Origin of the sequence: Nodularia spumigena CCY9414 (assembly GCF_000340565.2) — a bacterium.
GTDB classification, from domain to species: Bacteria; Cyanobacteriota; Cyanobacteriia; order Cyanobacteriales; family Nostocaceae; genus Nodularia; species Nodularia spumigena.
In genome coordinates this window covers 5,336,377-5,451,719 of record NZ_CP007203.1, presented here as the reverse complement: position 1 = coordinate 5,451,719, position 115,343 = coordinate 5,336,377, and the positions used below count along the sequence as shown (strand labels likewise).

Here is a 115,343-nt window from a genome sequence, read left to right as displayed (position 1 = left end):
CATGAAACAATATATGCCTTTTATACTCATTGGTTTTATACTGTTTGTGGCCGCAGGAGATCAGGTTTTACCTGGTGCTTTAGGAAAAGCCAGTACCCAGACTCGTACAGCTATGAACAATTTTGTGATTTACCTGTTTGGCTCCTGGCGACCAAAGACAAAACCCTATGAGCGTACAGAGAACCAATTGCGGAAATTAGAAGAACAAAAATAGCGATTTGGCTTTTTCGCTGTTGATGATTATTAAGATAATTGTCCACACAGATGAATATAGATGAATATAGATGAATATAAGTAGGTAGGAACGAATAGAGCAAAGTATGTAACAGAATGTAAAAATGACAAAACCCTTGCGATTGCTTCGTCGTACCTCCTCGCAATGACAAAAGTATAGTTATGTTTATTTACACCCACTTACTTAGATGAATATATAGGACTACTATTTGATTATTGAATAAACACGTAGGGTGTGTTAGCGCAGCGTAACGCACCAAAGCCTTAATAATGGTGCGTTACGGATTTCATCCTAACGCACCCTACTATACTTAATTTGTTCATAAATCAAACCGGATTCCTATAGATGAAAACTTTAGAAGTTTAAAATATCTAATGATTCGGTGATTTCTAAATCTGAAACTCTTTCGCGAGCATCTTTCAGCGCTTCTAGTTTACCTTCTCGGCGATAAATATCTGCTGCTTTACGAAAGTCATCAATTGCTAGCTGTTTATCTCCTAACTCAGAATAAACATTACCACGGTTATAATAGGCGTTAGCATAATTAGCATTAATCTTAATTGTCTGGCTATAATCCTCAATTGCTCTCTCGTAATCTCCTAGATCATAACGAGCATTACCACGGTTATAATAAGCATCTACATAATTAGGATTAATCTGTATAGCCTGGGTATAATCTGCAATTGCACCTTGATAATCTTCTAAATCAGCACGAGCATTACCACGATTTTTGTAAGCAATTGCATCCTGGGGATTAACCTTAATTGCTTGAGAAAATCCCTGGTGATATTCTATAAAATAACGGGCAATTCCCTGGTTTTTATAAGCATCCGCATAATGAGGATTAATTTTGATTGCCTGAGTGTAATCTTCTATTGCTCCCTGATTATCTCCCATGAGAGAACGAGCTTCAGCACGATTTTTATAAGCAACGGCAACATGAGGATTAATTCTGATTGCTTGACTATAATCTTCTATTGCTTCTTGATAATTTCCTAGTTGATAATGGGCTAAACCTCTTTTATTATATGCTTTACCATCATTAAAATTCAACTGTATTGCTTGAGAAAAATCTGCCCTTGCTGCTGCGTAATCTCCTAATTGATAGGAACTTAAACCTCGTTTATAATAACTATCACCATCATTTTTTATTTGTAAGGCTTGATTATAGTGATTAATTGCCGTTTGATATTCACCTTTGTCAAAACATTCATCACCCTGGTTTATATAAAATATATTTAAATCTTGACCGCCATATTCTACATGATTAACTTTCTGACTTTTCACAGGATCTGAAAAACCTCTCTCCTGCAAGGACAGAGGCTTTAAATTCTCCCCCTTCCCTTGTATGGAAGGGGGTTGGGGGGTCAGGTTTCCCATCGATTTTTCAGCAGAGCGTGAAAAATCAGGATGATTTGGGGATGAATTAGGGGGTAAATATTGATAATTAGTAGAACTTTGTAACTGTTCTAAATAGCAGCATAAACCACCTCCATATAATAATTGATTGATGCCGAAGGAGATTTTACCAGTTCTTAACTTAATCATTTGCGTCGGCAAAAAACCAGCTAAAAACAGGTGATATTCCGGTTGTGCTTCGTTGACTTCTTCTTGAATTAAAACGCAAACTACAACTGCATTTTTGGCAACTTCTTGAGAACTAACTGACCATCTAACTTTATCGATACTCCCATGACGAGACTTCACCTCAACGCCAATTTTGGAGTCAGAATTCAAGGTAAAATCAATATTACCATCGCCGCCGAATTTTGTCTCATAATCGACTTCGGTAATCAAATCAGCTAAACGTTCTTTGACAACTTCTTCACCGAGTTTACCTTTAAGATTGTTAATAAAAACGTCACGCACTGGCGAAGTCCGCTTATATTTTTCCGCCATCAGCCAGCAAAATTCTCGTAATGTCTTTAATCTTTCTCCAGATATGATAGTTAATTCACTATATTGACCTTCTATTTCACAATGAAGTAAAAACCCGGATGTTAACCTTTTAATAAAATCAAATTGTAGCGATCGCAGTAGTGTAATCCAGTCCATTGATAATTCTGCGAATCTGGTAATAAAATTATTTTATGAAAATTTTCAGTTAAAGTAAACCTTTCACAAAAAAGTGCTGAGTGTTCAGCACTTTTGATTTCTAGGAAGTCTTTCCGCGAAGGGATAAGTTTTAATAAGTCGGTTCAAAGAAACTTTTTTGTTGTATCCAATCCTGACCTAGTTGGATAGTAACATCAGAATCAATAATCCCAGTGCTTTCGAGTAGCACTTCCCCAAATCCTAAAGTATTGCGAATTAACTCGGCATTTTCACCGTCTCCTTGCTGGGCGATGATTTTAGTTACGGCTAAAGTTTCATGCCAAGGTTTAGATATCTGGATTTTGCCATATCCAGATGCTTGTAAATTTCTGACCAAAGGAATTAGTTCAGAGCGATCGCTACCTGTACTATCTTGAATGTATACTCGCAAAGACCGGGAATTTACCTCTCTCAGTTCACGAGTTAATTCCACACCAAAGTGTTGAGACATCATTCTAGAAATACCAGTTCTGTTTGGTATCCAATAGCTAGCAATATATTCATCTTGTTGGCTAAAGCGACCTGGTAACATGAACATATGCATATTGGCACGGTTTGTTCGCACGCCAAAACCTGCTAGAGCTAATAATTCTTCAATTGTTAAGTTAGTATCAATATTGTCTTTAACTACATTGAGAATGTTGGGTAATTGGGCTACTGTTACAGGGTTAAGAGTTTGATCTATCAACGCTCGGATGACCATTTGTTGACGTTGTACCCGACCAATATCTCCAAGTTCATCATGGCGAAAGCGTAATAGTTGTAAAGCCTGATCGCCGTCGAGATGCTGTTCACCTGCCTTTAAATTGATATATAGGTGTTGGGAATCATCTTGGTATTTTAGATCTTTGGGAACGTGTACTTTCACCCCACCCAAAGCATCAATCAGTTTACCAACACCCAGAACATTAATCCTGATATAGCGATCAATTGCGACATCACCCAGGAGATTACTGATGCTTTGAGCAGTTAAAGCTGGCCCCCCATCAACATTAGCCGCATTCAGTTTTTTGACTCCATAGCCAATGACTTCTGTACGAGTGTCTCTGGGAATTGAGAGCATGGCTATTTTGTTTGTGGCTGGATCAAATTTGATTAAAATCATGACATCAGCCAGCCCATCAAAAGAGTTTACCTGGGGTTCATAGCCAAGATTCTGAATTTCCGAGGGAGGATTGTTAATATCAGATGGGAGTACGCTCATCCCCATAACCAAGAGATTAACGGGGCGAGTTAATTCTGAGAATCGTAACCCACCCCCAGAGATGCGATCGCTATCAAAAACCGCCTCTTCTTGGGGACTTAACTCTGCTTGCTGCAATGGGGTACTGGTCAAAGAAACGGCTAACAGCGCCCCTGCTGTTGCTGACACCATTGCAATTCCACTCATACCCAGCCAGAACAATAGCCAACGTCCAGACTTAGTGTTGTAGAAATTTTTCTTTTTCGATTTGAGGGCTTTAGCTAATTGGTTTTGTTTCGCCGAAGTTCTTTGACTGGTCACAGACTTCCTCACACTTACTGATCAAACTCGGTAAATTTTCCGACTAATTAATATGCAACCTAATTAACTCATCCAAGTTAATTTTTCATGAACCTTGCTCACTTCTTACTGTTATGTTAACCACAACACTTATAGCAGGATTTCTCATTCTTTGTGGCAAATCCGGAGATAATTAATTGAAGTATGACAACAATAAGTTAGTTTTACCAAACCTGAAAGGGGATGATCTGCAATTTTGCCAAAATCCAGTAAAATTACTCCCAAACAATGAATTATTTGCATAAATTAAGACAAATACTTGCCCAATACTCGCTCGGCAAAACGACTGAACCCTGATAAACGGTGAGATTTCCCCTGAATAAGTCGAATAATTAGCCAAACACTGACCAAAAAGTAACCAGATGTTAAAAAGCTATTGAGGATTAACATCCGCAATGTGAAAAATTCTGAAGTCGCGGCCCCAGTTGCTAACAAAGAATACCCCAACAGCCAAGTGAATGCCAAAGTAATAGACAGACGACTCACAACCAGTTGTTCCCGTGTTCCTTGGCGGCGATAGAGAGTCCACAAGGATGGGAAAAAGCCCAATACTGGAATTAAATACAAAAACAACTGTTTCTTAGAAGTAGCTGTGTCTTGAGTGTACTGGGAATCTTCAATTGCTTCAAGATTTTTCATGAGAGTAAGCTATTTACTAGATGAAATAGGATGATGTAGTTAGAGATAATAAGCTATAGACAAACTTTTTATAGCTTGGGGAGACAACCACCTCTGTGCGAGATCCCGTAAGGAGTCTAGTTTAAGTGGACTCGTTGAACCAATAATCTCCGCGTCTTGAGGCCGGAGAGTGTCAATCAGTTATATCCCGCAATCGGCTAAAAATGCAGACACGCAAGCTACTCAACTGGTGGCAAACATTTACACCCATAGCGCGCATTGGGGCGATCGCTTTATGCGCCCCACTTTTAGTTCTCAATGGTTGGGCGATTTCGGCAATTTTCCATTATTTCCACTCCCTAATAGTGATTTTAGTTGGAGCCTCAGTTTTAGCATTTCTGCTCAACTATCCCGTCAGCTGGATGGAGCGTCAGGGTGCTAGGCGAGAACAAGTTGCCATTTTAGTCTTTTTAATCGCCTTATCCATACTATTAGCCCTGGGTGTCACCCTGTTTCCCCTAGCCCTCACCCAAGCCCAGCAATTGGTGGCGCGATTACCAGAGTTAATCGACTCTGGACGTTCTCAGTTAATGATGTTAAATCAGAAAGCAGAAACCCTGAACTTACCAATTAACCTTGATGCTCTGGTAGTCCAAATTAACGATCGCGTTAAAAGTCAATTACAAGCGATCGCCGGACAAGTATTAAATCTCGCAGTGGTGACATTCACCAGCCTGTTAGATTTTCTCTTAACAATGGTTTTAACTTTCTATCTTTTGCAGCATGGCGGTGAACTCTGGCAGAGTTTAGTAGAATGGCTACCTACGAGATTTCGCGCCCCTTTCTCTAAAACAGTCCGCCTCAGTTTTCAAAACTTTTTCATCACCCAACTGATATTATCTACCTGTATGGCATCAGCCCTAATTCCCACGTTTTTGTGGCTGAAAGTGCCATTTGGGCTGTTGTTTGGCTTAACTATTGGCATCATGGCCCTGGTTCCCTTTGGTGGTTCGGTAGGTATAGCCCTGACTACCTCCCTAGTGGCGCTGCAAGATTTTTCTATGGGAGTCAAAGTTTTAATCGCCGCCGTCATCGTGCAGCAAATTTTAGAAAACTTAATTGCACCCCGAATTTTAGGTAACTTTACTGGTTTAAACCCAGTTTGGATACTAATTTCAGTTCTCACAGGGGCGAGAGTTGGTGGACTTTTAGGGGTAATTGTCGCAGTACCTACTGCTGTAATTATCAAGACGGCTTTAACCGCCTTGCGTCCTCAAGGGTTGAACGGTGACGCTGAAGAGAAACCCGCACCCGTTGTTACAGAAAAATCACCACCACCTGAACCACACAATCCTCTCAATGTTTCCGAACCGACATTACCCTAGTACCGCAAGGCGGAAGTCAAAAGTCAAAAGTCAAAAGTCTGACTTTATAGGCTTTTGATTGATTTTAAATGGTTGTCCTATTTACGCCGTACTGTACTAGACCCCTAGGGGAAGTCAAGTCGCTTTGCTCCAATTCAAAAGTCAAAAGTCAAAAGTCAAAAGTTGAGCCTGAGCCTAGTCGTAAAGCCCTGACCCAAAATAAGGTCAAAAGCAAAAAGCTTACTACTGTGGGTCAGTAATGGAACCCATAAACAAAATGCTGCCTGTTTGATTATCTCGAATCACAGAGAAAAAAGGACGGTCAACAATCATGCGGAAAGGTTCTGGTTTTTCTCTAAAAGATGTTGGTACCATTCCTACTGATGTTGCGGCTGCGGCTTCTGTACCTTCTTCGTTTACCTCAACAAATGTTTTATGTTTTACTTCACTAATCTTGAGATTTTTTCCCATCCCGGAAAAGTTGGCTTGATTGGTAAAAGCTTCTGCCATACCTAAAGCTTTTAGTGCATCATTGAGTGTGACATCATAGTCGGTTTTGAAGCGGGGTAAGCGAATAAATCCATCTCGATTTCTAAACTGAGACAGCCATTTTTCCCAGTTATCAAAATTCAAGTTTTCAGAAAAGGTTTGCAGGTTAGATTCCTCTTTGGGTAAAAAGATATAAAAGCTGACTTTGCCATCTTCGCCATAAGGTAAACTCACCGCCTGAAACTGGTCGTTTTCATAGTATCTATATTCGCCAGTTTGCGACATCATCGGGTGTTGCTTCTGTTCCCCAGATATTGATGTAAAAGGATGTTTGGCAGTTTGTGATTTATCAAACTGATTGCTCCATTTTCCTTTAAAATATATGGCGTTAATCAGAAACAATACCTGATCAGGTTCAATTTTTTCAACTATTTTGTTGATTTTTCCACGGGTACTGTCTTTAACCCATTCATTGATAGTATTGGCAGATGCAGCATCTTTAAAGTCTAAATTCGTGACCTTGGCTTTGTAGAAGTCCTGGGTGCTTTGGAGAAAATTCGGCTGCAAAGTAGCTTCTTGATTTGCCCATAGGGAGTTAGCAATAGTCAATTGCACTTGCGGATCAGGATTTTCTAGTAACTCTTTTAATGTGGCGTAAGCAGAGTTAATTTCTGGTAGACTCATCCCCTGTAATTCTAGGGTTTTAGCCATTGCTTGTTGAGTAGAACCACTGGCTCCATTATATACCATTGCCAGAGCGATCGCTACACTTGAAGGAGAAACAAAAATGTTATCTTGACTACTGTGATTTTTCCAAATTTCTGAAAACAGTTTGAAGCCAAATTTATTATTAGCATCCACGAGTTTGGCATCAGAAATTAAGGTTTTTTTTGGCAAGCGAGTCTCTGAATAGGGTTGCTCAGATTGTGTCAGGGAATTTGTATTTCCACTAACCTGAGAACACCCTAATACACCGAACAGAACAACACTAGCTGCTGCTAAAACGTAGCGTCTTCCTAGACTCACACCATAACGTCTTTGTAGGAATTTTTTTTCCACACCACTTAGTTTCTGCCGATTCATGCTGCTACCTCGTTTGCCCAACGTTTTTAGCTGTCTATACAGAATTGACGCTAAATTATGTTTCGTTTGTTTACTATTGCATTGAGAACAGACAAAACTTGATACTGTTACAGTTTTCGTAACAGCCAGTTGGTGGGGAGAATTAAAGATAACTTATATAAGCTAATAATTTAGAGGGCAATTCAGTTAAGCTTGAGACAAACTGAGGATACAAAATAGAGTTATTTATAATAAATGTATACCAGACTACTTTAACATTAAAAAAATCTGTTTATTTGGTTTTTGATGATAAATAAATCTAATGATTAGATAGAAATTTTCCCACCCCTTCCCTTGTAGAGACGCATGGAACGTCTTTACATTCTTTTTCACCAAATGTCTATGGCAATCTAGGTAAGCCGAGATCACATTTATGGATTATCGCATTGTACTACACATTATTTTATATTAGGTATATGCTAAAATGAGAATAAACCTGAATAATTAGGGATACTGATGGCAAAAATTACTCAAAGTATTTCTGTCTGACTTTTTTGTATATACTCTGAATGCGTAGTTTAGCCACACGAGTTTTCGACAAATCCTGAATATTGTGTGAAAAGTCGATTTTGTGGTCAAAAAATTCGTTTAATTCCGCCAAAATAACTTGGAATCGTTGGATAATATTTTCAGTTCGATACTCGGCAAAAAACTCTTCTGGTAATTGGATAGTTTGTGAATATCTCAGCGCCTTAATCACACGTTGCACATCATACTCTTTTGAGTATCCGGCGATTTTATAGCAATTAAATCCAGGATCTAAATAATCTGACAGTCCACCGTTGACACTGGAAAACACCTGACAGCCACAAGCAAGGGCTTCCATTGGTTGTAGTCCAAAGCCTTCACTAACAAGCTGTTGCGCCCAATATTCGGCGGAGTCATACAGGTAAATCTTCGCCTGATTAAATAGCCCAGGTAAATCTTCTACATAAGAATCAACTAATTTTAGTTTACACTGTTGCTGCAAAGCCGGAATTAATTCTTGGATTAAATATTCTGAAGATTTTCGGGCTTGAACTAAAACATCAATATCTCTGTCCAGATGTAAATTTTTAAATTCGTTACTAATTTGATTGGGCAAATAATAAATTAGAGAATTAGGAGATTTCTGCCCCCAATATCCCATTGTGTTGCGGCTAACTGTGATAATGGGAATACTCCCAGGGAGGCGAAATTTGTAACCTGCACTATGGGCATGGTAGATAACGTGATATTGCTTGAGTTTAGCAGCTAGTTGAGCGATATCAAATCCCCAGCTAATCACAAATATTGCCGCATCTAAATTTTCTGCTGTCAGCAAATCATCAATAAACAGTTGGTCTGTTTCTCTTTGGCGATAAGTGACGACATCAGCACTACAGATTTGCTGCGCGAGTTTAACTGTTTTTAATTCCGCCCAAAGTCCACCGCAGGCAAATTTGCCGTATGTTCCTGGAACTAAAAAGTAAAGCTTTCTCATGAAAATATTTTTGTAATCAGAAACTCAAGGAACTCATAATACACCTAAGTCTACAGGTAGCTTGTATTGGAATCGGGGTTAAATTTTGAATTGTTTAATCTCGCCAACTGACTTTGACAAAATGTCCCTGTCGTCCCCAAAGGTCACGAGTCAGGGTAATATTTTCAATTACTAGGTTAAAGGGAATGGCGGTGGTGAGGTAGCGCTGGGCTATGGAACCTAAATCAGGTGCGAGTTCTGCGGCTGTGGTGGCTGCTATTCCTAAGCCAATTAATTGCTCAATTGGTCGGAATGGTAGTAGTAGATTGACACTGACAGCTAGTCCGGCTGTTAACAGCATGGCTACTGAGGCATTTGTGCCACACCGGGGATGAACAGCTAAATCCCATTCACCATTGATGAGACGATTTAAGCCTAGTGTTACCGCGCGCCGCAAGTCACTGATATTTACTTCACCATAAAGGTAAAATCCTTGTTCTGTGGATAAACCGCCTAAGAGTTCGTTATCTACTTGTACTTTTGTGGGTCTACTAGGTGTATAAGCGCTGTTGGCTTCACTCAAAACCCAAACAGTAGCGTGTTCTAGGGCGTGAACTTGTCGCAGCAGGATAATTTCTTTTAATCCTGGGATGAATGATAGCTGTCTGAGTAAATCAGCGTCTTGTGTTGGTTGCGGTGCGGTCAAATCAAAACTAAAAAAATCAACAGAGGTTGAAGTATTCATAAAAAAAACTGCTCTTTTAGCTGATGGAGCAACATAGATTTAATTAATGTAACGCTTGAGGCTGGGGATTGTTGCAAATTTTTGTTGATGACTGCTTGATTTAGATGCGGATCAGAATTTACGCTAGAGATTCACCTGAAAATAAAGGCGTGAGCAGAACAATTAGTACACGCCAACAATTTATCTAATCGTTCTTGATGGGTAGGACACAGCAATTAACTTCATCTAGGCAAATTTTACCCCACTGCAATGCCCAACGGACGAGAGCTACTCGGTTTTCGGTTTGGGTTTTGGTGAGAATATTGCTGATATGGTTATCAACTGTGCGTTTGCTAATCTCCAGTTTGACTGCAATATCTTGGTTAGTTAAGCCAGCGGCCACTAAGTCGATAATTTGCAGTTCTCTGTCTGACAGACTAACAGGGGTCTGAGACTCGCCACCAGCCATAACTTTTTCTATTCTCCCTTGGTATATGTACTTAATCCTCTTTTAATTCTAGAAGATTCTTTTGTTGGGAGGGTTTGAAGTTATAGCAGTAATGGAATTGACTATATTTTCTTTAGATTTGGCTTTGATGGTAATCTGTGGAAAATTTTTAGTACTTTTAACACTTAATTTTAAATTAATTGCGTAATTTTACTATAATAAAAAGTGAAAATCGGAAAGATATATTTCGGATTGTAGTAGCAAAAATTGTGATTTTATTCATTTTAGACTGGCGACAAATGAGTCAAGAGTGTTGTAGATTTTATACTGGAATTACTAACTCAAAATCGAAAACCCAGATTCTGAAATGAAATGAGCAATCCCCGTGTTTTGTGCCTTGGTGAAATTTTGTTCGATTGTTTAGCTGACCAATTGGGGCTAACGCTAGAAGAGGTGAAGTCCTGGACTCCTTACCCAGGGGGTGCGCCGGCTAATGTGGCGTGTGCTTTGGTAAAACTCGGAACTCCCGCAGGTTTTATTGGGGCTGTTGGTGAAGATGAGCCAGGGAATGAGCTAGTTAAGCTTTTAGAAGAAATTGGTGTAGATACCACAGGGGTGCAACGCCATTCTACAGCACCAACGAGGCAAGTTTATGTGGTGCGCGATCTGGCAGGCGATCGCAATTTTGCCGGATTTGGTGAATATGACACCTCTGAATTTGCCGATACCCGGTTAAAAGCTGAACAATTGCCAGAATCGCTGTTTCAAGAGGCTGACTTTCTGGTATTGGGTACTCTGGAATTAGCTTATCCTGAAAGTGAGCAGGCAGTTCATCGCGCCTTAGATTTAGCCGAACAATACGACTTGAAGATTATTCTGGATGTCAACTGGCGACCTGTATTTTGGCAAGATGCAGATATGGCGCGTCAAAAAATCCAGGAGATATGGAAGCGAGTTGATTTTCTCAAACTTTCTAAAGAAGAGTCCGAATGGCTATTTGATACTACAGACCCAGGTGCTATTACTTACCGCATGGATACCATTGATGGGGTGCTGGTGACAGATGGTGAACATGGTTGCACTTATTGTTTGGGCGAAAATGAAGGTAATTTACCTTCTTATCCGATTGATGTTGTGGATACAACTGGTGCTGGGGATAGTTTTTTGGCAGGATTTATCCACCAGCTAAGTCTACATGGTATTCAAGGTTTGCAGGATGCAGAAACAGCCAAAAAAGTTGTTGCTTATGCTAATGCTGTGGGGGCGCTAACTACTATTAAAGCAGGTGCGATCGCTTCTCAACCGACTGCGGCTGAAATCGATGCTTTTCTGGCTTCTCATCAAGTTTAGGGAATAGTACACCCAGTTGGGATATCAGTCACAATCGGCTGATACTCCTGGCTGGAGAATGGAGAAAACATAAAACTTACCTTGGAGATGGCGCGGGGGAAATTTCATGCTATTGTTTGACTTGTTTTATAGTAAATTTCATATAAAATGGCAGATGATGAGGATATTATCGAAATTCCTCTACGACCTCTGGTTTGGATGGGAGACTCTCTCAAAAATATTCGCTCATTTCCTGAACAAGTCCGTGCATCAGTAGGCTACGCACTGCAATTGGTGCAAGCAGGGGAAACACCGATGGATGCCAAGCCTTTTAAGGGGGTTGGAAGTGGCGTGTATGAAATAGTCAAACGCTACGATACTGATACTTACAGGGCAGTTTATGCGGTAAAGATTGGTGAAAAAATCTATGTCCTGCACGCTTTTCAAAAGAAATCAAAGCAAGGAATTAAAACCCCACAGGCTGATGTTGATCTGATTAAACAACGCTATAAGGACGCAGTAGCTAGGGAAAAACAACAATGACACAGGAAAGCGTTTTTGAAGAAAGTAGTGGTAATGTATTCGCTGACCTCGGTTTGTCAGATGCGGATGAACTTTTTACACGGGGAAAGATAGGGATTCAGGTACTGCGGCTTTTGAAACAAAGGAACCTGAAACAACGTGAAATCAGCAAACTTCTTGGTATTCCCCAGCCAGAAGTTTCTCATTTGATGAAAGGAGAGTTTCAACGGTTTAGCGAGGGTAAACTCCTCATTTTCCTCAAGCGACTTGATACGGAAATCACTTTACATCTTCGCCCTCGTCACGCGCCAGATCAGTCTGCTGAAACGGTGATATCCTTATAGGCTAATCTGAACTGTATTGGTTTAAATACCTAGAACTGTTTTCAGGTTCTGCACAATTAATTGGGGTGGTTCAGAAACATCTACAAAAATCGCATCATCTGGCTCCTCAAGGGCATCTAATTGGCTGTTGAGGAGTTTTTCTGACATAAAATGATTTTGCCTTCCTATAAGCCTCTGTTGGAGCAAATCTAAGCTGCCGTGGAGGTAAATTAGTTTTATGCATTCAGCATCTAATACTAGATATTGGCGATAATTGGCTTTGAGGGCGGAACAGGCTAAGACTATATTGACATTTTCTTTTAACCATAGGGCGATCGCTGTTTGCAAGTCTTTTAGCCAAGGTTTTCTATCGGTATCATTGAGGGGAATACCTAGCCGCATTTTTTCGATGTTATCTATGGAGTGAAATTCGTCAGCGTCTTTAAATTCCCAGTTTAAGGCATCGGCTAGGAGTTTGCCTATGGTGGTTTTGCCGGCACCGGAGACTCCCATGATGATAATTATCATTTTTTTTTAACGCAAAGGTTCGCGGAGGTAAGCGCAGAGGTGCGCGGAGGGAGGAGGGTTAGAGTTTGAGTTTTGCTAAACCTATGTAGCGTATTCCGAATGGTGAGATGTCAAATCGGCAGGGTAAGATTTCTAGGCCGAGTGCGATCGCTTTTCTTAATAGTTTACCATATACTGGGTCTGTAATATCACCAGGGGCAAATTCGGTACAATCTCCTCTATTAATGAAGTACAACATCACGGCGCGGGTTTGGGGTAGGAGTGCGGTTAATTCTCTTAAATGCTTTTGTCCTCTGGTGGTTTCGGTGTCGGGAAATAGGGCTAAGGTGTTTTGCGCCCAAGTTGTATTTTTTACTTCTAAATATATTGGGCGTTCTTCGTCGCTACCTGTTAGGAAGAAATCTACCCGACTTTTTTTGTCTTGTCCATACACTACTTCACCTTTAATTTGGCTATAGTTTCCCAATTCGGGGAAGAGGTTTTTTGCTAATGCTAGTTTTACGATGCGATTAGGTAACATGGTATTGACTCCTACCCAAGTGGGTTGGTTATCATGTACTTGAATTAATTCTAAGGTGTAAGCTAATTTGCGCTCTTGGTTATCACTTTTGGAAATTTGTACTGCACTCCCAAGGGTAGATACTCCCGTCATTGGCCCTGTGTTGGGACAATGTGCTGTAACTATTTCGCCAGAATCAAGTTGAATATCAGCAAAAAATCGTTTGTAGCGCTTGAGTAGTATTCCCGAATATAGCGGTGGGTAGTTGTAAAGCCAGTCAATCATGATCAAACCTATGTGCTGTTAGTGAATATACATTGATTTTTTACCTATTTGCTGCCATTTACAAATATCTTCCCAAAGGTGAGTAAATCTCATATCACAATTTGCTAAATTTTGTAGTCAATTTAACGACATTTACTTAAAAATCTGCATATACTCAGTAATATAAACCTCTCATCAAACAAAATGAGAGAGGATTTCAATATATAAGAAGGTAAATCCTATGCAACAGGTATGGGAATCAACAGAATTAGAATATGCTTTTTTGTTTACCCTCAAAAAGGTAAATTCCATAAATTCAGCAGGTTTCAAAACATTTTTTAATAATTTACCGACTGATCCTTATCTCAAAGGTAATTATCGTTCGAGAAGATTATCTAGATTTATCGCTGCTGAGGATAAATTAATTAAATTACCTCACGGCTACCTCTTCCAAGGTAAAGATTATAATCCATTATTGGGAGATATTAAACGAGAATTTGCAGAATTAGAAGATGGACTTGTAGAATTGGATAGTTTTAAAAATCTAGTTTTAGCATTTAGTGAATCTTGTAAACTACATCCAGAAGCAGAAATAGGAGTGCATCAAATTAGAACCATTTGTTCTCCTCATAACTTAGGAAATCCAGCCCCAGAAGGAATCCATCAAGATGGGACAGACTTTATTGGAATCTTCTCTGTCAATAGAGAAAATATTCAAGGTGGAGAAACCCACTTATATACAGCCAAAAAAGAGAAACCAGTATTTAGTAAAACCTTAAATTCTGGAGAACTACTATTAGTCAACGATCATGAATTCTTCCACTTTACCACACCCATCAAACCACAGATAGAAGCAAAAGGAAGCAGAGATGTATTCGTCTTAACCTCTCCCAGCCTATTAATAAATTACTAATACTTCTTCCTTCTTCTTCCTTCTTCCTTCTTCCTTCGTGTACTTCGTGTCCTTCTCCCTTGGCGCTAGCCTCTCCCTTTGGGAGAAGGGGAGACGCTACGCGAACGTGGTTCGTTAATCTTCCTCCAAAATTCAATCCACAGAGAAAACGTGACAATCAACAAGATAAGGGGAATTGAAAGCAGTCATTTCCCCAGCTTTTTTATTTGTAATCGGAAACAATCTAGCCGATAAAGGCTTATTTAACTTAATAGCCAAAGTTGCCAAATCAGTTAAAATAGAAGCAATTTTTTCAACCGTCATATCACCAGGAATTGGAACCGTATCTAGCCCACAACCACAAACAGCCGAAAATAATAATAAATGAGTAATATCATAAGTTTGCTCATTAGCCCTAGCAGCTAGACCAACATCTTCACATACTGGTAACATCAAACCAGAATAACCGCAAATTTTCACAGAAACACTTTTCAACACACGAGTTAACATCCCCGAAATAGCTAAAGTTCCGGGATGTCCAAACTTACCAGACATAATTTTTTCATAAGCAAAAGCAATACTATTTTCTTGGTCTAAAGACGGTGCAAGAGACGTATCAATACCGTTATATTTTACAGCAAATCTTAGAGATATTTCCTCAGCAATTTTAGCAACTTTAATTAATTCGATTTCTAAAATAGATTGCAATTCCTTCTCTGCTGATTGCAGATTATCAGCTTGGGAAAATGCTTGACTTACCAATTCACCCAGTTCTAAACCGATACCAAAAGAAGTATCACCGATATGATATGCTGTAGGAAAGAATGGTATTCCTGGCTGACAGTTTGCCCATGCACAATATCTAAAATTACCATAACCATTTTCGCTTTCTTGGGCAATGCGTTTGATAGTTTTGGCAGATTCCCAAGTATTTTGAAAGTTAATACCTGTTTCTTGGTTTCCCAATTGGCTGGAACAGTAAATAATTGATGTAGATTTAATAATATCAGGAATTAAAGCTATGGTTTCGGGTTTATTGGCATAGCCAATATTGAAAAAGCTGATATCTAGGCTTTGACAAATCTCCTCTAGTGCTTTAATATCATGAATAATATCAATTTTTGCTAAGTTTAATAAATATTCTTCCCAAGAGTTGGTGGTAATTCTAGTTGTTTGAACTTTATATCCTCGTTTTGCAAAGATTTCTTTTGCTTGTTGGTTAAATTCATGGGCTTGTTTGATTTTATCGGTGTCTTTGGGGGATAGAAGTGATATTCCTGTAGTGATGGTTCTAATTTTCATTTCGCTGATATATGGGTAATATTTTTTATCGAACCGCCAAGTCGCCAAGACGCAGAGAGAAGAAGTAAGTTGAAATTTGGGAATTAGCTAAAATTAGGGTGAATATTTAACATAGAAATGAGATGTCTATCTGGTTGGGTGAACTATGAGTGACGAATTTTACAATCAAGGACTGAAAAAGGCTAAGGATAAAGACTACGCTGGCGCTATTGAGGAATTTAGCAATTCTTTACAATTGATACCTTATTTTGCTGATGCTTTTTTACAACGGGGTTTGGCTTATTATCACTCAGGGGCTATTCACAAAGCTGTTTCGGATTATACAGAAGCGGTAAGGTTGAATCCTGGAAGTATGGATGGGTATTATTGTCGGGGTTTGGCTAGGTTAGAATTGAAAAATTTACCGGGGGCTTTGAGTGATGTGGATATGGCGATTCGCCTCAATTCCGATTATGCGCCTGCTTATAACCTGCGGGGGATAATTCGACGGAAACAAGGTTTTATTCCCGATGCGATCGCTAATTTTAAAAAGGCCGCAAAATTATATTTAGCACAAAAGGATACAGAAAATTGTCGTCTGTGTATCGAAAAGATTAGACAGTTACAACCAAAACCAAAACCTGTTTCTCAGTCAAGTATTTCTATTAATACACCGATATTATCGACAAAGGCATATTTTACCCAGTTATTAGAAAAAGCCGAGAAAGGCAATACTCGTGAGGCGATCGCTGATGTAAACTGGATATTACAAGCTGACCCACAAGATGCCCAAGCTTATTGTTGTCGTGGAATAATTCACTGCAAAATGGGAAAATATCAAGATGCGATCGCAGACTTTAATCAAGCATTATCTCTCAATTTTACAGATGCGGTTGTTTATCGTAATCGTGGTAAAGCCCGTTCACTTTTGGGAGATCATCAAGGTGCGATCGCAGATTTTAATCAAGTCATCAAAATTCAACCCCAAGATGCCTTAGTATACACTGCCAGAGGCAACGCCTACAGGACATCTGGTAATTATCTCGATGCAATTCAAGATTACAACCAAGCATTACAAATTAATCCTGATCATGCTCTAGCTTACTACAATCGTGGTATTGCTTATACTTGTTTAGAAGAAATGCAAAATGCTGTTGCGGATTATCAAAAAGCCGCGAGTATTTTTTGTGAACAGGAAGATTGGGAAAATTACCATCAAGTATTAAATAGTTTAAAAAATATCCAAACATCTAGCCCGGAATCAAAGAAGCAAAACTATAATTTACTGCGTCAGCGACTTTTGCGGATGGTGGGGGGATATTGGGAAATCGCCCAACGATTAATTGATCAACAACAAGAATATCATCCGGGGATGTCAGATGAGTGGTACCTGCAAAAAGTGATTGCTGATTTAGAACGCGATCGCGGTAGGTAAAACCAGTACAATTGTCATACAGCTTTCACTTATCATTGTTCTGCTGTACAGCAAGGCGGACAACTTCTACCTCAACATTGAGTTCTTGAGCAATTTGTTCTATACTCATTCCTGTTTTTAGTAATAAAGGAACAGCTGCTTTCAATATTTCTTCCCGCCCCTCAGCTTTTGCGTCCTGATAAACTCTTGTTTGTTCTAAACTAACTCCCAGCATAGCTTCCACTTCCTTCTCTACTTAAAGACGACAACTTATAAACCGCGATTGTAGTCACAATATCAGTGAATATAAAATGAATGTCACGCAGAGGCGCAGAGGCGCAAAGAAGAATTAATCCATATTCTGTAGTCCCATTGCAATTTTACTATGTTTCTCAATCTGCCCCATGACTTGTTTCGCCCGTTGAATTACTACATCTGGTAAACCCGCTAATCGTCCCGCTTCAATGCCATAGGATTTATCAGCACCCCCTGGTTGGACTTGGTGCAGAAAAATGATTCTGTCGGGTAATTCTTTGACGGTGACTTGATAATTAGCGACGTTGGGCAGGATGCTTGACAATTCGTTTAATTCATGATAGTGAGTAGCAAAAATCGTCCGCGCCCGAATATCTACAGCTATGTATTCTGCTACAGCCCAAGCGATGGAAAGACCATCAAAAGTTGCTGTTCCGCGACCAATTTCATCTAACAATACTAGGGATTTAGCCGTAGCATGATTGAGAATATTCGCCGTTTCATTCATCTCCACCATAAACGTAGATTGACCAGTCGCCAAATCATCCACAGCACCGACACGAGTAAAAATGCGATCGCACACTCCCAACTTTGCAAACCGCGCCGGTACAAAACTACCAATTTGCGCCATCAACTGAATCAACCCTACCTGACGCAAATAACAACTCTTACCACTCGCATTCGGTCCAGTCAAAATTACTAAATCCGGTCTTTCCTCCGCGCCCTCTGCGCCTCTGTGGTTCCTTTCCTCCCTCCCTAATTGCGTAGAATTCGGCACAAAAAACCCAGCCGGTAAAGACTGTTCCACCACCGGGTGACGACCATCCACAATCATAATTTCCCGTCCCTCAACCATCTGGGGACGACAATAACCTTGCTGTACAGCCAACTCAGCTAAACCACACAACACATCAGCCGCAGCGACAGCACGGGAAGTATTGCGAATAATCTCCGCCTGTTGTCCTACCTCTTCCCGCAGTTCGACAAAAATCTCATATTCCAACTGATTTAAATCATCCCGCGCTGTGAGAATCCGCGCTTCCCGTTCTTTCAACTCTGGGGTGATGTAACGTTCTTCATTGGTTAAAGTTTGCTTACGGATGTAATTATCGGGTACTTGGTCAGATTTAGAACGAGAAATACTAATGTAGTAACCAAAGGTTTTATTAAATCCTACCTTTAAATTGGGGATGCCGGTTTTTGCCCGTTCATCAACTTCTAAATTCGCAATCCATTGTTGGTCTGATTCGACAGTGGCTTTTCGCTCATCTAACATGGGATTCATCCCTGGACGAATCAACCCGCCTTCTTTAATATGTATGGGTGGCGATTCTACAAGATGGGCGTGTAACTTTTGAGCTAATTCTGATAATTCTGCTGGTACTCTCTGCAAAGCTTTCAGAAAAGGCGATCGCGCATCAATGACTAAGTGGGATAATTGCGGTAAGCGTGAGAGGGAATCAGCCAAAGCGACTAAATCTTTAGCGTTAGCAGTCCCAGAAGCCGCCCTTCCCGTTAGCCGTTCTAAATCGTAAATTTGCCGTAATAACTGCCGCAAATCTTGACGCAAAGGTGTATTTTCCATCAACTCTTGGATGGTATTTTGACGCGCCCCAATGCCTTTAAGATCAATTAGCGGTTGCAATAACCACCGCCGCAACGCCCGCCCGCCCATCGCTGTGCTGCTTCTATCTAATGCCCACAGCAGGGAACCGTGAAATGTGCTATCCCTGACCGTTTGCGTAATTTCTAGGTTACGTCGAGTTTGATTATCAACAATTAGGTAGTCAGTAATGGTATAGGTGCGTAACTTTTGCAGAACAACTGGGTTGACTCTTTGCATATCTTCCACATATTCCAGTAGACCACCAGCCGCCCGCACAGCTAAAGGAAGATGATCACAACCGAGTCCTTCAAGCGATCGCACTTTGAATTTTTCTAACAATTTCGGTCTAGCTTCGCCTTGAGAAAAGGGAACCTGCGATCGCAAGCTATAACAAAATGATTGTGGTAAACATGGGGGAAGATGGGGCGAACTTTCACCCGGACGCAACAAGCTACCCAAATCAGGGGCGTTTGTGGGAACCACCACCTCGGAAGGTTGCAACCGCATTAACTCCTGAGTCAGGTGTTCTAAATCACTTCCTTGAGTTGTGAGAAATTCCCCTGTAGAGATATCTGCATAAGCTAAACCCCAATGATTCCCCGCAATTACCACAGCCGCAATGTAATTATTGCGACTTGATTTTAACATTCCCTCTTCTAGCAAAGTCCCTGGTGTGAGGATGCGGGTAACTTCGCGCTTGACTAAACCGACTGCTTCCGATGCGTCTTCTACTTGGTCGCAAATTACCACCGCATAGCCTTTTTCCACCAATTGGGTAGTGTAGCGTTCCCAAGCGTGGTGGGGTACACCAGTCATAGCTACGCGACCAACTTCGCCCGCGTGTTTACTGGTGAGTACAAGTTCTAATTCTCTGGAGACAGTTACAGCGTCTTGGAAAAAAGTTTCAAAAAAATCTCCGACCCGATATAGCAGCAAAGCATGGGGATGTTTATCCTTGACTTCCACATAATGCTGATACATCTTACTCAGCTTACTGCGGTCTACCAATTGAGTATCGACGTGAGGTGTAGCAGGGATGTTGGGTTCCGTTCGTTGAGGTTCAGATTGAGAAGCAGTCATAGATGCTAGGGGTGATGCACGGAGATTCCACAATACCTGATGATAGCGTGATATGGGGGGGGAGTTGGCGATCGCTCAAACTTTTGTTATCTTATCTGTTAAAGTCGTGAATAGGCGACCGCATGATGGGGAAGCTTGACGAACCTTAGCCACATCCAGCAATTCCAAAAGCTTAGAGGCGTGTTTAATTTTTTGATACTCGCCCTTGGAGGTATTACAAGTAGCGTCTTTCAGGCTCTTAAATAACGTGTCTTTGTCAATAATTTCGATATTAGAGTTTTTGGGAATGGCATTTTTCCTAAATCCCTGACCATAATATTTTGTCAGGGTTTCAATATCAGCAATAAACCAAGCGTCCATTGTTTGAACCATCAAATGACATTGAATCTCGTCAACTTCTGAAGGTTTATCCCAATTATCCCTAAACTTTAGATGTCCCCAACGAGATTGTATAGTCACAGGTGCTTCTGCGTCAACCAGCAAAACATTAAAGGCATCTGGATGAGATTTTAAAGCATTTCTAAAGTTACGAAATGCATTATTGCGAGTACCACAAATAATAATGCTCCATTTAGTTTTTTTACTTTTAGCTAATTCAATAAATGTATTGAAAAATTTATTAAATCCTTGTCTAATTTTAGCCTTCTCCGCATTAGAATTACCACCACCCTCTATATAAATCCGAATTTCTTTTACCATCGATTTCCCCCAATTTCACCCATGCGCCAGAGGTCGCCGAGAGTATAATTTTCTAGCCAATCTTTGAGTTTATCAGGTTCAAGGCGGCGGAGGTGAGAGCCTTTTTCGTCTCGTTCACAAACTAACACTGATTCGGGATATTCACTCAAAGCCGAAATTAAAGCATCAGAATGAGTTGTCACTATTAATTGTGTTCTCTGGGATGCTTCAATTAGCATTTCTGCAATAGTCGGTAAAATATCTGGGTGTAAACCAATCTCTGGTTCTTCAAGACAAATAAGTGTCAGAAACAGCACAGCCAGTTAGATAAAGTAAAAAATTGCCTAATTACTCTATTAACTGGCTATATTTTGCTACAGTATTGAAAATTTACGCTTCTGGCGGTAAATCTACGCTGTAAATAATTTCCCCGGCTATGTTACGCAGTGAAACTGTCATCACCTTGGTATCAGCATCAATTTTCACTCCTCCAAAGAATTGTAAACCTTCACTGGGTGGTCGATTTGGTTTCATACCTGGAGGATTACTTTGAAATATTAATTGTGGGCCAAAGGTATTATCTAATTGTCCTGGGCCAAATGTCCCAGAGTTGAGAGGCCCGGCGACAAACTCCCAAAAAGGCTTAAAGTCGGTGAATTGTGCCTGACTGGGGTCGTAATAGTGGGCTGCTGCATAATGTACATCAGCAGTTACCCAAACAACATTTTTAATATTCCTGCGTTTGATAAATCGGAGTAACTCAGTTAACTCTAATTCCCTTCCCAAAGCTGCGCCGTTGTCTGCGTTAGCCCAAGCTTCAAAATTAGCACCATCTCGAACTATTAACCCCAAAGGCATATCACTAGAAATTATTTTCCATGTGGCTTTTGATTTCAGCAATTGCACTTTCATCCATTGCAATTGTGATTTACCCAGCATATCTGTTTCTGCACTTTTTACTGACTGAACATTGTCAGTGTTTTGCCCCCGGTAAGTGCGTTCATCCAGCATGAAAATGTCTAGTAATGGACCATGTTGGAAGGAACGATAAATTTTGGATCTCTCAGCACCAAATCTTGTCCTGTAGTTCATGGGCATATATTCAAAAAATGCTTGTCTTGCCCTTTGTGCTAACAAGTTAACATCTTTAACTGTATAGCGGTCATCACTGAGGAGAAATTCGCCAGGATACCAGTTGTTTGTGGTTTCGTGGTCGTCCCACTGCGCTAACATGGGAACTTGAGCGTTAAAACGCTTCACATTTTCATCCAGCAAATTGTATTGAAAATTGCCACGAAATTCTTGAAGCGTTTCTGCTACTTTTGATTTTTCTTCTGTGGTGATGTTTTTCCAAATTGTGCCATCATCAAGGGTTCTTTCTGCCACGATGGGGTTATCAACATAAACAGTATCGCCACAATGGATAAAAAAGTCGGGATTAAGTTGACGCATGGTTTCGTAAATTTTCATCCCACCGAAATCAGGATTAATTCCCCATCCTTGACCGGCTGTATCTCCACCCCATACAAAGAATATATCTCGTCCAGTTGTGGGGGGAGTGCGGAAAGTACCGCTTACAGGTTCGCTGTAGACGTTTCTATAGTCTAAATCTTGGAAAATTACCCGATAAAATATTTGTTGGTCTGGAGGTAAGTTTTTGAGATTAAATCGGGCTGTGAAGTCGTTATCTTCTAAAGCCGATGGACCGAAAACACGTCGCACATTGCTAAAAGATTCACTGGTGGAATATTCAATTAACATTCTGGATGGGCGATCGCTGCGACTCCAAATTATAATACCATTGTCGCTAATATCTCCAGAGGCAATACCATAAGGTATGCCAGGACGCATTCTGTCAGAGGTAATAATTCCAGGTGCTTGTCCGAAAACTGGTGATTTTGATATCAGATTTGTGGTAATGATTCCACCGGCTGTCACCGCAGAATTTAGTAAAAACTGGCGACGGTTAAACCTGAATGGGTTATGGGAATTTTTACTCATGTTAGCAACCTCAAGCAAAGTCTTACAAAATAAGTAATTACCACATTCTGTAATGCCAATGAGTAAAGCTTGAGTTATCAAAAGGTTATTATTATAGCCAGGAACTCGGTAGTACGGGCGGGTTTAGTCATATCGTCGTCATTTATCGGCGTTCATCGGCGTTCATCGGCGTTTAATCATTCTTTTCTAAACTGTAATAGTTATAGCAACCAAAAAAAAGCCAGCAGACAGAATAACTCTATCGTACCGGCTAAATTCAACTGTTTTGTGGAAAACATGGGGATAAGCTACCCAGTTTACACCAGCTTCAAATCGGTGTACTCCGCCAAGATATCATCAGATGTCAGGGTATCGCCTTCAGCTTGGGGAGTCCAAAGCACCTCAATAGCCAAAAGTTGATCACCGGGAATTCCCCCAATTCGCCGCAAGGCTTGACGCAAATCATCAGAACTGTTAATTTCTGGGATGTCAAATTTGCCTAATGTCGCCGCTAATAAGGTGACAATTAGGTATTCCCCAGGGCCTTCACTAATTAATTGGGTGGGGTTATCTAGTTGGTCAGCAGTCGGTAAAGCTTCTCTGTTTAGGGCTGCTTTGAGTTGGTTGTTGACATTAGACAGAGTTTCTTCGCTAAACTTGCTGCGTTCTGCCAGCGATAAACGGTTAAACTGACTTTCAGCCGCAGTTAATTTAACTTGCTGTGTACCACCACCTGCATATACCCAGTATTCTGGATGACGGAGTAAGGCTAAACTCGCTTCTTGCAAAACTTCTGCTCTTCCTTCTGGGGAATTAGTATCCGCAGATTCAGCAATTTTGTTGAGTTCACTTTGCAAACCACGAGCTTGCGCTAATAAACCAACTTGCAAACGAGTTACAGATACAGGCGGGTTGCTGCTGTATCCTACTTCTTCGCCTTCACCACTGCTAACACGGCGGAAGGTTTGGACAAGGAAGTTAGCGATCGCAAAGAAGATTAAAATGCTAAAGATACCACCAAATCCTCCGCCAATACCCCAAAAGGGAATCAAGAACGGAAAGCCGAAGCCACCACCACCAGGATAGTAACCTCCACCACCACCAGGCGCGTAAGTGCGCGGTGTGTAGGTGCGGCTAGAAGGCGCTCTAAATGAACCTCCGCCGATGCGACCACCACTGCGGGCGGCTAACGCACCATCTGCATGGCTTAGTGCTAAAGTTAACACTAAGCTGAAAAGAAAGAAAATTTTGAACAGGGGTTTGATGGTTTTTTGTAGTTTGTTACGCATAACACAGACTCTGGAAAATGATATTACTTATGATTGCCTACCAGGCTAGTAGAAATGTTGTGCTTCCTGGAATCATGCCCAATCGCAACTAATGAGTTTTTGATTGACAGTAGCTCTTTTTAATAGGACTTACGCAAGAACTCTCTAAAACCCTCTTAACTTTGTGTCCTTTGTGTCCTTTGCGGTTCGTTCTTTCATAATTTTGCGTAAGTCCTGTTTAACATTCATATTTTTTAGCTACATCTCTAATTTACCGCGTCTTATCTTGGTTAGACAGTAAGCGGAGGGGGGATTTCTGTAGTAGATAACCGTACATGAACCAGACCCCCGTTCCTTCATCCGCCCTCTCCTTCTCGGTAGAGGTTAACAAAACAAGTATTGGAAAATACCCACTGTCCACCGCAAGTGCTTCCATCAAGCCTCTTCCCATATACTGTCTTTTTAGTGATGGCGATCAAGTTCTGCTCAGAGGATGTTATGTTCGCCCAAAACTTTTAAAACATCCTCTCATATTTTAGACAGAATTTTATTTATTATAACAATAGAAGTTTCATTAGAGTTCTGGCGAGAAAATCTCTATCAGGGTTCACCGAAGACGCATATTTGAATTTGGTCTATATCTTTGGCATTTTGGCATCACAACCACGGTTATTTAGGATAATCTATTAAGATAAACAAGCCTTAGTAATCTTTGTAGCAGTTTATTATTCATTAATTTAGCTACAATTTGCACTTTTTTATGTATTCATTTTTTCGTAATTATTTGATTTAAATTATCAATTTTTGTGCATTTAGCAACCACTAATATAATTAACAAACACTTCACAGAAATAATAAACAATTCTCCATACTTAATGGTTTAAAATATGGCTGAGATATGTGTAATGCATTCGCTCAAATAAAGATGGAAAATTATCTTTTTTCAAGCTATATCCTACAGAGTGGCAATCATGTATAGAAATATCTCAGCCTTGTTTGTATTAATTACGGGTTGTAAAAAAACAATAACACTTGCATATTATTTGAATTAAACTTATCACAAGTAGCATGGAACATATCTCACAACTGCCCACAAAAGTCCGAGATCACACCCCATACCCTGACATTCTAGTAATATCCCATTTCTTTCTGCCAAAAAAGGCAGTAATTGGGGAATATTTCTATAATCGTTGTTTGCAAGATCCGGAACGGGTAGTTGTTCTGGCGGCTGGTTGTTCTGGTGATCAAGTATTTGACCAAGCTCAACAGTTTCCTGTATATCGCTGGGCAAATTCTCGCTACTGGCTGGGTGATTTGATGGGGAGTTTTTTGCAGCCTGCTATCAATTTAGTTTGCTCATTCTTCTTAGCCATTAAACTATATTTTCGCTATCACTACCGTTATATTGAATGGGCTCACGGCTACGATTTTCCGGCGTTGTTGTTATTGAGTTATATCCTACCCATACGCTTTTTTATTCATTTGCATGGTAGTGATATTCTGGATATTGTACACAATCCTGTATTGCGATCGCTCTTGAAATTGACCCTGACACGCGCGGAAGGAATTGTTTGTAACAGTTACGTAACCCAAGATTATCTCCGCAAGTCTTTTCGCTTACAAACTCCTACCCATGTCATTCAACCTGTAGTCAGACCAGAAAAATTTGGTGTAGACAAGAATCAAAATAATTTTGATGATTTACGTCAACGCGTGCGGGAAGCCCATAATATTCCCGAAACAGCAATAGTGATTCTTTCAGTAGGAAGGTTAGTCAAGCAGAAAAGCTTCGAGCGGGTGATTGAAAATTTACCCCTACTGCTGACTATTGGAGTCGATGTTCACTATATACTTTGCGGTCAAGGGCCATGTGAAACTGCATTAAGAAATTTAGCGCAGCGCTTGCGGGTAGACAAGCGGGTACACTTGACTGGATATGTCCCTGATGGGGAATTAGCGGGATATTATGCAGCTTGTGATATGTTTGCTATGTTAACTTTATCAAATCCCCAAGCCTATATACAGGGTTTTGGTATTGTCTACTTAGAAGCAAGTTACTTCGGTAAGCCTGTGATTGCTTCTCGTTTAGGCTCTGTGATTGATATAGTTCGTCATGAAGAAAATGGTCTTCTGGTGAATTCCCAGTCTGGATATGACGTTTTTCAAGCCTTCAAACGATTGTGTAATGACCAAAACTTACGTGAACAACTCGGTCGCAAAGGTAAAGAATTAGCTAGGCGCAGAACCCTTCACCGTTCGCTGTACCTATCTGAACCTATCCCTAATGGTTTGTTGAATTAACCACCCCCGACAATGGTAACAATTTCTAAGCGATCGCCTGGCTGTACTTGTGTTTGTGACCAAAATTGACGGTGTAAAATCTCACCGTTATACTCCACCGCTATTAAACGGGGATTAAAACCCAATTGTTGGAGTAAATCTGGTAAAGAAGTTTGGGTCAAGCAACTACGCGTTTCTCCATTTACCTGGAGGGTAATCTGATTAGACATCTTCAAGGGCTGAGTTTTAAATTGGTTATAGTTTGATCCGATGCAGTTGGGAAACTAAATATTGTGTCACCAACGTAGGCTGTTCAGCTTGGATGATAGCTCGTACCACCGCTACACGTTCTGCTCCCGCCGAAATCACATCATTGATATTATTTGCATCTATACCCCCAATCGCAAACCAAGGAATTGAGCTATTTTGGGCGGCGTAACTGACATATTCTAACCCTGCTGCTGCCTTATCTGCTTTTGTGGGAGTTTCATAAACTGGACCGACACCAATATAATCTGCACCTTCAGCAATTGCTTTTTGCATTTCTTCCGCATTTGTAGTCGAACGCCCAATCAAACGCTGGTGACCGAGTAATTGTCTGGCCATAGCAATGGGCATATCTTGCTGTCCCAAATGTACCCCATCTGCATCCACAGCCAAAGCTAGATCCACTCTGTCATTAATGATAAACAAAGCGCCGTAGGAATGACATAGTTGCCGTAATTTTGTCGCCTGTTCCACACGCACAGTATCATCAGCAGTTTTATCGCGGTACTGTACCAGAGTTAATCCACCTTTGAGAGCCGCTTCTACCGTTTTAAATAAAGTTTCTGAGGGAGAAGTGACTAGATATAAATGCGATCGCCACAGCAGTTGATAGCGCTCGTAACCCATTAAACTAGACTCTAGGGTATAAACACGATAGCGCATTTGCTTAAAAGCTTTACCCATATTTGGATGGTAAAGTTTACCGTATTCTTCCAGCACCCGCATTGCTTCTTGGACACGGCAAAAATTGGCTTGTAATAGCGCTTTAATGCTAGAGCGTTGTTCTTCCTGGGGATGGGTCAATTCTGTACCGGGGTCCCCTGGTGTATCCCGCGCCGCCCGCAGTTCAGCAGTATGCCAATGAGCCAACTCTTGACGCAGGTACTTACATTCTCCCAGCAATTGAGCATTATTTAACCCAAAGCGACACCATTCTTCAATAATTCGCAAGCCTTCGCGGGCGCGGTCTAGATTTGCATCTAAAATACGGTAAACTACTTGCTGTATTTGTGCTTTTTGGCTGTGTGGCTCGACCATGACAACAACCCTATTATTACTTTCTTTAAATGACGTAATCTCAACACTTTTAGACATTTTGATTAAAATTTTCTAGTCCGGACATAGGAAAAATAAGTAGAAATTGACTATATATTTATACATCAATAGCTGACTACATAACTTACAAAGATTTAGGGACGACTTTATAATATATCTTAAAGTGAACAAAAACCAGATCCAGCATTATACAATTAGCTCGCTACATAATACCTGGCTTTGACTAGCTATATAAGTTAGGAACCACAGATGAACACAGATGAACACAGATATATCCAGGACTTACCCAAAAACCTTCTCAAACCCTTATTCCTCTGTGTCCTCTGCGTCTGGTGTGGTTCGTTATTCCGTAATTTGTGCGTAAGTCCTAATATAGTTAGGACTTACGCAATAACTCTCTGCAACCCTCTTTCCTTCGTGTCCTTCTCCCTTGGCGCTAGCCTCTCCCTTTGGGAGAAGGGGAGAGGCTAGCGCCAACGCGTTCTTTGTGGTTCGTTTTTTCATGATTTTGCGTAAGTCCTGATAGTAATCCGCTTTGATTTTTGATAGCTTGCGTGGCGTAGCCATACTTACTTGCGTAGGTGGTCCGTGGTCCGTGGTCCGTAGTCCGTGGGAAACAGCTTTTTGAGTTGTAAGCGCAAACCGCAGGCTACGCCAACAGAGATCAAATAGGAGTCCTATATCTTTATCTGATTCTGCTGTATGTAAGAACTTACCTTAATAGCTAATAAGATTTCTGTCTTTGTTTGATGATAATTTGTTTAAGGGGCTAACAACACTATTTTTGACTATGTTTCCTCTTAAATAGCTAATAGCAGAATTGCATAGCTGATTGTACCAAAAGCAAATGACCAAAAGCAACTTTCTCTCTCTTCTGGTAGTTCTTCTTTCAGGACGTTGAGTACAATACCTCCGGCTAAAAAAGCAAATAAAACCGCAACAAAGGCTTGGTTAATTTCTGTAACTATGCCAATTAGCCAGCCGATAATTACTGCTATTGCTAACAGCCATCGTCCAATTTTATCATAGTTTTTTTTGTAATTTTTACGCAAACCATTATCGTTGACTATAAAATGTAGCGACATAGCAAAAGAAAATAATAATAAACTCTTGATACCTGGTTCTTCTCTGTGTACTAGCAAGTAGCCAATTAAGAGGTTATAAATCGCAAAAGAAGCAATATGTAGCCAAAAAATATATAAATAACTTACATCTGCATTTCCTATTTTTTGTTGACGTTGACGCGATGTTTTGGCTAATCGTTCCAAGCCATAAAAAATTGTTAAACCTAAAAGTGCTACCAAATAAACATGATGCTCTAAAAAACTAACTCCTATATTTACACCGTTTTGGAGTGTTACTTGTGCTTGACTCAGTTCTGGCAAAATGTGGATAAACACATAAGCCACAGATACCCCACTCCCAAAGGAGAACCAACGACTATGTGGAGTCTTTTGGAAGCATCTTAGTTTACCTGCAAATAAATGTATAGAGGCTAAGGCGATCGCAAAAATTCCAGTGTTCATGCTTTTTTATCCTATGAGTCACTACACCCTACAAATGAGGGATTTTTTTCATGGGAACTTTCTCAGAGCAGAAACCCGAAATAATAAATTGAGTCTAAGATATATAATTCTCGACATTCTAGTGTCTTAGAGGATAAAACTTGATTGTTAGGACTTATCACAAGTGGATTTATCCCATTATGTATTCTGAATATCGTCAAGCACAGAACCTGCAATTAAAGCTAAATAACCAGGATAACAGATCAAATTCTTCCCTGGAATTAGTCTGTCCTTTAGTTTCCTCCATTTTATCTTTCACCCTTGGCTTAGGAGTGACAAGCATAACCCTACTGGGTATCAACCCTGGAAAGGTCTTGGCTCAAATTCCATCTACAGCAAATCAGATAGCCCAGGGGGAAAGCACAAGGTCTGAAATTAAAATGTTATTTGTCAATCCCAGTGCGGGAAATAACTCATCGGGTAATGGTAGTGAAAGCGCTCCTTTACAGACGATTACTCAAGCTTTGAAAGTCGCCTCGGACAATACAATGATTATGCTCTCCCCTGGTACTTATAGCGCTGAGACTGGAGAGGTTTTTCCCCTCAAACTCAAACGGGGTGTTGCTGTTCAAGGCGATCCTCTGAGCAAAGGACAGGGAATTACAATTAAAGGCGGTGGGAGATTCCTCAGTCGCAGCTTTGGCGGTCAAAATGTGACTATCGTGGGCGCAGATGAAGCTGAGTTACGTGGGGTAACGGTCACAAATCCCCATACCCGTGGTTTTGGTGTGTGGATTGAATCGAGCAATCCCTTGATTGCAAACAATACGTTTATCGGCAACACTCAGGATGGGATTTCCCTAACTGGTAACAGTGCGCCGAGAATTAGGCAGAATTACTTTCATCGTAATGGGGCGAATGGTATGACCATTGGCGGTGATTCCCAACCGGAAGTGCGGGAAAATGTCTTTGAGCAAACAGGATTTGGCATAAATATTACTCAAAATGCTGCTCCTGTAATATCCCTGAATCAAATTCAAAACAACCGCGCTGGAATTGTAGTACAAGCCAATGCGCGCCCGATTTTACGCAATAATTTAATTCAAGGCAATAGTGAGGATGGTTTAGTGGCGATCGCTCAAGCTATCCCTAATTTAGGTACTATTGCTGAACCAGGTGGTAACGAATTTCGCAATAATGCTCGCCATGACATTAATGCTAGTGCTAGTAAGCAGACGATTCCTGCTGCTGGTAATAAGCTGTCCCAAAATCGCATTGCTGGTCAGGTAGATTTCAACGCTCAAACAGCACCGGGCCCTAACAAACCTCAGCCTAATACTGTAGCAAGTCGCATCAGCGAGGCAATACCGGAGAATGGAGAAATTATTTTTTCTGCCCCCAGTCAGCCCCAGCAGGCGAATCAGTCACAGGTCAATTATGTGAACATTGACCCCAATATTGTGGAATTTACAGCCCCCCAGTCACCTTCTCCAGGGCAATTACCGACCACATCAGCCGCACCTCCTTTTGGGGGATCACCTCTGTTACCAATTCCCAATGGCAATACTCGCCCAACTCAGACCACTGCATATACCAATCAAGCGGGTGTACGTTATCGCGTCATAGTCAATGCTGCAACTGATAGGGAACGAGACATTGTGCGAAATTTGGCACCGGGTGCATTTCCGACTATGCGGCAGGGTCGTAGAGTCATGCAAGTGGGAGTTTTTAGCGATCGCAGTAATGCCGATGAAATAGTACAAGTTCTCAATAGTAACGGTTTAAAAACTATAATTGAGCCGTTAAAATAAAATACACCAATTTCACCCCCAACCCCTCTGCTTACCTTCCCATAGCTTCTCCCCTTCTCCCAAAGGTAGCTACGGTATACACACAAGTCGGAAAATTTCACCCACATTGGCTTGAATTCTGGTAAGGCGCATAATGATTTTCTTGTGGAACAGGCATCTTGCCTGTTCTGGGGGGACTAGTACCGCAAGGCGGAAGTCAAAAGTCAAAAGTCAAAAGTCAAAAAGCTTATAAAATGGGCTTTTCAGGGATTTTGAATGGTCTGTTTATTTACGCCGTCTTGTACTAGAAACCCACCCCACTACAAAAAAGGATTTGAAGTAATTTAATCATTTGTGTGTATCAGTAAACCAAAGGGAGAAGGAGAGGGAAATTTTTGACGTTAAACCTTCACTTTTTGGTTAAGGGGACAAGGTATAGTGACTTTTCCTGCCCAATCTGTCAAAGTATTTTCATCTTTGTAATGCCGAGGACTTTTCATCAACAAGCGCCAGGCTTCTGGTGCATCTAATAAATTATATTTCTCAGCATAATCAGTTTCTAACAACTTTCTAACCATGAGATAATAATCAGAGTTCATGCCTGGAAAAAGGTGATGTTCTGTATGGTGGGAGAAATTAAAATGTAACAGGTCAAATATTTTATAAACCCGTAAAGATGTAGAATTTACCAGTGGATCATTAACATCGGTCATCGGACAAAGCAGATGATTCGTATAAATATAGAACATCAAGGCTGCATTGCCCATTGCTATCGGTAAAAAGTAGCTTAATATGAGTTTTAGGGGGTGAAATTCTAGATAGGCTAAGATAGTTAGATGAATTATTGACATGAGAAATAATTCCCCTGCGATCGCTCGCCGATCTTTGGCACTAACTGTAAATGCTGCCGGAACATAATCCACTGATTTATTATTAAAAAATAGTACCGATGTCAGATTGCGAAAATTATCGTCCTCCCCATGCCAACGTCAGTTGGGTGGGGAGTGGGGAGTGGGGAGTGGGGAGTGGGAAACAGCTTAGTTAAAAATATGGCAACCTCAAGGTTGAAGAATGTTTAAACCTTTGCTTAGGGTTATCCAAACTTGAATTTATGAATATAAGTATCGAGTTCTTCCTGGGCATAGAAGCGTTATCGCTTGTCGTCCGACATCGCTTTAAGTTTTGACGTAAATGAATCAGAGTGATCGCTGGTTGCGGGAGTAAATTGCCCAATGGGTGGATGATTCGCAGATGGTGGTAGTAGTTTTTTTGGCTCGTGAGGTTTTGGTAAGGGGGAATTTCCCTGAAGACGGTTTTGTGAGTTTACCCTAGTCTGAGTACCAGTTGCAGCAGTGCTAAGAGTGGAAGATGCTAATATGTTTTGTCCGGATTTCTCCTCTTTTTCTGCATTCATCGGTTGTAGGGTTGCTGTTTGAGTTTGCCTATACCGATTACCCACCATAGCAGGTAAGGGATTGGCTGTAACTGGTTGATGAATCAATGGGGACTCAGATGGAATTTTTGGCTTGAGAGGAGGTAGAACTGGTGTATCCACTTCCGTTAAGCTTTCGGGAAATTTGCTACAAATCAGGCGTTCAAATTCCATATTGAAATGATAAATAACCTGCCCCCGTCGCTGCCAAAATACTAATATTTGCTGCACCGAAATTCCTTTATAACGACCTTGATATAGGGCTTCCACGACTGCTAAGTGCAACCATTTTACTGGGTATTCAGTTTGCCAACGGTTCATTAGCTCATTGGCAGTGTAGCCATTGAGGTCAAAACTATAGTGAGTTAATAGAGCGATCGCCAATTCGGCAGAGGATTGTGAGGCTGTTGTTAACATGGGACTATTGGCTTCAGACGAGGGGTATAAATTGTCTACCCATCGCTTATAGCCTAGCGTGTTTTTAGCTATAGGATTGATTACCAAGAATTTCCAGGCTGATAAACAGTGTATTTCATTTTACTTGGTCAACTGCCCACTGTCTAAACAATATAGGTGGAATTAATTCTTGAGGCTCGCTGAATAGCAACTAATGCTTGATAAACCATTGCGGCTACTTCGGCACGTGTTGCTTCCCGCGTCGGCACAAGTTGTTTAGGGTTGGGGTAATTGACCACAATTCTTTGCTGTGTAGCAGTTACAACTGCTTGACGAGCATAATTAGGAATTGTCTGACTATCAGTATAAGTGAGTAAGGCATTGTTATCAGCTGTTGGTAGGGTAAGTCCATTCACTAAGGAGAGTATTACCTGTATTCGTTGCACATTTTCAGCCGGGCGAAAGGTGCGGTCGTTAAATCCACTGATAAAGCCACCTCTACTGGCAATTTGTAAAGCTTCATCAGCCCAAAAATCTGGGGATATGTCTGTAAAATTAAATGGGGGGCGTTTGGGTGCAGGATTAAAAGCCACTGCGACTAAAGCCGCATATTCGGCGCGAGTCATGAGTTTATCTGGCCGGTAGCTACCATCAGCAAAACCATGAGTTAAATTCATGCTAGCTAACCCCCGAATAAAGGGTTCTGCCCAGTGTCCGCTAATATCGGTAAATCCGGGGATATTGACATCGGGGCTGACAATATAGGGTGATGCGATCGCCTTTTCTTGACTCTTGGCTACCAAGGCTTGATAAATTAATGTTGCCACTTCACCACGAGTTATATCTCGCAGAGGTTCTAGTTGTTCGGTTTGGGGATAGTTAACCACCAGTAACGATTGGGTGGCAATTGCTACAGCATTCGTGGCATAACTGGGAATTTGAGTGCGATCGCGGTACACGTTTAACACCTGGGGATTGCCGCCTGTGAGTTTTAAGCCATTAACTATTGATACTATAGCCTGTACTTTTGTCAAGTTTTGACCGGGGCGAAATGTCCTATCGGGAAACCCACTGATAAAACCCATTTCAGCCGTTTGGGAAATCGCTGATGCTGCCCAAAAACTGGAATTTACATCCGTAAATTTACTACCTAAATTTCTTATTTGTAACTTAAAAGTTTTGGCAATGATGGCTGCATACTGAGCGCGATTTATCGGGGAATCTGGGGCAAAAGTGCCATCGGGAAAGCCACTAATCGCCCCTCTTTGCACCAATGCTTCCACAAAATCTGCTGTCCAATGTCCAGCTAAGTCAGAAAAAATACTGCTGCTACCTGAGATGCTGCGCGGATGATCTTCTAGGACAGCAATAAAATCTACCCTTCCCTTGACTTGGGTAGGATTCAACTGATTACCTGCGGAAACTAGCGGCTGTGGTGTATTATTATGTAAATCGTATAGATTATTATTCAGAAAAATATTACCAGCCGCGTCTTGGTTATTACCTAAATCAGGAATAGCGTCACCATTGACTAACATCCCGCCTTGAGTATTTTTGGTAATCCGATTATGACGCAGTACAGGTCTAGCATTGCGAGAAAGAGCGATCGCCGAACGGTTATCAGATATTGTATTATTTGCTATTAATGGCGCAGCATAATCGCTGATAGCAATACCCAAAGAGTTTTTTTGAAACACATTTCGCAACACTTCTCCCTTGCTATGACGCGCCATCATCAAGCCACTGGCGGAATTTTGCCTAAACACATTATCCACAATGGCGGGTTTAGCATTCCCAGTCACAAATATACCTTCTCGTCCACAATTAACAAAAGTATTATTAGCCACATTTGTTGCAGCCGATTCAATCCAGATACCAGTACCTTTAGGCACGGGGTTAGTCACCGTCACACCTAAGAGACTAGCATTACCTTGCAACAGTAATGTCATACTTTGTCTACCAAAACTGGGAGTTTCATACTCACCACTCCCAGAAATCACAATTTCAGCACCTTTATTCGCTTCGTTACCGATGACTGTCACTCCCCCAGAAATAACTATGGGAAACACCTCACCATTAGCTACACTATAAGTCCCGGATGTCAACTGAATAATTACGGCTGTTTTAGTAGCTTTTAAGGCACGGGTGAGACTTTTAAACGGACTCGACCGAGAACCAATATTGGTATCATTCCCCTGGACAGGATTGACATAGATTGTGGCAAAGAGGGTAGAATTGACCATTAATTGTTAGACGCAATTGTTTAAGTTCTCACAGTCATGAATAATAACTTATACCAATTTTTTATCCCCTTGCACTTAAACAAATTTATCTGTGTTCATCTGTGTGCATCTGTGTTAACTAATTCTTCTCCCCAGGGGAGACGCGAACGCGTACCTACTCAAAAGAGAACTGCATTAACTCCCCTCTCCTTCTTATCTGTGTTCATCTGTGTGCATCTGTGGTTAACTAATTCTTCTCCCCTCTCCTTACTAAGGAGAGGGGTTGGGGGTGAGGTTTTCTGTATTCGATTAAATCCGCATGATTAAAAAAATAAGGAGAGCTACTTATGCGGCTCTCCAGATCATTAGGGTTCTACTACACACAGAATAGCTCTTTAGGTGTGAGGGGTGTAACCTCTTTTTCCGCGTTCTTTGTAAAGATATGATGAAGAATTACTTAAAAAAGCGATAAACACCTAAGAATTTAGTTTTTTCTCGACTAATTCATTAGTCAACTGAGGATCAGCTCGTTTGTCAGTTTTCTTCAAAACCTGTCCCACAAAGAAGCCTTTCAGCTTTGTATTACCGTTGCGATACTTTTCTAGTTCTTTGGGGTTAGCGGCGATCGCCTCATCAATGATCGGTTCTAGTACACTAGGATCAGTGATTAACTCTTGACCTGCAAAAGCTTTCTCCGGGGAAACACCATCAAGTAAATCTGGTAGCTTTTGTTTAGCTTGGGCATTGCTAATTTTACCAGATTCAATTAGAGTAATTACCTCAGCTAAATTGGCGGGAGTTAAAGCAATTTCGGTAATACTGAGCTTTTGCTTATTCAGGTAGGCGGCGATATCTTGAGTAATCCAGTTAGCAGCAGCTTTGGCATTTGCACCAGATTTAATTGCACTTTCAAAATAATCAGCCACAGTGCGGTCTTCTGTCAACACCCGTGCATCATAAACCGAAAGCCCCAAATCACTTTCATAATGATGACGTTTGTAGGCGGGTAATTCGGGAAGTTCGCTGCGCCATGCTTCTAATTGCGTGTTAGATACCTCAATGGGAGTTAAATCTGGTTCAGGGAAATAGCGGTAATCACTAGAACCTTCCTTCACCCGCATACTACTTGTGCGTTGAGCGCCTTCTTCCCACAGGCGAGTTTCTTGGATAATGGGTTCACCCGCTTCAATAGCCGCAATTTGGCGTTCAATTTCGTAATCAATCGCCCGTTGAATGGCGTTGAACGAGTTCATATTTTTAATTTCTACCTTCACGCCAAACTTTTCTCGCCCCACTGGACGCACCGAGATATTGACATCACAGCGTAGAGAACCTTCTTGCATATTGCCATCACTGACACCGAGATAACGCACAATTCTGCGGATTTCTTGAGCATATTCCGCAGCTTCTTCACCAGAACGCAAGTCAGGTTCCGAGACAATTTCCACTAATGGCACACCTGCACGATTGTAGTCTACCAGAGAATAGCTAGATCCAGATAGGCGATCGCTCCCCGCGTGTACCAATTTTCCCGCATCTTCCTCCATGTGCAAACGAGTCACACCAATGCGTTTACGAATTGGGTTCCCTTCAGCATCTACCATTTCGATTTCTAACCAACCATGTTCAGCAATAGGGAGGTCATATTGAGAAATTTGGTAATTTTTAGGCAGGTCAGGATAAAAATACTGTTTACGGTCAAATTTGCTATATTTAGCGATTTGGCAATTCAAAGCCAAGCCGGTTTTCACAGCATATTCCAGGACTTTTTCATTCAGTACAGGTAAAACCCCAGGTAAACCCATACACACAGGGTCAATGTTAGTATTAGGGTCAGCACCGAAAGCTGTAGAGCTATTGGAGAAAATCTTGGTATTGGTACTCAGTTGACAATGGGTTTCTAGACCAATAATCGCTTCGTACTCAGTTTTTACAGTCGTAGCAGCAGTCATACTATTATTGCTATTCATACTATTATTAGTTTAGCCGTCTGTCTTCGCCAGGAGAGGGGAGATTTTCAGCTAAATTATTTCTTGGGGTAATTCACCAAAAAATGCTGGAATATAAGTTACAGCAGTTTTCATGTATTTAGACCACACTCTTAATTCCTCTGGTGCGCCTTTGCGCCTCTGCGTGTTAGCGTAGCGGGGCGTAGCCCGACATAAAAATGTGGTTCATTTAGCTGAAAATCGCTGTAAGGTAAAAGAGTTGGGCAACTGTTCGGCTTTGACACCTACCAAGCTACCCAACTCAGTTTTATTTATTGAATATTTGAGGAATTTTGCTGTTAGGTTTACAAAATAGATTTTATCTGCTATCTTAGATATTAAGAGTATATTCTGCTGAAAAAATAATTTGATCGCTCCGTTTCACTACGCTAGGAAAGGGCAAAGAGGAACAAGAGCAGAGGGCTAGAGTGCAAAGGGCTAAAGAGTCCTCGCGGCGGAAACTACAACCCGAAAACCGATGAGGACGAGCCTATTGACCGGGTCGTACGCGAGACGCAGAACGGCAAAGCCTCGGATTGCTGCCCCAGGAACCACCGCGCAGCAGCCGAAACTTTTGATTATCATTATCAATCCAAGCGCTACCATCCCTTGGCGCAACTTTATAGTTACTGTGCCAGGTATCTAAACACCATTCCCACAGGTTTCCGTGCATATCATACAAGCCAAAGGCATTAGGAGGAAAGCTGCCTACAGGCGTTGTTTTTTGCCGATACTGTCCTTTCAGGCTATTACCATAAGTGGAGTTACCATCATAGTTAGCCACTTCACTTGTAATTATATCACCAAAATGAAAAGGTGTATAGGTGCCGGCACGACAAGCATATTCCCATTCTGCCTCACTGGGTAGTCGATAATCACGACCTGTTTTTTGAGACAGTCTTTTGCAAAACTCAACTGCATCATACCACGAAATACTCTCTACAGGAAGATTGTCATCTCCTTTAAAATGAGATGGTCGAGTCTCTAGTTTTCTATTAATTTGTGGAAAAGATGCAGCTACTCTTGCCCATTGTGGTTGAGTAACGAGGAATCTTCCCATATAAAAGGATGGAACTGTTACTTGGTGTTCGGGACGTTCATCATCGCTACTTCGTTCCTCTTTTTTGGAAGCACCCATCGTAAAAGTATCACCAGGAATCTTAACCATTTCTAGGCTTACACCACCACCTAAATCTTCTGTGAAGCCTTGATCTTCTTGTTGTGTAGGTTTTGAGGGAGTTGGATAAGTAACATGATGCTGAACACGTGGCAAACGTCTCAGCTTACCAAGGTCTGGTTTTTCATTTGCAGGTTGATTAGTTAAGTGGCGATAAAGGTTTTCATAGCCTTCATCATTGTGAGCAAAATAATGAGTAGTTCCTTGCAAAGGAGTAGGGATATCCTCAAATTTACCTGATTCGAGTAATATAGGGATAAACTTCCGATTTAATGTACCTTTATTGTAAAAGTTTTGACATATCAGATTTCCTTCCCATCGCACACCATTTCCTCGTCCTGGTTCTTCTTTACCCTCGTAACGAAGTTTATAGATTTTTGTACATATTACTAAAACAAAATCAGCTTGCTCAATTTGTCTTTCCATCCACCGCGGCCAGCCTTGGAAAGGCGCTAATTCATATTGGTCAAGATTGCTGTCAATTCCCCATTCACATAGCTTATCCGATAATGCTAATACCCTTTGTTTATGTTCAGTCGAGTCCCAACTATAGCTTATAAAGACCTTTGGCGGAGTCTGATTTGACCGAAAAACGAGACGCAAGCCCCTGACTTTAGGCATGGGGAGAAGGCGGTAAGAACTTTTAAGTTCCGTCAAACGATTGCGTGGCTTTAGCCACAGTGTTAAAATAGATTAGCGAGAAAACAAGTAGGAATAACCTTCAGCGCATTGAAGTATCCTAGTACGGAGCAATCCCGGCAACGGACATATCCGACTCGATTCGGAATAGTTAAAGGGCGAATAATGGCAGGATATGGAGCGTTCATCTTTAAAATATGAAGGACTCAGAAAGTATGCGCGAATGAGAGCAAAAGCTCTTTGAGTGAGTAGAGGGATACTTGAATGTCCCGTTGTCGCCTTTTTCAGGTAGGCAAGAATCCCCTGGCTTTAGACGTGGGGAGGTTCAAATATTTTTAAATAGGTAAAGATAAACCAAGTAGGGTGTGTTGTCGGGCAGCGCAACGCACCACCAACAATTCTATATCTTTCAATCTGTTTTAAGTGTGTACTTAGCATAGCATTGTTCTACATATAGGAATCCGGTTTGATTTATGAAAAAATTAAGTATAGTAGGGTGCGTTAGGATGAAATCCGGAACGCACCAAAACCTTAATAATGGTGCGTTACGCTGCGCTAACACACCCTACGTGTTTGTTCAATAATCAAATAGTAGTCCTATAGCTATAAATAGAGATACGGCTAAAATATTAAAATTTATAAGTTTTTAATTACTTCGTAAAAATAAAAATATCTTTGAATTTTGATGATCATCGAGAAATGAATAAAAAATCATATCCCCGACTTCTTCAATAAGTCGGGTATCTAAGTTGTGGTATTTTAATTCTTATTGTACATCATTTACCTAATTCCCAGAGCAGTATTAGCCTCGGAAATTAAACGGACTTGAGATTATGACTTAACCTAATTCTCTCTGATGACCGTTTCTGTCACGTTTGAGACTTTCTTCTAAAGCTTGAATCTGTTCCCGACGGGCTTCCAATTCGGTAATATGAATACCGCGCACCAAGTCAATGAATAGCAACACTCCCTTACAGATAATTTTAGCTGCTACACCTGTGGGTATTGTATTACCTGCCATCGCTCAACTAAATCTACCTAACTGGTGGTTAGCCGGGGGTGCAGTGCGAAATACAGTGTGGTGTGCAGTATTTGGTCAAAAATGTCGTTTATTTATCAAAGACTTCGATATTGCCTTTTTTGATGAATCAGGAAACCGTTCCCAGGAACTAGCAGCAAAGGCACAATTAACCGCACAATTTCCCAATTATCAGTTTGATGTCAAAAATCAAGCTAGTTTTGCCCGTTGGCGTTCTGGGCGCACATCCTACACCAGTACAGAAAATGGTATTCAAGATTGGTTACACACCGCTACAGCTGTAGGAGTTCGACTAAATGCACAAGGGGAATGGGAATTTTTCACTCCCTACGGCTTAGAAGACTTGTTTACTGGAATTATTCGACCGACACCAGCACATATCAACAACCCCGACGCTAAAAATAAAGCATCTGAGTTTCTTTCCAAATGTCCTTATTTACGATTACCATAAACTCAGCATTTGCTCCCCTCTCCTTATTAAGGAGAGGGGCTGGGGGTGAGGTTCCATATTCTCTAATTTACGATTACCATAAACTCAGCATTCACTCCCCTCTCCTTACCTTCGCGTAGCGTCTCCCTTTGGGAGAAGGAGAGGGGCTGGGGGTGAGGTTCCATATTCTCTAATTTACGATTACCATAAACTCAGCATTCACTCCCCTCTCCTTAATAAGGAGAGGGGCTGGGGGTGAGGTTCCATATTCTCTAATTTACGATTACCATAAACTCAGCATTCACTCCCCTCTCCTTACCTTCGCGTAGCGTCTCCCTTTGGGAGAAGGAGAGGGGCCGGGGGTGAGGTTCCATCTTATTTAGATATCAGTTCCCTAAAGCTTTTATCATCAGCAATTTCATCAAAATCAATGTCAAAAGCCGCATCTTCTTGATATCTGGGATTCAATTCAATTGCTTGTTGAAGATTTGCCAAAGCTAATTTCAATTGTCTTTGCAGCGCATAACAAGCTGCTTTATCGTAATACGCACTAGCATAGTTAGGATTAATTTCTAATGCTTTGTCAAAACTAGCGATCGCCTCATCATCTTCTCCTAATCTTACCAAAGCATAACCACGTTTATCCCAGACTTTCGCAGAATTGGGATTAATATCAATGGCTTTGTCAAAACTAGCGATCGCATCCTCATATCTTTCCAATTCTATCAAAGCCAGACCACGATTCAACCAAGCCACTGGATCATCAGGTTTAACTTGAGTCGCTTTATCAAAAGAATCGAAAGCTTTTTGCTGTTGTCCTAGTTTACCAAAAGCCACACCGCGATCGCACCAAGCCTCGTGATAATCCGGTTTAATTTCAATAGCCTTTTCATAGGATGCGATCGCATCTTTGTAGCGTTGCAATCTTCCCAGAGTTAAACCATGTTTTAACCAAGCCACATGATTATCAGGATCATCTGCCACTACTTTATCATAAAGTGCGATCGCCTCATCATATTTTCTTTGAGCAAATAACTCATCTCCCTCTTGGAGAGCATCATTCACTAACACTTCTGACTGTGGCTGAACTTCCTGTATTTCTGACTTTTCCGCAACAGATGACGGCTGAGTATTCACCAACTCCTGCAAAATTATATTCTTGCGTTCTTGAGCGTCCAACTGCAACTCAGAAAGTTGAGAGACAAAATCCGTCTCTAACTTTTCCAGCTTTTCCAGAATCAGCAGCTTTTGTTCTTGAGCATTTAATTGTAATTCTGAAAATTGAGCCGTAAACTCAGAACCTGATGCTTCTAAATTCGTAATAATTTGCTCTTTGCGGTTTTGAGCGTCCACCCGTAATTCCGATAATTGTTCAGCAAAATCTGACTGTAATTTTTTTAAACATTCCATTATAGCATCTTTTCGTTGCTGAGTCTCAGACTGCAATTCAGCCACTTGAGCTTTAAATAAATTCTCTAACTCCCCTAAACTTTCCAGAGTTTTATCTTTCTCTTGTTGTGCATCTAACTGCAAACCGCCTAAACTCTCAAAAATGCTATCTTTTTGTTGCTGAATCTCAGACTGTAATTGTGATACTTCTGATTTAAAGAACTTTTCTAATTCTCTAACATTGCCTATTATCTCATGCTTTTCTTTTTCAGCATCCACCTGTAAACTTGAGAAACTTTCAACAGTCTTATCCTTATGTTCCTGAGTTTCCGACTTTAAGCTAGAAACATAGGAAATAAATTCATTCCGAGATTTTTCTAAATCTTCCAGAGTTCTATTCTTTTCCTGTGCAGCTTCTAACTGCAACTCATCTAGTTTATTAGTAATATCAGATTGTAACCTTTCTAAACTTTCTATTGTTCTATCTTTTGTTTCTTCTGCTGACAATTGCAATTGAGATAGTTGGGTAACAAATTCCGACTCTAAACTTTCTTGAATATTTTGAATTTTTCTTTCTAAACCTGCCAAAATATTATCTCTTGACTGCAACAATTCAGAAGTCAAATTAGCTAAATTGTCTTGCTCTCTTTTGATATTTGCTTGCAGAGTCGCAACTTCGTTTTCTAATTCTCGATTTATCTTTTTCGATTCTTGAATCAGATTTTCTGCATCTTGCTTAACAATAGTTAACTGATTTTGTAAATTTTCCACACCCTGTAGCTGCGCCATAGCTCTATGAACAATTTCACGAATTGCCACTTTCCGCAACAACCAGAATAAAGCAATCACCGCCACCGGAAACAGACTCAATATCACCAACCACACATTGAACAAAACAGTCGTGTTATTCAAAGGTTGCGCCCCAACCGGTGGAACTTGCTCTGGAGTCGGCTGTTGTGGTTGCAACTGAGCCAATTTTGCCGGCTGCTGTTCAGATATTACCGGAGCAGTATTCAGTTCTGTGGAAACGGATGGCCTGGGTTGTCCACTAGCCATACCAGCAGACAGCAGCAAGGGCGAAAAGACAACAGCGCTTTTCAACACTAAAGTGAGGATAACTTGATTTTTGCGCTTCATAAGAACCATCCTGATTCTTGGGTCAGTTTTTGAAGTGGCTTGCCTATCTCCAATCTATACCAGAATTCAATTCTGACCGAATACTTCGCCGACTGCAAGCCCCTACAATCATTTATCGGGGTAAGCCCTTCGGGTTTCACCCCCCAAAAAAAATCATATTTCATGCCAAATGATAGAATAAGGATAGTTATGATTGTGTTACCTTGGTATTGCTTGCAAACCAAAGTATTGAATTAAGAGGAAACCATTATCGTAGTCAAAAAACAACTAATCAACTCCCAAATTAAGTCAAATCAAGTCTACTTGATTGACCATGAGAATAATAACCGTGGTCTAGTTGACACAGCCGAGGCTCTAGAGCTAGCAGAAAGTCTAGAACTTGACCTGGTTGTAGTATCTGAAAGCAAAGACACGCCAGTTGCAAAGATTATCAACTATGGCAAGCTTCAGTATCAAAAGAAAAAACGTCAGACCCAGAGTGCTAGACCAACCGTCAAAGAAGTTCGATTCCGTCCAAACGTGGGTATAGCAGACTACAATTTACGTATTGAGCAAGCGACACAATGGCTGAGTAAAGGCGATTCAGTGAAGTTTGCAATTCGTTTGCGAGGTCGTGAACATCAACATCGCGAGCAAGCTGGAGAAATGCTAGACCGCATTGTCGCTGCTCTGAGTGAAGTAGGCAAAGTTCAGTCCCTAGATAAACGCTCACTGATTGTTCAAGTCATTCCTGCTTAAATTAATCTTTCAGGGATATCTTTAAGAAGACTTCGCCTATTGAAAACAAATGCTTTCAACCAGAAATGAGGTTCAATCGCCAAATCGCCAGAACCCTGATTGGTTGAAGCTTGTATAAAGACAAAGTAAAAAAGCAAAGAAGGCGCAAGTAAGCTTACCCCCGGCTGAAGCACGGGGGATTTCGCGCGGGTGAGCAGAATCGTTGGTTTTCAGTAGCCCTGAAAAATAGCGGTTGGGTTCAGTGTTCACGTTCGGCGACACTACCCTCGAACCTCTGAAATAGCTTACACGCGCCTTTGTCCCAATCAGACTCCTCTACTAGCTAAGTTACTGCCTTCCGTAAAATCTTACGCTTGAGGCTCATCAGAGATGGGTTCAGACTCGCTTTCAGGTTCAGTTTTGACATTAACTGGAGGTTTAACTGGTTTTGGACCACGCGCCAGGGCAGGATTACCTCTTTGAATATTATCATCTTTAAAAGATGATTTTTTGCCAGTGTTAGACGAACGATTAACAACTGGTTTCAAGCTTTTAGTCTGAGATTCCACAGGGGGCATAGAATCCGAATTTTCGGAACTGTTACCAGTAGCTGCTTGAGACTGACGTTCCGATTTTTTGATTGGGCGTTCTACCATTGTTAATTTTTATAACGTTATTCGTATATTACATCGCTTTGGTGAGAACTTACGAGAAGTGCGCTGCTAAGTCTCACAAGACTTATAAGAAGTACCAAACACAGACCCAACTTAAGAAGTTAATCATATTTTAACTATCTACTATATACAGATAGTGAGCTTGTGTGTAATCTTAAGAATATTAGGATTTATTCGGTGACAGTATTTGTTTTGAGTATTGACAGGTATTCCCTTTTGGTATCTACAAATTTAATTCTCCGAAATTTAAATCTATACTCAGTAACAATTTTGGAGACAATCCGATGTCGATTTACGTAGGCAACCTTTCTTACGAGGTTACAGAAGCAGATCTCAGTGGAGTATTTGCTGAATATGGCACTGTTAAGCGGGTTCAAGTACCTACTGACCGTGAAACAGGCCGGATGCGTGGTTTTGCTTTCGTTGAAATGGAGACAGAAGCAGAAGAAGCTGCTGCCATTGAAGCTCTTGATGGTGCTGAATGGATGGGTCGTGGACTCAAAGTAAATAAGGCTAAACCCAAGGAAGATAGAGGTTCCTTTGGTGGTGGTAACAGAGGAGGAGGATACGGCGGTGGTGGTGGTGGTGGACGTAACCGCTACTAAACTTCACCACGAAAAATTTCCTTTAGAGAATTACCAAAAATAAATTAACCAATATTTGTAGGGTGCGTTACGGCATTGAGTCTCAGGGTTTTGCCTGTGTAGTCGTGACTGACCGTCACCCGGTGCAACCTCTGAGCCTACAGATTGGGTATTTTGTGTAATTCCCTGAGCATACAGAAAAGTCAGATTCAGATATGAATCTGGCTTTTTTTGCTGAACTATGGCTGCTGAAGTGTCCGTTGCTAAACTTGTAGTCAACATTTGCCAGATGCTACCGTCTACAAATCGAGATAGGAGTAAAAGGGTTTCTCTAACTATGAAGCGTAGACACAAAGTAGCTTACAGCTTGACATCACTGGTCAGTGTCAGCTTAATATCTAACTTGATTGCACCACAGTCTGCCATTGTTGCAGCACCACCGAGAAACCCAGACAAAACCGTAAATTGTGAGATATTAGTTGTGGGTGGTGGACTTTCAGGCGTAGCTACAGCTTACGAGGGTTTACTAGCGGGACGCACAGTTTGTCTCACAGAAATTACAGATTGGTTGGGAGGACAAATTTCTTCTCAGGGAACATCTGCATTAGATGAACGCCCCACCCAGCGCAGTCGCCAATTTTATTCTCGTGGCTACTTGGAATTGCGAAATCGCATTGAACGCAAATACGGTAAACTTAACCCTGGGGATTGCTGGGTAAGTGACTCTTGCTTTCTGCCTCGTGATGCTCATACCGTCATGGCTCAGATGCTCAAAGATGCTGAAAGAAAGGGTAGAGGCAAGTTAGAATGGTTCCCCAATACGGTAGTTAAGGATTTAGAAATTAGCCCATCTACAGTTGATGGTGGTGGAAAATTAATTAATAGTGCGAACCGACAGGTCAGCGCAGCTATCGCAATTCAACATCAACCAGCAAAAGGCGCACCACCTCATAACACCTTTACTTTATCTCAAACCATAGAAGATGCTTATCGCTACGAAAACTCATCTCGGTTCACCAAAAATATTATTCGCCTAGTTCCCCAAAAAAGCCAAGGGAACGCCCCAAAATGGTACGTTGTCGATGCTAGCGAAACCGGAGAAATTATCGCCCTTGCTGACGTTCCCTACCGCTTAGGTATTGACCCTCGTTCCCACCTCGAACCTTCTTCTTCCAGCGCCCAAAACGATCCTTATTGTACCCAAGGATTTACTTACACTTTTGCAATGGAGGCTACAAAGGGACCACAACCCCAGAAAATGCCGCCATTTTATTTACAGTATTCTCCATATTTTAGTTATGAATTACAGCGACTGGCAAACTTTGACTTAGTTTTCACCTATCGCCGCATCTGGAGTCCACAACAGGGAGAGCCTGTAACCTTTCGTGGTGTGAGGTTTTCTACTCCCACACCAGGGGACATTTCCATGCAAAACTGGACTTGGGGTAACGACTATCGCCCCGGAACCGCCCAAGATAACCTAGTTTACACGCGCCAACAGTTACAAGCTGCTGGACAGTTGCAACCAGGGGGATGGCTGGGGGGACTACGCACAGAAACCCTCCAAAGAGGTGAGGAAAACGCCCTTGCTTATTATTACTGGCTAGTAGCTGGAACTACAGATTCTCAACTAGGTGAAGGTGTTAAACAGCAACACCCAAATAATCGCTTTATATCCGGCTTAAATTCCCCAATGGGAACAGCGCATGGCTTATCGAAATATCCATATATGCGCGAAGGACGGCGGATTATTGGCCGTCCCAGTTGGGGACAACCTGGAGGGTTTACGATTTGGGAAACTGATATTTCTCGCCGCGACTACAACGATGAGTATTATCGCAAAATGCTGCCGGCGGCTATGTACCGGAGATTACAAGGAACCCTTGCAGGCTTAGAAGCAGTATCAGTAATTATAGGTAAAAAGCCACCCGAACAAGTAATGCGGCGGACTCGTTCGACTATTTTTCCCGATGCTGTAGGTATTGGTCACTATGCCATAGACTTCCATCCTTGCATGGAGAAAAGCCCTCCAGAAGCTGCTGGTAATAGAGAACGTCCCGGAGAAAGGCGCGGTGCTGGTCAAGCTTATCCCTTCCAAATTGCCCTCAGAGCCATGATTCCCCAAAAAATCGATAATTTGATTGTAGGGGGTAAAAGTATCGCTACCAGTCACATTGCGGCAGCAGCCTATCGGGTACACTCATTTGAATGGTCGGCTGGCGCTGCTGCGGGAACTACTGCGGCTTTCTCTTTAAAAAATCAAGTTGCACCTTATCAATTGGTAAAGGATTTACCGAGACCATCTCCACAATTACAAGCTCTCAAACGTCTGTTGCAGCAAAATGGCAACCCGACGGCTTTCCCTGATACTTCCATTTTTAACGAAAACTGGGAGAATTGGCGTTAGGGTCAAACAATTTTAGATTTTGGATTTTGGTAATTCAATTAGTAGGGGCGGGTTCACCAAAATTCCCGTTAATCATGAATGATATGTGTAAACCCGCCCCTACCTACTACCCAGACAATAAGTAGGTTAACAGAAAAATTTAAAGGTATGTAAAGAAAAGTTAACCTAATTGGCTTTGTTAAATTTAGTACGTTCTGTCCGGTGTTTTCCTTTTTTACCTCTGGTTTCAACACCATCCATAACTGCATACGCTAGTTCTAATTCATCCTCAAACATTTTTCCAGCAATTTCATCTCGTTTAAGATGTTGCCATTCTAATTCAATTGGATTCATTTCCGAGCAATATTTAGGAAGGAAAAACATATATAAACCCATTTGTTCCCACTTTGTCCATAATGCCTGAACTTCTTTACAACAATGTATTGGTCCATTATCTTGAACTATGACTCTCATTCGTTTACTTTCAGATGCTTCTTGCGCCTCTTGTTCCATCATTTTGATGTAAGAACTGCGCTTAACTCCTCCAATTACTAGACCATAAATAAAGCTAATTAATGGCTGAAATAGCCCAATAATACTGATTCTGCGTCCACGTCTTTTTGTTTGTTCGAGCTTTTTTTGTTCTCCTTTTTGATAGTATGTATAACCTGAATCACTCCAAGCTGAAAATCCTGATTCATCCAAATATTTTAGGTCTATTTCTCCACTAGCCGCAGCCAGTTCTAACATATCCATATCTGCTTGTTTATTTGCACGAGTCACTGGATCTTGTTTTGCTTGATGACTTATTCTTATCCGCTTCCAAATCACCCCTTTTTTTTTAGTCCCCGTCTGATTGTGTTGGTACTTACTTTTATCCCACGCTCTTTATCCAGTTTTTCTGCTAATTGCTTACTGTTATAAGTTTGTGCTTCTTCTTTCAAGCATTTTTCTAAATATTCAATGTCAGCTTCCACCAATTTTGGCTTTCTCCCTCGACCTGGTAACTCATGGAGTCCTTCTATTCCTTCTTTTTCCCACTTATTCAACACGACTCTTACTGTTTGCTCTCCCCAATCAAAGTGAGCCGCTATTTTTTCCACATACCAACCATCTGCATTTAATCTGATTACTTCAGCTCTATCTTTTACTTTCTGCGGTACTTTCGCTGTTCTCAGGTCAAACAACTCTCTATCTTGTTTTTTTGTCAGGAATATCCTTAACCTTGACCCCATATTTACATCACCCTAATATATGTTTTTCCGTATTTACTTATCTTTACACACCTTTAATTTTTTTTGTTTACCTACTTAAACAAGCAGATATGGATATGTTAGAACTGGCTGCGGCTAGTGGAGAAATAGACCTAAAATATTTGGATGAATCAGGATTTTCAGCTTGGAGTGATTCAGGTTATACATACTATCAAAAAGGAGAACAAAAAAAGCTCGAACAAACAAAAAGACGTGGACGCAGAATCAGTATTATTGGGCTATTTCAGCCATTAATTAGCTTTATTTATGGTCTAGTAATTGGAGGAGTTAAGCGCAGTTCTTACATCAAAATGATGGAACAAGAGGCGCAAGAAGCATCTGAAAGTAAACGAATGAGAGTCATAGTTCAAGATAATGGACCAATACATTGTTGTAAAGAAGTTCAGGCATTATGGACAAAGTGGGAACAAATGGGTTTATATATGTTTTTCCTTCCTAAATATTGCTCGGAAATGAATCCAATTGAATTAGAATGGCAACATCTTAAACGAGATGAAATTGCTGGAAAAATGTTTGAGGATGAATTAGAACTAGCGTATGCAGTTATGGATGGTGTTGAAACCAGAGGTAAAAAAGGAAAACACCGGACAGAACGTACTAAATTTAACAAAGCCAATTAGGTTAACTTTTCTTTACATACCTTTAAATTTTTCTGTTAACCTACTTACAGGAAAAGGCCAGATTAAATGAAAAATGATGTTTTGACCAAAGGTCGGTTCACTGCATGGAATTTTCTATCGCTACACTCCTTGCCAATTTCACTGATGATAAATTGGTTGCTCGTAAAGTTTTGGAAAAGAAACTCGGTTGCGAGGATGAAATTAGTTTACAAAAACTTCACATTGCCTTGGAAGTTCTGGAAAAAATCGGAATTCTGGTGAAAGAACGCGGCAAATATCGCCGGGTGGCAGAAGAAGGTGTGATTGAAGCCAAACTCCGTTGTTCTAGTAAAGGCTTTTGCTTTGCTATTCAAGATGTGGAAGGAGCGGAGGATATTTATATTCGCGAAAGCCATTTGAGTAATGCTTGGAATGGCGATCGCGTTTTGGTAAGAGTCCTCAAAGAAGGTAGTCGTCGCCGTTCTCCAGAAGGAGAAGTTAAGCTGATCCTGGAACGTTCCAACCACACATTACTGGCACGAATCAAGCCAGTAGAAAACGGTTTTAGGGCTGTACCTTTAGATGATCGACTGCTGTTTGAACTCAAAATCCAAACAAACGGCATGAAATTAGAAGAGGCCATTGACCACCTGGCTCATGTGGAAGTGCTGCGTTATCCATTAGCACAACATCCCCCCTTAGGTCGAGTGGTACAAATCCTGGGTAGCGATGCTGAGGCTGCTGCTGATATAGATTTGGTAACTTGTAAGCACGATTTATCCCGTAATTTCCCGGATTCAGTTTTAGACGCAGCAGCTAAGTTGCCCAAAAGGCTCCTGAAAGCAGACCTGAAAAATAAACTAGATTTACGAAATTTATTTACTCTGACAATTGCAGGTGTTAATTTTGACACAAAATTCATTGAGAATGCTTTCAGTTTAGAAAAAACAGCAGAGGGACATTGGCTTTTAGGCTTTCATATTGCTGATGTTTCCCATTATGTCCACCCTGATGAACCCTTAGATAGAGAATCTGTGAAGCGGGGTAAATCAGTATACTTGGGCAATTTAGGGTTGCCAATGTTACCTGAATGTGTAGCCGAACGCTGTGCATTCGTAGAAGGAAGCGATCGCCTAGCCCTGTCTTTCTTAATTGCCATTGATCCACAGTCTGGAGAAGCGTTGGAGTGGGAAATTCAGCCCAGTGTGATCAATGTCGATGCAGCACTGAGTCGGCAAGAAGCAGAAGCTATTCTCACTGGTGAAACTGAAGATGAACTGCCAAAGGTAATTGAGATTCTGCAAGACCTAGAAACATTGCAAAAGGCAGTGAAACAGACGCGCCTGGCTCGTGGTAGCTTGCAGTTGAATTTACCACCTAATCAAAACCCCTACTATGATGAGGGGATATTGGGAGCAGTATTGGTCAATGATTTACCAGTGCGATCGCTCTTGACAGAGTTCGTGCTACTAGTGAATGAACTCATGGCTAAACATCTGAGTGCTTTAGGTATTCCGGCCATTTGGCGAGTCCAAGGTACACCGGATACCGAAGATGTTCAGGAAATGCTGAAGTTAGCCATCAATTTAGGTGTAGAACTCACACTAGAAGCAGAAGTAGATATTCAACCTTTGGATTATCAGCACTTAACTGGGGCTTTTGCTGAATCCCCATCAGAGCAAGTTCTGACTTATCTATTACAAGACACACTTAAACCAGCTGCCTATAACACCACGAAAGGAACCCACTTTGGTTTATCACTAGATCAATATACTCACTGTACTTCGCCTCTACGAAGATACCCAGATTTGCTCATACAAAGAGTGTATTATAGGTTACTAGAACATGGACGCGATCGCCGCAACACCCGTGTGAAAGAGCGAGTTAACCTGCGCCATTCTTCTTCTCACAACGAAATTAACTGGAACGTTCTCCCGCCAGAATTGCAACAAGAACTCCAAAGTGATTTGCATCGGGTAATTATCCAGATTAACGACAGAGAAAAAGAAGTCCAAGAAGCCGAAGCCGATTTAGCCGGACTACAAAAAGCCCAACTGATGAAACAGCGCATCGGTCAGGTCTTCCAAGGCGTAATTACTGGTGTACAATCCTATGGCTTCTTTGTGGAAATTGAAGTTCCAGCCGCCGAATCGAATCCTGGAGAAGATATCAGCGTACCTTTACGGGTAGAAGGACTGGTACACGTCAGTTCCCTCAAAGATGATTGGTATGAATACCGCGCCAGACAACAGGCACTATTTGGGCGGAAAAATCGAGCTTCTTACAGACTAGGCGATCGCGTAGCCGTGCAAGTGAAAAGTGTCGATTACTATCGTCAGCAAATTGATTTAGTAACTGTCAGCAGCGATCTTGTAGCTAAAGGTTTGGGTGTCAATGCTACCAACAACGACCCATCAGATATCTACTTACCCAGTAACTTGGATACATACGCAGAGGATGAGTGACATATTCCCACACTCGTTACAAGCTTGAGTGAAGGCTGCCAAGAATCACTTCTTGGTTTTCTGGGTTACTCCCGTTTGGCTAACGCTCACAGCGTTAGCCTGACGAGATTTCCACACTTCCCTAGCTCCTCTGCACAGGCAATTTACTTTCCGCCATCCCCTGGCGTACTAATTAGGGCAATGCCCCAATTTCTCAGATTTTGACCCGCAATCAACTTTACTAGCAGCCCCGTGTCAAACAACCCCAAACCCCTTATATTAGGCATATCTGGTGCATCTGGTCTCATCTACGCCGTTCACGCCCTCAAATATCTGCTCGCAGCAGACTATGAGATTGAACTAGTAGCCTCTAAATCAACTTACATGGTTTGGGCCAGCGAACAGGAAACTCGAATGCCAGCTGAACCAACCGCACAAGAGCAATTCTGGCGAGAACAAGCTGGAGTCGCTGTTGGGGGTAAACTACGCTGCCATCCTTGGGGTGATGTGGGAGCCGGAATCGCCAGTGGTTCTTTTCGCACCTTGGGGATGATTATCATGCCATGTAGCATGAGTACAGTGGCCAAGATAGCAGGTGGCTTGAGTTCCGACTTACTGGAACGGGCTGCGGATGTCCAGATTAAAGAAGGGCGAAAGCTAGTCATCGTTCCCCGTGAAACCCCATTTAGCCTGATTCACCTGCGAAACTTAACAACTTTGGCAGAAACTGGAGTCAGAGTTGTACCAGCCATTCCGGCTTGGTATCACAATCCTCAAAGCATTGAGGACTTAGTTGATTTTGTAGTTGCTCGTGCTTTAGATCAACTAGATATTGATTGCATTCCCATTCAGCGTTGGCAAGGAAGTAAATAAGTCCTGTGTTGTAATTGCTGTAAAAATGTAAAAGTAAAAACAGAGTAACTTTTGCCTTTTGCCTTTTGCTTTGATTGAGTAACTTTGACTTTTGCCTTTTCTATGGCTGTAATTCGCTTAATTCTGTTGGTAGCAGTACTAGGGATACTCACACTGTTGCTAATTCAAAATTGGTCGCCTGTCCTAGCGCTCGTATTTTTGGGTGTGCGAACTCTACCATTCCCCCTGGCAATGTGGATTTTTGTGAGTACTGCTGCTGGTGCTTTCACATCCCTAATTATTACTACCTTGCTGAAGGTATCAAATTATTTTGGGGAACCACAACGCCAAAGACCATATACATCAGTTGGAACTTCACCCCGCGCGAAAGCGACATCTAGGGAAGAACCTCAACCACCACGTTATAGACCTTCGACAGCAGCTAGTCAAACAGAGTCCACTCCCAGTAACGCATTTGACGATTGGGAGACGAATGATAGTAGAAATGATGATTGGGATTTTGATGAACAGCAACCAGAAGCACCTACCCCCAGTCCTCAAACTCCACCAGTTCGAGACTCTCAAACCTACGAACGCCAACAAGAACCTCAAAGTCGTTCCCAATCTGGTTCGGTTTATTCCTACAATTATCGTGATCCCAAAAATACTGCGGTAGGAAAAACTGAATCTGTGTACGATGCTGATTACCGGGTAATCATCCCCCCTTATGAACCATCGACTACTAACCCAGTGGATAATCAAGCAGATGATGATGACGACGATTGGAAGTTTTTTGAAGACGATGATTTTGAGGATGAAGATAAGCCGTCCCGTAAATAAGCTTTTAACTACTGGGATAGTACACGCTCACGAGACTCCTGTTTGACCTTACCGTTCATAGCTGCCTCTTGCAAAGCCATGAAAGCATTTAAATCTTCCAAGTCATACTGAGTAGTCAACAGATGCCGTAGTTGGTTTTCTGCTTCAACAGTCAGGTAGCTAGTTGCTAAAGCTTGTTGCACTACGTCACGAATTCGATTCATTGTTGATGCCTCACACATACCACATTGATTTATTTGGTCTTACTGCTGTTAGTGAACCTTCAAGTTGATGAACTTCATGGATCAAATGTTAAAAAACAAGTCATTTTTTACACTGAAATTTACTCTAATTATTGATATAGGCTTGTTATAACTAAGTTTGATAAGTTCAATACTGTGCTGTTAAAAAACATAGTATTTTGTGCCACTAAAATTTTCCACCAGAATGAGTCCTGTTGCTTTGTATTGACAGGATTTCTCTGGATAAAGTTTCATAGAAACTTTATGAAATTTCATTGAATCATTAAATATACTTAATAAAAAATTACCAAATGGTTCTATTTTAACTTGTTGAAATATTGCACAAGTAATATTACATACATATTTAAATTAAAGTAATTTTAGAAGTTAGGATGGATAATAGTGAAATTAACCCTAACTGGAGCAAAACGACTGGTGAGCAGCTTATTACAAGGAGTCAACCTGTACTTAATTGGTATGATGGGCGCTGGTAAAACGACTGTAGGACAATTACTAGCAAAGCATTTGGGTTATGGGTTTTTAGATACCGATAGTGTAATTACCCAATCAGCAGGAAGATCCATAAATCAGCTTTTTGCTGAAGAAGGTGAAGCAGCGTTTCGTCAGCTAGAAAGTGATGTATTGGCACAAGTTTGTGCTTATACGCGGTTGACTATAGCAACAGGTGGAGGCATCATTTTACGGACAGAAAACTGGAGTTACCTACATCACGGTTTAGTTGTGTGGCTAGACGTGCCAGTGGAATTACTCTACACCCGCTTGGCAGAGGATACCACAAGACCATTATTACAAGATGCTGATCCTCAAGGCAAATTGCGATCGCTTCTCGAACAACGAACACCACTTTACTCTCAAGCTGATCTCAAAATTACTGTGAGAGAAGAACAAACACCTGAAGACATTGCTAACAGAGTCATAGAAGCAATTCCCAGCGTTCTCAAACCACAAGTTTCTCAATGAACATCGAGCATTGCTACTGTCCAAATTCCAGCCTAGCCTGTTCATTTATTGCTCGTGCAATCAGTTTGATTGTGCCACATCCCAACGCAGTTGACACTCTCAGGGAGCCAAGCCAGGCTCGTTTTACACTTACCGAGTTTCCGATTAAAAAAGCCCTTGTTGTGACACAAGGGCAAGTAAAGCATTTGATTATCAGTGATGAAAGAAAATTTGCAACCTAGTCAATGTCATCCATGAACATAACTGGCTCAGTCTCACGGTTAATTCCCTTCTCAAAACCACCAGCAGCTGCGCGAGCGCGACCAGCGTGCCATAGGTGACCAATGAGGAAGAAGAAACCTAATACGAAGTGAGATGTTGCCAACCAAGCACGTGGAGATACGTAGTTGAAAGAGTTGATTTCAGTAGCCACACCACCTACAGAGTTCAAAGAACCCAAAGGAGCGTGAGTCATGTATTCAGCCGCACGACGTGCTTGCCAAGGTTGAATATCATTCTTGACTTTATCTAAGTCAAGACCGTTAGGACCACGTAGAGGTTCTAACCAAGGGCCTTGGAAGTCCCAGAAGCGCATGGTTTCACCACCGAAGATAATTTCACCGGTAGGAGAACGCATCAGGTATTTACCAAGACCTGTGGGGCCTTGTGCAGAACCGACGTTAGCACCTAAGCGTTGGTCACGAATCAAGAAGGTCAAAGCTTGAGCTTGAGAAGCTTCAGGACCAGTGGGGCCAAAGAATTCGCTGGGGTAAACGGTGTTGTTATACCAAACCATTGTGGAGGCGATGAATCCCATTAAGGAAAGAGCGCCTAAGCTGTAGGAAAGGTAAGCTTCGCCAGACCAGATGAACGCACGACGCGCCCAAGCAAAAGGCTTGGTGAAGATGTGCCAGATACCACCGGAAATACACATCAGGGCAATCCAGATGTGACCACCGATGACATCTTCCATGTTATTGACGCTCACAATCCAGCCTTCGCCACCGAAGGGAGATTTGATCAAATAACCGAAGATTACAGCAGGGTTTAATGTTGGGTTAGTAATAACACGAACATCACCACCACCAGGGGCCCAAGTATCGTACACACCGCCAAAGAACATTGCCTTCAGCACCAACAGCAACGCACCACATCCCAGGATGATTAGGTGGAAGCCGATGATGTTGGTCATCTTGTTCTTGTCTTTCCAGTCATAACCAAAGAAAGAAGAATATTCTTCTAAGGTTTCTGGGCCACGAACAGCATGATAGATACCGCCAAAACCCAGTACAGCTGAAGAAATTAGGTGGAGTACACCCACAACAAAATAGGGGAAGGTGTCGATAACTTCACCACCAGCACCAACACCCCATCCGAGGGTGGCGACGTGAGGAAGCAGGATTAAGCCCTGCTCGTACATGGGCTTTTCAGGAATGAAGTGAGCGACTTCAAATAAAGTCATCGCTCCCGCCCAGAATACAATCAAACCAGCATGGGCAACGTGTGCGCCCAGCAGTTTACCAGATAGGTTGATTAAACGAGCGTTTCCAGACCACCAAGCAAAGCCTGATGATTCTTGGTCACGTCCGCCGCCTAATACAGATGGTCTATTAGAGAGCGTTACCACGTGGTAGAACCTCCTCTGGGAATACGAATTGTTTATGTGGCTGATCTTGAGGAGCCATCCAAGCGCGGATACCCTCGTTCAACAAAATGTTTTTGGTATAGAAAGTTTCAAACTCTGGGTCTTCTGCTGCCCGTAATTCTTGGGAAACGAAGTCATAAGCCCGCAGGTTTAGTGCTAAACCAACAATCCCAATTGATGCCATCCATAAGCCAGTTACTGGCACAAATAGCATGAAGAAGTGTAACCAACGTTTGTTGGAGAATGCAATCCCGAAAATCTGTGACCAGAAACGGTTTGCTGTCACCATTGAGTAGGTTTCTTCAGCTTGGGTAGGGTTAAAAGCAGGGAAGGTGTTAGAAGAACCTTCACCGTCTTCAAACAAGGTATTTTCTACTGTGGCTCCGTGAATGGCACACAACAGCGCACCACCTAGAACACCTGCTACACCCATCATGTGGAAGGGGTTAAGTGTCCAGTTGTGGAAACCTTGGAGGAATAGTAGGAAACGGAAAATTGCAGCTACACCAAAGCTAGGGCCAAAGAACCAGCTAGACTGTCCCAAGGGGTACATCAGAAATACGCTGACGAATACCGCAATGGGGGCAGAGAAGGCGAGAGCGTTGTATGGACGGATGCCTACAAGACGGGCAATTTCAAATTGGCGCAACATGAAGCCAATCAATGCAAAGGCTCCGTGTAGGGCTACGAATGGCCACAAGCCACCCAATTGGAACCAACGGGTGAGGTTGCCTTGAGCTTCGGGTCCCCACAACAAGAGTAGGGAGTGTCCCAAGCTGTCTGGTGGGGAGGAAACTGCAACTGTTAAGAAGTTAGCTCCTTCCAGGTAAGATGATGCTAATCCGTGGGAGTACCAGGATGTGACGAATGTTGTACCGGTGAGCCAACCGCCTAGTGCTAGGTAAGCGCAGGGAAATAATAATATCCCTGACCAGCCTACGAATACAAAGCGATCGCGCTTTAACCAGTCGTCTAATACGTCAAACCACCCTCTACTAGGGGCGCGTCCAACTGCGATGGTCATTGAACTAAAATCCTCTTTTACTAAAATTGCAACGTCTTTGAAGCAGCGCTATCGGTAATTTTCCGACTTCATGCGACTGCAACGAGGAATTAACGTTTTTTTTGACAATCTCAGTAGCCTAAAAGCATCTGAGAATCTGAAAATTTACCGTCTTGATGATCGGAATTTCTCAGAGTTATGCCATTACACGTACCATCAGCTAATTACTAGCCTCTGGTAACTTAATGATTCTTAACTTATCACATTAGTTTGGGTTTTCGCCCAATGGACTTATGTAAATTAGCTATTAAACACAAACTCATTACTTATTATTAATATCAGAATTTTAACAATCTGACACAAGTTTTCTCAGAAATCTCAAAAGTTTAGCTACCCAACTTGCACGAAAAGCTCCGGAAATGGCAGACTTGGATAGGGAAGAACTCACAGGCCAAGGTAGTTCAATGACGGCATCAACAACAATCAACAAAGGTGATTCGCCCAATGGCGATCGCAAACCCTCAAGTATCCTGCATCAAGATGTTCTGGGTTCTCGTCGGTTTAGTAACTACTGGTGGGCAACTATCGTCACATTAGGAGCCACAGGCTTCTTTTTGGCTGGAATATCTAGTTACACGAAAGTAAATTTCCTGCTAGTGACCGATGCAACTCAACTGATATTCGTACCCCAAGGGCTAGTTATGGGGTTATACGGCACTGCGGGCTTACTTTTAGCCTCATATCTATGGCTAGTAATTTTATGGGATGTTGGAGGCGGCTACAACGACTTCAATCAGGAAACTGGGCGCATAAAAATTTTTCGTTGGGGATTTCCCGGCAAAAATCGACGCATTGAAATCGACAGCTATACTCAAGACGTGCAGTCTATACGAATAGACATCAAAGAAGGTCTTAATCCCCGTCGCGCCCTGTACCTACGCGTTAAGGGTCGGCGAGACATACCTTTAACACGGGTAGGTCAACCCTTATCTTTAGCAGATTTAGAAACTACAGGCGCAGAATTAGCCCGCTTTTTGGGAGTACCTCTGGAAGGACTTTGAAGAGGCAGGGGAGCAGGGAGCAGGGAGCAGGGGGGAAGAAGATTCTCCATCCCAATCCTTAATCCCCAATCCTTAATCCCTAGTCCCTAATTCAAAAATCACCTAAAAAAATAAGATACTCTGGTTGAATTAGTAACTGACTATGCGGTTAAAAATTTCACAATTTCTGGTTGTATTTTTGATAGTCGGTGCTTTGACTTTGGGAGGATGTTCAGGACAGGATGTGACTTCTGATCCCGCTTCTCCCACCTCTACAGCAGGTGAGACACAAACTACGACAAACACGGAAGCAACATCTGTATCTGAAACTATAAATGAGAGTGTTCCTGGAATGAAAGATTTACCACGGCTCGAAGGTAAGGCTACTGTGGTGATGACGGTTAACGGTTCGCCGGTTACTATCGAGGTAGACGGTACCAATGCCCCAATTACAGCTGGTAACTTCGTCGATTTAGTCCAAAAAGGTGTGTACGATGGTTTAGTTTTCCATCGTGTTGTCCGCGATCCCCAACCTTTTGTAGCTCAAGGGGGCGATCCTCAAGGTAAAGACCCAAGTTTTCCAGAAAATAGACTGGGAACAGGTGGTTACGTTGATCCTAAAACTGGGACGGAACGCCGGATACCTTTAGAAATTAAGCCGAAAGGCGAAGAAAAGCCCATTTATGGCAAGACTTTAGAATCGGCTCGTGTGAGTAAGCCACCTCAGTTACAGCATAAACTGGGTGCGGTAGCTATGGCGCGATCGCAAATGCCAGATTCAGCTTCTTCACAGTTTTACTTTGCTTTAGCTGATTTAGCTTTCCTGGATGGTAGCTATGCAGTGTTCGGTAATGTTACCGAAGGCTTTGATGTAGTTAATAAAATTCAGCAAGGCGATCGCATTGAATCAGCTAAAGTTACTCAAGGCGCAGAAAATCTCAAAACTCCTGAGTAAGAGGGAGTAGGGAGTGGGGAGTGGGGAGTAGGGGAAGAAGAGGCAGGGGAGCAGGGAGCAGGGAGCAGGGGGGAAAGTTCCTAGTCCCCAATACCCAGTACCGTACCCAGTACCCAATACCGAATCCCCAGTCCCCAATCCCCAATTCTGAAATGGTTGTTATCACTGGTATCGGTTTAGTCTCAGCTTTAGGCACAAGCTTAGAGGATAACTGGAAAAATTTAATCGCAGGTAAATCTGGTATTCAATGGTATCAACCATTTGCAGAACTGGAAGCATACCCTCTGGGTTTGATTGGTAAACAACCTGCTGAATTAAAAAGTTTGACTCAAATGGTTGTCGCTGCTGCATTAACAGACGCGGAATTAGTTCCACCTTTACCTGATTGTGCTGTGGTCATTGGCTCAAGTCGCAGTCACCAAGGCGCTTGGGAATCACTGGCGCGGCAGATGTATGGCAATCATCACCCCCAAACTGCTTTAAATACTGGGGATGTAGTCTTAGAGAATTGGTTGGATTTTTTACCTCATACTAATGCGATCGCCTCGGCTCGACAAATTGGTGCAACTGGTATAGTTTTAGCACCGATGGCTGCGTGTGCTACTGGTATTTGGGCGATCGCTCAAGCGGCTTTATTAATCGAAACTGGGCAATGTCAAAGAGCGATCGCCGGGGCTGTAGAAGCCCCCATTACACCCCTCACATTGTCAGGGTTTCAACAAATGGGCGCTTTGGCAAAAACAGGGGCTTATCCCTTTGATTTGCACCGAGAAGGCTTAGTATTAGGTGAAGGTGCGGCGGTGTTTGTCTTGGAATCGGCAGAATTAGCACAGCAGCGCCAAGCTAAAATTTATGGTAAGATTCTTGGCTTTGGCTTGACAGCAGACGCATATCATGGTAATGTTCCAGAACCAAATGGGAAAAGTGCGATCGCAGCGATTCAGCAATGTTTAAAACGCAGTTCCCTCACCCCAGCCGATATTGATTACATTCACGCTCATGGTACAGCCACTCTCCTAAATGACAGAGTAGAGAGTAAAATTATACAGAATATATTTCCCCAGAAAGTAGCAATAAGTTCCACCAAAGGGGCTACAGGTCATACATTAGGAGCATCAGGAGCTTTAGGTGTGGCATTTTCGCTTTTAGCCATGCAGCAAAAAATATTACCACCTTGCGTAGGATTGCAAACACCGGAATTTGATTTAAATCTGGTAATGGCGACGCGTGAAAGTGCAGTGCAGAGAGTGTTATGTTTGAGCTTTGGCTTTGGTGGTCAAAATGCTGCGATCGCCTTGGGTAAATTTTAGTTAAAGATTCCAAAACTTTTGTGCCATTGCTTCAACTGTTATTTCTAAATCTGGCAAATAATTTTCAATCACACTCCAAATAATATCAAGGTCTACATTCAAATATTCATGAGTTAATCTATTCCGAAATCCAGCAATGTTATTCCATTCGATTTCCGGATATTGATTTTTCCAATCTGGTGGGAGTTTTTGTACAGACTCACACATTATTTGAAGATTCCTTAACACTGCATCTTGGGTTTTTATATCTTTATAAAATACTTCTTTACCGTCAAGTGTATATTGCGTAATCCTGGTAATGCAGTCGCGAATATGAATCAAATAAACCCGACTATCTTTCATAGATAGACAGCCTCATGAAAAACTTTATCTCGAATTAAATCATGTAATGATTTAGGTGTAACAACATCAACTTTCCGATTCAAAAGATTTTCTAAATCTGAAATCAAACCACCTGGAAACCAAGGAGAGATTTTATCTAAATCGTAATCAACTAAAAAATCAATATCACTTGCGTCTGTTTCTTCGCCTCTTGCTACACTACCAAAAAGCCGCAAGTTATAAGCTCCATGTTGAGTCGCAATTCTCAAAATTTCTTCTCGTTTTTCGTGGAGCAATTGTTTTAAGCCTGTTTTTTCATCTTCTAACATACAGTTAACAGTTATCAGTTATCAGTTATCAGTGTTGAAGTTGTTTTTGAGTCTTGTTTTTTTGAGGATTGAAAATAGCATCTTTCCTATTTCGTCTGCGTCTGTGTAAATGCTGTTAAAGGCTTTTTCTTCAATATATCCTGTATCTTTCAAGAGAGAAAGCCAATATTTGGTTTCCAGACATTCCTTGTATGCAATGGATATTTTGGCAGAAAAGTCTGCTACCGAAATTCCTCCATTGGCTTCAGCAATATTTGCACCTATTGATGTACCACTTCTAATTAGTTGCTTTGACAAAATAAATTCTTTTTTGTCTTGAGTAAGATATTTATATGCTTTGACTATTCTGATGGCAAATTTATATGCTTTTTCGTATACCAAACTACTCATATCAGTTATCAGTTAATAGTAAACAGTTATTAGTTTATTATTAGAACTTTATGACAACCACCGAGTTTATTCGTAATTTTAACTGATAACTGATAACTGTTAACTGATAACTGATAACTGTTAACTGATAACTGTTAACTGACATCACGCCACAGCCACCACGCGAAAACCAACATTGTTGTTACGATTCGCGCGCGCGTTCCTATTGCGATTGGCAGAACGGCAATTCCTAGCGTTGTTGATCCAACTACCGCCACGCAGCAGCTAAAATCGACCTGCCCCAACCTCAAATTCTCAACTGAATGAGAAGTTTGATTAAATGTAGTGTATAATGGATTTGATATCAAGACACCAGATTTGAGAAAAAATTTTTTTCCGCCTAGCGGCGGGGAAAGAAGTGAAAAGAATAAGAAGTGCAGAGGGCAAAAGGGCAAGAGTGTAAAGGGCAAGGAATCCTCACGCCACAGCCACAGCCACCACGCGAAAACCAACACGGTTGTAACGAAGCGCGCGCGCGACCCAATAGCGATTGGCAGAACGGCAAGTCCTAGCGAGGTCGAGCCAACTACCGCCACGCAGCAGCTTTGTGTTATTATCGCTACCATTCAACCACGGAGTACCGTCTATGGGCGCGCCTTGGTAGCTACTATTATATATATCTTGACACCATTCCCATATATTACCATGCATATCGTATAAACCGAAAGAGTTTGGCGGAAAATTTCCTACATTTGTTGTTTGTTCACGATATTCACCTTTTGGTGCTGAGGCGTATGGAAAATTTCCGTCGTAATTAACTAAATCTGTGGTAATCGTTTCACCAAAATAAAACGGTGTCGTTGTTCCCGCACGACAAGCATATTCCCATTCAGCCTCGCTGGGTAGCCTGTAGGTTTTTCCTGTCTTCTGACTCAATTTTTCACAGAATTCTACCGCCTCATCCCAACTTACTGTTTCTACAGGTCTTTTCTCACCCTTGAAGTTAGCAGGATTTGTCCCCATAATTGCTTGATACTGTGCCTGAGTAACTGCATATTTACCCATGAAGAAACCAGGAACCCTTACCTGACGCTGGGGACCTTCATCGTCATCTCGCGCTGCTTCCTCTGGTGGTGAACCCATTGTAAAAGTTCCCCCTGGTATCTGCACCATTTCCAAAGACACACCATTTCCTAAATTTTCTTCAAAGTATTCTGCTTGCAGGTTGCGGCGGTTAGTAATATTTCCCTGTACATTTACGGTAACAGTTTCAAAGGAAAAGGTTTCCACGCTATTTGAGGGAGTAGAAGGTTGGGAAGGAGAAGGAGTTTCTACAACTACTGGTGGAATTTCACTTGTCACCGGAGTTGTAGTAGTAATATCTCCAGAATCAGAGGGAAATAACAACCGATTCCCGATAACAGCCAAACCAAATCCCCCAGCTAACCATCCCGCAGTTTTAATTACCTGACGGCGTGACAAATCAGATGTTGGCTGTGGGGGTGGTTGTCGTCGTTGTGGTTGTGGCTGTAGCTGTTGAGGTGATGGTGGATTTAGTTGTGTCGGTGCTATCTGTGGCGGTGGCTGTGACGGCTGGAGGGCTTGCAATGCTACCTCTGCTGAAAAATATCTATCTCGAAAGTGATAACTCACCATCTTATTTAAAACACCTGCCAGTTTGTCACTGACATTTGCATAATTACGCCAAATCACTTCACCATCAGTGGGGTCTTTTGGTAGTTCGTGGGGTTGTCTCCCTGTTAAAGCATAAATTCCCAACATCCCCACTGCGTAAACATCGCTGCATAATTTTGGTTGTCCGGCTGTTTGTTCACTTGGCATATAGCCATTAGTTCCAATGACAACGCTAACACTAGTTTGACCTTGGCTATTCACCATCACGGTGTTTATTTCTTTGACTGCACCAAAGTCAATTAACACTATTTTCCTATCTTGACGGCGACGCATTAAGTTTGCGGGTTTGATGTCGCGGTGGATGATATTTTTTTTGTGAACTACTGCTAATACTTCCAAAATTTCTTGTAATAGTTTGGTGACTTCTGTTTCACTCAACTTTTTACCAGGACTGATTTCTTTGCTTAAGTCCTGTCCATCTACAAATTCTTGGACTAAATAAAATTCACCTTGTTCTTCAAAGTGGGCAAATAGTCGGGGTATCTGGTCGCTATCATTACCTAAACGGTATAACACCTTCGCTTCGCTATCAAATAATCTTCTAACAATTTCTAATACTGCGGGGTTGGAGTTGGCCTTGAGGTGTTTGACTACACACTTGGGATGGTTGGGTAAATCTATATCTTCTGCTAAATAGGTGTCGCCAAATCCGCCACTTCCTAAGATGTAGATGATTTTATAGCGTTGACGGAGGATTGTACCAGTCGTAGGCATGATTTTTGACTCGGCGCTGGGGAATTGAGCTTTATTGTGCCAAATTTCTCATTATTAAAGCAAGTGATTCTACTCACACAGGATTTTCTTGTGGGATGGGTGTCCTCACCCGTCCCCTAATCAGGTCTTTACCCACCCCGCAGATTCTGAGAAACGGATATGATAGAAAAGTAAATAAAACTTCAAAAATATTTATCAAATGCTGATTGACTTCCCTGGCTTGACCAAAGTAAAGGACTCAGTTAAAGAAAAAATTTTCTTCGGTCATGAACCCAGCGCCGAGTTAATTGCTATTCTTACCGTCTACTTTGTCCAAGGAATTTTAGGGTTGGCGCGTCTAGCTGTCAGCTTTTTTCTCAAAGATGAACTGCTACTGAGTCCGGCTCAAGTGTCCGCACTATTGGGAATTGTAGCCTTACCTTGGATAATCAAACCAGTGTTTGGCTTTATTTCCGATGGCTTACCCATATTCGGCTACCGTCGCCGACCATATTTAATCCTCTCTGGGTTATTAGGAGCGATTTCTTGGGTATGTTTAGCCACCATAGTTCATAGTAGCTGGGCAGCTACACTGGCGATCGCCCTTGGTTCACTTTCCGTCGCAGTCAGTGATGTCATAGTTGACTCATTAGTTGTGGAAAGAGCCAGAGCAGAATCCCAAGCAGCAGCCGGTTCATTACAATCTTTGTGCTGGGGTGCTTCCGCATTTGGCGGTTTACTCACCGCTTACTTTAGCGGAGTGCTGCTAGAACATTTCACCACCCGCACCGTATTTTGGATTACCGCCTCATTTCCCCTCATCGTTTCCGCAGTAGCTTGGTTAATCGCCGAAACCCCCGTCAGCAAAAACACCCAAGATAATCACAGCAATAATCCTCTTAGCACCAAACATCAACTCAAACAACTGCGCCAAGCAGTCACCCAAAAAGCCATTTGGCTACCCACAGCCTTTGTATTTGTCTGGTTAGCCACCCCCACAGCAGATTCCGCCTTCTTCTTCTTCAGCACCAACGAACTACACTTTCAACCAGAATTTTTAGGACGGGTAAGACTGGTAACAAGTGGCGCTTCCTTAATTGGAATTTGGATTTTTCAACGCTTCCTAAAAAGTGTATCATTCCGCAAGATTTTTGCTTGGAGTACAGTGCTTTCCTCAGCCTTGGGAATGACAATGCTGCTGCTGGTGACTCATACCAACCGAACATTAGGTATAGATGACCACTGGTTTAGCTTAGGAGATAGCCTCATCCTCACCGTCATGGGACAAATCGCCTATATGCCAGTATTAGTATTAGCAGCGAGATTATGTCCCCCAGGAGTAGAAGCCACATTATTTGCTGTACTCATGTCCGTTTCTAACTTAGCAAATATGGTTTCTTATGAATTTGGAGCCATCATCATGCACTGGTTAGGTATCACTGAAACTAACTTTGAATTACTGTGGTTATTAGTAATTATCACAAACCTCAGTACACTATTACCATTACCCTTCATTCGTTGGCTACCTGCTAACGACCCGCAAGCCGATTTACCAACATTACAACCAGCTGCGGTAACAAATGAAGAAGAATCATTGTTACCCAACTTAGTACCCTAATTGATAAGCAGCTTAATTGTCCTTCTTACCTTTGCGTCTTTGCGCCTTTGCGCGAACCTAATCCATATTTTCCATCAAATTTAAAAACAGATGCAGACCTTAAAAACAGAAGAAAATTTAAGTCCCGAAAAATCCTATACTCGTGAAGATTGGCAAGGAGGATATAAATCCCTAACCCAAGAATATGATTATTGGATTGATGATGTAGAAGGACAAATTCCCCCAGAACTACAAGGGACATTGTTTAGAAATGGCCCCGGTTTACTCGATATCAATGGACAATCGATTCATCACCCCTTTGATGGTGATGGTATGATTAGCCGCATCAGCTTTGCGAATGGTCGCGCCCATTTCCGTAACCGCTTTATCCGCACAGAAGGCTATTTAGCAGAACAAAAAGCCGGAAAAATCCTGCACAGAGGTGTCTTTGGTACACAAAAACCCGGCGGTTGGTTAGCGAATATTTTCGACTTCAAAATTAAAAATATTGCTAATACTAACGTTATCTATTGGGGTGGTAAACTTTTAGCACTTTGGGAAGCAGCAGAACCCCATCAACTTGACCCCAATACATTGGAAACGTTAGGAAAAGAATATTTCAATGGTGTACTTTCAACAGGTGAAGCTTTCAGCGCCCATCCCCGCTTTGACCCTAGTTGTAACCAAGACGGTGGCGCACCTTGTCTGGTAAATTTCTCCATCAAACCCGGACTATCCACCACAATTACGATATTTGAACTCAACCCAGACGGTAAAGTTGTGAGAAAACACGCTCATAGTGTTCCGGGTTTCTGTTTCATCCACGATTTTGTCATTACTCCCAATTACTGTATCTTCTTTCAAAATCCCGTCACCTTTAACCCCATACCTTTAGCCTTGGGAATACGTGCGGCTGGAGAATGTATCAAATTTCAGCCAAATCAACCCACCCAAATTATAGTGATTCCCCGTCACACTCAAACAGGGATAAAAATTCTCGAAACTCAGGCTGGTTTTGTGTTCCACCACGCAAATGCTTTTGAAGTTGATAATGAAATCGTCATTGACTCGATTTGTTACGAAACACTCCCAGAAGTCGAGCCAAAAAGCGATTTTCGCCAAGTGAACTTTGAAGCAATATCACCTGGACAACTGTGGCGCTTCCATGTTAATCTTGATAATGGAAACCTATGTTCACAAATAATTGAAAGTCGTTGTTGTGAATTCCCCAGTATAAATACTGAACTTGTCGGACGAGATTACCAATATTTATACATAGGCGCAGCACATGGGGAAACAGGTAACGCGCCCCTGCAAGCATTACTAAAAATCGATTTAAAGTCAGGCGAAAGACAACTGTGGAGCGCTGCGCCCCGTGGTTTCATCGGTGAGCCGATATTTGTCCCCCGCCCAGATGCAAAAAAAGAAGATGACGGCTGGGTACTATCCTTAGTATATGATGCTACACACCATCGCTCAGACTTAGTAATATTAGATGCCAGCGATTTTAATAAAGGCGCAGTAGCCAAACTACACCTCAAACATCATATTCCCTATGGACTACATGGCAACTTCACCACCCAAATCTAACACTCCGCGAACCTTTGCGCTTCCCTCCGCGCCCCTTTGCGTTGAAAAATTAACTTGTAAATCATCACGAGGATGGGGCGTAGGAACCATAATTAAATCCAGATTTTGTCCTGGGACTAATTCCCAATGATACTCACGAATCAAAAGAGCAGCAAATAACTTCATCTCCAACTTGGCAAACTCCTTACCCAGACATTCGCGCACACCCCCACCAAATGGTACATAACCAAAGGGTTTTTGTTTATCCTCAACCCGTTCTGGTGCAAAGCGTTGGGGGTCAAAGCTTTCTGGTTCAGTATATGTACTGCTATCTTGATGTGTTTTACCTATCTGGTAAAGCACAGACCAACCTTCAGGAATCTGGTAGCCATTAAATTCAGATGACTGGATAACCCGCCGAAAGCCTCCACCCACGGGCGGAATAGTTCGCAAAACTTCCTTGAGTACTTGGTCTAGATATTGCATCTGCTTGAGATGTTCTAGTGTCAAAGATTCCTCAATAGCCAATTGCTGTTGTTCGGCGAGAGCTTGTGCTAATACTTCGGGATGCTGTGCTAATTGTAAACAAAAAGAGGCGATCGCTGAAGTCAATGTTTCATGACCAGCAAACAGCAATAATAGCACTTGGTCTTTGAGTTCTGCCAAGCTGAGGCGATTTCCATCTTCGTCTTCGGCTTGTAGAAGCAGCCCCAAAGCATCTGCATCGGAATGAGGCTGTTGTTGACGTTGCAGGATAATTTCTTCAATTTTGACCAATAGCTGCTGACGACAACGCAACGCCCGACCAAACTTAGTCCAAGGTAAATTTATGGGAATAGTGAATAAACCCGCACACCACTCTTCAAATAACTCACCAAAATGGCTATCAGATGCCGCATCTGTTCCTATGAGTAACTTGCAAGCCACATCAAAGGTATAATTTCTCAATTCAGGATACCATTTGAAAGTACCCATGCGTTGCCATTTATGTAAATAATTGTGGGTAATTTCCTCCATTTTGCTTGTATACCCAGCTAACGCCCTTGGTTGAAAGGCTTGGGAAAGCAACTTGCGGCGCTTTTGGTGTGTACCTCCTGTTTGTAATGCTAAAGATGCTGGCCCTAGCAGAGTTTTCGTACTATCAGGCCAACTTATCGTAAAATTTTGGTTTTCATTGCTGAATAAAAAACGATTAGCCTCAGCCCCAATCATCATAATTGTAGGTTGTCCAAATAAATGAGTTTTGAAGATGGGTCCGTATTGCTGGTATCGCTGTTCAGCAAATTCTGGGTCACGCAAAAAGCTAATTGTTTCGCCAATCAAAGGTAGCCCCAAATTGCCAGGGGGAAGCGGTAGTTTATTTTGAGTCTGGGAATTAGTGGTTTCCATAAAAATATACTCATCTTTATGATTATCCTAATACTCAATGAATGCGATCGCCATCCTTTAAGCAATTCTGAAAAAAAACTAAGACTTGATTAAATTGTCACAAAAACTACAAAATTGCCATTTTTATCCAGTCTAGGATAAGATAAGCGCATACATATCCGGTACGCGAAGATACCGCGACTAGGAGAAAAGTTTATGGTGTTAACATCTCCCTTACCGTTGGAAGCTGCCACTCCAGCACATATTTGCCCATTTGATCAAGCGTGTAGTTACTTAGATGCAGCAGGTAAAGAATTAAAGCTAGATCAAGGTGTCTTGGCAATTCTCAGTAATCCCCGCAAAGTAGTCACAGTTTCCATACCCGTGAAGCTAGATAATGGTGAAATCCAGGTTTTAGCGGGACATCGGGTGCAGCACTCTGATATTTTAGGCCCTTATAAAGGTGGAATTCGTTACCATCCAGCCGTGACACTGCGGGAAGTTTCCGCCTTAGCCATGCTGATGACTTGGAAATGTGCGTTATTGGGTATACCTTATGGCGGTGCAAAGGGAGGAATAGCCATAAATCCCAAAACTTATAGTGTGGGCGAATTAGAAAGAATCAGTCGCCGCTATATCAGCGAATTAATTAAAGATATTGGCCCCTCTGTAGATATTCCCGCCCCAGATATGGGTACTTCCGCCCGTGAAATGGCTTGGATGATGGATACTTATTCTGTAAACGTTGGTCATGCTGTCCCCGGAGTGGTTACTGGTAAACCTCTTTCTATTGGTGGTTCCTTGGGAAGGGAAATGGCCACGGGTAGAGGTGTAATGATTATTGTCCGTGAAGCATTAGCCACCCAAGGTAAATCCCTTGCAGGAGTGCGAGTAGTGATTCAGGGTTTCGGTAATGTCGGAGGTGCAGCAGCAGAATTGTTACACAAAGAGGGAGCGAAGATTTTAGCTGTTTCCACAGGTTCAGGGGGTATTTATTCCCCAGATGGTCTTGACATTCCGGCATTAAAAGCCTACGCTTCCGAAAATCATAAAAGTATTGCAGGGTTTCCGCAAACAACACCCATTAGCAATGCAGATTTATTAACTTTAGATTGCGACGTTTTAATTCCAGCAGCTTTGGAGAATCAAATTACCACAGAAAATGTGCATCAAATACAAGCGCAAATTGTCGCAGAAGCAGCTAATGGTCCAGTGACTTTGGAAGCGAACCAATTTCTAGAAACGCATGGTGTAACTGTGTTACCAGATATTTTAGCCAATGCTGGGGGTGTCGTTGTCAGTTATTTAGAGTGGGTGCAGGGTCTTTCTTATCTGTTTTGGGATGAAGAACGTGTGAATCATGAAATGGAAAAGTTAATGGTGCAAGCTTATCACCAAGTGATTCAGCAGTCAAAGATACGGCAAATTCCTCTGCGATTAGCAGCCTATACTTTGGGTGTGGGTAGAGTTGCACAGGCGCTGGCTGATAGAGGTCTTTATCCTTAGTCATTAGTCATTAGTCATTGGTCATTGGTCATTGGAAAATTTCTTCCCCCAAGCAATCTTGCTTAAGGATTGACAAAGAAAAAAGTATCCCAAATTTGCTTGTGGTGCGGGCATCTTGCCCGCTAATGACGAATCCTTATCTGAATTATCCCCCTTACTCCCTGCTCCCTCGCCTCTTTTTCACCGCGCCCATTGTTGTAAAATATAAGCATAAAAAGCATCCTTATTGACCTTATCCATCGCATAAACTTTCCGTTCCCCAGCGACTACCTTAGTCCGTCCCTGACTTAAACCAGTGGTGATAATTTCTATTTCCCATTCACGCAATTGATAAAATTCTGGGTGTCCTAAATAAGCCGTAGCTAGGACATCCCAAAAATAATAATCTTGGGGAATAACTAAGGCATAACATTGACCAGCTAAATCAGATATAGGATAATGGCGTTGTCGTCCCATTTTGTATACTAAATCCGATGTGACAGGCACATTATTAGTTAAATCCAAAGGACACATAATTATTTCAATTTGAGTTTGCAATACCCTCGCTGCGGAAACTGCATCCCAATAAACATTCCATTCGGCTGAACCATCTTGTCCTGGTTCTAAACTTTTTTCGACATTTCCACCAACATTTAATGCACCCCCCATCCAAACTATTTTGGCTATCTTCCCTTCAATATCCGGTGCTTTATCTAAGGCTGTTGCTACTGTGGTTAAAGGCCCCGTTACCATTAGCGTTACTGGTGCTGGTGCTTCACGCAAAACCCGAACCATGAAATCTTGACCTGTTTCTGCAACCAAAGGCGTGTTGATAAATTCACTTTGATTGAGAATGGGGAGATGGTCAACAATAAACGAATCACGGCGGTAGAGATGAGGAAAAGGATTAATTCCGCGTACAGTACTTTCTGCCACTGGGATGTGAGAAAATTCCATTAAATCTAAAATTTTACGTGTCGCACTCACAGCAGGTTGAATATAGCAGTCGGCTGGAGTCACAACAATACCTAAAAGTTCGATATGATCCATTGTTAACAACAGCATGGTTGCTAAATAATCATCAACACCGCCATCATGATCCATTAATACGAGTTGTTTAGACATATAGGAGAATTAACAAATGGATGAATTTATGGAAGCTGCGATCGCACAAGCAAAACAAGGTAGAAAAGAAGGTGGGATTCCCATCGGTTCTGTACTTGTGAAAGATGGCAAAATTATTGGCAGAGGACACAATAAACGTGTGCAAGATAATGATCCTGTCACCCACGCCGAAATAGATTGTCTCCGCAATGCTGGGCGAGTTGGTAGCTATAGAGGTACAACACTTTACTCTACCTTAATGCCGTGCTATTTGTGCGCTGGTGCAGTAGTACAATTTGGCATTAAAAAAGTCATCGCCGGAGAATCGAGAACTTTTCCTGGTGCTAAAGATTTTATGGTATCTCACGGTGTGGAAGTCATTGATCTCAATCTTGATGAATGCGAACAAATGATGAGCGAATTTATTGAAACTAATCCCGAAATATGGAATGAAGATATTGGCAATTAGTCATTAGTCATTAGTCATTAGTCTGCTCACCTGCTTCTCCTATATGACTACTATTTGATTATTGAACAAACACGTAGGGTGTGTATAGCCCAAGGGGCATGGCTTACGCTAAAGCGGTAGCGTAACGCACCAAAGCTTTAATAATGGTGCGTTACGGATTTCATCCTAACGCACCCTACAATACTTAATTTTTTCATAAATCAAACCGGATTCCTATAGTTCCTTTTCTGCTAAGAAATAATCAAAGGTTAACTTATCAGGTAATGAAGTTTGTGCGCCCATTTTTGTGGTTGCTAAAGCACCTGCGGCTGAACCCCAAATAATTGCCTGATGTAAAGAAAGTCCGGTATAAAGTGCCGCCGCTAAACCACCATTGAAAGCATCGCCAGCAGCAACGGTATCCACAGCATGAATTGGGAAAGCTGGAACAAAAAATGTTTCCTCAGCAGTGGCGCAGACAGCACCTTTTGCACCTAGTTTGACGATCGCACATTTCACACCCCTTTGCAATAAAACTTTAGCTGCTTTCAGTGCTGATTCCTGATTATCTACAGGAAAACCCACCAATTGCCCGGCTTCTACCTCATTTGGTGTAATAATATCAACTAATTGATATAGTTCATCGGGTAAATTCGCTTGTGCGGGTGCGGGATCTAAAATTACTTGAATATTTGCATCTTTTGCGGCTTTGGCTGCTGCTACTACGGCATCAATGGGAATTTCTAGTTGTAAAATTAGTGCGGTAGCTGTTGGTAATAGTTGAGATAATCGCTCGATATCTTCTTGATTAACTCGTCCGTTTGCGCCCGGAATGACAACAATTTGATTTTCACCAGCATAATCTACGGTGATAATAGCAACTCCAGAACTCACAGTTTGATCTATGAAGATATTTTCAGTTTGTACTCCTGCAAGTTGCAAATTATGGACAAGTTCTGCACCAAAACTTTGTGCGCCTACACGTCCCACCATGTAAGTAGGAATCTCTAACCGCGCTAATGCTACGGCTTGATTTGCTCCTTTTCCTCCTGGTATTTTAAAAAAATCTTCTCCTAATATAGTTTCACCTGCAATTGGTAAGCGGGATGTGGTCGCTACTAGGTCTATATTGATGCTTCCGAAGACGATAATGGTCATAGTATAAGGATGTTTTTTTAACGCCAAGTTACGCCAAGGTTAACGCAAAGGGACGCAAAGTTTTAGTTGTCAGGCCATCTGAGTGAGATACAAGAACCCCACCCCCAACCCCCTCCGGTGCAAGCGAGGAGGGGGCTATGATGTACCACGCAAAGGCGCAAAGGACAAGAGATAGAAAAATCTGACAAAGGATACCATTGTTGCAGTTTCCACCGATTGGCTATCCATAATCGCTTCTGATGGCGATGGTTCTCTATTTTGGCTCACACGCACCCATAAACGCAGACGCTCATGGATTTTCTCCCATGTCCCATCTTTTCTCCACTGCCGAAAATAGTGGTAAACAGTTTTCCATTTCGGGAAGTCGTGAGGCAGCATTCGCCATGCACAACCTGCACACAGGATGTAAAGTATGGCATTTACCACTGCTTCCATATCAACACTACGTTTTCTACCTCCTTTTTTAGCTTCTGGAATTAACCCTGATAACAGTTCCCACTGTTGAGAAGTCAAATTACTTGGGTAGGATGGATTCATAGCTCTCGTAACGCTGTCATACTTACGTGTTTTTTCTACTGACAGGATACCGTTACGTGGGCTTTCTTACTTCTCAGACATCCTCTTAACTGTTCAGCTTCATGGTGTTGAAATAGTATCCCTAATCTCACCCCCAACGCCTTATAGGGGTTGGGGGATATTTATTAGCTCCTGAAAATTCAAAACTATTCATGTCTAAAACCACCTATCTATCTAAAGAATGGTGTATATAGCAGGTCAAAAGCAAGATGAAATTTCATCAGAGACGGTGTGAAATTATATTACCCTGTTTAGTTTTTATGCATAGGAGTTCAATAATATGACACTATTATCCCATGATGAACTCAAAATTTTAGTTGATAATTCCCAAAGCCCTTGTGTTTCTTTATATATGCCGATGCAAAAGGCGGGGCCAGAAATTCGCCAAAACCCCATTCGTTTGAAAAACTTAATCCGTGAAGCTGAGGAACGTTTATATGCTATGGGGATGCGCCACACTGAGGCGATAGATTTTCTCCAACCAGCTAAAGAACTTGATACGACTGATTTCTGGCAAAACCAAGACAACGGACTGGCAATTTTTATTTCTCCCCAGATGTTTCGCTATTACCGTTTGCCAATGGAGTTTCAGGAATTGGTAGTTGTTAGCGTTCGCTTTCATCTTAAACCATTACTGCATTTAATCAACAGTGATGGACACTTTTATCTCTTAGCTCTTAGCCAAAAAGATATCAAGTTTTTTGAGGGAACGGCCTACAGCCTCAATGAGGTGGAAGTAGCAAATATGCCTGGGAGTATAGATGCAGCTCTGTTACAGGATGATATCCAAAAAGGGGTACAACATCGGATTGGTACACCTAGAGGGGGAACAGCTAATTCGTTTCAACAGCCGGGTGATGTTCATGGTCAGGGAAGTCCTGACAGAGATAAACATCAAGCAGATATTTTACAATTTTGTCACATTATTGATAGGGCGGTACACGAAAAAATCCGGGGGGACAATGCGCCTTTAATGTTAGCAGGGGTTGAGTATCTGTTCCCAATTTATCAAGAGGCAAATACTTATCCTTATTTTCTGGAATCAGGTATTACTGGTAATACTGAAGTCATGAAGCCGGAAGAGTTGCATAAACAGGCTTGGCCGATTGTCGAACCTTTGTTTCATGAAAATCAGCAGTCAGCAATGGCGCTTTATCAGCAACGAACTGGGACTGGGACAACTTCTAGTGATATTAAAGAAATTGTCTCAGCGACTTATTGTCAAAGGGTTGATTCGATGTTTGTGCCAATAGATATGCAAATTTGGGGTAAATTTGATCCAGATACAATGACTGTCGATGTACATTCAGAACCGGAGCCAGATGATGAAGATATGTTAGATTTGGCTGCGATTCAAACAGTTATTAATGGTGGGAAAGTGTACACGGTTGAATCAGAACAAATGCCAAATGGTACACCAGTAGCAGCTATTTTCCGCTATTGATAGTTTTTGTGGTGTTGTATTAGGTGAAATTAACTATAGCGGTATGCACTTGAATGAAGTAAATCATAGTCCCCTCCTCGCCTGCGGGGAGGGGGTTGGGGGTGGGGTTCTTGTATCTCACTCACTCAACTAAGAACCGCTATATATACAACATCCATTTTTAGTAAATTTCCTGACTTGATTCTCGATTTTTAAATTTCATATTTCAGTTGAGCGACACCTGTGAAAGTGGTGAGAGTTGAAATTACAATATAACGGTCAACGCTTGCTCAATAATATTGATATACTCCTCTACTGCATAAAGGCGATAGGCAATTATATCAATTTGATTTTTGATTTCAAGTTGTCTTAATAAAACTGTTTCTAATTCTGATATACCAACTTCTTGCTTAACTCTTTGCTCAATAACTTCTAAAGCCCGAAGATTACTAAACCTATCGATATCATAACGATTAACTTTGAGAACATCAAAGGCAGCATTAACCAAATTTCCGGCTTCACGAGACAACTTTCGTTTATTACGAAAAGATGAATCAAACTCAGTTAGATAAATCAGCCTTGCTAAAAGATATCGGCGCAAGTGCGGTGTGCGAATACTCACACGAGCTATTTCTATCCATTCACGATTTCCCTCTTGCCAATCTTCATCATCGGTCATTTCGCCCCAAATAACATATCCATCGATACTCGCCTGTATTTGCAATTTTAATAGATGTCCTTCTCGATGAGGATGAGGACTTTCCCACTCAATGTCAGTAGCATAATCTCCAGTCAGTTTCTGATATTCATTTAACGATACTTCTTCATAAGTAACACCTGAAGCTTTAGATTGGTAGGTGGTAACAATTTGGTAACGATTTTGCCAAATCTGATGAGCTTCACGACTTAACTGTACTAAAGTTTGGTAATCAGTATTACTTTCAGGTTCCTGCAACTGGGGAATTGGTAAGTCACCAACTTGAGTAAAGTATTCAAACATTCCTTTTCCTGTCAGCTTCCCAATACCACCCAAAGCACGATAGCGAAACTCTAAAACTTTTGAGTTTAGTAAAGCACAAATATAATATATAGTATCGATATCTACATTTTCTTGTCTGACAAATGCAGCCGAATCACTCTTAAAACCAAATAGTCCATGTTCATCAACAAAAAATTTATTCGCGTTAGCCCGACGGGAAAATATAATTTTTACATCTCTCATTCCATAACGGGGACGATGTAGATGAAACCATTCATAATGACTTGTTTGATTATTGTAAACATCTCTACTTTCTAGTTCTAACTGATTTTGCTGTAAATATGTTTGTATAGATAGGGGTAAGTCTTCCCATATTGTGTCATGGGTATAGTACAAAATTTGTGTCCCAGGTGGTTTACAGCCAAATGAATAAATAGAAGAGGTTGAAACTCTTTGAAGTAAATAATTATCTGGGAAATCTGGAGCAAATTTTCCTTCAAATATAGAGTCACGACCTGTAGTAATACCTTCTGTGTAGCGAACTAATTCTGTTTCTTTTAGCTTTGTACCAGATTGATCAATTTTATAAAAAATTTCACGGTATGGAGATATTTCCCAGCGATTTTCATCCAAACTCAATTGCGTAACATTTACCTGAGTTACACCTTGACTTAAATCCAGCCGACAATCATCACTGCTAAAAGCCTCTTTTACACTATCTAAATTCAGGACATAAAAAGCTGCAAAACTATCTTCGGGTTTAGGAACTTTTTTCTGATATTCAAAAATACAGGTAGCAATTCCTGCATTAAATATGCGATTTCCTAAAAAATCAGTAATATTAATAACTTTTGTATTTTCACTCAGGAACTGTCGCAGACTTTTAGATTTATCACCTTGAATAAAAGAACGAGAAATGATCAAGCTTAAGTAACCATTTTCTCTTAGAAGGTCAAAGCCTCGACGGAGGAAATAAAATAAAATATCTGTTTTATCAGTATAAATATCAGGATATGCATACCTGAGCCATTTTAATTCTAGGGCATTTCTGCCAAAGATGGCATCAACGTTAAAATAGGGAGGATTACCAATTACAGCAAAAAATCCTTGTTCTGCTGCTGGTAATTGTGGATCAAATATATGAGGAAACTCAACATACCAATTAAAGGGGCGTTTAATAACAACGTCTTCTAAGGCATTTTCTAATGTCATTAGTGCAGATTTAACTCTTGCTAATTCGCCAGTTGTCCAATCTTCTAGATTCTTGTCAATCCATTCATCTAAGTTTTCAGGATTGATAGCTTCTGTTAAAAAATAGCGAATTAGTCCTAAGTCTTTGATATTAGCTTCTCTATGTTTTATCAAATGCACTACTGATTGTATGCTTTCATCACTAGCAAAAAAAGCAGTTAAAACAGGATTAATTTGTTGATTGATTGATGTAATCTTAGTTTCTAAATTAGTAACTGCTTGATTTCTTTCTATTTCTTTTAGATTAGTATCTCTAGCATTTCTGGCTAAATCTGCGGCTATTCTTAGTGAATCCTGACATCCTGCTAAATTTGCGGGAGAATGTATTAAACTATCTCCAACCCGAATATTTAAAGTTAGTGCGGGAAGATGAGAATATATGGAACCACTGCGTTTACCATATTCATCAGGACGAGATCGCAATAATTTTGTCCACAGTGACAGTTTTGCTAATAACACAGCTTGGGGGTCTCTATCTACCCCATGCAGCATTTTTACCATGATCTGTTCTTCAGGATTAATAATTGGTTGTACTGATACATGACTAAATAAATCAAAGTTTTCAGGTATCTTAGCTGTTGTACAAGCTTGATTATAACGTTTAATTTCACTGAGTATATAATCGAATGCACCTAAAAGAAATGAACCAGAACCACAAGCAGGGTCAATTATTGTCAGGTCTAAGACTGAACTTGCAACTGTATAAGCTTGATGGAACTCTCCTACTTCTAAAAACCCAATGGACGCATCAATTTTAGGCTTAATTGCAGGTTGTAAAGTTTGATATACAATACGACGAACAATATAGTCAGGAGTATAGAAAATTCCTTCGCGCTTGCGGGTTTGTTGATTTTCTAAAATTTTCACAACATCGCCCACAAGTGTTAATTGATGGGCTAAAAATTGTTCATAAGCAGTACCTAAAATATCCTGTGTTAAAGTGGTAAAATCATAGTTGTAAATTGAGCGATAGTTTGCTAAGGTTCCTGTAATTGTATAAAGTATGCCTTCCTGTGGCACTGCATTTATGACAATAATTGATTGAATATATTCAACGTCAATCATGAGTTGATCAATCCAAGAAGGCTGAAATAGTTCAGTATTATATCCCATCCAGGTATTGTGAAAAGCTCGTCTGAGGTCTTCAATAAATGGTAAATCTGGGAAAGTTTGCTGCCAGTTATGATAAACTCTGCCGAGATAGTTGAAGGGCATTTCTCGGCTGAATGTCTCTAAGAGTCGAATTAACAAAAAACGATTTAAAATAACTTGAGCAGCTTCGCGGACTTTTTCTAAACTTAAATTAGGTTGTGATTTTTTGATGCCATTTGCAAGAATAACACGCCAAATTTTTAAATCAGTAAGAAATTTTGTGCCTAATCCTTCTCTGGTTTTTTCGCTGTAAAATGCTTCTAGACGATCGCTGCGTGAATTATCACGGCTGAGACAAGTATATAGTCTGCTGACAAGCTCAGGATCATCTCGCATTTGCTCCATTGTAAATGACCAAAAAGGTTTTTTATCCTGTAACCTTAAAATGTGCCATTCCCGAAAATTTGATAAAATAATCCACAGAACAGGTTTTTCTTTGCCAACATCTAGACTGTAATTTCTGAGATAATCTAAAACTTGCTGTTCATTTGTATTCCATATATTCTTATCCCATAAACTTTTGGCTTCAAACATGAGTTTGGGATGCTGGTTTACTTCAGGAAGAAGCAAATAATCCACCCAGGTCGTAGTTCCAATTAAACTGAGAATTGAACCTTCAGGGGTGCGATATTCCCTTGTATAACCCAGTGCATCTAGAAAAGGTGTAATCAGATTATCTTTTGTATTCTCCTCCGGTTTACCAGCACGGCGCGAAAGCAGCATATTTTCTGCTGTGGTAACTAATTTTGCAATTTGAGCGCGGAATTCTGGGAGGGACATTTGTACACTATGAAACTAACCATAATCTATGATAGTTTTTTCTTGTCTCGATTAGATACTGCAACAGGTTACTAATCTTGAAGTTGCTTTCTGGCTGCTGCTAAAATGAGGCGTTGTTCAGCACGCGCGATCGCTTTATAAGTCCTTTCCACTGCTTCGGGTTCCACGGAAATAGAAGTAATCCCCCATTCTACCAATTGATCAATAATTTCTGGATAAATCGCTGGTGCTTGACCGCAGATTGAACAAGGTATCCCCGCAGTTTTCGCCATTTGAATTAGTTGCGCGATCGCACCCATGACCGCCGGATGACGTTCATTCAATACTGTGGTAATTTGTCCTTGTTCTCGGTCTACACCTAACAGTAATTGAGTCAGGTCATTTGTGCCAATAGAAATCCCTTCCACACCTGCTTTTACATATTCTGGCAATAAAAACAGCACACTTGGCACTTCCGCCATCATCCACAGTTGAAATTGCGGTACTTGAGTTAAACCAGCTTGCTCAACCTTACCCCGACAAAAAGAAAACTCTGCCACACTGCGAACAAAAGGCAACAATAAATTAACATTGCCGTATCCAGCTTTCTGCACCTTTGCCAAAGCTGTGAGTTCCAACTCAAAAACGGCGGGATTGCATACATAACTGAATGTACCCCGCTCACCCAAGGGTGAATTCTGCACAGAATGTTGATGATGCTGCCCTGATGGTAACTCATGCGATCGCCAATCCAAAGAACGATAAAAAATTGGTCGGGGCGCAAAAGCACGAGCAAACTGGATAATCTGCTCAGTCCATTTTTCTAACAATTCGGCTTGACGACCACTGACAAGCCAACTTTGGGGATGTTGTCCTTCGAGAATGTTGAGTAACATTAATTCTGAGCGCAATAATCCCACACCATCCACAGGTAAACTTTGCGCTGGCTCAATTAACCTGGGCTGACTGAGATTAACTAGCAACTGGGTAGAAATCATCGGTAACTGAGGAACAACATGAGAATGAGAAGATGGGGGAACAGTTGGCTCTGGGGACTTGAGTGCTGGAGTTTCTCCCTCTACTGGTTTTTCTCCGCCTCTGATTCGATAAACCTCTCCGCGATCGCCATCTACAAGCAACCTCTCGCCGTTTTGAATCAAGACTGTAGCATCTGCGGCACTAACTACGGCTGGGATACCCAATTCTCTGGACAGAATTGCTGCATGACTGGTTAATCCTCCCCTCTGTGTGATAATACCAGCAACTTCTTGTAAAAAAGGCAGCCAATCTGGTGTAATAGTTGGTGCTACTAAAATTACTCCCTTGTGTATTTGTTCTGGTTTCTTGTGAGTATCAGTAATTACGTAAGCTGTTGCGGTTACACGTCCCCCAGATGCTCCTAGACCTTTGATAATAGCTGGCGTGGCGTAGCCATACTGTAAATTGGGAATTGCAGATTGAGGGGAACTAACTTGAGTTAAGTGGAGAGTGGGGTTGGGGTTTTTCTCAGAGATCGTCCATTTAATTGTGAAATTGTTACCTATTTCACTCACAAGTTGATTTCCCAGAGTGACTACTTGTTGCAAATATTCTTCTGATAAAGCGTATTGCTTTTGTTGGACTTCTTCCAATACATAAGTCACTATATCAGTATTATTTGCCGTGATGACTAACTTGGATGAATCCATAGCTGCGCCATGAGCAAAACCATAAGCCAGCATTTTATTGCCTAGATGTCGCTCTAATACTACCCCGGTTTCTTGTTGGATGTAGTAGACATCAGGTTGGACATCGCCTTGGGAAAGCGCTATTCCTAATCCCTTAGTAGCTTCTATTGTCCATCCTGAAGAATGAGCATAGAGAAGACCACTAGCGATCGCATTCTCCACCGGTTGTACCAACACTGCTAAATTAATTTGTTGCAGGTTCACTCCCATGCGCCGCCAATACAATAGACTCCTAGCCCGAAATAACTGACTCCAGGTACGTTTCAATCCTATAGCGATCGCTTCTGGCTCGCAGCAACAAAAAATCGCATCCAACAACCCAGATGTATTTCCTCCGCCTGGCGTTATGGCCGATAAAGCCAAGCTGGGGCGCAAAATCAGATAACTACTTTGCCATTCTTTGGCTGCGGCGAAAATTTTATTCACCCATTCAGGTGGTACTGTCCCTGTCATGATTTCCTGACGCAAGCGACCAGCTACCTGCTGAAGTTGTCGCCAATTAGCCACATCTAGGTGCAAAGAAGAATAGGGTAAATCTGCTACTAAAGCTGATGTACTATTGAGAGTTGCGAGAAATTGTCGTAACCCTTCTGCTGAAACTACAAAACCAGGTACCACCGGATAGCCACGCTGCATAATTTTACCCAAGTAGAATGCTTTATCACCTACCTGAGCGCGGTCTTGCAGTTTAATTTTGTCAAGCCAGTAGAGTTTATCCACTCAATTTGTTATTAGTCAATCAATTTTAGATTTTAGATTTTAGATTTTGGATTAGACTGCAATCTAAAATCGCTTTCTCCAAAATCCAAAATTCTTTACTCCCCCCTCACGATACTATTTCCCCTGACTTCACATAAAGAATTTGCGAGGAATTTAGCCACTGGGCATCGAATGAACTGAGGTGAGTAGTAGTAATTAGGGTTTGAAAACGGTCTTGAATGGCATCCAGTAATTGATTTTGGCGGAATGGGTCTAATTCAGCGAGAACATCATCTAGTAAGAGCAGGGGCGGCTCTTGGACGACTTGTTCAATGAGTTCTAATTCGGCTAATTTGAGGGCTAATACTAAAGTTCGTTGTTGCCCTTGAGAACCGTATTGACGAGCTGGTGTTTGATTAATGATTAATTCTACTTCGTCACGATGAGGACCTACCAGGGTAGTACCTCGGTAGAGTTCCGCCGCAGAACGTTGTTGAATTTTCCCTAAAAAAGCTTGCTGGATCTCTTCCGGGGGGATTTGAGCCAAAGGCACACTAGGCAGATAATTGATTTGCAGAACTTCTGTACTACCACTAATACTAGAGTGCCAAGCAGCAGCAATGGGAGCTAGTCTTTGAATAGCGCGATCGCGTCTTCTAATTACCTTTGTACCAGTGGTAACTAACTGAGCATCCCAGATAGCCAGTGTTGAGTCCTGAGTAGAAACGCGATTTATCCCATCTGCTGAGTCTAGAGCTTTCTTTAAAAAAGCGTTGCGTTGGCGTAATACTTGGTTGTATTGCTGCAAAAGGTGAGCATAAATCGGTTCGAGTTGTATTAACAGTGTATCTAGCCAATTACGACGGACATCAGGACCACCCCTTACCAAGTCTAAATCCAAGCTAGAAAACTGCACAGCATTGAGTACACCTAAAAAATCCATTTGTCGGCGCACAGATTCGCCATTAATTGCAACGCTGCGGCGACCATTGCGGCGGAGAGTTAAAGCCAGATCACTAGTACCATTTTCTCGCTCCAGAATGGCATTAATTTGAGCGATATCCTGTCCTTCTTGAATAAAATCCGCAACGCGTCCCATGCGATGCGATCGCAATGTCGCCAACAACTCCACCGCCTCCAACAAATTAGATTTTCCCTGAGCATTATTACCCACCAGAATTGTTTTCGCAGCAGTAAATTCAACCTTCTGGTCTTGGTAATTACGAAATTGTCTCAGGTGTAGGTTTTTTAAGTACATTAGTCATTAGTCATTGGTCATTAGTCATTAGTCATTAGTCATTAGTCATTAGGAAATTACCGTCTTCCCCCCCCGCAACCTGCCCCCTGCTCCCCTGCTTCTTCTCTTCTCCCCCCTGCTCCCTGCTCCCTGCCCCCCTGCCTCTTCTCCCCACTCCCTCTTTTACACACTCTTTTTGCCTATCAAGCGGAAGAAAAGCTTCTCCATTTCAATCCAGACAAACATCAAAGCACTGAAACCAAAACAAATAGCCAACTCGCTGGGAGGTAGCCAATGAGTTCCAAAGAAAGCGCGTATGGGTGGGACGTAAATTAGGATCATCTGCAACATCGTTGTCACAACTACAGCCCCCAAAACAAACATATTAGAGAAAGGATTCATCTCTATTGTGAGTTTGTTATTAGAACGAATGGCGATCGCATGACCCATCTGTGCTAAACATAACGATGTGAATACCATTGTCTTCCACCGTTCGGGGTCAAGTCCTTCCACTGGTATCTTGCAATGATTGAATGCCCACAGCATCAAAATAATCGTGATAATGGCGAAAACTATGCCTATGCGAATGATGTAGGAACCTAACCCCCTAGCAAAAATACTTTCACGGGGACTAAAAGGTGGACGCTTCATGACATCTGGTTCTGGGGGTTCCACAGCTAAAGCCAAAGCTGGTAAACCGTCTGTTACCAAATTCATCCACAGAATTTGTAATGGTGTCAGGGGAACACCTCCCAGTCCGAGAAGTGGTGCTGAAGCAATGGTGAGAACTTCGCCCACGTTACTACCGAGAATGTACTTAATAAAGCGGCGAATATTGGTATAAACAACTCTACCTTCTTTCGTTGCAGCAACGATAGTGGCAAAGTTGTCATCAAGCAATACCATATCACTGGCTTCTTTACTCACATCCGTGCCAGTAATGCCCATTGCAATGCCAATATCAGCTTGTTTCAAGGCTGGAGCATCATTCACACCATCGCCGGTCATGGCGACAAATCTCCCCCGACGTTGCAACGCTTGCACAATTCGCAGTTTGTGTTCTGGGGAAACTCTGGCGTAGATACTTACTAGGTCAACTTGTTGCTCTAATTCCTCGTCAGTCATGTGCTGCAATTCTTGACCTGTGAGGACTCTATCACCTTCTTGGGCTATTCCCAAATCAATGGCGATCGCTCGTGCGGTTAGCTGGTGATCCCCTGTTATCATGATAGGGCGAATTCCGGCGTTACGAGACTCTTGTACTGCTACCCTCACCTCTGGACGTGGGGCATCTAGCATGCCGATTAAGCCCAACCAAACCAAATTTACCTCAGATGTCTCATCTGACCCTTCAGGGGGGATTTCTAGCAGGGGTTTGTAAGCAAAACCTAGTACCCGCAAACCTTGACTCGCCATCTGGTTATTTTCTGCCAAAACTTGCTGGCGTTGTTCGTCGCTTAATGGGGCAGAATTATTTCCCAAATGAATCTGAGTACAACGTGCCAAAGTCAACTCTGGCGAACCTTTGGTAAACATTAAATAAGGTTCAGATTCAATCAAACCAGCAATTACCGGGTCAACAGCCGTTAAAGATGCTTCACCTGTGGTTACTTCTTCCACTTGACAAATTACGCTCATTCGCTTGCGTTCCGAGTCAAAGGGAAACTCGCCAATGCGGGGTAATTTGCTATTCCATTGGTCTTTTTCGATTCCGGCTTTTCCCGCCACTGTCACCAATGCGCCTTCGGTGGGGTCGCCTAAAATTGCCCATTCGCCTTTTTCTTTTTGCAGCACCGCATCATTACAAACGGCAGATGCAACCAACAAAGCGGGTATTTCGGGATAATCTTCTACAGAAACTTCTTGACTATCTAACAGAAAATCGCCTGTAGGTGTATAACCTTCTCCTGTCACCCGAAAAACATGGTTATTGGCATAAACTGACTGCACCACCATTTTATTTTGGGTCAATGTGCCAGTTTTATCAGAACATATTGTAGTTACAGAACCCAAGGTTTCCACAGCTGGTAGCTTGCGAATCAAGGCATTGTGGCGTACCATGCGCTGAGTTCCCAATGCTAGAGTCACGGTAATTACAGCAGGTAAACCCTCTGGAACCACAGCCACGGCCATACTCAAGGAAACTTCTAAAAGTTCTCGGATGTTGCCAAAACCTCTGGCTTGAATAGTCCCACCGACGACGACAATGGCTACAAGAACCAAGGAACCTGTAACGAGGACATTACCTAGCTGAGTCATGCGCTGCTGCAAAGGAGTAGGCTCATTTTCCACTGACTGCAACATGGTAGCAATTTTACCAAGTTCCGTTCGCATTCCAGTGTGAGTTACTAGCACCTTGGCGCGTCCTTGGACGACTTCTGTACCTTGAAAGACTAAATTCAGGCGATCGCCCAATGATGTGTCTTCCGGTAAGATTAAATTAGCCTGTTTGCTCACAGCCTCAGCTTCACCTGTGAGTGCTGATTCCCGGACTTGTAAATTAGATTGCTCAATCAAGCGTCCATCTGCTGCTATCTGCATCCCTGCTTCCAGCAGCATCACATCTCCTGGGACAAGTTCCTTGGCGGCTAGCTCCGTCAATTTGCCGTTGCGGATGACTCGCACCAAGGGAGAAGTCATTTTTTTCAACGCTGCTAAAGCTTGTTCTGCACGAGTTTCTTGGACATAGCCAAGTATGCCATTGAGAATTACAATTGCCATAATGGCGATCGTATCTTTAAATGGCACTTCCCCGGCCTTAAATTCTCCAGCTTGCCAAGCTATGAGGTCTAAAAACCCAGAAATCAAAGCTACACCAATCAGCATCAATAACATAATGTTCTTGAACTGATCTAGCAGAATTTCCCAAGAACTGCGACCATCATTTTCTTCTAGTTCATTGTCACCGTACTTTTCTAGCCGCTGTTGCACGTCTTGAGATGTTAAGCCACTGTCTGCGTTACTATCCAGCAGGTCTAAAGCTTTATTAACTTCCCAACTATGGCAAACGTTGGTATTTTCTCCAGAGGGAGACGCTTCGGGAACAGGTAGAGAATTAGCAGACATTGTGTATGTCACTGAAATGGTTATAGAATTCGATCATAATTTAGGGATGACTGTTTAAGCATCAACTAAAGTTAAACTCAGAATTTTCGCCAACCTGTGTAACTTGAATGTAGATGTGATTCAGTGAAATTTACTAATTTTTCTGGCTAGCAGACTATGTATCTTTACGCCAAAAAAAGTAGTAATAAACACATTTTACTTATTGTGAGTAGCTTTAAAATGCACCATTTGGGTGATCCAGGATATGCCAAAATTAATTCTGGGCGTGCTAAACCGTTGAATAAATATGCTTAATATGAGTTTTGCACTTCCTAGTTTGATTGCTAGCCAAATGTTTGGTCAAAGAACGATTAGACCGTTAACAGCAGCCACTCTTTGTGGCATTGCTTTCATCAAAGATACACTGCTTGCGATTGATAGTATTAAAGGGCATTTACTGGAAATTGACCCTCACTCTGACAATAGCAAAATCCGAAATCCCCACCAAATCAGGGAATTTACCGATGTTGCCGGTCTAGCAGTGTGGTCAGATTCTCTATGGGTAACGCGTGAAAACAGTGTTTATCTGTCCAAAATCTCGTCTTTGGGTTTAGAACATTTTGTCACTTTGCCTTATCCGGCTGATGGGGTTGCTGTTTGGGAATCAACAGTTTATGTTAGCTGCCAAAAGCTGGGCAGTATTCTGATTTTTGACCGCGATACGCGCAAAGAAATTACCAGGTTTTATGCACCAGGGGTAGGGGTAGAAAATTTGGCAGTCAGCTTTGATACTCTTTGGGTTTGCGATCGCACAGAGCAAACAGTCTATGCTATGGACAGAGCCACGGGAGAACTGAAATTTAGCGTCTTAACGCCATTTGAATATCCCACAGGTATAGCCTTACATACCAATGAAGAGACAGGCAAAGAAACGCTGTTTGTCGCTTACGCCTCAGATGAGCCTTATATTCGGGATAACCCCAATGCCGATAGTCATGAATTAACATACCGCGATCGCACATTTATCCACCCTCTACATTACCATCACGAAGCAGATAAACAATACGCCCTATCTAACGGTTATCTCATCGAAATGTCCTATGCTGAGGAAATTGCGCCCTTAGAAGAGGTTTATTTGCCGGATGTAGAATGGCGCATCGCCCTACCCTCAGAAACAGAACGCCAAAAATTGAAACACGTTGAACCCATTGGTATCCCTTTTACAGAAGAATTGATAGATGGGCAACGTGTAGCAGTATTTAAATTTGATGCCCTCACACCCGGCGAAAGGCATATATTTGGCTGGAAAGCACTGTTAGAAGTTCGCGGAATAAAATATCGCATCACCCCAAAAGATGTAGAAAACGCTCCCGAACTATCAGCAGAATATCAAAGTCGCTACCTAGTAGATGACGATGATTTGGCAATGGATACTGAAATTGTGCGCCGTGCAGCCAGTGAAGCCATTGGTACAGAAACCAATCTGCTGCGGAAAATGTACAATATCCGCAACTACGTTTACGATGAATTATCCTATGGCATCAAACCCCACATTGATACCCCAGATTTGGTCTTAGAACGGGGCGTTGGTTCCTGTGGTGAGTACGTAGGCGTTTTACTAGCTTTATGCCGTTTAAATGGCATTCCCTGCCGCACAGTCGGTAGATATAAATGCCCACCCCATAGCGAACACCAAGGAGTTCCCTTGCAACCAGACTTTAACCATGTTTGGTTAGAGTTTTACATACCCGGTTTTGGTTGGTTACCAATGGAATCTAATCCTGATGATGTAGGTAACTATGGCCCCTACCCTACACGCTTTTTTATGGGTTTATCCTGGTATCACATTGAAATTGGCAAAGGTATCACCTTTGAAAGCTTAAGCAGTCAAGGTACAAGGTTGACGAAAGAAGATATTCCCCTCGGCGACTTGGCAATTAATCACATTCGCTTTACAATTCTTAAAGAATTACCGCCATTTAGTGATTAGTGATTGGTCATTGGTCATTGGTCATTGGTCATTGGTCATTGGTCATTGGTCATTGGTCATTGGTCATTGGTCATTGGTCATTGGTCATTGGTCATCTCTGACAGAAAATGTAGAGCAAGTCCTAAGTTGACAATTTCATAGACAAAACTATACTTATATTGACAAAAATCAATATATATTTTAGGAAAAAATCAACTACTTGATATATAATACGGTGATATCAAGTATTGAATTGAGACTATTGCCGACGCGAAAACCAAGCAATGATGGTGGTAGTCTTTTTCAGAAACTTAATTGGAACACAATCGCGTCTGGCTAAGGCGTGAAAGTCTACTGAGGGATAACTGCTCCCATGCTCCCGTTGAAGTAGAAAGTAAAGTCTAGTTTTGTCTACGTTTTATATAGCAGGCGTTGCTGACAGAAAATCTAGAGACGTTGCATACAACGTCTCTACAAGGGTTTTGCTGATTGTATGCTGGACACAATTTAGCAGCCCCAATGATTTATCTGGCTTTGAGTTCTGCACCTGCTAACACCATCACCACATCGAATTCCCGTGTCCCCTGACTGTGATGTAACGACAATTTTTGTAGCTGGTGGATCAATTTTTACTTCTCGTTTTGTACCTTCAGGTAAAACAGTCAGAAAATAGGTCTTGATAGGTTGCCCAAGTTCTTGAATTTCGCTGCTATTCTCATTCACATATGAGGAAGAAGTATCAGCCTTGATTGGTAAAACAAAACTGAGAATCATGAATAAACTGGCGAGTATTACAAGTTTTAACTTCTTATACATATTAAAATTCTGCTATAGGAATCCGATTTGATTATTGAAAAAATCTACGTATATGTAGTATATGTAGGGTGTGTTATGGCTTTAGCCTAACGCACCTTCTTCTGTGGTCTTGGTGCGTTCCACTTCGTGAGAACACACCCTACTTGTGTTTCATAAATCAAATATTAGTCCTATATTAAGTTTCCAAAATTTAATTCTAAGTATATGTAGGGTGTGTTATGGCTTTAGCCTAACGCACCTTCTTCTGTGGTCTTGGTGCGTTCCACTTTGTGAGAACACACCCTACTTGTGTTTTATAAATCAAATATTAGTCCTATATTAAGTTTCCAAAATTTAATTCATATTTATTATTTTAGCTGTTGAAATGTGCTACTAATATTTCGGATCAGTTTTTAAGTTTGGTAGTGGGTGTGAATAAGAGGGATTTTCAGAAAAATCACAAATTGAGTTAAAAGGACAAAAGCGGCAGTGTTTACCTGGATTAGGAGGAAATATTTTACTGAAATTACTGGTTTTTTCGTGATATTTTTGTAAATCGTATTGATGCTTATTGGCAATATTTGCTAAATCTAACTTTAAAGATTCTAATTCCCGATTGTTGATGCTAATTAAATCAGATTTTTTACACATCTCCAAATTATAAAATGATGCTACCGCTTGTAGTTCAGGATAAAGGTAACGCGCCGCTAGTAAATAAACTAATGCCTGTCTTTGGTCAAAGGCAGATTTACCAGTTTTAAAATCTAAAATATGCAAAGTGCGGTCAGATTCCCGAAAAATACAATCCATAGCTGCATATAAGCGGAAATGAACATCTTCCTGTTCTACAAAAATGGGTTTGGGAAAGCCTTCATCTCCCCGTGTTAACTGGACAATGTGTTTATTTAACAGTAAGGGGGCATCATGATATTTTTGCAGAATTTGCCGCACGCGCTGTTGTACTTGCTGAGTTGAGTGGCTTAATTTTAGTAGCTGGGCAACTTGATCTACACCGTCTGATTGGTTTAACAGATGTCGATTATGATGGAATTCATACACGCCTTTTTGGGCGAGGATACCAATCCTCTGGGGTGCAGTGGCCTTACCTAAGAGCGCTTTAACTTGTGGTTCATGTTGACGCGCTTTAATAAACCCCCTTCTCATCTGGCAATGCCAACGTTCTTGTCCTGTTGCTGGGGCGACTAAAGACCAAAGGTGATAACTGGCAAAAGGTCGATTAGTTAATGACATTGCTCAATATCAGTGAGAAAAAATACAATGGGGGAGACTTGCGGCTACGCACGCTTTAGGGGAAGCTTCCTATAGTATTCAAGATATCCGGAAGAAAGGGGTAACAATGAGCGCTAGTAGCAATTCCAGCAAAATCAAATTTGGTACTGACGGTTGGAGAGGAATTATAGCCGATGATTTTACTTTTCCTAATGTGCGGAAAGTAACAAGGGCGATCGCAAGTTACCTGGAAACAGCCTACTCAAAAGATAGACCAGTTCTGATTGCCTACGATACTAGGTTTTTGGCTGACCAGTTCGCTCAAACAGCAGCTGAAGTCTTGGCAGACTTGGGTTGGACTGTGAAAATTACTGATCGGGATTGCCCTACACCAGTAATTGCCTACAACGCCCGGTTGTTAAATTCCGCAGGGGCTTTGATGTTTACCGCCAGCCATAATCCAGCCCCTTACTGTGGAATTAAATATATCCCTGATTATGCAGGGCCTGCCACTCCAGAGATTACTGATACCATTGTCGGGAACATTGAAGGTGCATCGGATGCGCTACCTGGAAGTGTTCCGGCTGGGGCAATTTCTCTGTTTAACCCCAAACCAGAATATCTCAAGTTTATCTACACCTTACTGGATGTAGAACGCATCAAAGGTGCGAATTTAAAGGTGAAGTATGATGCCCTTTATTCTACTTCTCGCGGTTATTTAGATGAAGTTTTGCAACACTGCGGGTGTCAGTTAGAAAGTTTTAACACGACTCGTGATGTGCTATTTGGCGGCGGAATGCCCGAACCCAAGGGTGAACAACTAATTGGGTTAGTGGAGGCTGTACGTGCCGATAAAGCTGATTTAGGACTGGCTACAGATGGCGATGCCGATCGCTTTGGTATCGTTGATGAATTAGGCAATTTTCTCACGCCCAATACTGTGCTGTTATTACTAGCACGTCATTTAATTAAAAACAAAGGTGAAAGGGGCGCGATAGTCCGCACTGTGGCGACAACTCACCTGCTGGATAATTTCGCAGCTAAACACGGTTTGCAAATTTATGAAACAGCAGTTGGTTTTAAATACATCGGTGAGAAAATGCGGGAAACTACTGTATTGATTGGTGGTGAAGAATCTGGCGGTTTAAGTGTAATTGGGCATATTCCTGAAAAAGACGGGATTTTAGCTGATATGCTCGTGGCAGAAGCGATCGCCTATGAAGGTAAACCCCTGAGTCAATTGGTCAAAGAAGCGATCGCCGAAGCTGATGGTCCCCTTTATAATAATCGTCTTGACTTGCACTTGACAGAAGCACACAAAACTGCTGTTATCGACTCCTTTACTAAAAATCCCCCTGGGGAGGTAGCTGGGATTAAAGTCAAAGAAGTTGGACGCAAAGACGGTATTAAGCTGTATTTAGAAGAAGGTAGCTGGATTTTGTTGCGTCCTTCTGGTACAGAACCCCTGGTACGCGTTTACATGGAAACCAATTCGGCTGAGAAACTCGCCAAGGTTGCTCAAGAAATGCAAAGTGCGATCGCTAAACTAGAAGCAGTCGCAGTTTAAGAAAACCTCACCCCCAACCCCTCTCCTTACTAAGGAGAGGGGAGTATGAAGAATTATTATTATGAAAATTTTGATTCCTATTTTAATATCTTTAATTGTGGCTATTTGGGTAGTGGCGATCGCCATTATCTCAGTTCAGAATGCCACTCCTGTATCTTTAAAATTCTTAACATTTCAAACGATTCAAATCCCAGTGGGTTTAGTCCTGGCTTTTAGCGCTGGTGTGGGTTTAATTGCTATGGCTTTACTCCAACCTCTGTGGGGTCTTGTTGGTTCTGGTTCGGGTAACTCTCGATTGGATGACGATGCTGAGTTTTTTGTTGATGATGAGGATTTTTAGGGGATTTTTCGCCCAGAGGCGCACCAGGCGCAAAGAAAGAAAGAGCTATTGAAAAACTAGACGCGCTTTCGGATGTAATATTCAGTAATTACGCAATAATTGCCAAAAATCTTGATTTATCCTTCGCCTAGCGTGCGCGAAGCCCATACCGCCTTCGCGTAGCGTATGCCCCCAGGGCTTTAGCCGCCCGCGCGCAGCGATGCCCGCAAGGGCTGTAGAACGCCAAGAAAATGTAGAGTGTGCGTAAGTCCTAATATTATCTTAGTTTGATATTTGCTCAACATATTTAGGTTGGGGAATAGCTATAAATACTCATTTAAATTCATCTTTAACTTAAATAGTTTGGTTAAATCATCTCTTTAGTCAACAGGCTTTAACAGACAAAAGCTCAAATTTTTAAGTTATTGAATATCGGGTATATTTGGGTTTTTAACTTATTGAGGATTTCTATAGAACTCCTATTTGATTTTTGTTGGCGTAGCCTGCGCTATGCGCTTACAATCTCGGTATAACACAAAAAGGTTTTTCCCTACTCCCCACTCCCCCGGTTACTGAGCGCAGTCGAACGGTTACTGAGCGCAGTCGAAGTAACTCCCCACTCCCTACCTACGCTGTGTGTCTGATTTATGAATTAATATTCATGAATCTCTCATAATTAATTTACTGTGTCATGATAAATAGCATTAATCATATTTTAAGTAACCTCGTATAACGATTATAGGCAGGAATTTACACCTATGAAAGCACCATTACCCGATGACGAAGCAGCAAGAGTTGAAGCTCTTTTAGAGTATAAAATTCTTGATACCCAACCTGAAGAGTCTTTTGATGAACTGACTCGGTTAGCTTCGTATATTTGCGGTACTCCCATCGCCTTGGTTAGTTTAGTTGATACCAACCGCCAATGGTTTAAATCTAAAGTGGGTTTAGAAGCGCCAGAAACCCCACGTGATCTAGCATTTTGCGCTCATGCGATTTTACAAAAAGATGTTTTTATTGTTCCTGATACCACAACTGATAAACGGTTTGCTGATAACCCACTAGTAACATCAGACCCGAATATCCGATTTTATGCGGGTGTCCCTCTGACTAATGCTGAAGGATACAGTTTGGGAACCCTTTGTGTAATTGATCGAGTACCGCGAAATCTCACATCTGAACAAGTAGAGGCTTTACGAATTTTAGGTAATCAAGTCATTAAGCAACTGGAACTGCGACGCAATTTAGCCAGTTTGGTACTCGTAAATCAGCAGCGTCAACAATCAAAAAAAGCCCGGTTCCAATTCTTCAAAAAGATTGCTGGCGGGTTTGGGTTAGCATCAGCAATTCTCCTCCTTATTGGTTTGGTTTCCTATCAGAATACAAAAACTTATATAGACATTATTAATCAACAGCAAAAAACCTTAGAAAAAATTAATCTTCAAGAACAATTACTTTCATTGCTAATAAATGCTGAAACTGGGCAGCGTGGTTATATTATCACGGGTGATCAGTCTTATTTAGAACCTTATAAATTGGCAGTTAATCAGATTGACGGAACAATTCAAACACTAAAAAACTTAACAGCAAATCAACTTAATCAACAAACTCAGTTTACCACCCTAGAAAGTTTGATAGCAACCAGGCTAACAGTAATTAACCAGACTATCGAGTTAAGGCAAAACCAGGGATTTGAGGCGAGTTTGCAGGTAATCAAAACTAATCAAGGGAAAAATCTCATGGATGATATCCGCGAGATCATCTATGAAATGGAGCAAGAAGAACAAATACAACTTCAGCAACAGTCTTTAGCCGCAAGCACCAGCAGATTTAAAAGTATTGTGACAGTGGCGATCGCCATTATTCTGTGTTTGATGATTCTGGCTTTTATCTACTATCTGATTTATCGCGAAGTCACTGAGCGAACCAGGACTGAGGAAGTATTAAAACAAGAGCGCAATTTTATTTCAGCTATCGTAGATACAGCCAGTGTTTTAGTAGTAGTTATGGATTTACAAGGGCGAATTGTTCGTTTTAATAAAGCTTGTGAGCAAACCACAGGTTACACATTTGATGAGGTGAGAGATAGACCTTTTTGGAAATTGTTTTTAATTCCAGAAGACGTGGAACCAATCAAAGCTGCTTTTAAGCAGATAGCTCGTGGTGACAAAATTAAAAATTACGAACATTACTGGTTAACGAAGCATGGTAATCGCCGATTAATTGCATGGTCTAATACCATCCTGAATGACGAACAAGGAAAGGTTGAATATATTATTGCTAGTGGTATTGATATTACTGCTCGCAAACGAGCCGAAAAGGATTTGGCGGCTCAATATGCTACTACCAAGGCTTTAGCAGCATCTGAAACTATTGGTGAAGCTACACAAGGCATCTTATCAGGTATCTGCCAGAGTTTGGGTTGGGATTGGGGGGAAATTTGGATGCTAGATCAGCAAACAAATGGTCTGCGCTGTCTCGACATTTGGTATGAAGTATCCTCTGAACTACAAGACTTTGAAATCATCACCAGACAAACTATTTTTGCGCCAGCAGTGGGATTACCTGGGCGTGTCTGGGCTAGTGGCCAACCTATATGGCTCAGTGATGTAGGTGATGACGTGAATTTTCTGAGAATGGAAGTTGCGGCTCAAGTGGGATTGCACGCAGCTTTTGGTTTTCCCATCCGTAGTGGTAACATCACTGTAGGTGTCATGACTTTCTTCAGCAAGACAATTCAGCAACAAGATGCAGATTTGCTGAAAATCATGATGTCTATAGGTAGTCAGGTCGGTCAGTTTATCAAACGGAAGCAAACAGAAGAAAAATTAAATCAGCAAAACTTGCGATCGCAATTATTAGCCGATGTCACTTTAAAAATTCGCGAGTCTTTACAAATCGATGAGATTCTGCAAACTAGCGTTACAGAAGTGCAAAAACTATTACAAGCAGACCGGGTAGTCATCTCGCAATTGCAAGCCAATCATTCTTTAACAGTGCTGAAAGAAGCTGTAATTCCTGATTTACCTGTAGTGATGGGTCAAAATATTATTGAACCTTGTTTCACTGATAATTATTTCCAGAAATACTATCAAGGTCAAATAGGCATTATTCATGATATAGAAAAATCTGATATTGAGACTTGTTATAAAGAATTGCTGTCACATTTTCAGGTCAAAGCTAATCTTGTTATTCCTATTTTCTTGCAAAATAAACTTTGGGGATTGCTCATAGCCCACCAATGTCATCATCCCCGACAATGGAATGATTGGGAAATTGAACTTTTGCGATCGCTTGCTGATCAAGTCGGTATTGCTTTAGCCCAAGCCAAGTTACTAGAAGGCGAAAAACTCCAACGAGAAGAACTAGAAATTGCCCGCCAAGAAGCAGAATTAGCCTCTCAAGCCAAAAGTGCTTTTTTGGCAAATATGAGTCATGAAATTCGCACACCCATGAATGCTGTCTTGGGGATGACTGGCTTATTATTAGAAACTAATTTGAATAGAGAACAGCGTGATTTTGCCGAAACAATTCGGATTAGTGGCGATGCGCTTTTATGCTTAATCAATGAAATTTTGGATTTGTCAAAACTAGAAGCTGGAGAAATGTTTCTAGAAACTTTAGATTTTGACTTATCCACTTGTGTAGAAGAAGTATTAGAATTATTAGCACCCCAAGCCCATAAGCAGGAATTAGAAATTGCCGGATTAATTCATCGCAACGTCCCGGTTCATCTCCAAGGTGATGCTAGTCGGTTGCGACAAATTTTGATGAATCTAGTTGGTAACGCTATCAAGTTCACCAGCACAGGAGAAATTGTCGTCCGAGCCGAACTGCTATCACAAACTCCCAACACAGTCACCATTCATTTTTCCGTCACAGATACAGGTATCGGTATTTCTTCTGAAGACCAAAACAAACTATTTCAGCCATTTACCCAAGTGGATGCTTCCATTACTCGCAAGTATGGTGGTACAGGTTTGGGACTAGCTATTTCTCAGCAGTTGGTGAGCTTAATGGGGGGAACAATTGGGGTGAACAGTCAGCTAGGAAAAGGATCTCAATTTTGGTTTAAGCTAACTTTTACTCAGCAGCTTCAGCCTGTTCACTCTATCCAGGAGAGCGTAATTCTCACCCATCGGCGCTTGTTAGTGGTGGATGATAATGCGACAAACCGTAAAATTATCTATCATCAAGCTACCCATTGGGGAATGCAGGTTGATGAGGCGGCTAGTGCTGTCCAAGCCCTGAATACTTTACAAACTGCGGCGGAAACGGGAATGCGCTATGATTTGGCTTTGATTGATATGCAAATGCCTCAAGTAGATGGTTTAACATTGGGAACACAAATTAAAGCCAACCCTCTAATTGCGGATATTCCCTTAATTATGTTGACCTCTACTAATCAAAGAGAGGAAGTCCAAAAAGCGCTAAATATAGGATTTGTCAGTTATTTGGTCAAACCTGTGAAAGCATCTCGGCTACTCGATACAATCGTGAATATATTGGAAAGCCGACCAAATTCTCCAGAAATTCAGAAACCAACTATTAATAAAACTACTTTGACTAAATCCCAGTTGAAAATTTTGATAGCAGAAGATAATTTAGTGAATCAAAAAGTGGCTCTGAAGCAATTGCAAAATTTAGGTTATGAAGCTGATGTAGCTGCTAATGGCCAAGAAGTTTTACAGCTATTAGACAGAATACCCTATGACTTAATTCTCATGGATTGCCAAATGCCAGTTTTAGATGGTTTAGAAACTACACGCGAAATTCGTCGTCGGATTCATCGCCAACCTGTGGTAATTGCCATGACAGCTAATGCTATGAAAGAAGACCAACAAATCTGTCTAGATGCTGGGATGAATGATTATTTAAGTAAACCAGTTAATAAGGAAAAGTTAGCCAGAGCAATAGAGCATTGGAGCCAGATAATATTGAAGCCAAATGTTGAGATTAAATTAGGAATTGATTGGGAACATTTACATCAACTTTCGGAAAATAACAGCGAATTTGAATTAGAATTATTACAAATATTTGTTGAAGATAGCCAGTTACATTTAGAAGCAACCAAAGCTGCGATCGCATCTCGTAATTTTCAGCAACTGGCGCGAGAAGCACATCACCTTAAAGGTGCAAGCGCTAATGTAGGCGCTATATCTATGCAGCAAGCCGCAGAAAGGCTAGAACAATTGAGTCATGAAGATGACTGTGCTAACACCACCGAATTAGTGTCAGAATTAGAAGGTTTTCTTCAGGAAATTCAAGCGCTTTTAGCTGATTAATATTCTACAATCAGCTAACAATTATCAGTTAACACTCAAGAGACATAATTGAGTTTAAGTCCCCCAGTATACGCCTTGATAACTGATAACTGTTCACTGATAACTGTTCACTGTTCACTGTTCACCGTTCACTGTTCACTCATTTAGCCAAATCTACCACTGACATAATTTCGGGTATCTTCTTGCTGGGGATCATTGAAAAGGGCTTCTGTAGAATTGTATTCAACTAGATAACCACTCCGACCACCTTCTGCAACTTTCACATTGAAAAAGGCTGTGTTATCAGACACCCGTGCTGCTTGTTGCATATTGTGGGTGACGATCACAATCGTATAATCCTCTTTCAGTTGGTGAATTAGTTCTTCCACCCGTAAAGTAGAAACAGGGTCTAAAGCAGAACAAGGTTCATCCATGAGAATGATTTCCGGTTGGACTGCGATCGCTCTCGCAATACACAAGCGTTGTTGTTGTCCCCCAGATAAAGAAGCCCCACTTTGGCGCAGTTTATCTTTAACTTCATCCCACAAAGCAGCTTGTCGTAGACTCCGTTCCACCAATTCATCCAAATTACCTCTATAGCCGTTAATTTTGGCTCCAAAAGTAATATTGTCATAAATTGATTTAGGAAACGGGTTTGGTCTTTGAAATACCATCCCAATTCTGCGGCGCACCTCTACAGGATCAATATTTGGTGCATACAGATTGTCATTGTAAAAATAAACTTTCCCTTCGGCTCGAAACGAATCAACCAGGTCATTCAGACGGTTATAGCATCGCAGCAATGTACTTTTACCGCAGCCAGAAGGGCCAATAAAGGATGTCACCTGATTTTTCGGGATATTCAGCCAAATATTCTGCAAAGCTAAGAACTTGCCGTAGTAAACGTTCAGATTTTCTGTTCGTAAAACGGTTTCCGTGTCATTCACCGTACTAGTTTTAGTAGCCATAATATCGTCTAGTGTAATGTTAATTTTGGCGATCGAGAACCGTACTTGAGGTACAGTTTCACTAAGCTTTTTGACGAGTTGCCCAACGAGCCAGGATACTGGTAATCAAAACCATTAATACCAAGACCAAAGAAGCCGCCCAAGCCAGTGATTGCCAATTGTCAAAAGGCGAAATCGCAAAGTTGTAAACTAAAACAGCCAAGGAGGGAGTAGGTTTGAGTAAGCCACTAGGCCAGAATTGAGAGAATAAAGCCGTAAATAATAAAGGCGCAGTTTCGCCAGAGGCGCGAGCGATCGCTAAACTAGAACCAGTCACAATTGCGGGTAGAGCAGCTGGCAAAACAATTTGTGTTACTGTTTGAAAATTAGTTGCACCTAAACCCAGAGATGCTTGGCGCAAATCTTGCGATACTAACTGTAAAGCTTCATCAGTAGTTTTGACAATAATTGGTAACATCAAAATTGCCAAAGCAAACCCCCCGCCCAGAGCCGAGTATGAGCCTAAATTCAGCCTGACTAAACCCAAAACCACAATCCCGTAAGCAAACACCCCAGCAATAATAGAAGGAACGCCACTCAAAACATTAGTAGCAAATCGTATCACTCTAGCGATTTTACCAGTACTAAACTCTGTTAAATAAATAGCAGCTAAAACACCAAAAGGAATGCTAATTAATGCTGCAATACTTACCATAATTAGAGTTCCTAAAATGGCATTACCAAAACCTCCTCCCTCTCTCAGGGGTGGGGGTGGTAGTTCAGTAAATACACTAAGTTCCAGACTACTAAAGCCCTTAATAATAATGTAAGTTAGTACTGCCACTAAAGGCACCAGCACTAACACCCCACAGATAAATGCTACCACTGTCATCGCTGTATTAAACAGCGTCCGGGGAGATTTAAAAGAGCGGGTCAAACTGCGTTCAGGAAATTTCGATGTCATAATTAAATCCACAACTAGGCTAGATCCGCTTCACTCGCAGAACAATCAACTCTGCCATAATATTCACAAAAAGCGTGATAAAAAACAAAACCAAGCCCGCGTACATTAAAGAAGCAATTTGTAAACCACCAGCTTCCGCAAATTGATTCGCCAGTAGAGAAGCAATTGTATTAGCTGGAGCAAAAATTGAGATATTAATATTGTTGGCATTACCAATCAACATTGTCACCGCCATTGTTTCTCCCATCGCCCGACCAAGTGCCAGCATAATAGCACTGACGATGCCAGAAAAAGCTGCGGGAATAATCACTTTTAAAATTGTTTCCCAACGAGTTGCACCCAATCCCATAGATGCTTGACGCAAACCAGAGGGTATAGAAATTAGTGCATCACGAGATATAGCTGTGATAATTGGCACAATCATAATTGCCAAAATCACTCCCGCCGGAAACATTGATGGACCAGTAGGAGCCGTGCTAAAAAATGGTATCCAGCCAAAGTAAGAATTAATCCATTTCCCCACATCGTTCAAAAGCGGAATTAAAACGAAAATTCCCCATATTCCGTAGACAACACTGGGAATAGCCGCCAGCAGTTCTACCAAGAACACTGTTACCACCCGCACTTGGGTAGGGAGAAAATTTTCACTCAATAACACAGCCGTCCCCACACCAATGGGTACAGCTATCAACAAACCAAGAAAAGAACTGACTATAGTTCCATAAATTTGCGGTAGCACCCCATAATCATCAATAACTGGATTCCAGGCACTGTTGATTAAAAAACCTACACCATACTTTTGAATAGCTGGCCAGGCTTCAATAGTCACCTGTGCCGCAATCCATAATAAAGTCGCTGCGACAGCTAAAGCAAAAAATCGAGTCAGCCAAATAAAGCCCCGGTCTAGCAAATTTCTGAGTTCAGAGCTGCTTTTTATATTTGCTGATTGCAGACTTGAAGAATTTGTAGTCATGACTACCAAATGTAACAATTAAATCACAAAAAAATGTGAGAGTAAACCAGATTAGTAAAATTGTCGCTTCATCAACTAGAGCAAATTTGAGATATGGCGAAATCAGGGTTGCTAGTTGGGAATGTTAATAAAGCGACAGGCTTGTTAATCTGCTGATTAACTTTTGATTCTGGTTACTCCATCTCTGGACTCACTACTGTTGACAATTTATCAGCACTACTTACTAGCGCTAGAACCACTGCCACTTACAGATATTTGATAATCGGGACTGATTTGATCCGCCGCCGCCGCCACTTTTTCTACCACAGCTTGAGGTAAGGGAATATACCCTAATTCCCCAGAGATTTTTTGACCTTCAGTTAAAACGTACTCAATAGTAGCTTCCATTGCCTTGGCTTTTACTGGATCGGCATAATTTTTGTACGCCAGAATCCAACTGAAACTCACAATCGGGTAAGATTCATCTCCTTCAGGATCTGGTACAAAGGCACGCAGATTTTCTGGCAATTGTATTGCTGCTAAAGTTTGAGATGCTGAATTGTCATTGTATTTAACAAATTTGCCAGCCTTATTTTCCAAAGCAGCATAACTGAGGTTCTGTTGTTTGGCGTAGCCGTACTCAATGTAACCCATAGAACCCTGAGTTTGTTTGATTTGGGCAGTTACACCTTCATTACCCTTACCACCCACTCCTACTGGCCAGTCTACAGTTTTACCTTCCCCAACTTTGTCTTTCCACTCTGGACTGATAGCAGCCAAGTGTTTTGTAAACACACCTGTAGTACCACTACCATCAGAACGATGTATCCATGCAATCGGCTGGTCGGGAAGGTTAGCGTCTGGGTTAGCTGCAACCATTCTGGGATCGTTCCAAGTCTTGACTTTACCTAAAATGATATCTACGTAAAGGTCTCTTGGCAGGTTTAGTTCTGTAACACCAGGTAAGTTGTAAGCCAATACAATTCCACCAGCTGTCACTGGGAGCAAAATTACGCCCTTATCTTGTGGTACTTGCTGAATTTCTTCATCCTTCATCGCCACATCACTGGCTCCAAAGTCTACAGTACCTCTAGTAAATTGCTCAACTCCCGCGCCACTACCCACTGACTGATAGTTAACTCGCAGGTTAGGATATTTTTTGTTAAGATCCGCAAACCAACTTTGGAATAAAGGTGCTGGAAAAGACGCGCCCGCACCAGTTAATGCTACATCGCCGCCCAAATCCAATTTCACAGGAGTTGTAGCTGTCGTATCTGTAGCAGTACCACCGGGAGTTTCTGAGACTTGCTCTGTGCCACAAGCCCCTAAGCCGAATGTCAGTGCTAACACTGAAGCTGTAGCCGCTAGGCGACTCTTTTTGATTATATGTAGACGTGATAGCATTGCTGTCAAACTTTGGTAAATTTCCAGATGAGCGATACCAGGATACCCCTAAGAGATAGATATTAAGGTAAACAAAAGGTTAACAAAGTCAAAAACTTCACTTTTTTGGTTTTGTTAAATTGAAACTTGATTTCGTGGATCAAATTTATACATATTTTATGTCCCCACTAGCTCGGCGTTAACTGACAACTGAAAACTCATAACCCAAAGCCCATTAGTGGTAAGCTTTGGTGCAAGGTCTAAATCCCCCACCATACCCCTTCATAAATGATAACTGCTATATAAAACCTAGACAAAACTAGACTTTACTTTCTACTTCAACGGGAGCATGGGAGCAGTTATCCCTCAGTAGACTTTCACGCCTTAGCCAGACGCGATTGTGTTCCAATTAAGTTTCTGAAAAAGACTACCACCATCATTGCTTGGTTTTCGCGTCGGCAATAGTCTCAATTCAATACTTGATATCACCGTATTATATATCAAGTAGTTGATTTTTTCCTAAAATATATATTGATTTTTGTCAATATAAGTATAGTTTTGTCTATGAAATTGTCAACTTAGGACTTGCTCTTCACTGTTCACTGTTGCAGCAGTTTTCGGTTAATTAGACCACAGTGTAAAGAGGTTGTATGCAACGTTTCTACAGGGTTTTAACTTCTGTTGTGTGTTTCATTTATAGCTGGGGAGTGGGGTGTGGGGTGTGGGGAGTAGGGTAAAAACGTTTCGGTGTCTAACTTTTGTGATCAGTTTATGTCCTAACATCCTTGGCGGTTGCTATACCTGAAAATTGCTGTAAGCAACAAAAATATCCCGCCCAGCTGTGGTGCTGTGGCGAGAGAGTTTCAACATTGCTCCATCATCCCAAACAATATTTGAGAGCTTTTGTACTGGAGAATTCTTTAACTACTGACCTTGACTTTGTAATACCCAACCTGATGTTCTTTGCGCCAAGCATGGGGAGGTAAACCGTGATGTTGGCGAAACTGACGGGAGAAATGGGAAACATCTTGATAACCCAATGCTCTGGCTATTTGCTCCACCGTTTGGTGATCATTTTGCAATAAAAACCGCGCTCCTTGCATCCGGCGTTTCACAATCCAACTATTGATAGTCTCTCCTGTCTGCTTTCCGACTTGATTAGTTAAATAAGCAGGTGAATAACCAACTGCTTCAGCTACATCACACAGCGTAATTCCTTCATGATAATGGGCTTCGATAAAGTCAAATACTTTTTTTAATTGGGGAACACAGGGAAATATGGATGGCGGTTGATTGAAAGCTGAAGTTTGATCTGCGGATGATGATTTTTGAGCCTCTTGGAATTTAGTAGCACACCAGTTTTGGAGCATAGCTTGTCTTTGCAACTGGGTAGAGATGGCTCTGAGCAATTCGTCTAGTGTAAAAGGTTTAGTTACATAGTCATCTGCACCTAACTCCATACCTTTGCGAACACATCCCCTAGTGCAGCTACCAGTGATAAAAATAAAGGGAATAATTGCTGTAACCGGATCTTGGCGTAGCATGGTGAGAACACTATAACCATCGATATCAGGCATGGTAATATCGCAAACCACTAAATCAGGTAAATGCTCTTGTGCTTGTTGGATACCAGCAAGACCATTTTCAGCACTTATAGTATCAAAACCTTTCGCCTGAAGACCTTTTACATAAAGATTGCGGGTAACAGTATCATCTTCAATTACCAGAATTTTTTTCGCCGATTCATACTTCATTTTTTAGCACCCTAAATTGTGGCAGAAAACGGACAAGATTAATTTTTAATTTCTCAGATTTATCACTGGGAAAAGACAGATTCTGCTTTAATTAATGGCAGCATGACAGTAAAGGTAGTGCCTACAGCAACCTCACTTTCCACAGAAACTTGACCGCCATGTAAATCTACAAGAGTTTTGATAATCGATAACCCTAGTCCAGTACCGGGTATATTATCAACATTGCTCCCTCGATAAAATGGTTCAAATAAACGTTGTTGATCTTTGTAGGGAATGCCAATTCCCTTGTCTTTTACCTGGAAAATTACCTGACCATTCTCGCAAGCCAGCATGAAATCAACCCTCATGTTAGAGGGAGAATATTTAATAGCATTTTCCAGCAAATTTTTTAAAATAGGCTCTAGTAATTTTGGATCAACACAGGCCATTAGGCAATAAAATTGACTGACAAAATTGATGGGCTTTTGGCTCATGCTCATGTGCATTTGTGCCACTAAAATATCACATAAATTCACTAAATCAAGCGGTTGAGGCTCAAAATTTATTTTGGCTGTTTCTGCTTTCGCAAAGAACAAAGTATCATCCAACATCTGGCTGATTTGTTCGATAGCTTTTTCAATATGATCGAGTAATGGTTGTATTTTCTGCTCTGTGTGTTTATCTACTTGTTGTTTAAGTAAGCTATTGGAGAATGAAACAATATTTAGTGGAGTCCGAAATTGATGACAAACCATAGCCAGAAACCGCGCTCTGAGTTCGCTGAGTTGTTTTGCTTGTTCTAAAGCTTGGTTAAGTTCTGATTCGACATTTTTGTAATCTGTAATATCAATACCTGTAATTAGTTCAACTGGTTTTCCTCCGAAATCCAGCATTCCATCAAGTTTTGCAACCGCGCAAGCTAGCCAGCGTTCTGTACCATCTTTTTTCAGAAGATTCATCTCTTGGTATTCAAAATTCGCTGCTGCGTTTTGGTGGCGTACCTGTCTGTGTTCTCTACTTTTGATGAGTCGGCGAAGATCAAAATCATTTAGCAGTTCTTCTTTTTTGTAGCCAGTCAGTCTTTCTACCGCAGGATTTATGTAACAAAGCCGTGTGTTTTGCAGCAGGAAAATGTTGGCTTCTGTTGTTTCTGCTAAAGTCCGGAATCTAGCTTCATTCAGTCTTAGTGTTGCTTCTGTTTCTTGGGTTTGGGTAATATCCCAAATACTCCATACTCTACCGACAATTTTATCACCCAGATAGTGAGGTTTAGATTGGTGTGCAAATGTCCTACCATCCTTCAACTCCAAAATATAATAACTCTCGAAATCACATTGGCTAGAAATTTCGCAAATGAGCCGAGAAAAGGCTTCTGGATCTTTGAGTTTATTCTGAAAGAAGGCTTTAAATTGAGGGCATTTATGGGATAATATCAGGGATTCGGGAATTTGCCACATATCGATAAACTTCTGATTTAAACTCAGAATATCTCCCTGAAAGTTAACGGCAACAATGCCGACGGCAGTAGATTCGAGGGTAGAATTAAATATGGACAGGGATATTCCCAGTTCTACTTCTTTTGTAGTTAGTTGCGAAACTTCTTGTTGAAAATAGTTTTTGGCGTTCCTTAATTCATCGATCCATGTTTGTACACTCAATTCTATTATGGCATCGCTTTTGTCTCGCACAACAGCACAGCCAAACTTCTGACCTTGATTTTCTACATAGAACATAGCAATTTCTACCAGAAATATCCGCCCTCCCTTAGCGCGATAGCGAGATTTAAAGGTAGAGTAATCTTGTGATTTGATATCTGACCAATTATGTAGAGACCAGTCTATATCTATATCATGTAGCCTGAGAGAAAGTAATTCCTCGCGGGAATACTCAGTCATTTTGCAGGTAGCATCGTTGACGTAAATAAACTGTTGATTTTCTCCTAAACAAAAAGCCGGATCTACAGATTGATTTATCAAGAAATAAGCAAGTTTTAAATCTATTTCTGGCTGTAGTTTCCTTTGAGAATTGGGAAAAAATAACCTATGTTCACTAGAATTCATGAGTCTATTCTCTCTTTGTCATAAGTCAGCACTATAGCCCTAAATAAACATATTTTGAATTTCCTGCTCACAAATTATTAAAGAATTAATTAAAATCATCTATATATTGGATTCTTAAATAACTAGTAATAAAGAAAATAAATTTAGGAAATCACACTTTATTTTGGTTCAATTTTCGGATTTAGCCAATGTTTTTATCGGACTAGAGAAAATTACTGTGGAAAATGCATTTACCCTATTAGTTTAACAACTGGAGTGCTGATAAAAATAATTTGAATTTACGGTGTTAATACATCATTTTAAAATGAGATATTATCTGAATTAAACTCTCATGCTGGAACGCATAAATCACAAAATAGATAATTCAATTTGGTTAAATATGTAACCATTTAAGTTGAATTATTACAAGATAATCGATACCTAAAACGATCTGCATAGCGTTCAAATTATCCATATCATGATCTACCCACAAATTTGAAAACTAATATTTATTATAATCCATAAAATCTCTTATTTGTACAGTCTATAGAGATTAATTTTCCACATATAAATAATAAATCTTTGGGCATAATCTTCAGTTTGTAATTTTTTTTAACCTCTTATGTATTGTTAAAGATTTAACTATATGGTGGGTTCCTAAGTCATCTGCCCTGAGAAATACATCTCATTAGAGAAAAATAACGTAGTACTAGATTATTTGTTTTAAGAAAAACATTTTTTAGATAAAAATATCTAATTATTGCTTATTCATCTATCTCAAGAAATAGAAATAATTAATCCTATATGTCTGAATGAGCGTCATAAAAGTAACTTTCAAGAGGGTTGAGGGAAAATATAAAAAGTGTTTTTCATTTGAATAATTATTTTATTAAGTTAAAATGAGAAATTTTGGCGATTATCACCTCAATAGATGCGAACACAGATGTAGCAGTTCGTGGCTATGGCTAACGCCATGCTCCGCTATTGGTGTATGGTAAACAAATAAACACAGATAATATATAGGATTCCTATTTGATTTTTGAAAAGACACGTAGGGTGTGTTAAAGCGAGGAGAGTACGCCACCAAAGCCTAAATAATGGTGCGTTACGGATTTCATCCTAACGCACCCTACTATACTTAAATTTTTTCATAAATCAAACCGCATTCCTATAGTACCTAAGAGATTAGGAAACGCTATCTTTGTTGCACTTAATAAGCATAAAAAATTAATGTTTACAGTTGGCTAAGATTATACAAGATATTTCATCTGAGTAGTTACTAGGCGGGCATTTTAGCCCTCCGCTACAAGATTTATAAAATTAATGTGTGTAGTTGATTTACTTACAAAGTGCTGGAACAAAAAATTTGACAACCCTAGCAAAAGAATATTGATTGCAAATATGCCTTGATAATCTTCAAACTCACAGTAGATAAATCTGCTGATGTAATTTACTTATAACTGTCACAGCGAAAAAATTGACAACCCTATCCAAAGAAAATTGATTGCAAATATGTTTTGATGAACTCTATGATGATTCCCATAAGCACGTCGTTGACTGTGTACGCTTTACAAAAAAAATGGTAACTGCGCTCACAACCATGCATTAGCAGTATTCAACCGTCTTTACTATTGATCTAATCCGGTCATAACTGTAAAAAACAGAGACGTTTGTATGAGATATTCCCAGCAATGTGAATGTGCGAAGAAAGGAGCCTTTATACAAGTTTCTGGAATTACGTTAAATCTATGAGTCAAAACTATACTGATTCAAATTCTCCTCAAATGACCACTGAGCTATACAAGGAATTACCACCAAACAACTATGTAGAATCTTCGCCAAACGGTTCTCATCAGTTGGAGAAATTAGAGCAAAAAACGGAAATTACACCTTTTTTAGGGAATGAACCCCCCAAGCTCTCGGTTGCTGAGGCGATCGCTCAAATGTTAGAAAGTTTGGGAGTACAATATGCTTTTGGGGTAGCCGGTGGTGCAATGGCTAGCGTTTGGAATGCGCTATCTAATAGCAATATAGAGGTGTTGAACTTTCGCCATGAAGCTGGGGCGGCTTTTGCGGCTTCCGAGGCTTATTTTGCGAGCGATCGCCCTACGGTAGTTTTTACCACAGCCGGGCCAGGGATCACAAACGCCCTCACCGGCTTGTTTGCAGCCCGTGGAGAAGGTGCAAAAGTGATTTTACTCTCAGCTTGCACTTCCGCCCCGCAACGGGGACGCTGGGCGATTCAGGAAACCAGCAGCTACACCCTACCCAGTGGCGGAATTTTTACCCCAGGGGCGCTGTTCAACTATGCAATCACCATTGAATCGGCGGCGCAACTTCCCCAGATTTTCCGCAAAATTGCTTTAGGTTTAGCGCAACCAGGCGGATTTGTCGTCCATTTAAGTATTCCCACTGCGGTGCAGACCAGCTTAGTTGATGATATCTCCCTACCGCAACTAGATGTGCCGAGTTTTCCCATGACTGCTCCATTCGAGGCGATCGCCAAATCTGTAGAATTACTATCTGGGGTCAAATTTGCCATCTGGGTCGGTTTTGGCGCTCGTCACGCAGCCGAGGAAATTCGCCAATTCGCCGAAAAAACCGGAGCCGCAGTCATGTGTTCACCCCGTGGTAAAGGTATCTTTCCCGAAGATCATCCCCAGTTTGTCGGTGTTACAGGTTTGGGCGGTCATGCTTCAGTGTTGAATTACATGGAAGAAGAAACTCCCATACGCACCCTCGTATTAGGAACCCGCTTAGGCGAACCCACATCCTTTTGGAGTAAAGTCATGGTTCCCTCTGGAGGCTTTATTCATGTAGACATTGATCCAGAAGTTCCAGGGGTAGCCTATGCAGACGCACAAACATTCCCAGTTCAGGCTGATATCAAAGCTTATATGCAGGAACTCTTGCAGCAATGGCCAGATATTCCGCCTTGTTCCGCAGATATCAGCCTACCTCATCCAGAATTCCCAGCCATTGCAACCCTTTCAGATGTATATCCAGTGCGACCAGAAGTGTTAATGGCTGCAATTCAGAAAATCATCGTTGAGGGTAGCGATGCAGTGGTTATGGCCGAGTGTGGTAATTCTTTTACTTGGTCAACTCATTTCCTGCGATTTGCTCAAACCAATCGTTACCGAGTCAGCACCGGAGTTGGGGCTATGGGACACACAGTCACAGGGGTATTAGGTGCTGCACAAGCCCGAAATGGTAAAGCTGTAGCGGTTGTGGGCGACGGAGCAATGTTGATGAATAACGAAATCAGTACAGCTGTGAAATACAATATTCCGGCTGTCTGGATTGTCCTCAATGATGCCCGTTACAATATGTGTCATCAAGGCATGAAAATGTTGGGATTAAAAGGTGCAGATGCAGAAATGCCTGAAACCAACTTTGCCATGATTGCTCGTGGTATGGGTGCAGAAGCTATTGGTGTGGTGCGAGAGTCGGATTTAGAAGCTGCATTAGAACAAGCGATCGCCTCAAATGTTCCCTTTCTAGTTGATGTCGTCATTGATGCTGACAAAACCGCACCCTCTGGTGGAAGAAATAAAAGTTTGGCGGCACAAGGAGTCAAATCAAATCAAGTTAACGGTGCAATTAAACCAGCTTCATTTCCATCAGTTTAACCGTCCCAATTTTGGATTTTGGATTTTGGATTTTGGATTAAAGTATTTTTTCAATTTAAATCTAAAACTGGGAATCTAAAATCTAAAATTGTTTAATTGGCATTTAATTACTTGAAATTATCCTAAAAATAATGTTGGAAAACGCAAATGTTGCTATTTGAAACTGTGAGAGAAATGGGTCATGAGCAGGTTATATTCTGTCATGGCAAAAACCCCGATATCAAGGCGATTATTGCTATCCATGATCGAACTCTCGGACCAGCAATGGGAGCGACAAGACTCTTCCCCTACGTTAGTGAAGAAGCTGCTTTAAAAGACGCGCTGCGCCTCAGTCGTGGTATGACCTATAAAGCCGCCTGTGCTAACATTCCGGCTGGTGGAGGAAAAGCAGTAATTATTGCTCATCCTGAACAGAAAACACCTGAACTCTTCAGAGCTTATGGACGTTTTATTGAAGGACTGAATGGACGTTTTATCACAGGACAAGATGTCAATCTAACTCCTGAAGATGTCCGCTCAATCCGTAAAGAAACAAAATATGTCGTTGGGGTATCAGAAAAGTCGGGCGGTCCCGCTCCCGTCACCGCCCTCGGAGTATTTTTAGGCATCAAAGCTGCTGTAGAATCTCATTGGGAAAGCCAAGAACTTAAAGGACTCAAAGTTGCCATTCAAGGCTTGGGAAACGTCGGTAAAAATCTTTGTCATCACTTACATGAACATGGAATGAAACTCTATGTCACCGATGTAGATACAGCCAAAACAGAAGAAGTAAAACAACTATTCGGTGCAACTGTTGTCAGCCCCAAAGAAATTTATGCCCTTGATGTTGATATATTTGCTCCTTGTGCTTTAGGAGGAATGCTCAATAGTGAAACAATACCTCTGCTCAAAGCGGGAATTATTGCCGGCGCGGCTAATAATCAGTTAGGAGATGAGCAAATACATAGTCAAATGCTGACCCAAAAAGGCATTACTTACTGCCCTGATTATGTAATTAATGCTGGAGGTTTGATTAATGTTTACAACGAAATGATTGGCTACAACGAAGAAAAAGCCTTTCAACAAGTCCATAACATTTATGACACCCTTCTCGCCATCTTTGACATTGCTAAACAGCAGAAAATTACCACAAATGATGCATCCAAACAGTTAGCAGAAGACCGGATAATGAATGCTAAAAAAAGCAAGATTCCCGAACTTGCGGCTTAATTACTAAATATTAATTTAAGGAGTGAAAAATGGAAAAAAACTCATTTGCAACATCAACTTATATCGCTACTTCCCCAGAGAGCGCCTTTGAGTATCTTTGCAGTCTAAAAAACTTAGACGATTGGACACTTTTTAGCCGGATGATCGAGCAAATTGACGAAGATACCTGGCTGGGAACAGCATCAGGTTATCATAAAAATCTCTACTATCATGTAAAAAAGCTAGAAAATCCGCTTTTTTATGGCATCGAATGGCACTGTGGATTTGAGTACAATAACTACTTCCAAGTCTATCCTGTTTTATTGTTTCCTCCCAGCTACATTGACCCAGAAACCGATGAAAAAGGTGTGTACTTCCATTGGTTAAGCTTTGTCGATCCCAAACGACAAACCCCCATGATAATGCAGGGAATTCACACCGTACATACATCCGAAACTCGTTCCCTCAAAGCCATATTAGAACGCCAAGCCGGACGTAGTACAGCAGCCAAAGGTCGCCACTTCATCGATACCGATACCATTTATGTTGATGCGCCAATTAACATGGGAGTCAAGTATTTATCAGACTTAAAAAATATGGATGAGTGGGCGCATTTAGTCAGACCATCTGGAGAAATTACTTCCCAGTCAGGTGAATTCAGAGATGAATATGATCAAAAAATCAAAATTTCTCTGAGACTACATAACTTAAGCAAATACAACTTACTCGAACAAGAAAACTTTTATCCAGACTACGGATTTTATCAGCGTTCCGTCGCCCTCCTCATACCCACAGCTTACGCCTTCGCTGATCCTGAAGCATCAGGCTTCATCCTGCATAGAATCACATTTTGGAAAACAGATCAACTTCTCGCCCACGGGAAACTGCAAATAGAAGACTTTGGAGCCGAAAGCATGAACATCAAAAGGATGCTAGAAGCCCAAGCAGGAAACATAAAATCCTTTGACTTAGGAATGAGCTATATCCCAAAAAATCAAAATTCCCTAATTACCAGCCACTAAAAAAAACCTGAAAGCCCTACCGCCAATTTCCACCTCAAACCCATAAACAGAATTCCCAGAGAATTAAACCTCAGCGTACCTCAGCGTTACCTCAGCGCCCCTCTGCGTTTAAAAACATTACGCCATCAATACCTGCAACAGATGAAAATCACGCAACTTACTATTACCCTACTCAGCCTTTATATTACTGCTGTTTCGGGAATAAAAGCAGCAGAAGCCGCATCCTTTACAGTAATTGCCGAAGGTTTAAATAATCCAGGTGGACTCAGCTTTACCCCCGACGGTAAACTATATATAACAGAAGGTGGAACAGGAGGAAATGGCGCTTGCGTTCCACCAGCAAGCGGTGAAGGCGACTCCTTGTGCTATGGTAATACGGGAGTAGTCAGCGTCATTGAAAACGGTGAAATCAAGCCCGTACTCACAGGATTACCTTCCTTAGCATTACCAGATGGCAAAAGAGCTGCTGGTCCCCGTGATATTCAATTTGATGCTACAGGTAAGCCTTATGTGTTGCTGGGGTATGGGACTAATCCTACCTATCGCGCTCTTTTGGGTGAAACTGGACTAGGAACAATCATCGCTCCTGATTTTGATACCAATTCGTGGACGAGTATTGCAGATATATCGAACCATGAACTCGTGAACAATCCTGATGGCGATGACTTGAATAGCAATCCCTTAAAAATTTTAATAGATGATCATCAACTGGTGACGGTTGATTCTGCTGCCAACAGCTTATTAAGTGCTAATACTGTGGGGTCTGATTTGCAAGTAACGGCCATATTTCCCCGACAGACATTAACCAATCCAGTCTTCCCACCTTCCCTTTCCCCATCGAACGAACCCGAACAAGTAGCATCTCAAACCGAAGCACCACCATTAGACTTGACTACGCAATCAGTCCCGTCAGGTGTTGCCAAAGGACCAGACGGAGCCTACTATATAAGTGAATATACAGGTTTTCCGTTTCCAGAAGATGGCGCAAAAATCTATCGAGTTGGTGATAATGGTATTCCCACAATCTATGCAGATGGTTTTACCCAACTTATAGACTTGGAATTTGATCAACATGGCAATTTGTACGCTTTGCAGTATGCCAATGAGTCAGCCTGGAAAGGTAATCTAGATGGTTCTTTGATCAAAATAGCTCCCAATGGCGATCGCACCACGATTCTCAGTGGTAATGGATTAGAATCGCCTGTTGCCTTGACAATTGGTCGAGATGGTGATATATACATTGCCAACCGAGGCGATCGCCCCGGAGAAGGACAAATTATCCGTATTAAAAATATCCAGTCTGTTCCTGAACCTAATTCTGCATTAGGTGTATTAACTCTCGGCGCTTTGGGCGTTGTTCAGTTGCGAAAGAATAGCAGCCTCAAACCCCTTCAAAAATAAAGCCTGAGCGCTCAGATAAAAAGTTTTCAATTAATACCAGTGTTTACCCTAAATACCACTAGGGCAAGAGATTCCTTGTCATAAAAATTTCTACAAATTACCAACTATCAATTTCTAAAACTATGAAACTCAAGTCATTGACTCTGACTTTTTTGACTCTTTGTATTGCCACTGTAGCTACTACCAAAGCAGCATCAGCCGCCACTCTATCAGTAATCGCCGATGGTCTGAATAATCCCCGAAATTTTGACTTTGCTCCTGATGGTAGTATTTATTTAACAGAGAGTGGTTCCGGGGGCGATGGCAAAGACGGAAGTTGTGTACCATCACCTAGCGCCCAATATATACCTTTATGTTCTGGTGATACTGCTTCCCTGCTCAAAATTACTCCAGACGGGAAAACAGAAACCGTCATCCCGAATCTCCCATCTTTAGCATTAACCCCTTCTGGGGAACAAGCGGCAGGTCCTGCGGACTTTAAATTTGATTCCCAAGGCAACGCGTATCTTTTATACGGCTATGCTGGGAATCCCAACACACGAGAAGATCCATTAAACGCCCCCTTACTCGGACAATTATATCAAGTAGACTTAGAAACTAATTCACTCACAAGTCTTGCCGATTTTGCAGACTATGAACTCCAAAATAATCCTGATGGCAGTGATGTGATTAGCAACCCTTATGCCATGGCAATTCAGGATGATACAGCTTACGTTGTTGATGGGGGCGGAAATACAATATATTCTGTGGGACTTGATGGCAGTGGTATTAAGAACGTAGCCAAATTCCCAGAGAAACTCATATCAGCAGATCAACTAGAATTCCCAACTCTTCCAGAGGGGATAGTAGATCCAACCGGAGGGGCGGAATTACCCCCAGGTTTTACAAGTGCATCCAATGGTCTTCCAGTATCAAACCAATCTGTACCCACAGGGATTGCGATCGCACCTGATGGGAGTTTAACAGTCAGCGAATTTACTTATTTTCCCTATCCAGAAGGTGAAGCCCGCATCCATAAAGTTAACCCTGATGATTTATCAATAGAAACCCTTGCTGATGGTTTCACACAACTGACAGGCGTGGCATACGACCCTGAAGGCAATTTGTATGCATTGCAACACCTTGATCAGTCAGAATGGAAAGCCATTGAACAGGGCGGTAATATCATCGGTGATGTTGGTGGTTCTGTGATCAAAATAGCTCCTAATGGCGATCGCACAACCATCTGGAGTGGAGATGGACTAGAGCTAGCTTCAGGCTTAACGTTTGGTCCAGATGGCAATTTATATACCTCAAATAATTCCAGACTCTCAGGAACAGGACAACTGATCAAAATTGATCTGAGCGCCCAGAAAGTTCCCGAACCCACCACTGTACTAGGTCTCATCGCCGCAGCAGCATTCAGCACAACTTCTCTAGCAAAGCGCAAACTTAGTCATTAGTCATTGGTCATTGGTCATTGGTCATTGGTCATTGGTCATTGGTCATTAGTCATTGGTCATTAGTCATTGGTCATTGGTCATTAGTCATTAGTCATTGGTCATTAGTCATTGGTCATTGGTCATTAGTCATTAGTCATTGGGAAGTTACCCTCTTCTCCCCCCTGCACCCTGCACCCTGCACCCTGCCCCCCTGCACCCTGCACCCCTGCCTCTTCCCCCCCACACACCCCAAAGTCCCCAGGAGCTTATTTTAGATGACATTAGTTAAACAATTCTCAATCGCACTTGCTAGCGCTGGATTGATGACATTAGCAGCAGTCAGTACAGCCGAAGCCTTAAGTTTAAAATACGAAACGAGCATTGGTAGACCAGCCACCTTTACCGATGGTGATTATCCAGGTGTTCCCGGAGTAATAACTGTTCCCCAAGGCATAGGAGTACAAGACTCTACTGGGAACATCTTCGTCAGTAATGGTCGAGGTATTGACCGTGTTGATGTCTTCGATAGCGAAGGCAACTATATTAAAGGCATTGGTAGCACAGGTTCAGGGTCTGGAGAGTTCGACGAACCAGCCGACCTTAGATTTAACCCCATCACCGGAGATATGCACGTAGGTGATGTTTTCAACAGCCGAATTAACGTATTCGATGCCGAGGGTAACTATAAAACATCCTATGCTTCCTTTAGTGGACCAGTAGAAGATAGATTCTTCTTTGGCCCTGGAGGAATGGACTTTGATGCAGCTGGTAACTTATATGTGAGTGACTTTAGCGCTGACATTATCAAAGTATATAATCCAGAAGGCGAACAAATTAGAACTATTGGCAGTCCTGGCAGTGAACCCGGTCAATTTTTGGGGCCAGGAGGTTTAATTATCTCCGACACAACTGGCAGAATTTATATTAACGACCAGTACAACGGACGCATTCAGGTTCTTGACCCAAATGGTGAGTTTCTCTTTGAGTTTGGCTCTACTGGCTCAGAACCCGGACAATTTATAGAGCCAATCGGCATTGATGTGGACGAATACGAGAATATTTATGTCGCAGATTCTCAAAATAGCCGCGTTCAAGTATTCGATAAAGACGGTAATTTCTTAACTACCTTTGGTGAACCAACCCGTGATTCATCTGGTGAAGTTGTACCACCACCCACACCTATTGCTTTAGGCGGAACAACTCCTTATGGCGACCCCATCGACCTCGAACCAGGTAAATTTAACTGGACTGCTGGCTTACACTACAACGATGGCAAAGTCTATGTCGGCGATTTCTTCCAAGGTCGTATTCAAGTCTTATCAGTAGAACGAGCTGCTAAAGTACCTGAACCTGCTTCAATCTTAGGTCTGGGACTATTCGGTATTGGGGCTAGTGTTGTGCAGTTGCGGAAAAATAGGCAGAAAAAAAGATTCCTCAGTTTAGAGAAATAACTGGAAATCACTTCTGTTTAATTCCCAAGAATCATCTTTCCCTGATTTGAAAGGACGGGGCTTGCTCCCCCAGCTTCTTCGGTCAGGGCAAGAATAAAATTTATTCAAATTGTAATTATGTCTGCTGTAGTTTATTTGAAGCAAACCAGTATTACTAGCTTATTACGTCACTGGGTTTCATTAGCAGTTACTCCAGAAGCTCTGACCTGGCTAGATAACAAAAGAGAGCAGATTAAAGGCGGTGAGCTTGGGCGCGAGTTTTTTACGGCGTTCAGTGCCGTATCCCGTTATACAGGCAAACAGCAGCTAAAGCTTAACGCAAAAGATTTAAAAGCCGCCGCAGTTATGCAAGTCGGTTGGTGTCCCGGTCATTGGAGCGTAGATCAAGCCGCGCGCACATTATTAGTATTGGCTCTCCCGCAAGATGATCGAGAAAAATATTTACACGCCCTAGAGCAAGTATTTACAACTGCTGACGGAGGAGAATTAGTAGCTCTGTATCAAGCTTTACCTTTGCTACCTTATCCAGAACAATTGCAAAAACGGGCGGCTGAGGGAGTTCGCAGTAATATGATTGCAGTTTTTGATGCGATCGCCTTACAAAATCCCTACCCAGCCCAGTATTTTAACACTCCGGCATGGAATCAAATGGTGCTGAAAGCCTTATTTATCGGCAGGCCTCTACATTTAATTCAGGGTCTGGATCTTCGTGCTAACCGCGACCTCGCAAAAATGTTAATTAACTACGCCCACGAACGCCAAAGCGCTAACCGTCCAGTCCCCGCCGAACTTTGGCAATTAGTCAATAATTCGTAATTGAGGAACAGAGTCACT

The 115,343-nt window shown here is 41.6% G+C and carries 91 protein-coding genes and 1 pseudogene; 39 read left to right on the top strand and 53 right to left on the bottom strand.

Going from position 1 to position 115,343, the window contains the following annotated elements; translation table 11 throughout:
• Nucleotide 1: 1 nt before the first annotated feature.
• The gene (locus NSP_RS23580; RefSeq protein ID WP_017804479.1) at nucleotides 2-214 is read left to right on the top strand and encodes a hypothetical protein; all 213 of its coding nucleotides are present in this window, start codon (nucleotides 2-4) and stop codon (nucleotides 212-214) included.
• A gap of 375 nt (nucleotides 215-589) precedes the next feature.
• Here NSP_RS23580 and NSP_RS23575 read toward each other — a convergent pair whose 3' ends face one another.
• From NSP_RS23575 to NSP_RS23565, 3 genes are all read right to left on the bottom strand, one after another.
• Complete coding sequence (locus NSP_RS23575; RefSeq protein ID WP_017804478.1) at nucleotides 590-2,290, bottom strand: tetratricopeptide repeat protein; 1,701 nt, start codon at nucleotides 2,288-2,290, stop codon at nucleotides 590-592.
• A gap of 130 nt (nucleotides 2,291-2,420) precedes the next feature.
• Nucleotides 2,421-3,833 carry an LCP family protein gene (locus NSP_RS23570; protein WP_006196002.1) on the bottom strand — a complete coding sequence of 471 codons (1,413 nt, stop codon included), beginning with the start codon at nucleotides 3,831-3,833 and terminating at the stop codon, nucleotides 2,421-2,423.
• Between the two features lie 285 nt (nucleotides 3,834-4,118).
• Entirely contained in the window at nucleotides 4,119-4,511 is a 393-nt protein-coding gene (locus NSP_RS23565) for a hypothetical protein (RefSeq protein ID WP_006196003.1), read from the bottom strand.
• A gap of 203 nt (nucleotides 4,512-4,714) precedes the next feature.
• On the opposite strand from NSP_RS23565, the gene NSP_RS23560 reads away from it, so the two are divergent.
• Nucleotides 4,715-5,875 (top strand): AI-2E family transporter, encoded by a 1,161-nt coding sequence (locus NSP_RS23560; protein WP_006196004.1) that lies wholly within the window; start codon nucleotides 4,715-4,717, stop codon nucleotides 5,873-5,875.
• Nucleotides 5,876-6,097: 222 nt separating this feature from the next.
• Here the strand turns inward: NSP_RS23560 and NSP_RS23555 are convergent, their stop codons facing one another.
• The 4 genes from NSP_RS23555 to pedR all read right to left on the bottom strand — a co-directional run bounded on the left by NSP_RS23555 (nucleotide 6,098) and on the right by pedR (nucleotide 10,099).
• Nucleotides 6,098-7,426, bottom strand: coding sequence for a serpin family protein (locus NSP_RS23555; protein ID WP_006196005.1), 1,329 nt, complete (start codon nucleotides 7,424-7,426; stop codon nucleotides 6,098-6,100).
• Between the two features lie 505 nt (nucleotides 7,427-7,931).
• The gene (locus NSP_RS23550) at nucleotides 7,932-8,927 is read right to left on the bottom strand and encodes a glycosyltransferase (protein ID WP_006196006.1); all 996 of its coding nucleotides are present in this window, start codon (nucleotides 8,925-8,927) and stop codon (nucleotides 7,932-7,934) included.
• Nucleotides 8,928-9,021: 94 nt separating this feature from the next.
• Nucleotides 9,022-9,651, bottom strand: coding sequence for a DUF6391 domain-containing protein (locus tag NSP_RS23545; protein WP_006196007.1), 630 nt, complete (start codon nucleotides 9,649-9,651; stop codon nucleotides 9,022-9,024).
• A 184-nt stretch (nucleotides 9,652-9,835) separates the two neighbouring features.
• A complete protein-coding gene (pedR, locus tag NSP_RS23540; RefSeq protein ID WP_006196008.1) occupies nucleotides 9,836-10,099 on the bottom strand; it encodes a photosynthetic electron transport-dependent transcriptional regulator PedR in 264 nt (87 codons plus the stop codon).
• Nucleotides 10,100-10,450: 351 nt separating this feature from the next.
• Between pedR and NSP_RS23535 the strand changes: the two genes are divergently transcribed.
• From NSP_RS23535 to NSP_RS23525, 3 genes are all read left to right on the top strand, one after another.
• Nucleotides 10,451-11,428 carry a carbohydrate kinase family protein gene (locus tag NSP_RS23535; protein ID WP_006196009.1) on the top strand — a complete coding sequence of 326 codons (978 nt, stop codon included), beginning with the start codon at nucleotides 10,451-10,453 and terminating at the stop codon, nucleotides 11,426-11,428.
• A gap of 147 nt (nucleotides 11,429-11,575) precedes the next feature.
• Entirely contained in the window at nucleotides 11,576-11,950 is a 375-nt protein-coding gene (locus tag NSP_RS23530) for a type II toxin-antitoxin system RelE/ParE family toxin (protein WP_006196010.1), read from the top strand.
• Complete coding sequence (locus NSP_RS23525) at nucleotides 11,947-12,273, top strand: helix-turn-helix domain-containing protein (protein WP_006196011.1); 327 nt, start codon at nucleotides 11,947-11,949, stop codon at nucleotides 12,271-12,273. The genes NSP_RS23530 and NSP_RS23525 overlap by 4 nt, the downstream gene beginning before the upstream one ends.
• Nucleotides 12,274-12,294: 21 nt before the next feature.
• Here NSP_RS23525 and NSP_RS23520 read toward each other — a convergent pair whose 3' ends face one another.
• Both NSP_RS23520 and sfsA read right to left on the bottom strand, forming a co-directional pair.
• Entirely contained in the window at nucleotides 12,295-12,780 is a 486-nt protein-coding gene (locus NSP_RS23520) for a gluconokinase (protein WP_017804476.1), read from the bottom strand.
• A 58-nt stretch (nucleotides 12,781-12,838) separates the two neighbouring features.
• Entirely contained in the window at nucleotides 12,839-13,564 is a 726-nt protein-coding gene (gene sfsA, locus NSP_RS23515) for a DNA/RNA nuclease SfsA (RefSeq protein ID WP_006196013.1), read from the bottom strand.
• Nucleotides 13,565-13,784: 220 nt separating this feature from the next.
• Between sfsA and NSP_RS23510 the strand changes: the two genes are divergently transcribed.
• A complete protein-coding gene (locus tag NSP_RS23510; protein ID WP_006196014.1) occupies nucleotides 13,785-14,456 on the top strand; it encodes a 2OG-Fe dioxygenase family protein in 672 nt (223 codons plus the stop codon).
• Between the two features lie 132 nt (nucleotides 14,457-14,588).
• On the opposite strand, the gene NSP_RS23505 is transcribed toward NSP_RS23510, so the two are convergent.
• Complete coding sequence (locus NSP_RS23505; protein WP_006196015.1) at nucleotides 14,589-15,737, bottom strand: DUF711 family protein; 1,149 nt, start codon at nucleotides 15,735-15,737, stop codon at nucleotides 14,589-14,591.
• Between the two features lie 145 nt (nucleotides 15,738-15,882).
• Here NSP_RS23505 and NSP_RS23500 point away from each other — a divergent pair, with 145 nt between their 5' ends.
• Nucleotides 15,883-17,151: a tetratricopeptide repeat protein gene (locus NSP_RS23500; protein ID WP_006196016.1), complete on the top strand. Its 1,269-nt coding sequence runs from the start codon at nucleotides 15,883-15,885 to the stop codon at nucleotides 17,149-17,151.
• 25 nt (nucleotides 17,152-17,176) lie between these two features.
• Here the strand turns inward: NSP_RS23500 and NSP_RS23495 are convergent, their stop codons facing one another.
• The 6 genes from NSP_RS23495 to NSP_RS23470 form a co-directional block, all read right to left on the bottom strand.
• Nucleotides 17,177-17,365 carry a hypothetical protein gene (locus tag NSP_RS23495; protein ID WP_017804475.1) on the bottom strand — a complete coding sequence of 63 codons (189 nt, stop codon included), beginning with the start codon at nucleotides 17,363-17,365 and terminating at the stop codon, nucleotides 17,177-17,179.
• Nucleotides 17,366-17,479: 114 nt separating this feature from the next.
• The gene (mutS, locus tag NSP_RS23490; RefSeq protein ID WP_006196018.1) at nucleotides 17,480-20,071 is read right to left on the bottom strand and encodes a DNA mismatch repair protein MutS; all 2,592 of its coding nucleotides are present in this window, start codon (nucleotides 20,069-20,071) and stop codon (nucleotides 17,480-17,482) included.
• A 75-nt stretch (nucleotides 20,072-20,146) separates the two neighbouring features.
• Nucleotides 20,147-20,770, bottom strand: coding sequence for a DUF4276 family protein (locus NSP_RS23485; RefSeq protein ID WP_006196019.1), 624 nt, complete (start codon nucleotides 20,768-20,770; stop codon nucleotides 20,147-20,149).
• Nucleotides 20,764-21,066 (bottom strand): AAA family ATPase, encoded by a 303-nt coding sequence (locus NSP_RS23480; RefSeq protein ID WP_006196020.1) that lies wholly within the window; start codon nucleotides 21,064-21,066, stop codon nucleotides 20,764-20,766. The genes NSP_RS23485 and NSP_RS23480 overlap by 7 nt, the downstream gene beginning before the upstream one ends.
• 73 nt (nucleotides 21,067-21,139) lie before the next feature.
• Nucleotides 21,140-22,750: an alkaline phosphatase D family protein gene (locus tag NSP_RS23475; RefSeq protein ID WP_017804474.1), complete on the bottom strand. Its 1,611-nt coding sequence runs from the start codon at nucleotides 22,748-22,750 to the stop codon at nucleotides 21,140-21,142.
• A gap of 296 nt (nucleotides 22,751-23,046) precedes the next feature.
• Nucleotides 23,047-24,018 carry a DUF1517 domain-containing protein gene (locus NSP_RS23470; RefSeq protein ID WP_006196023.1) on the bottom strand — a complete coding sequence of 324 codons (972 nt, stop codon included), beginning with the start codon at nucleotides 24,016-24,018 and terminating at the stop codon, nucleotides 23,047-23,049.
• Nucleotides 24,019-25,065: 1,047 nt separating this feature from the next.
• On the opposite strand from NSP_RS23470, the gene NSP_RS23460 reads away from it, so the two are divergent.
• Nucleotides 25,066-26,298, top strand: coding sequence for a glycosyltransferase family 4 protein (locus tag NSP_RS23460; RefSeq protein ID WP_006196025.1), 1,233 nt, complete (start codon nucleotides 25,066-25,068; stop codon nucleotides 26,296-26,298).
• Here NSP_RS23460 and thiS read toward each other — a convergent pair.
• The 3 genes from thiS to NSP_RS23440 all read right to left on the bottom strand — a co-directional run bounded on the left by thiS (nucleotide 26,295) and on the right by NSP_RS23440 (nucleotide 29,126).
• Nucleotides 26,295-26,507, bottom strand: a complete 213-nt coding sequence (thiS, locus tag NSP_RS23455; RefSeq protein WP_006196026.1) for a sulfur carrier protein ThiS — start codon at nucleotides 26,505-26,507, stop codon at nucleotides 26,295-26,297. The two genes, NSP_RS23460 and thiS, sit on opposite strands and share 4 nt — an antisense overlap.
• Before the next feature lie 25 nt (nucleotides 26,508-26,532).
• Entirely contained in the window at nucleotides 26,533-27,639 is a 1,107-nt protein-coding gene (locus tag NSP_RS23450) for a thiamine phosphate synthase (RefSeq protein WP_006196027.1), read from the bottom strand.
• Nucleotides 27,640-28,400: 761 nt separating this feature from the next.
• Complete coding sequence (locus NSP_RS23440; protein ID WP_006196029.1) at nucleotides 28,401-29,126, bottom strand: hypothetical protein; 726 nt, start codon at nucleotides 29,124-29,126, stop codon at nucleotides 28,401-28,403.
• 179 nt (nucleotides 29,127-29,305) lie between these two features.
• On the opposite strand from NSP_RS23440, the gene NSP_RS23435 reads away from it, so the two are divergent.
• Nucleotides 29,306-30,916: a DUF1565 domain-containing protein gene (locus NSP_RS23435; protein ID WP_006196030.1), complete on the top strand. Its 1,611-nt coding sequence runs from the start codon at nucleotides 29,306-29,308 to the stop codon at nucleotides 30,914-30,916.
• Nucleotides 30,917-31,296: 380 nt separating this feature from the next.
• Here the strand turns inward: NSP_RS23435 and NSP_RS23430 are convergent, their stop codons facing one another.
• The 6 genes from NSP_RS23430 to NSP_RS27305 all read right to left on the bottom strand — a co-directional run bounded on the left by NSP_RS23430 (nucleotide 31,297) and on the right by NSP_RS27305 (nucleotide 39,716).
• Complete coding sequence (locus NSP_RS23430) at nucleotides 31,297-31,818, bottom strand: fatty acid desaturase family protein (RefSeq protein WP_017804472.1); 522 nt, start codon at nucleotides 31,816-31,818, stop codon at nucleotides 31,297-31,299.
• A 227-nt stretch (nucleotides 31,819-32,045) separates the two neighbouring features.
• Nucleotides 32,046-32,744 carry a hypothetical protein gene (locus NSP_RS23425; protein WP_006196032.1) on the bottom strand — a complete coding sequence of 233 codons (699 nt, stop codon included), beginning with the start codon at nucleotides 32,742-32,744 and terminating at the stop codon, nucleotides 32,046-32,048.
• 143 nt (nucleotides 32,745-32,887) lie between these two features.
• The gene (locus NSP_RS23420) at nucleotides 32,888-34,966 is read right to left on the bottom strand and encodes an S-layer homology domain-containing protein (protein WP_006196033.1); all 2,079 of its coding nucleotides are present in this window, start codon (nucleotides 34,964-34,966) and stop codon (nucleotides 32,888-32,890) included.
• A 455-nt stretch (nucleotides 34,967-35,421) separates the two neighbouring features.
• Nucleotides 35,422-36,897 carry an Asp-tRNA(Asn)/Glu-tRNA(Gln) amidotransferase subunit GatB gene (gatB, locus tag NSP_RS23415; protein ID WP_042202079.1) on the bottom strand — a complete coding sequence of 492 codons (1,476 nt, stop codon included), beginning with the start codon at nucleotides 36,895-36,897 and terminating at the stop codon, nucleotides 35,422-35,424.
• 526 nt (nucleotides 36,898-37,423) lie between these two features.
• Entirely contained in the window at nucleotides 37,424-38,731 is a 1,308-nt protein-coding gene (locus tag NSP_RS23410) for an SUMF1/EgtB/PvdO family nonheme iron enzyme (RefSeq protein ID WP_071839363.1), read from the bottom strand.
• An 856-nt stretch (nucleotides 38,732-39,587) separates the two neighbouring features.
• Nucleotides 39,588-39,716, bottom strand: coding sequence for a hypothetical protein (locus NSP_RS27305; protein WP_017804471.1), 129 nt, complete (start codon nucleotides 39,714-39,716; stop codon nucleotides 39,588-39,590).
• On the opposite strand from NSP_RS27305, the gene NSP_RS23400 reads away from it, so the two are divergent.
• The gene (locus tag NSP_RS23400) at nucleotides 39,703-40,239 is read left to right on the top strand and encodes a nucleotidyltransferase family protein (RefSeq protein ID WP_017804470.1); all 537 of its coding nucleotides are present in this window, start codon (nucleotides 39,703-39,705) and stop codon (nucleotides 40,237-40,239) included. The two genes, NSP_RS27305 and NSP_RS23400, sit on opposite strands and share 14 nt — an antisense overlap.
• A gap of 354 nt (nucleotides 40,240-40,593) precedes the next feature.
• On the opposite strand, the gene NSP_RS23395 is transcribed toward NSP_RS23400, so the two are convergent.
• Entirely contained in the window at nucleotides 40,594-42,744 is a 2,151-nt protein-coding gene (locus NSP_RS23395; protein WP_006196038.1) for a tetratricopeptide repeat protein, read from the bottom strand.
• Between the two features lie 246 nt (nucleotides 42,745-42,990).
• Between NSP_RS23395 and infC the strand changes: the two genes are divergently transcribed.
• A complete protein-coding gene (gene infC / locus NSP_RS23385) occupies nucleotides 42,991-43,482 on the top strand; it encodes a translation initiation factor IF-3 (RefSeq protein ID WP_081450148.1) in 492 nt (163 codons plus the stop codon).
• A 347-nt stretch (nucleotides 43,483-43,829) separates the two neighbouring features.
• Here infC and NSP_RS23380 read toward each other — a convergent pair whose 3' ends face one another.
• Nucleotides 43,830-44,117, bottom strand: coding sequence for a hypothetical protein (locus NSP_RS23380; RefSeq protein ID WP_006196041.1), 288 nt, complete (start codon nucleotides 44,115-44,117; stop codon nucleotides 43,830-43,832).
• Between the two features lie 302 nt (nucleotides 44,118-44,419).
• On the opposite strand from NSP_RS23380, the gene NSP_RS23375 reads away from it, so the two are divergent.
• Nucleotides 44,420-44,740: an RNA recognition motif domain-containing protein gene (locus NSP_RS23375; RefSeq protein WP_006196042.1), complete on the top strand. Its 321-nt coding sequence runs from the start codon at nucleotides 44,420-44,422 to the stop codon at nucleotides 44,738-44,740.
• A 30-nt stretch (nucleotides 44,741-44,770) separates the two neighbouring features.
• Here the strand turns inward: NSP_RS23375 and NSP_RS23370 are convergent, their stop codons facing one another.
• Nucleotides 44,771-45,001: a hypothetical protein gene (locus NSP_RS23370; RefSeq protein ID WP_006196043.1), complete on the bottom strand. Its 231-nt coding sequence runs from the start codon at nucleotides 44,999-45,001 to the stop codon at nucleotides 44,771-44,773.
• A 55-nt stretch (nucleotides 45,002-45,056) separates the two neighbouring features.
• Here NSP_RS23370 and NSP_RS23365 point away from each other — a divergent pair, with 55 nt between their 5' ends.
• The gene (locus NSP_RS23365) at nucleotides 45,057-47,126 is read left to right on the top strand and encodes an FAD-dependent oxidoreductase (RefSeq protein ID WP_006196044.1); all 2,070 of its coding nucleotides are present in this window, start codon (nucleotides 45,057-45,059) and stop codon (nucleotides 47,124-47,126) included.
• A gap of 165 nt (nucleotides 47,127-47,291) precedes the next feature.
• On the opposite strand, the gene NSP_RS24915 is transcribed toward NSP_RS23365, so the two are convergent.
• Nucleotides 47,292-48,340, bottom strand: a protein-coding gene (locus tag NSP_RS24915) for an IS630 family transposase (protein ID WP_231859466.1) whose coding sequence is annotated in 2 segments (ribosomal slippage) — nucleotides 47,292-47,945 and nucleotides 47,948-48,340 — 1,047 coding nt in all. Because the reading frame shifts where the segments join, the coding sequence is not laid out codon by codon here.
• Between the two features lie 89 nt (nucleotides 48,341-48,429).
• On the opposite strand from NSP_RS24915, the gene NSP_RS23350 reads away from it, so the two are divergent.
• From NSP_RS23350 to NSP_RS23330, 4 genes are all read left to right on the top strand, one after another.
• Complete coding sequence (locus tag NSP_RS23350) at nucleotides 48,430-48,999, top strand: transposase (protein WP_081450167.1); 570 nt, start codon at nucleotides 48,430-48,432, stop codon at nucleotides 48,997-48,999.
• 104 nt (nucleotides 49,000-49,103) lie between these two features.
• A complete protein-coding gene (locus NSP_RS23345; protein ID WP_006198339.1) occupies nucleotides 49,104-51,443 on the top strand; it encodes a ribonuclease R family protein in 2,340 nt (779 codons plus the stop codon).
• 231 nt (nucleotides 51,444-51,674) lie between these two features.
• Nucleotides 51,675-52,295: a flavin prenyltransferase UbiX gene (locus tag NSP_RS23335; protein WP_042202854.1), complete on the top strand. Its 621-nt coding sequence runs from the start codon at nucleotides 51,675-51,677 to the stop codon at nucleotides 52,293-52,295.
• A 102-nt stretch (nucleotides 52,296-52,397) separates the two neighbouring features.
• Nucleotides 52,398-53,114: a LapA family protein gene (locus tag NSP_RS23330; RefSeq protein ID WP_006198342.1), complete on the top strand. Its 717-nt coding sequence runs from the start codon at nucleotides 52,398-52,400 to the stop codon at nucleotides 53,112-53,114.
• Between the two features lie 8 nt (nucleotides 53,115-53,122).
• On the opposite strand, the gene NSP_RS23325 is transcribed toward NSP_RS23330, so the two are convergent.
• Entirely contained in the window at nucleotides 53,123-53,317 is a 195-nt protein-coding gene (locus NSP_RS23325; protein ID WP_006198343.1) for a hypothetical protein, read from the bottom strand.
• Between the two features lie 453 nt (nucleotides 53,318-53,770).
• On the opposite strand from NSP_RS23325, the gene NSP_RS23320 reads away from it, so the two are divergent.
• Nucleotides 53,771-54,316: a shikimate kinase gene (locus NSP_RS23320; protein ID WP_017804468.1), complete on the top strand. Its 546-nt coding sequence runs from the start codon at nucleotides 53,771-53,773 to the stop codon at nucleotides 54,314-54,316.
• A 217-nt stretch (nucleotides 54,317-54,533) separates the two neighbouring features.
• Here NSP_RS23320 and psbC read toward each other — a convergent pair whose 3' ends face one another.
• Together psbC and psbD are read right to left on the bottom strand one after the other, a co-directional pair.
• Nucleotides 54,534-55,922, bottom strand: coding sequence for a photosystem II reaction center protein CP43 (psbC, locus tag NSP_RS23310; RefSeq protein ID WP_006198346.1), 1,389 nt, complete (start codon nucleotides 55,920-55,922; stop codon nucleotides 54,534-54,536).
• Nucleotides 55,906-56,964, bottom strand: a complete 1,059-nt coding sequence (gene psbD / locus NSP_RS23305; RefSeq protein ID WP_006198347.1) for a photosystem II D2 protein (photosystem q(a) protein) — start codon at nucleotides 56,962-56,964, stop codon at nucleotides 55,906-55,908. Before psbD ends, psbC begins: the two co-directional genes overlap by 17 nt.
• 443 nt (nucleotides 56,965-57,407) lie before the next feature.
• On the opposite strand from psbD, the gene NSP_RS23300 reads away from it, so the two are divergent.
• The 3 genes from NSP_RS23300 (at nucleotide 57,408) to NSP_RS23290 (ending at nucleotide 60,248) form a co-directional block, all read left to right on the top strand.
• On the top strand, nucleotides 57,408-58,004 hold the full coding sequence (locus NSP_RS23300; RefSeq protein ID WP_044482863.1) for a photosystem I assembly protein Ycf4: 597 nt from the start codon (nucleotides 57,408-57,410) through the stop codon (nucleotides 58,002-58,004).
• Nucleotides 58,005-58,146: 142 nt separating this feature from the next.
• Nucleotides 58,147-58,938: a peptidylprolyl isomerase gene (locus tag NSP_RS23295; protein WP_017804466.1), complete on the top strand. Its 792-nt coding sequence runs from the start codon at nucleotides 58,147-58,149 to the stop codon at nucleotides 58,936-58,938.
• Nucleotides 58,939-59,090: 152 nt separating this feature from the next.
• Nucleotides 59,091-60,248: a beta-ketoacyl-ACP synthase gene (locus NSP_RS23290; protein ID WP_017804465.1), complete on the top strand. Its 1,158-nt coding sequence runs from the start codon at nucleotides 59,091-59,093 to the stop codon at nucleotides 60,246-60,248.
• Here NSP_RS23290 and NSP_RS23285 read toward each other — a convergent pair whose 3' ends face one another.
• From NSP_RS23285 to NSP_RS23270, 5 genes are all read right to left on the bottom strand, one after another.
• Entirely contained in the window at nucleotides 60,249-60,590 is a 342-nt protein-coding gene (locus NSP_RS23285) for a HepT-like ribonuclease domain-containing protein (RefSeq protein ID WP_017804464.1), read from the bottom strand.
• Nucleotides 60,587-60,898 carry a nucleotidyltransferase family protein gene (locus NSP_RS23280; protein ID WP_017804463.1) on the bottom strand — a complete coding sequence of 104 codons (312 nt, stop codon included), beginning with the start codon at nucleotides 60,896-60,898 and terminating at the stop codon, nucleotides 60,587-60,589. The genes NSP_RS23285 and NSP_RS23280 overlap by 4 nt, the downstream gene beginning before the upstream one ends.
• A gap of 21 nt (nucleotides 60,899-60,919) precedes the next feature.
• Entirely contained in the window at nucleotides 60,920-61,288 is a 369-nt protein-coding gene (locus NSP_RS23275) for a four helix bundle protein (RefSeq protein ID WP_017804462.1), read from the bottom strand.
• A 144-nt stretch (nucleotides 61,289-61,432) separates the two neighbouring features.
• A complete protein-coding gene (locus NSP_RS25770) occupies nucleotides 61,433-61,549 on the bottom strand; it encodes an SUMF1/EgtB/PvdO family nonheme iron enzyme (protein ID WP_269454151.1) in 117 nt (38 codons plus the stop codon).
• Nucleotides 61,550-61,744: 195 nt separating this feature from the next.
• A complete protein-coding gene (locus NSP_RS23270) occupies nucleotides 61,745-63,676 on the bottom strand; it encodes a bifunctional serine/threonine-protein kinase/formylglycine-generating enzyme family protein (protein ID WP_017804461.1) in 1,932 nt (643 codons plus the stop codon).
• A gap of 199 nt (nucleotides 63,677-63,875) precedes the next feature.
• Between NSP_RS23270 and NSP_RS23265 the strand changes: the two genes are divergently transcribed.
• Both NSP_RS23265 and NSP_RS23260 read left to right on the top strand, forming a co-directional pair.
• Entirely contained in the window at nucleotides 63,876-65,273 is a 1,398-nt protein-coding gene (locus NSP_RS23265; RefSeq protein WP_006194690.1) for a folate/biopterin family MFS transporter, read from the top strand.
• Nucleotides 65,274-65,363: 90 nt separating this feature from the next.
• A complete protein-coding gene (locus NSP_RS23260; RefSeq protein WP_006194689.1) occupies nucleotides 65,364-66,842 on the top strand; it encodes a carotenoid oxygenase family protein in 1,479 nt (492 codons plus the stop codon).
• Here NSP_RS23260 and NSP_RS23255 read toward each other — a convergent pair.
• Entirely contained in the window at nucleotides 66,813-68,210 is a 1,398-nt protein-coding gene (locus tag NSP_RS23255; protein WP_006194688.1) for a cytochrome P450, read from the bottom strand. The two genes, NSP_RS23260 and NSP_RS23255, sit on opposite strands and share 30 nt — an antisense overlap.
• Before the next feature lie 195 nt (nucleotides 68,211-68,405).
• On the opposite strand from NSP_RS23255, the gene NSP_RS23250 reads away from it, so the two are divergent.
• On the top strand, nucleotides 68,406-69,695 hold the full coding sequence (locus NSP_RS23250) for a Glu/Leu/Phe/Val family dehydrogenase (RefSeq protein ID WP_006194687.1): 1,290 nt from the start codon (nucleotides 68,406-68,408) through the stop codon (nucleotides 69,693-69,695).
• Nucleotides 69,696-69,875: 180 nt separating this feature from the next.
• On the opposite strand, the gene NSP_RS23245 is transcribed toward NSP_RS23250, so the two are convergent.
• On the bottom strand, nucleotides 69,876-70,799 hold the full coding sequence (locus NSP_RS23245) for a nucleoside hydrolase (RefSeq protein ID WP_006194686.1): 924 nt from the start codon (nucleotides 70,797-70,799) through the stop codon (nucleotides 69,876-69,878).
• A gap of 16 nt (nucleotides 70,800-70,815) precedes the next feature.
• On the opposite strand from NSP_RS23245, the gene NSP_RS23240 reads away from it, so the two are divergent.
• The gene (locus tag NSP_RS23240) at nucleotides 70,816-71,247 is read left to right on the top strand and encodes a nucleoside deaminase (RefSeq protein ID WP_006194685.1); all 432 of its coding nucleotides are present in this window, start codon (nucleotides 70,816-70,818) and stop codon (nucleotides 71,245-71,247) included.
• A gap of 213 nt (nucleotides 71,248-71,460) precedes the next feature.
• Here the strand turns inward: NSP_RS23240 and rbsK are convergent, their stop codons facing one another.
• Both rbsK and NSP_RS23230 read right to left on the bottom strand, forming a co-directional pair.
• A complete protein-coding gene (gene rbsK, locus NSP_RS23235; RefSeq protein ID WP_006194684.1) occupies nucleotides 71,461-72,384 on the bottom strand; it encodes a ribokinase in 924 nt (307 codons plus the stop codon).
• 207 nt (nucleotides 72,385-72,591) lie between these two features.
• Nucleotides 72,592-72,921 (bottom strand): annotated as a pseudogene (locus NSP_RS23230) (IS5 family transposase); the annotation flags it as partial.
• A gap of 319 nt (nucleotides 72,922-73,240) precedes the next feature.
• Between NSP_RS23230 and NSP_RS23225 the strand changes: the two are divergent.
• A complete protein-coding gene (locus NSP_RS23225) occupies nucleotides 73,241-74,404 on the top strand; it encodes a baeRF3 domain-containing protein (protein WP_006194682.1) in 1,164 nt (387 codons plus the stop codon).
• Between the two features lie 244 nt (nucleotides 74,405-74,648).
• Here the strand turns inward: NSP_RS23225 and NSP_RS23220 are convergent, their stop codons facing one another.
• From NSP_RS23220 to NSP_RS23200, 4 genes are all read right to left on the bottom strand, one after another.
• Nucleotides 74,649-78,545, bottom strand: coding sequence for an Eco57I restriction-modification methylase domain-containing protein (locus NSP_RS23220; RefSeq protein ID WP_006194680.1), 3,897 nt, complete (start codon nucleotides 78,543-78,545; stop codon nucleotides 74,649-74,651).
• A 71-nt stretch (nucleotides 78,546-78,616) separates the two neighbouring features.
• Nucleotides 78,617-80,971: a putative PEP-binding protein gene (locus tag NSP_RS23215; protein ID WP_006194679.1), complete on the bottom strand. Its 2,355-nt coding sequence runs from the start codon at nucleotides 80,969-80,971 to the stop codon at nucleotides 78,617-78,619.
• Between the two features lie 106 nt (nucleotides 80,972-81,077).
• Nucleotides 81,078-82,208: a DNA replication/repair protein RecF gene (gene recF, locus NSP_RS23210; RefSeq protein WP_006194677.1), complete on the bottom strand. Its 1,131-nt coding sequence runs from the start codon at nucleotides 82,206-82,208 to the stop codon at nucleotides 81,078-81,080.
• A gap of 162 nt (nucleotides 82,209-82,370) precedes the next feature.
• Complete coding sequence (locus NSP_RS23200) at nucleotides 82,371-85,253, bottom strand: cation-translocating P-type ATPase (RefSeq protein ID WP_006194675.1); 2,883 nt, start codon at nucleotides 85,251-85,253, stop codon at nucleotides 82,371-82,373.
• 295 nt (nucleotides 85,254-85,548) lie between these two features.
• Between NSP_RS23200 and NSP_RS23195 the strand changes: the two genes are divergently transcribed.
• Complete coding sequence (locus tag NSP_RS23195) at nucleotides 85,549-87,222, top strand: transglutaminase-like domain-containing protein (protein WP_017804460.1); 1,674 nt, start codon at nucleotides 85,549-85,551, stop codon at nucleotides 87,220-87,222.
• Nucleotides 87,215-87,352: a hypothetical protein gene (locus tag NSP_RS24630; protein ID WP_197538895.1), complete on the top strand. Its 138-nt coding sequence runs from the start codon at nucleotides 87,215-87,217 to the stop codon at nucleotides 87,350-87,352. Before NSP_RS23195 ends, NSP_RS24630 begins: the two co-directional genes overlap by 8 nt.
• A 356-nt stretch (nucleotides 87,353-87,708) precedes the next feature.
• On the opposite strand, the gene NSP_RS23190 is transcribed toward NSP_RS24630, so the two are convergent.
• The gene (locus NSP_RS23190) at nucleotides 87,709-88,017 is read right to left on the bottom strand and encodes a hypothetical protein (protein ID WP_006194672.1); all 309 of its coding nucleotides are present in this window, start codon (nucleotides 88,015-88,017) and stop codon (nucleotides 87,709-87,711) included.
• A 372-nt stretch (nucleotides 88,018-88,389) separates the two neighbouring features.
• Nucleotides 88,390-89,247, bottom strand: coding sequence for a PD-(D/E)XK nuclease family protein (locus NSP_RS23185; RefSeq protein WP_006194671.1), 858 nt, complete (start codon nucleotides 89,245-89,247; stop codon nucleotides 88,390-88,392).
• Nucleotides 89,248-89,353: 106 nt separating this feature from the next.
• Here NSP_RS23185 and NSP_RS23180 point away from each other — a divergent pair, with 106 nt between their 5' ends.
• The 3 genes from NSP_RS23180 to NSP_RS23170 all read left to right on the top strand — a co-directional run bounded on the left by NSP_RS23180 (nucleotide 89,354) and on the right by NSP_RS23170 (nucleotide 96,397).
• Nucleotides 89,354-90,793: a phosphoglucomutase/phosphomannomutase family protein gene (locus tag NSP_RS23180; protein WP_006194670.1), complete on the top strand. Its 1,440-nt coding sequence runs from the start codon at nucleotides 89,354-89,356 to the stop codon at nucleotides 90,791-90,793.
• A gap of 61 nt (nucleotides 90,794-90,854) precedes the next feature.
• Nucleotides 90,855-91,133 carry a LapA family protein gene (locus NSP_RS23175; protein ID WP_006194669.1) on the top strand — a complete coding sequence of 93 codons (279 nt, stop codon included), beginning with the start codon at nucleotides 90,855-90,857 and terminating at the stop codon, nucleotides 91,131-91,133.
• A gap of 737 nt (nucleotides 91,134-91,870) precedes the next feature.
• Complete coding sequence (locus tag NSP_RS23170; RefSeq protein WP_006194668.1) at nucleotides 91,871-96,397, top strand: GAF domain-containing protein; 4,527 nt, start codon at nucleotides 91,871-91,873, stop codon at nucleotides 96,395-96,397.
• A 143-nt stretch (nucleotides 96,398-96,540) separates the two neighbouring features.
• On the opposite strand, the gene pstB is transcribed toward NSP_RS23170, so the two are convergent.
• The 6 genes from pstB to NSP_RS23140 form a co-directional block, all read right to left on the bottom strand.
• A complete protein-coding gene (gene pstB, locus NSP_RS23165; RefSeq protein WP_006194667.1) occupies nucleotides 96,541-97,344 on the bottom strand; it encodes a phosphate ABC transporter ATP-binding protein PstB in 804 nt (267 codons plus the stop codon).
• Nucleotides 97,345-97,405: 61 nt separating this feature from the next.
• Nucleotides 97,406-98,287: a phosphate ABC transporter permease PstA gene (gene pstA, locus NSP_RS23160; protein WP_006194666.1), complete on the bottom strand. Its 882-nt coding sequence runs from the start codon at nucleotides 98,285-98,287 to the stop codon at nucleotides 97,406-97,408.
• 19 nt (nucleotides 98,288-98,306) lie between these two features.
• Nucleotides 98,307-99,260 carry a phosphate ABC transporter permease subunit PstC gene (gene pstC / locus NSP_RS23155; RefSeq protein WP_006194665.1) on the bottom strand — a complete coding sequence of 318 codons (954 nt, stop codon included), beginning with the start codon at nucleotides 99,258-99,260 and terminating at the stop codon, nucleotides 98,307-98,309.
• 216 nt (nucleotides 99,261-99,476) lie between these two features.
• Nucleotides 99,477-100,643 carry a phosphate ABC transporter substrate-binding protein PstS gene (gene pstS / locus NSP_RS23150; protein WP_006194664.1) on the bottom strand — a complete coding sequence of 389 codons (1,167 nt, stop codon included), beginning with the start codon at nucleotides 100,641-100,643 and terminating at the stop codon, nucleotides 99,477-99,479.
• 899 nt (nucleotides 100,644-101,542) lie between these two features.
• Nucleotides 101,543-102,376 (bottom strand): response regulator transcription factor, encoded by an 834-nt coding sequence (locus NSP_RS23145; protein ID WP_006194663.1) that lies wholly within the window; start codon nucleotides 102,374-102,376, stop codon nucleotides 101,543-101,545.
• Nucleotides 102,377-102,438: 62 nt separating this feature from the next.
• Nucleotides 102,439-104,415, bottom strand: coding sequence for a scytonemin biosynthesis sensor histidine kinase (locus tag NSP_RS23140; protein ID WP_006194662.1), 1,977 nt, complete (start codon nucleotides 104,413-104,415; stop codon nucleotides 102,439-102,441).
• A gap of 1,727 nt (nucleotides 104,416-106,142) precedes the next feature.
• Between NSP_RS23140 and scyA the strand changes: the two genes are divergently transcribed.
• The 8 genes from scyA (at nucleotide 106,143) to NSP_RS23105 (ending at nucleotide 115,325) form a co-directional block, all read left to right on the top strand.
• Nucleotides 106,143-108,026, top strand: a complete 1,884-nt coding sequence (gene scyA, locus NSP_RS23135) for a scytonemin biosynthesis protein ScyA (RefSeq protein WP_006194661.1) — start codon at nucleotides 106,143-106,145, stop codon at nucleotides 108,024-108,026.
• Nucleotides 108,027-108,173: 147 nt separating this feature from the next.
• Nucleotides 108,174-109,235: a tryptophan dehydrogenase ScyB gene (gene scyB / locus NSP_RS23130; protein ID WP_006194660.1), complete on the top strand. Its 1,062-nt coding sequence runs from the start codon at nucleotides 108,174-108,176 to the stop codon at nucleotides 109,233-109,235.
• A 29-nt stretch (nucleotides 109,236-109,264) separates the two neighbouring features.
• Nucleotides 109,265-110,236 (top strand): scytonemin biosynthesis cyclase/decarboxylase ScyC, encoded by a 972-nt coding sequence (gene scyC / locus NSP_RS23125; RefSeq protein WP_006194659.1) that lies wholly within the window; start codon nucleotides 109,265-109,267, stop codon nucleotides 110,234-110,236.
• A 141-nt stretch (nucleotides 110,237-110,377) separates the two neighbouring features.
• Nucleotides 110,378-111,637 (top strand): ScyD/ScyE family protein, encoded by a 1,260-nt coding sequence (locus NSP_RS23120; protein WP_006194658.1) that lies wholly within the window; start codon nucleotides 110,378-110,380, stop codon nucleotides 111,635-111,637.
• A 122-nt stretch (nucleotides 111,638-111,759) separates the two neighbouring features.
• On the top strand, nucleotides 111,760-113,079 hold the full coding sequence (locus NSP_RS23115) for a ScyD/ScyE family protein (RefSeq protein WP_006194657.1): 1,320 nt from the start codon (nucleotides 111,760-111,762) through the stop codon (nucleotides 113,077-113,079).
• A gap of 17 nt (nucleotides 113,080-113,096) precedes the next feature.
• On the top strand, nucleotides 113,097-113,333 hold the full coding sequence (locus NSP_RS27130; RefSeq protein WP_071839360.1) for a hypothetical protein: 237 nt from the start codon (nucleotides 113,097-113,099) through the stop codon (nucleotides 113,331-113,333).
• On the top strand, nucleotides 113,334-114,509 hold the full coding sequence (gene scyF / locus NSP_RS23110) for a scytonemin biosynthesis PEP-CTERM protein ScyF (RefSeq protein WP_006194655.1): 1,176 nt from the start codon (nucleotides 113,334-113,336) through the stop codon (nucleotides 114,507-114,509).
• 117 nt (nucleotides 114,510-114,626) lie between these two features.
• Nucleotides 114,627-115,325, top strand: coding sequence for an EboA family metabolite traffic protein (locus NSP_RS23105; protein WP_006194654.1), 699 nt, complete (start codon nucleotides 114,627-114,629; stop codon nucleotides 115,323-115,325).
• Nucleotides 115,326-115,343 lie beyond the last annotated feature (18 nt).

Excerpts from the sequence above, each read along its gene's own strand:
- pstC (WP_006194665.1), bottom strand. The coding sequence starts at position 99,260 with ATGACTACAAATTCTTCAAGTCTGCAATCAGCAAATATAAAAAGCAGC.
- NSP_RS23195 (WP_017804460.1), top strand. The coding sequence starts at position 85,549 with ATGAGTTTTGCACTTCCTAGTTTGATTGCTAGCCAAATGTTTGGTCAA.
- scyB (WP_006194660.1), top strand. The coding sequence starts at position 108,174 with ATGTTGCTATTTGAAACTGTGAGAGAAATGGGTCATGAGCAGGTTATA.
- NSP_RS23380 (WP_006196041.1), bottom strand. The coding sequence starts at position 44,117 with ATGGTAGAACGCCCAATCAAAAAATCGGAACGTCAGTCTCAAGCAGCT.
- NSP_RS23530 (WP_006196010.1), top strand. The coding sequence starts at position 11,576 with ATGGCAGATGATGAGGATATTATCGAAATTCCTCTACGACCTCTGGTT.
- NSP_RS23270 (WP_017804461.1), bottom strand. The coding sequence starts at position 63,676 with ATGCCTACGACTGGTACAATCCTCCGTCAACGCTATAAAATCATCTAC.
- NSP_RS23265 (WP_006194690.1), top strand. The coding sequence starts at position 63,876 with ATGCTGATTGACTTCCCTGGCTTGACCAAAGTAAAGGACTCAGTTAAA.
- NSP_RS23140 (WP_006194662.1), bottom strand. The coding sequence starts at position 104,415 with ATGAATTCTAGTGAACATAGGTTATTTTTTCCCAATTCTCAAAGGAAA.
- NSP_RS23200 (WP_006194675.1), bottom strand. The coding sequence starts at position 85,253 with ATGTCTGCTAATTCTCTACCTGTTCCCGAAGCGTCTCCCTCTGGAGAA.
- gatB (WP_042202079.1), bottom strand. The coding sequence starts at position 36,897 with ATGACTGCTGCTACGACTGTAAAAACTGAGTACGAAGCGATTATTGGT.
- NSP_RS23400 (WP_017804470.1), top strand. The coding sequence starts at position 39,703 with ATGAATAGCAACACTCCCTTACAGATAATTTTAGCTGCTACACCTGTG.
- NSP_RS23560 (WP_006196004.1), top strand. The coding sequence starts at position 4,715 with ATGCAGACACGCAAGCTACTCAACTGGTGGCAAACATTTACACCCATA.
- NSP_RS23425 (WP_006196032.1), bottom strand. The coding sequence starts at position 32,744 with ATGTTAACAACAGCCTCACAATCCTCTGCCGAATTGGCGATCGCTCTA.
- NSP_RS23565 (WP_006196003.1), bottom strand. The coding sequence starts at position 4,511 with ATGAAAAATCTTGAAGCAATTGAAGATTCCCAGTACACTCAAGACACA.
- NSP_RS23470 (WP_006196023.1), bottom strand. The coding sequence starts at position 24,018 with ATGCGTAACAAACTACAAAAAACCATCAAACCCCTGTTCAAAATTTTC.
- thiS (WP_006196026.1), bottom strand. The coding sequence starts at position 26,507 with ATGTCTAATCAGATTACCCTCCAGGTAAATGGAGAAACGCGTAGTTGC.
- NSP_RS23325 (WP_006198343.1), bottom strand. The coding sequence starts at position 53,317 with ATGAATCGAATTCGTGACGTAGTGCAACAAGCTTTAGCAACTAGCTAC.
- NSP_RS23365 (WP_006196044.1), top strand. The coding sequence starts at position 45,057 with ATGAAGCGTAGACACAAAGTAGCTTACAGCTTGACATCACTGGTCAGT.
- NSP_RS23295 (WP_017804466.1), top strand. The coding sequence starts at position 58,147 with ATGCGGTTAAAAATTTCACAATTTCTGGTTGTATTTTTGATAGTCGGT.
- recF (WP_006194677.1), bottom strand. The coding sequence starts at position 82,208 with ATGTACTTAAAAAACCTACACCTGAGACAATTTCGTAATTACCAAGAC.
- NSP_RS23220 (WP_006194680.1), bottom strand. The coding sequence starts at position 78,545 with ATGTCCCTCCCAGAATTCCGCGCTCAAATTGCAAAATTAGTTACCACA.
- NSP_RS23535 (WP_006196009.1), top strand. The coding sequence starts at position 10,451 with ATGAGCAATCCCCGTGTTTTGTGCCTTGGTGAAATTTTGTTCGATTGT.
- NSP_RS23245 (WP_006194686.1), bottom strand. The coding sequence starts at position 70,799 with ATGTCTAAACAACTCGTATTAATGGATCATGATGGCGGTGTTGATGAT.
- NSP_RS23435 (WP_006196030.1), top strand. The coding sequence starts at position 29,306 with ATGTATTCTGAATATCGTCAAGCACAGAACCTGCAATTAAAGCTAAAT.
- NSP_RS23580 (WP_017804479.1), top strand. The coding sequence starts at position 2 with ATGAAACAATATATGCCTTTTATACTCATTGGTTTTATACTGTTTGTG.
- pstA (WP_006194666.1), bottom strand. The coding sequence starts at position 98,287 with ATGACATCGAAATTTCCTGAACGCAGTTTGACCCGCTCTTTTAAATCT.
- NSP_RS23240 (WP_006194685.1), top strand. The coding sequence starts at position 70,816 with ATGGATGAATTTATGGAAGCTGCGATCGCACAAGCAAAACAAGGTAGA.
- rbsK (WP_006194684.1), bottom strand. The coding sequence starts at position 72,384 with ATGACCATTATCGTCTTCGGAAGCATCAATATAGACCTAGTAGCGACC.
- NSP_RS23475 (WP_017804474.1), bottom strand. The coding sequence starts at position 22,750 with ATGAGTAAAAATTCCCATAACCCATTCAGGTTTAACCGTCGCCAGTTT.
- NSP_RS23330 (WP_006198342.1), top strand. The coding sequence starts at position 52,398 with ATGGCTGTAATTCGCTTAATTCTGTTGGTAGCAGTACTAGGGATACTC.
- NSP_RS23510 (WP_006196014.1), top strand. The coding sequence starts at position 13,785 with ATGCAACAGGTATGGGAATCAACAGAATTAGAATATGCTTTTTTGTTT.
- scyA (WP_006194661.1), top strand. The coding sequence starts at position 106,143 with ATGAGTCAAAACTATACTGATTCAAATTCTCCTCAAATGACCACTGAG.
- NSP_RS23345 (WP_006198339.1), top strand. The coding sequence starts at position 49,104 with ATGGAATTTTCTATCGCTACACTCCTTGCCAATTTCACTGATGATAAA.
- NSP_RS23525 (WP_006196011.1), top strand. The coding sequence starts at position 11,947 with ATGACACAGGAAAGCGTTTTTGAAGAAAGTAGTGGTAATGTATTCGCT.
- NSP_RS23395 (WP_006196038.1), bottom strand. The coding sequence starts at position 42,744 with ATGAAGCGCAAAAATCAAGTTATCCTCACTTTAGTGTTGAAAAGCGCT.
- mutS (WP_006196018.1), bottom strand. The coding sequence starts at position 20,071 with ATGACTGCTTCTCAATCTGAACCTCAACGAACGGAACCCAACATCCCT.
- scyF (WP_006194655.1), top strand. The coding sequence starts at position 113,334 with ATGACATTAGTTAAACAATTCTCAATCGCACTTGCTAGCGCTGGATTG.
- NSP_RS23250 (WP_006194687.1), top strand. The coding sequence starts at position 68,406 with ATGGTGTTAACATCTCCCTTACCGTTGGAAGCTGCCACTCCAGCACAT.
- NSP_RS23550 (WP_006196006.1), bottom strand. The coding sequence starts at position 8,927 with ATGAGAAAGCTTTACTTTTTAGTTCCAGGAACATACGGCAAATTTGCC.
- NSP_RS23495 (WP_017804475.1), bottom strand. The coding sequence starts at position 17,365 with ATGCTGGGAGTTAGTTTAGAACAAACAAGAGTTTATCAGGACGCAAAA.
- NSP_RS23225 (WP_006194682.1), top strand. The coding sequence starts at position 73,241 with ATGACACTATTATCCCATGATGAACTCAAAATTTTAGTTGATAATTCC.
- scyC (WP_006194659.1), top strand. The coding sequence starts at position 109,265 with ATGGAAAAAAACTCATTTGCAACATCAACTTATATCGCTACTTCCCCA.
- NSP_RS23190 (WP_006194672.1), bottom strand. The coding sequence starts at position 88,017 with ATGTATAAGAAGTTAAAACTTGTAATACTCGCCAGTTTATTCATGATT.
- NSP_RS23450 (WP_006196027.1), bottom strand. The coding sequence starts at position 27,639 with ATGTCTAAAAGTGTTGAGATTACGTCATTTAAAGAAAGTAATAATAGG.
- NSP_RS23545 (WP_006196007.1), bottom strand. The coding sequence starts at position 9,651 with ATGAATACTTCAACCTCTGTTGATTTTTTTAGTTTTGATTTGACCGCA.
- NSP_RS23285 (WP_017804464.1), bottom strand. The coding sequence starts at position 60,590 with ATGAAAGATAGTCGGGTTTATTTGATTCATATTCGCGACTGCATTACC.
- NSP_RS23375 (WP_006196042.1), top strand. The coding sequence starts at position 44,420 with ATGTCGATTTACGTAGGCAACCTTTCTTACGAGGTTACAGAAGCAGAT.
- NSP_RS23440 (WP_006196029.1), bottom strand. The coding sequence starts at position 29,126 with ATGAACACTGGAATTTTTGCGATCGCCTTAGCCTCTATACATTTATTT.
- NSP_RS23575 (WP_017804478.1), bottom strand. The coding sequence starts at position 2,290 with ATGGACTGGATTACACTACTGCGATCGCTACAATTTGATTTTATTAAA.
- NSP_RS23275 (WP_017804462.1), bottom strand. The coding sequence starts at position 61,288 with ATGAGTAGTTTGGTATACGAAAAAGCATATAAATTTGCCATCAGAATA.
- NSP_RS23120 (WP_006194658.1), top strand. The coding sequence starts at position 110,378 with ATGAAAATCACGCAACTTACTATTACCCTACTCAGCCTTTATATTACT.
- NSP_RS23260 (WP_006194689.1), top strand. The coding sequence starts at position 65,364 with ATGCAGACCTTAAAAACAGAAGAAAATTTAAGTCCCGAAAAATCCTAT.
- NSP_RS23370 (WP_006196043.1), bottom strand. The coding sequence starts at position 45,001 with ATGTTGACTACAAGTTTAGCAACGGACACTTCAGCAGCCATAGTTCAG.
- NSP_RS23485 (WP_006196019.1), bottom strand. The coding sequence starts at position 20,770 with ATGGTAAAAGAAATTCGGATTTATATAGAGGGTGGTGGTAATTCTAAT.
- NSP_RS23410 (WP_071839363.1), bottom strand. The coding sequence starts at position 38,731 with ATGCCTAAAGTCAGGGGCTTGCGTCTCGTTTTTCGGTCAAATCAGACT.
- pedR (WP_006196008.1), bottom strand. The coding sequence starts at position 10,099 with ATGGCTGGTGGCGAGTCTCAGACCCCTGTTAGTCTGTCAGACAGAGAA.
- sfsA (WP_006196013.1), bottom strand. The coding sequence starts at position 13,564 with ATGATTGACTGGCTTTACAACTACCCACCGCTATATTCGGGAATACTA.
- NSP_RS23460 (WP_006196025.1), top strand. The coding sequence starts at position 25,066 with ATGGAACATATCTCACAACTGCCCACAAAAGTCCGAGATCACACCCCA.
- NSP_RS23300 (WP_044482863.1), top strand. The coding sequence starts at position 57,408 with ATGACGGCATCAACAACAATCAACAAAGGTGATTCGCCCAATGGCGAT.
- NSP_RS23115 (WP_006194657.1), top strand. The coding sequence starts at position 111,760 with ATGAAACTCAAGTCATTGACTCTGACTTTTTTGACTCTTTGTATTGCC.
- NSP_RS23145 (WP_006194663.1), bottom strand. The coding sequence starts at position 102,376 with ATGAAGTATGAATCGGCGAAAAAAATTCTGGTAATTGAAGATGATACT.
- NSP_RS23105 (WP_006194654.1), top strand. The coding sequence starts at position 114,627 with ATGTCTGCTGTAGTTTATTTGAAGCAAACCAGTATTACTAGCTTATTA.
- NSP_RS23555 (WP_006196005.1), bottom strand. The coding sequence starts at position 7,426 with ATGAATCGGCAGAAACTAAGTGGTGTGGAAAAAAAATTCCTACAAAGA.
- NSP_RS23350 (WP_081450167.1), top strand. The coding sequence starts at position 48,430 with ATGGATATGTTAGAACTGGCTGCGGCTAGTGGAGAAATAGACCTAAAA.
- NSP_RS23420 (WP_006196033.1), bottom strand. The coding sequence starts at position 34,966 with ATGGTCAATTCTACCCTCTTTGCCACAATCTATGTCAATCCTGTCCAG.
- psbD (WP_006198347.1), bottom strand. The coding sequence starts at position 56,964 with ATGACCATCGCAGTTGGACGCGCCCCTAGTAGAGGGTGGTTTGACGTA.
- NSP_RS23290 (WP_017804465.1), top strand. The coding sequence starts at position 59,091 with ATGGTTGTTATCACTGGTATCGGTTTAGTCTCAGCTTTAGGCACAAGC.
- NSP_RS23520 (WP_017804476.1), bottom strand. The coding sequence starts at position 12,780 with ATGATAATTATCATCATGGGAGTCTCCGGTGCCGGCAAAACCACCATA.
- NSP_RS23255 (WP_006194688.1), bottom strand. The coding sequence starts at position 68,210 with ATGGAAACCACTAATTCCCAGACTCAAAATAAACTACCGCTTCCCCCT.
- pstS (WP_006194664.1), bottom strand. The coding sequence starts at position 100,643 with ATGCTATCACGTCTACATATAATCAAAAAGAGTCGCCTAGCGGCTACA.
- NSP_RS23500 (WP_006196016.1), top strand. The coding sequence starts at position 15,883 with ATGAGTGACGAATTTTACAATCAAGGACTGAAAAAGGCTAAGGATAAA.
- NSP_RS23185 (WP_006194671.1), bottom strand. The coding sequence starts at position 89,247 with ATGTCATTAACTAATCGACCTTTTGCCAGTTATCACCTTTGGTCTTTA.
- NSP_RS23280 (WP_017804463.1), bottom strand. The coding sequence starts at position 60,898 with ATGTTAGAAGATGAAAAAACAGGCTTAAAACAATTGCTCCACGAAAAA.
- NSP_RS23505 (WP_006196015.1), bottom strand. The coding sequence starts at position 15,737 with ATGAAAATTAGAACCATCACTACAGGAATATCACTTCTATCCCCCAAA.
- pstB (WP_006194667.1), bottom strand. The coding sequence starts at position 97,344 with ATGGCTACTAAAACTAGTACGGTGAATGACACGGAAACCGTTTTACGA.
- NSP_RS23175 (WP_006194669.1), top strand. The coding sequence starts at position 90,855 with ATGAAAATTTTGATTCCTATTTTAATATCTTTAATTGTGGCTATTTGG.
- NSP_RS23170 (WP_006194668.1), top strand. The coding sequence starts at position 91,871 with ATGAAAGCACCATTACCCGATGACGAAGCAGCAAGAGTTGAAGCTCTT.
- NSP_RS23180 (WP_006194670.1), top strand. The coding sequence starts at position 89,354 with ATGAGCGCTAGTAGCAATTCCAGCAAAATCAAATTTGGTACTGACGGT.